Raw genomic sequence first — 113,127 nt, forward strand, 5'->3', positions numbered from 1 at the left:
CTTGCGGACTGCTCACTCCTGTCTGAGCCGCGATTTCATCAGTTTTGATATGATACCTTTATTTTCGGGCGGGCGTCGCTACATCGGGGCGTCATGCGCCGGGGTTAGGCTGGCGCGGCTTTTCGATGAGGACTTCGCCCTATGCTGATCGACCGTTTGAACTGGCGCTATGCCACCAAGAAGATGAACCCCGACAAGGCCGTGCCGGAAGAGACGCTGGAGCGCATCCTGGAAGCGGTGCGGCTGGCGCCGACGTCGAGCGGGTTGCAGCCGTTCGAGGTGATCGTGGTCACTAACAAGGCCGTGCGCGAGAAGATCAAGGCGATCGCCTGGGACCAGGCGCAGGTGGTCGATGCGTCGCACCTGATCGTCTTTGCCGCGTGGGACAATTATACGCCCGAGCGGATCAACCATATGTTCGATCTGGTCAATGACGAGCGCGGGTTCAGGAATGAGGGCTGGGAAGCCTATCGCCAGCAGTTGCTGGGCAGCTATCCCCAGCGCGACGCCCAGACCAACTTCGAACATGCTGCGCGGCAGGCCTATGTCGGGCTGGGCATCGCCCTGACCGCTGCGGCGTTCGAGGCAGTGGACGCGACGCCGATGGAGGGGTTCGATCCCGACGCGCTGGACGCGATCCTGGACCTGCGCGCGCGGGGCCTGCGTTCTGTGGTGATGATGCCGCTGGGCTATCGCGCCGACGAGGGCGACTGGCTGGTGAATCTGAAGAAGGTGCGGCGGGCGACCGCGGATTTCGTGTCGCGCGTGGATTGAGGCGGGCTTCGCTTCGACCGCTGGGGAACCGGCTGTCGGGGCGGTTCGTTCTGGCGCCATCATGATTGCAGATGGAGTGAGTGCAATGAAGATGGCCAAAATCCTGGCGGCCGTCGTTGGCGTGTCGGTGGCGGCGTCTCCGGTGCTGGCGGCGAGCCTCAACAGCAAGGACCGGGCGCGGGTGGCGCGCGCGGCGCCGCGCGACCGCGACGATGTGCGCTACTGCCTGCTGAAGGGCAAGAAGGGCCGCGACAAGGGTACGGTGATCGGTGCGGCCGGCGGCGCGGGCGTCGGCGTGCTGGCGGGCGGCAGCCTGGGCGAGACATTGCTGGCGGGTGCGGCGGGCGCCGTCGCGGGCCGGGTGATCGGCAAGAGCGAAGGCACGAACAGCGCGTGCGACCGGGTGCTGGCGCGGAACCGGTAAAGGTCGGGCCTAAAAGGGTGGCCTAGGCCCCCTCTCACAGTTTCGGTAGGCGGCCTTGCCGCCAACCTTCACTAGCCCTCTCCCCCGGCGGGGAGAGGGTTTTTGCGTTTGGGGACATATCGATGAAATGGTTCGGGACGAAGGCGGCCGCATCGAGCGATGCGCGGCCGGTGCTGGCGCGCGCCTGGGGATCGGGTGCGGTGGCGCTGGGGGAATGGCCGGCCAGTTATGAGGCGCAGTTGCGGGCGGGGGTGATGGGCAATCCGGTGGCGCAGCGGGCGATGCGGCTGGTGTCGGAGGGTGCGGGCGCCTGCGCCCTGAAAGTGCGCGGGGTGGAGAATGCGGGCCGCGTGCTGGCGCTGGTCGGGCGGGCGTCGGCAGGGCAGGGGCTGGTCGAGACGCTGGCCTGCCACCTGCTGCTGCACGGCAATGCCTATGTGCAGCTGATGGCCGGGGCGGACGGGATGCCGGCCGAGCTGTTCGCGCTGCGGCCCGAACGGGTGAGCGTGGAGGCCGATGCGCGCGGATGGCCTGCGGCGTACCTGTATCGGGTGGGGGAGAGCGTGACGCGGCTGACGCCCGAAGACGGCGCGGGGCGGACCAACGTGCTGCACATCAAGGCGTTGCATCCGCTGGACGATCATTATGGGCTGGGCTGCGTGGGCGCGGCGGCGGGCGCGGTGGGGATCCACAATGCGGCATGTGTGTGGAACAAGGCGCTGCTCGACAATGCGGCGCGGCCAAGCGGGGCGATGGTCTATGATCCGGGCGACGGATCGGTGCTGAGCCCTGAGCAGTTCGAGCGGGTGAAGCGCGAGATGGAGGTGGCCTTTGCCGGTGCGGCCAATGCCGGGCGGCCGATGCTGCTGGAGGGGGGGCTGAGTTGGAAAGCGATGAGCCTGACCCCGGCGGAGATGGATTTCGTGGGGCTGAAGGCGGCGGCGGCGCGGGAGATCGCTTTGGCCTTCGGCGTGCCGCCGATGCTGATGGGTCTGCCCGGCGACAATAGCTACGCCAATTATCGCGAGGCGAACAAGGCGCTGTGGCGGCAGGCGATCCTGCCGCTGGTGGCGAAGATAGGCGGCGCGCTGGCCCAGGGGCTGGACGATTGGTGGCCGGGGCTGGGGATCGAGGCGGACCTGGATGCCGTGCCGGCGCTGTCGGACGAGCGCGCGGCGCTGTGGGAGCGGGTGGCGGCGGCGGATTTCCTGAGCGCCGAGGAGAAGAAGGCGATGCTGGGAATCGGTTAGCGCTGGCAGGCGGCGACGGTTTGCGACCATCGCCCGCCGCTGTCGAGGCATTGGTCCTGGGCGAGCCAGTCGCTTTGCCAGAGGCAGGCGGTGACGGCGATCATGACCAGCCCGGCGGTCAGGATGAACGCCTTCATGACGGGCGGGCGAGGCTGTCGAGGCGGCAGAAGCCGGTTTCGCCGTTCCAGCGGCCGCCCTGAATCAGGCAATCGCCGGCGCGGAACAGGCCGACATGCCAGGCGACGGCGCCCAGGACAGCCAGAACCAACAGGATCAGAATTTTGCGAGGCGTGCGTTTCATGCGCGCCCCAATAGGCATGGGCGGTCCCCATGGGAAGGCGGGATATATGAAGCAGGATGGCGACATGCTGGCGCGGCTGGTGGCGCAGGCCGAGGGCGCGCCGGGCGGTTTACGCTTTATGCGCATCATGGAACGACGTGCGCGTCCAAGAAGGGAAAGAGATTGGGCTTGCCCGACCGCTATCAGCGGGCGCTGCGCGGGCCGGGCAACTGGTATAGGATTTCCAACCATGGCGAAGGGCTAACAGTGGTTTCTCCCAAGGAGGCACTGGCTTGGTATCTCTATTTCGGCTGAGCCAATGATCGGATGATGGAGGGGAGCTTTTTTGTCCAAACGCCCAGCCGTCCTGCGCGATGACTTTCTTTTCGTCACTCATTCCGTCCTCCTTGAATAAACTCAATCATGCGGATTGCACCACCGCAGATAAGAATAGAGCGAGGCGGATCAACCACCTTCCAACCGTCAGCCTCGACCGTCCACATCTGGTTTATAAAGACATCTCGATCGCCCGCCGTTGATGAAGCGAATGATCCACCGATCCAAGCGCCTGCCACTTCCGAACCATCAATCAAGTGGATCAAGACAAATGACGCTCCGCGCTTCCGAAAAGTGTAACCGCTCGACCATTTATGATTCTGTGAACGTGGGAAAACTGCCAGCCGCCTTTGGCGTCCTTGTAGTTTTTGTCGTGCCAGACAGGCTCCTGCCGATCATTCAGCTTCTGGACGATTGCCATGTATCCAAGGCCATCAATATACCAATCGAACATATCGTTGATGACACTGCCACGGTATCTATTCAGGACATGCTTGCCATCAACGATGTCGATCCACGTAGGCTTTCCACCAAAAGTGATGTCCTTCCCGCTCTCGATGTCAGCATATTTTTTGGTCCAGTTATCCCGGCTGCGCTGGCTCTTTTTCAGGCTTTCCTCATAGGCCATCTGCGCTTTGATGATGACACTGAACAGTTCCATCATGTCGCCGGAGCCGTCTGCCCGGTAAACATAATCGTCGTGCCACGTTGCAACGTCCACGCCCTGCTCGTTCAAAGCCCAGACTAGGCGCGCAGCGGCCTTTGCACCCTGCCGGGAGAGACGGTCGATATTCTCGACGCATAGCATCTTACCCTGATGCTTGCCTGACAGCGCCTCCATTTCGAAAGTATGGAGTGCAGTGCCTTCGGCGCGGTTGCTGCCATGGAACGCGCTTTTCCCTTCGTCGGTGATTTCCGACTCGACCTGCAAGCCAGTGCGTTCGGCATAGGCGCGACCATTTTTGATCTGGCGTTCGAGTGAGTAACCCTTGCTTTGCTCCGTCGAGCTAAAGCGCGCATATATAATGGCCTTCTGCGTCATAACCCTGCCTAAGATCGCCTCCGTTAATTTCTCCTCTACAATCTCTGCGTTCAGGGAGGCGGAGGACATGCCCGATATCGCCGCCAACAGCCTGTCGATCGCCTTCGGCAATTTCCAGGCCGGCTATGTCATCGCCGAACGCAGCGAGACGAGCATCCTGCGCGATCCGTTCAGCAACAAGCCGTTCGTGCATTTCTACGCCGTCAAGCGGATCGGCGGCGCGGTGGCCAACAGCGAGGCGATCAAGCTGATGAAGTTCGCCGCGTCGTAAAGATTGAGGGGGCGTTGTTCCCCCTCTTCCAACTTTGCCTGGGCAAGCTGCCAAGGCTTCGTATCCTTCTCCCCCGTGGGGAGACGGTTTTGGGGCAGCGTTTTGACGCTGCCCCTTTTTTTGTGAGGGGGTGGGCGTGGCGATCACGGAACTGGAGATGGCGGACCTGGTGCGCGAGACGTGCCATGCAGGCGGCGAGGGGCCGCTGGTGCTGGGCGGCGCACTGCCCGGCTATCGCGCCTTTGCCGCGGCGCTCAATCCCGGCGCGACCTTTCCCTATGTCATCCAGGGGGTAGCCGATCCCGGTCAATGGGAAGCCGGCGTCGGCGCGATCGATGGCGAGGGCAGGCTGGTACGCACGCCACAGGCATCGTCGGCAGGCGGCGGCGCGGTGGATTTCGTCGCGGGCGAGAAGCATGTCGGGCTGGCGCTGCACGCGGGCTGGGTCGCGCAGGTCAACGAGCATGACCATGGGCTGGACGAGGTTGCCGGGTTGACGGCGGCGCTGGCGGGCAAGCAGGCGGCGAGCGGCGCATTGAGCGCGATCGCGGCGCTGGCGACGACGGAGTTCGGGCGCGGCGCGCTGACTCTGGGCGACGGCGCGGCGTTCCGATCCTATATCGGGGCGGGCACATCGTCCGCGGACGGTACGGTGACGGCGGTGGCGGCCGGTAGCGGCATGGCGTTCGCGACGATCGGGGCGGCGGGCAGCGTGACGCTGGGGACGCCGTCGAGCGTCACGCTGGGATCGACCAATGGCGTGGGGGCGGGGACCCACAGCCATGCCTTCGCACCCGGCGGGACCAGCGCACAATATCTGCGTGGCGACGGGTCGCTGGCCACCTTTCCCACGGGCAGCGCGCTCAGCACGGTGGACGACAGCAATGTCACGCTGACCCTGAGCGGCGGGCCGGGGAATGCGCTGCTGAACGCGACGTCGATCAGCGTCGGCTGGTCGGGCCAGTTGCCGGTGGCGCGGGGCGGGACCGGGGCGGCGAGCCTCACCGGCTATGTGAAGGGCAACGGCGCGGCGGCGTTGAGCGCCAGCGCGACGATCCCCAGCACGGACATTAGCGGGTTGGGCACGATGGCGGGCCAGAGCGCAGGTGCGGTCGCCATCACCGGCGGGACGGCGAGCCTGGCGTCGTTGAGCGTCGCGCCGGCATCGGGTCCGGCCAATGCGGCGATCAATGCGGCGAACGGTCAAAGCGCCAGCCTGTCGCTGTACACGGCGGGCGTGGAAATGTGGCGGGTCGAGCGCACCGCGACGGCGAACGGCGGCAGCAATGCCGGGTCCGACTTCGCCCTGCGCCGCATGGACGACAGCGGTGCGCTGCTGGGCACGGCGATAAGCGTGTCGCGCGCGACCGGCGCTATGACGATCGGCAGCGTCACCAGCAGCGGCGCCAGCGCCGCGGTGATTTCCGCCGTGCGCACGGGGAGCGCGGTCAATTGCGACTATGTCGCGCAGACGACGGCCGGCGCCATCTATTTCGGCAATGCCGATGGCAGCAAATTCGCCGTCGGCCCCAGCAACAACCTGGCGACCACGCCTTTCCTGTCCGCCAGCGCGACCATCTGCGCCATCGGCGCGTCGGTCGAAACGACTTTCGCCGGGCCGGGGCGGCCGGTTGCGGACAACATGACCGGCTGGGGCAGCGCGTCCTTCCGCTGGTCCACCATTTATGCCGGTAGCGGGACGATCAACACGTCCGACGCGCGGAGCAAATGCGATGTCGGGTCTGTCGAGGCAATATTAATCGACGCATGGGGCGCGGTCGGCTGGCGGCGCTATCGCTTCGTCGAGGCGGTGGCGGAGAAGGGCGATGCCGCGCGCTGGCATCTGGGGTTGGTGGCGCAGCAGGTGCGCGATGCTATCGATGCGCGGCTGGGCGACGGCGCGGCGGTGCGATGGGGGCTGTTGTGCCACGATAGCTGGGACGCAGAGCCGGAGGAGCGGGCGGAGGACGGCACGCTGGTCCGTGCGGCGCGCGACGCCGGGGATCGCTGGGGCCTGCGCTACGACGAATGTTTGGCGCTGGAAGCGCTGTGGCAGCGGCGCGCGATCGCGGGGCTGGCGGCGCGTCTGGATGCCCTGGAAGCGGGAGGCGGCCATGCTGGCGGGTGAGGCGATCGGCGCGGGCGCGCTGGGCATGGTGCGGGTGGCGGCGCCGGGACCGTGGCGCTGGGGCATCCGCCCGGGGCAGGCCGCGCGCATCGCCGCGCGGGACGGGGCGATGCGGCCCGAGCGGGACAAGGGGAGCAAGGTCCGATGAGCCTATATGTCAAAGACCCGCAGGCGCGGGTGGATCATGCGATCGACTGGTCCGCCTATCTGGCGGAGCAGAGCCTGGTCGCCAGCCTGTGGACGGTGACGCCGGAGGAGGCGGGCGGGCTGATGGTGGAAGCTGACGCCTTCGAGGCGCAGCGCAGCACGGTGCGGCTGGGCGGCGGCGTGGTGGGGCGCATCTATCGGCTGACCAACCGCGTCACCCTGTCCGACGGGCAGGTGGACGAGCGGTCGGTGACGATGCGGGTGGAGGAGCGCTGAAGATGGTGGAAGAGTGCGAAAGCGGGGCGCTGGCGGCATCGCTGGCGGAGCTGAAGGCCTATTTGCGGATCGAGACGGGCGCGGAGGACGCGGTGCTGGCCGGCCTGCTGCGCAGCGCGGCGGCGCTGTGCGAGCAGTTTATCGGCCAGTGGCTGATCGCACGAGCCGCGCGCGAGACGGTGGCGGGGGACGGGGGCTGGCAAAGGCTGTCGGCGCGGCCGGTAGCGGCCATAGAAGCGGTCGAGGCGGTGAATGCCGACGGGATGCCCGAACTGCTGCCGGTAGATGCTTATGCGATCGACATCGATGCGACGGGCGACGGGTGGGTGCGGTCGACCCGCGCCGGTGACGGACGGCGGCTGGCGGTGCGATACCGGGCGGGGCTGGCGGCGGAACTGAATGGCCTGCCCGAAGCGCTGCGGCAGGGGATCGTGCGGCTGGCGGCAGAGCATTTCGTGGCGCGCGGCGGCGAAAGCGCGCCGCCGGCCGTGGTGAGCGCGCTGTGGCGGCCGTTCCGGCGGATGCGGCTGGCATGAGGGCGCGGCTGGTCGCGCTGGCCGAGACGCGAGCGGCGCGCCGGCGGGCGCGGATACTCGCAGCGCTGGAAGAGGTCGGCGTGGCGGCGGTGATCGACGGCGACGTGGTGCGGGCGTCCGCGCCGGGACTGACGCGGCGATGGTGGCGCGATCTGGCGCTGCGGGATGCGGGGAGGGACGGGTTATGAGCGCGGAAGTGGCGGTACGAGCGGCGGTGATCGCCGCTTTGCGGGCGGACGGCGCGTTGATGGACGGGCTGAACGGCCTGTATGACGGCGAGCCGGGACGGGCGAGCGCGCCCTATGGCCATGTCGGCGAGTGTATCGGCGCGGACTGGGGCGGCAAGGATGTCGAGGGACGCGAGTTGCGGCTGACCATAGGCTTGCGGATCGCGGATGAGACGCCGGCGCGGCTGGCGGGTTTGATCGGGCGGATAGATCCGGCGATCGGCCAGGCACAGGTGCAGGACGGGTGGCGCGTCGTCAGCGCGCGGCTGGTCCGGTCGCGCGTCGCGCGCGACCAAGGAAAGCCGCCCGCGGGATGGCGGGCGGTGATCGACTATCGGTTGCGGGCAGCGCGGGAGGGGTGATGCCCCTCCCGATGGGGGTCAGCCCGGACGGCTGCTTTCTTCATATTCGCCGGTGATCTTATCGACATATTCGGAAATCTGATCGTCAGCGTCGCTATTGGCGGCGGCGTCCGACATCTTGTCGGCCTTGTCCGATGCGACGATGGCGGCGCGGAACGCGGCTTCCTTGTCGGCGCAGGCTTTTTTCATCTCGGCCTGGAAATCGCCGACCGGCAATTTCTTTTCGAGCGCAGGCTGGACCTGGGCGCTGAGGCATTTGGAAAATTCCTTGCGCCCCGCGCCGACGGCGTCAGCGGAAGGGGCGGCGGCCAGCATCATCACGAGCGAAGCGGCAACAATCATAGAAACCTCTCCATAGCGGCGTCTTTACGCTGCGACCGGATGGTCGAATGCCATCCGAGTCTCTTATTTTTTCGCGATTTTCCGGGCGGTGGCAGGGTGCTTGCCGCGTCGGGGTCGCTTGGCTGGAGAATGCGCCATGGGCGTCGAAAAGGGAAGTGCGTTTCTGTTGAAGGTGGGCGACGGCAACATGCCTGCAACATATGCGACGGTGGCCGGGATGCGGACCACCCAGTTGTCGGTGAATGGCGAGGCGGTGAACATCACCAGCAAGGATAGCGGCGGCTGGCGCGAATTGCTGTCGGGGGCGGGCGTGCGGTCGGTCAGCGTATCGGCGGCGGGGCTGTTCACCGGCTCTGCGGCGGAAGTGCGCATCCGCAACCATGCGCTGTCGGGCGCGATCGAGGATTATGAGCTGAGCTTCGAGAGCGGCGAGCGGATGCGCGGGCGCTTCCTGGTCACGCGGCTGGACTATGCCGGCGACTATAATGGCGAGCGCAACTATGCGCTGAGCCTGGAAAGCAGCGGCGCGGTGGTGAGCGAATGAGCGGGGTGGCGAACCTGGAGCGGCCAAATCCTGAAAGAGGCGAGGCGGCGCTGGCGCTGGGCGGCGAGATGCTGGCGCTGCGGCCGAGTTTCGGCGCGCTGGTGGCGGCGGAGGCGGAACTGGGGCCGCTGTTCGATCTGGTCGAGCGGGCGGCGGACGGGAAATTGTCGCTGGCCGACCTGGTGGCGTTGTTCTGGCATTGTCTGGTCGATCGCGAGGCGGTGAGCCGCGAGGCGCTGGGCGAGGCGATCGTCGCGGTCGGGCTGGCAAAGGTGACGCCGGTGCTGAAAGCCGTTTTGCAGCAGATATTGGCGGGGAAGTGACGCGCTTTGCCGAGGCCGCGGGGCGGCTGGCGGGGGTGGCCGGATGGCTGCTGGGCTGGCGGCCGGACGAGTTCTGGCGCGCGACCCCGGCGGAATTGGCGGCGGTGCTGCGCGCGGCGCGGAGCGAGGAGGAACCGGACGGCGGCGTGGATGGGGGGGAGTTGGCGCGGTTGATGGGGGCGATGCCGGATTAGGTCTGGCGTGAGTCCCGCTCTTCCAACTTCGCCTAAGCCCGGGCTTCGCCGGGGGAGGCTTCGTATCCTTCTCTCCCACGGGGAGAAGGTTGTTTTTTATGGGGAGGCGCTGGTGGACGAGGAAATCGAGACGCTGGTGGTGCGGGTGCGGGCCGATACGCAGGGGCTGAGCCGCGATGTCGAGGCGATGCGGGCGGGACTGGAAGGGCCATTGGGCGATGGGGCGGACCGGGCCGGGCGGCGGATCGAACAGGGGCTGATGCGGGCGGTGCGGACCGGCAAGTTCGGGTTCGAGGATTTGCGCCGGATCGCCGTCAGCGTGCTGGACGAGATTGCGGCGAGCGCCTTGCGGTCGGCCGTGGGCGGCGGGAGCGGTGGGGGCGGGCTGGCGAGCTTGGGCGCGTCGCTGCTGACGTCGGCATTAGGGTTGCCGGGACGGGCGACGGGCGGGCCGGTGGCGCCGGGGCGGGCCTATATGGTCGGCGAGCGCGGACCGGAGATGTTCGTGCCTACGAGCAGCGGACAGGTGGTCGCGCAGGGTGGTTTTGGGGGCGGCGGCGCGCGGGACGTGCGGGTGAGTATCGCGGTCAATGGGCGCGGTGGAGAGAGCGAGCCGCGCTTGCTGGCGCGCAGCGCGCGGCAGGTGGCGCGGGCAGTGAAGGGGGCGCTGGGCTGATGGGCAGGATCGAACATTGGCTGGCAGATGCGCGGCGGGGACAGGAGACGCGCTGGATCAAGCGCTTCGCCGCGACGCACTGGACCGTCAATTTCCCGCGGCCGATGATGGCGAGCGTGGTGACGAGCGCGCCCGACGCATTGCGGGTGGATGCGGTCTTTTACGGGTCGGGCGATCTGGCGGGGCTGATCTGGGATGCGGCGGACCAGTGGAGCCATCCGTTGCTGGCCTATGACACGGACCGGGACTTTCGCGACTGTGTACTGTCGTTCCGCTGGCGCAGCGGCGGCGTGCGGACATTGGACGAGACGCATGGATCGACGCTGACGATCGAGGGGCGGGACGAATACGGCCATCCGCGCGCCTGGTATGTGCGGTTGTGGAACTATGCCAATGGTACGCCGGAAGATGCTGTCATCAGGCTGGATTTTTCCAGCTTGGCGGGCGGCTACCTGCTGCCCGACGAAAGCGATCCGGTGTGGGCGGGCGATGTCGATCGCATGTTCATTTCGCTTGTGCCGCCCGGCTATGACGAGGGGGGCACGCCGTTCCCTGCAGCGGTCGAGGGCTGGGCGGAACTGAGCGAGATCGCCTGCGACGGGGCGGGATCGATGCTGACGATCGGCGACGTCATGCTGCCCGAACATGGACTGTCGATGGCGACCGGCTATGACGATTGTTTCAACCAGACGCCCGAGCGCGTGGTGGGCGCGATCCATGCGCTGGGCTATCGCGGGGCGATCAACCATTATGTCGGGATGAGCCATTATTTCCGGCTGGAGCGGCTGGGCGAGGGGCTTTACGTCAGCCTGACGGGTGGCGTGCTGAATGCGCCCAGCGCAGCCTGGCACCGGGATTTTGCAGAACGGGCGAAGGCGCTGGGGTTCGGCGTCATCTGGTCGCTATCCTATGAATTGTTCGATGCGCATTGCTGGAACGACTGGAAGCAGCGGGCGGACAATGGCGATCCGGCGCTGACCGGATGGTCGCCGCCATCGACATTGCTGTCGCCGGCCCATGGCGGGGCGATGGGCTATTTGCAACAGGTGGCCGGGGCCTTTGTTTCCATCGGGTTGGAGGCGGACTTGCCGATCCTGTTTCAGGTCGGTGAACCCTGGTGGTGGGTGATGCCGGGCGACGGGCGGATATGCCTGTATGACGATGCGGCGCGGGTGGCGCTGGGCGGGAGTCCGGTGTCGATCCCGGACGTGCGGGGCGCGCTGGACGCGGCGCAATGCGCGTTGCTGGATGCGGCGGGGGCCTTGCTGGCGGCGTCGACGGCGGCGCTGTGCGCGGCGGTCAAGGCGGTCGCACCGGGGGCAGTGACGCATTTGCTGGCCTATCTGCCGACCATATTGGACCCGCGCGCGCCGGAGGCCAAGCGGGCCAATATGCCCGTCGGCTGGGCATCGCCGGCTTTCGATGTGCTGCAACTGGAAGATTATGACTGGGTGACCGAGGGGCGGCCGGGGCTGACCGCGCGGGGCGTGGCGCTGGCGACGGCGCGGCTGGGCTATCCGATCGAAGAGCAGCATTATTTGTCGGGCTTCGTGCTGTTGCCCGAACAGGCGGCGCAATGGCGGGATATCGTGGCAGCGGCGCAGGCGGCGGTGGCGCGGGGGACGGCGCAGACCTTCATCTGGGCACTGCCGCAGGTGTGTCGCGACGGCTTCACCTGCTTCAGCATCGATGGGGAGGATGATGTGCAAGCCTTTGACGATATAGTGTTTCCGCTCGCCATCGGGCGGGAGGCGAGCCTGTCGCCGGCCTTTTCGACGCAGATCGTCGAAAGCCCGTCCGGCCATGAGCGGCGCAGCAGCGACTGGGCCGATGCGCGCCTGTCGTTCGACGCCGGGCCGGGGGTACGATCCGAGGCGGACATCGCCGCGCTGATCGCTTTCTTTCGCGCGCGGCGCGGGGCGGCGCGGGGGTTTCGCTTTACCGATCCCTATGATGATCGCAGCGGCGCGCCGGGCGTCGCGCCTTTGCCGATCGACCAGCGGCTGGGGATCGGCGACGGGGTGCGGGCGACGTTCCAGTTGATGCGCCATTATGGCGTGGGCGAGGAGGCGCAGGCACGGGTCATCACCCGGCCGGTGGCGGGGAGCATCCGGGTGGCGGCCGACGGGGTCGAACTGACCGAGGGGTGGAGCCATGCGGGGCTGGGCGTGATCGCGTTCGATGACGCGCCCGATGCCGGTGTGGTGCTGAGCGCTGGTTATCGTTTCGACGTGCCGGTGCGCTTTGCCGAGGACCGGCTCGACATCAACCGGGCGACCTTCGCCGCGGGCGAAGCGCCGTCGGTGCCGCTGGTGGAGATACGCGAATGAGCGATGTCGAGAGGCTAAGCCAGCCGCTCAATACGCTGGCCTTTTGCTGGCGGATCGAGCGGCGGGACGGGGTGACGATCGGGCTGACCAGCCATGACCGGGATCTGGACATAGGCGGCCTGACCTATCGCGCCGCGCCGGGGATGACGCCGTCGGCGGTGCGCAACGGGATCGGGCTGGACGGCGAGGATAGCGATGTCGCAGGCGCGCTGTCGAGCGATGCGATCGGTGAGGCGGACCTGATGGCGGGGCGCTGGGACGGCGCGGCGCTGGAATTGCGGCTGACTCAGTGGGAGGTTTTGGGGGAGGCTTTGGGAGAGGAACCGGGCGCGCTGTGGCTGTTGCTGGCGCGGGGCGAGATCGGCGCGGTGGCGCGCAAGGGCGGGGCGTTTACGGCGGAACTGCTGGGCGCCGCGGCGGTGCTGAGCGGGCCGGTGGCGCCGTCGACCTCGCCCGATTGCCGGGCAAGGCTGGGCGACGCGGCGTGCCGGGTCGATATGGCCGGGCGTCGGCGGATCGTGGCAGTAGGGAGCGTCGATGACGTCGATGTGGCGGTCGGCGGATTGGCGGCGGGAGCCTATGCGTTCGGCGCGTTGCGCTGGCCGATCCGCCGGCCTTTGCGGTGACGGCGGGGACGTTGGCGTTGCTGACCGAAGGGTGCGACCGGCAGTTGGCGACCTGTGCGGCGCGGTTCGGCAACGCGCTCAATTTCCGTGGGGAACCCTATTTGCCGGGGATGGACCTTTTGACCCGCTATCCCGGCGCATGAGCGGGGTAGTCGAGCGCGCGCGGGCGCTGGTCGGCGTGCCGTTCCGGCTGCACGGGCGCGGTCGCGCGGGGCTGGATTGCGTCGGGCTGGCGGCGCTGGCGATGGGGCGGGAAGCGCATTGCGCCTATGGGCTGCGCAGTGGCGATATCGGGCGGGCGGAAGGCTGGCTGCGGGCGGCGGGGTTGCGGCCGGTGGAGGTTGGGGAGCCGGGCGACCTGGCGCTGGTGCGACCGGGGCCGTTGCAACTGCATCTGATGATCGGAACCGGGGCGGGGTTCATCCATGCCCATGCGGGAATCGGGCGGGTGGTGGAGATGCCGGGCGCGTCGCCCTGGCCGGTGATCGGGTGGTGGCGGGCAGCATGAAGTCGCGCGCGCATTGTTTCTCGACGGCGCTCGAAACGAACGGAGGCTAATGTTATGGCGACGGTGGTGCTGACGGCGGTGGGGACCGTGCTGGGCGGGCCGATCGGCGCTGCGATCGGCGCGGTGATCGGCAATGTCATCGACAATCAGATATTGTTCAAGCCCAAGGGACGCGAGGGCGCGCGGCTTGCCGACCTGCAATTGCAGACGTCGAGCTATGGCACGCAAGTCCCCAAGCTGTTCGGGACGATGCGGGTGGCGGGGACGGTGATCTGGGCGACCGACCTGAAGGAGACGAAGAGCAAGAGCGGCGGCGGCAAGGGGCGGCCGAGCGTGACAAGCTATGCCTATTCGGCGAGTTTTGCGGTGGCGCTGTCGGCTCGGACGATCGGGCAGGTGCGGCGCATCTGGGCGGACGGCAATCTGCTGCGCGGAGCGGCGGGGGATTTCAAGACCGAACTGTCGGCTTTCCGCGTCCATGCGGGCGGTGAGGATCAGGCGGTCGATCCGCTGATCGCGGCCGCCGAAGGCGTGGGGCTGACGCCGGCGCATCGGGGGATCGCCTATGTCGTGTTCGAGGATCTGGCGCTGGCCGACTATGGCAATCGCATTCCGTCGCTGACCTTCGAGGTGGAGGCCGATGCCGGGCCGGTGTCGATCGGCGCGGTGGCTGCCGTGTTGAGCGCGGGGCGGCTGGAGGGCGATGGGCTGGCCGCGGTGGACGGCTTTGCCGGGAGCGGGAGCGATGTGCGGGCGGCGATCGCGCCTTTGGTCGAGGCGCATGGGCTGGCGTTGCAGTCGGGGGCGGATGGGCTTCGGTTGACGGCCGCTGGCGCGGCGGATGGCGCGATAGAGGCGGACGGGCTGGCGCGGCGCGTGAACGGGCAGGCGATCGATCCGGTCGAGCGATCGGGCGCGGCGGCCGATGCGGTGCCGGTGGCGCTGAGCCTGCGTCACTATGATGCCGCGCGCGACTATCAGGCCGGGGTGCAGCGGGTGACGCGGCCGGGGCCAGGACGGCAGGAGCAGGGGATCGAGTTGCCCGCCGTGATGGCGGCGGATGCGGCGCGGGCGTTGGCGGCGGAGCGGCTGGGTGCGGGCTGGACCGGGCGGGCGACGATGACGCTGCGCTGCGACTGGCGCGCGCTGGCGCTGGCGCCCGGCGCGGTGGTGACGGTGGCGGATGCGCCGGGCCTGTGGCGGATCGAGGAACGAGAATGGGAAGCGATGGCGGTGCGGCTGGCGCTGCGCCGGGTGCCGGGCGCGGGCGGGGCGCTGCCCGGCAGGGCGTCTTCGGGCGCGATCGTGCGGCAGGCGGATGCGCCCCATGGCGCGATGACGCTGATGCTGGCCGACCTGCCGCAGATCCAGGACGGGGCGGCGAGCGCGCCGTTGCTCGTCGCAGCGGCGAGCGGGGGCGCAGGCTGGCGCAGCGCGGCGCTGTTCGTGATGGGCGAGAGCGGGGAGGCGGTGCCGATCGGACGCAGCGCACCGCGGGCGGTCATGGGAATGGCGGACGCCGCCTTGCCAAGCGGCAGCGCGACGCTGATCGATCGGCAGCATCCTCTGATGGTGACGTTGCTGGCGGTGGATATGGACCTGGGCGGGGCGGACGAGGCGACGCTGGCGCAGGGGCGGAACCTGTGCCTCGTCGGCCGCGAGCTGGTGCAGTTCGAAACGGCGGTGCGAACCGGGCCGGCCAGCTATCGGCTGGGCGGGCTGCGCCGGGGGCTGCGCGGCACCGAATGGGCGATGGACGGGCATGAGGCCGGCGAGCCGTTCCTGCTGATCGAGGAGGAGCGGCTGGTGCAGCCGCTGGCGGCGTTGGGCACGGTGGGCGAGGTCGGCGCGACGCTGCGGCTGGCGGCGGTCGGGCTGGGCGATGTCGAACCGGTGGAGGCGACGCTGGCAATCAGCGGGGAGGCGCTGATGCCGCCGTCGCCGGTGCATCTGACGGTGCGGGCGCAGGATGGCGGGCAGGCGTTCGGCTGGGTCCGGCGTAGCCGTGCCGGATGGCGATGGAGCAATGGGAGCGACGTGCCGCTGGGCGAGGAGGCGGAGCGCTATCGCATCGCGGTGATGGATGGGGCGACGGTGGTGCGCAGCGCGGAAAGCGGCGCGCCGGAGTGGTTCTATTCGGCGGCGATGATCGCGGCGGACGGGACCGCGGGCCGGCCGCTGGCTGCGGACGTGCGTCAGTTGGGGACGCTGGCGCAGGGGCGGGCGGCGTGGATCGGCTTTATCGCCTGAGCGCATATGGGGTGATCGAGGAGAAAAGTTATGGACGGAACGCCGCGTTGGGCGCTGCCGCTGCTGTTCGCAGGGCAGGCGCAGAAGGAAATCCAGCATAATGAGGCGCTGGCGCTGGTCGATGCGCTGCTGCACGGACAGGTGGAGAGCGCCGACCTGAGTGCGCCGCCGGGTGCGCCCGCGGTCGGCCAGTGCTGGATCGTCGCCGCCGGCGCATCGGGCGACTGGTCCGGACGGGCGGGATCGATCGCGCTGTGGACGGAGGGCGGGTGGCGCTTCGTCGCCGCGCGCAGCGGGATCAGGGTCGCTGCGGCCGACCGCGATCACGCGCTTTTCTTCGATGGGGCAGAGTGGCGCAGCGAAGCGATACGAAGCGCTGGCCTGTTTATCGAGGATGAGCGAGTGGTGGGGCCACAGAGGGCGGCTATCGCGGCGCCCGGCGGTGGCGCCGTGATTGACGTCGAGGCGCGCTCTACGGTCGCTGACATTCTGGCGGCCTTGCGCAGCCATGGCCTGATCGCGAGCTAATATTACGGGCCTGTGCATTTCTTGTTGCAGGCCCGCGTCAATAGTCTAGGATTCCTCCGCATTAGCTTGGCAAAGCTGTGAAAGCCGGGCTAGTGCGTTATTTTTGCAACGGTTTCACTAATTGTGGACTTGCCATGAAACCTTCTTGCGAATACAGGGTTTCAGCAGTCCTTCGTGACACTCTTGAAAGGGGAATTCAAATGCGGAAGCTTGCCCTCGCGGCTGCGCTTGCGACCACCGTCCTGGCCACCCCGGCCATGGCGCGTGACAATAGCTGGTATGTCGGCGTCGATGCCGGTGTCCTGCTCGTCGAAGACCAGGATATTGAATCGTCGACCGCCGTCACCACCGCCGATTATCATAAGGGTTATGATTTCGACGCCAACATCGGCTATGATTTCGGCGGTTTCCGTCTGGAAGCCGAAGCCGCTTACAAGCGCGCCAAGGTCGATCTGGACAAGAGCGGCTTCGGCGGCGCAGCCTCGGCTCTCTCGTTCATGCTGAACGGCTTGCTCGACTTCGGTCCCGATGATGGCCTGCAGGGCTTCGTCGGCGGCGGTGTCGGCGTTTCGCGCGGCAAGCTGGCGACCGATCTGGTCAACGACAGCGACACCGGTTTCGCCTGGCAGGCGATCGCGGGCGTTCGTTACCCGGTCACCAACAATGTCGACGTTTCGCTGAAGTATCGTTTCTTCAATCAGGACGATATCAAGGTCATCCCGGCATACACCACGGGCCTGGCCGTTGCAGGCGACACCATCAACACCAAGCTGCGTACGCACAGCCTGTTGCTGGGTCTGACCTACAACTTCGGTGGCGAACCGGCTGCTCCGCCGCCGCCCCCCCCGCCCCCGCCCCCGCCGCCTCCTCCGCCCCCGCCGCCCCCGCCGCCGGTTGCGGAATGCAACCCTGGCCCGTACATCGTGTTCTTCGAATGGGACAAGTCGGACATCACGCCTGACGCCGCCACCATTCTGGACAACGCGGTTTCGGCCTACAGCAGCTGCGGCAGCGCTCAGGTCATGCTGGCCGGTCACGCTGACCGTTCGGGTGCCGCTTCCTACAACGTCGGCCTCTCGCAGCGCCGCGCTGACTCGGTCAAGGCCTATCTGGCCTCGAAGGGTATCCCTGATGGTGTCATCACCACCCAGGCCTTCGGTGAATCGAAGCCGCGCGTCGACACCGCGGACGGCGTTCGCGAAGTCCAGAACCGTCGCGTGGAAATCAGCTACGGTCCGGGTTCGGGCATGTAAGCCGATTTCCGTTCTTCGGAATGGAAACAGAATTGGGGGCTGGTCGCAGGACCGGCCCCTTTTTCTTTGGCCGATTGGTTAGGGATCGTCCGTTGCGCCGGGGCATCGCACACGGGGCCAAGGCGTTGTCGGGAAGGCCTAGCCGGTGGCGGGGTGCTTCACTGTCGCGCGTGGATTGACAGACAGCGCGGCGATGGCCGGGGCTTCAAGGCCCGACGATGAATGACGGCACGGTGCTGGGACATGCGGCGGCGAATAGCGAGCCTGCGCGATGGACGCGCCGGTCCCTTGGGCGAACACCAGAGAGCATGGCGCACAGATCATCTGCGTCGCCATCCCGCGTTGCGCGCGACGCGGCGCAGTATAGCAAGCCGTCCGCTTTCCATGTCATCGAGCCTGACGATCGATAGGCGGGGTGCCGTGCGCCACGAAACGCCGTCCGCCCGGCATCGATGCGCCGGTAAGAAAGATGCGGTCGACAGCGATCAACGGGCGATAGATACACATCGATTGCCTTCTTGCGAAAGCTTATCAAAAGAACGGTGACAAATCGATCCGGATGGGCAACAAAAGCGCTTCAGCGGCGTTAGCGCCTTATCTTGCCCTTCCTGGGAGCTATCCATGAAAATTCTTCCGCTTCTCACCGCCTTGCCGATCGTTCTGGCCGCATCCGCCTGCGCCACCACATCGGACGCGCCCAGCGCTGCGCCGACCGCTTCGGCCAAGCTGGCGGCGGCCGACGGGACTGCGCGCGGGACGGCGACCGTGATCCAGGCGGGCGACGGTCTGCACGTCGTGGTCAAAGCGATGGGGCTGACCCCTGGCATCCACGCCGTGCATATCCATACCACGGGCCAGTGCGCTGCGCCCGACTTCGCGAGCGCGGGTGGCCATTGGAACCCGACCGCGCGCAAGCATGGCAAGGATAATCCCGCCGGCATGCATATGGGCGACATGCCCAATATGACGGTAGGCCCGGATGGCACCGGGGCGATCGAATATCATATCGCCGGCGCGGCGATCAGCGAGGGCGCGACGCCTTTGCTCGACACCGACGGCGCGGCGGTGGTCGTGCATGCGCAAGCCGACGACAATATGAGCGATCCGGCCGGCAATGCCGGTGGCCGCGTGGCGTGCGGCGTGCTGGCGGCGGGCTGACCGCCGCGCCGTCTGTGCGGTTGACGTTATGAGGCTTTCGAAAGGCGCTTCGGGCTTTGGGTTTCGGGGCGCCTTTTCGATATCGGACGATCAGTCCAGCGATGGTTGCGCGGCGCCGTCGTCGGCGTAATCCGCTATCGCCTGATAGATCGCGCGCTGCTGACCGAGACGGCTTTCGAACAGGGTGAAGCGATCGACCCGAAAGAGCGCGCCGGTCAGGGCGGCATGGCGGGCGAGAAAGGGAGCGATCAGTCCGCCCGCCCGGCCGAAGCGGGCGAGGGTGACATGGGGCAGATAGGCGCGGCTTTCGGGTAGCAGGCCGACCGAAACGCAGACGCGATCTATTTTCCGATGCAGCGCCGCCAGGGGATCGCGCGGTTTGCCACCGGCCCAGAGCGTATCAACCACGCCCTTGCGGTCGAACGCGCCGACGCCCGAAAGATGTACGTCGAACGGAGCGAAGCGGATCGCGCCCAGGGCGTCGGCGAGGTCGTTGGCGCGGTGGCGGTCGACTTCACCGATGAAGCGCAACGTCAGGTGCAGTTGATCGTCGCCTTGCCAGCGCGCGCCTTCAACGCCGTCCATCAAGGAAAGAAGATTCGCGCGCTGATCGGCGGGCGGGCGGATGGCGACGAACAGGCGATGCATGGGGAAGATATAGGGCGATCGACACGATCCGTCACCGGCCGTGCCGGTTTGGCTTGAATCACGCGGCCGATGCGCCGATAATGGAGATATCGGCAAAGCGTGCCGGTGAAGGAGACGATTTTCATGGCCAACTGGTCCGACCCCCGTTCCGACATTGCGGGCTTTGGCGGCGCCACCGCTGCGCGCGGCGAGGCGTTCGACGCCGGGCTGCGCAGCTATATGCTGTCGGTGTATAATTATATGGCGAGCGGCGTGCTGCTGACGGGCGTCGTCGCGCTGCTGTTCGCGTCGAGCGGCATGGCTGAAGCGGTGTTCTTCGGTCCCGGCATCCTGAAATATATCGTGATGTTCGCGCCGCTGCTGTTCGTGATGGTGTTGAGCTTCGGCATCAATCGCTTGTCGACGGTCGCTGCGCAGGGCCTGTTCTGGGCCTATGCCGCGGTGATGGGCGTGTCGCTATCCTATATTTTCCTGGCCTATACCGGTACGTCGATCGCGCAGACCTTCTTCGCGACCGCGGCGGCGTTCGCAGGGCTCAGCCTGTGGGGCTACACCACCAAGAAGGATCTGTCGGGTTTCGGCACTTTCCTGATCATGGGCGTAGTCGGCCTGCTGGTGGCGAGCCTGATCAATATCTTCATGAAGTCCAATGCGATGAGCCTGGTCATCAGCGGCGTCGGCGTGCTGCTGTTTGCGGGCCTGACCGCTTATGACACGCAGAAGATCAAGAGCATCTATGCTCATGTCGCGGGCACGGACATGATGGGCAAGTCGGTGGTGATGGGGGCGCTGAACCTCTATCTCGACTTCATCAACATGTTCATGTTCCTGCTGCGCCTGTTCGGCGATCGCCGCTGATCGCTAAGGCGTGAAGCCCGATCAAAAGGCCCGGTGGAGCGATCCGCCGGGCCTTTTTGTTGTGCGAAAATCGGGACGTTCGCTTCGCTCGCGGCCCCCGTCAGGGAAGGGAGCGAGGTGCGCGCTCAGCCTTGCTTCTGCATTTCGGCGATGAGGGCGCCGTCGATCTCTTTCTGCCGCTTGTAGGCCGGGCGCTCGCGCAGGCGGGCGGCGTAGGATTCCAGGGCGGGGCTGGAGGGGATGGACTTGAAGCTCAGACCCCAGTCGATCTGCGAGCCGACATAGACATCGGCGGCGGTAAACTGGTCGCCGCAAATCCAGGCGTCGCTCGCGACCGCCGTTTCGAGGGTGGCTATCGTATCTTCGAATGTGCCATAGCCGGCCGTGCGCTCGCGGCCTTCGGGAACGACGAAGCCCAGCGCCTTGTTGGTCACGGCGGCCTCGACCGGGCCGGCGGCGAAGAAGAGCCAGCGGTAATAGGCATGGCGCTGGTCGAGCGCGGGGGCGAGGTTCGCGGCCGGGAAGGCATCGGCCAGATAGGCGCAAATGGCGGCGCATTCGGTGATGACCCGGCCGTCATGGACGATGGCGGGCACCTTGCCCATCGGATTGATCGCCAGATAGTCGGGCGCCTTCATCGACGCGGCATAATCGAGGATCACCGTGTCATAGGCCTGGCCGACCTCCTCCAGCATCCAGCGGACGATCTGCCCGCGCGACATCGGGTTGGTGTAGAAGATGAGGTCAGAGGGCATCGGCTTCTCTCCTGAATCGAGGCGAGGAAGGTGGCGCAAGCGACGGGCAGGCGCCACCCTCTTTCTGGGTCAGCAGCCCACGCCCATGGCGCTGCCGAGCATCCCGCCTAGGCCGCCGCCACATTTTTTCTTTTTCTTTTGTTGCTGCTGGGTCGGTGCATCGTCCCCGTTATCGCCAGCCTGGCCCATCATGCTGCCCATGTCCGGGCCGTTCAGCATCCACATGGTGTTGGCGCGATAGCGGACGCGGGCGATCCATTCCGGTTTCCATACGGCCTTGGGGTCGGCGGGGCGGGGCGGGTAGGTGAAATTGGCCTCTGGGCCATAGGCATAGAGGCTGCCCATCAGCATCTCTCCGCCCGCCTGGGTGACGGCGGCGGGGACGGTGCAACTGGTCTGGCTGGGCGGCATGACGATTTTCTGCGCGATCATCTTCTGCACGGCGGCGGGTGACATCCAGTCCCACACCGGGCCACCGAATGCCTGGGTCGCCGAGGAGGCCCACCAGACCATGTCGCCATTCTCCTTGGCGCCGAAGGTCCAGGCGTAATAGCCGGTCGCCTGCGGCAGGCTGTTCCAGCTTAGGATCGTCGCGCCGCCGGCGATCGCGCGGGCGGTGCCGGTGATGGCGGGCATGAAGTCCTGCTTCAGGTTGAAGGCGATGTCGGGGCTGTAATTGCCGCTGATACGATGGTCGCCGAGCAGGGAGGCATTGGCGGGAACGGTCTTGCGCGTCTGGCTGTTGGGCCAGTCGCCATAGGTCTTGCTGTTGGAGGCGCGGATTTGCCATTCCTGCGGAATCGATGCGCCACTCATCTAGAGGCCGGGCGGCATCTGGCCCTTGGCGACCTTGGCGAAGTCGATCACGACCGGCTGGCCCGCACCAGGCGTGGCGCCGCAGCCCCAATAGAGGAGCAGCCGGCCCTTGGGGCGCTCGCCCGGCATGGGCTTATCGTCGCTGGGGACGACGCGGGGCGTGACGAGCGGGACGGAGGCGCCGAGGCCGGCGCCGGCGGGCATGAAATGAGCGGCGGCGGGCGCGCCGCTGGCGGGCGCGCGGGTGGAGCCGAGGCGCAGGACGAGTTCGTGGAGTGGCTGGTTGCGGCCGCCGCCCATCATCATGCTCATGGCCGCGCCCATGCCGCCGCCGCCACCCGCCATGGCGGCCATGCCGGACATGGTGCCGGCGTCGATCGTGTAGCGGGCAATGGGGCCGGATGCCTGCTGGCTGGTGCCAGGGGCGGCGAGGAGAGTGAAGGATGCAAGCAGAAATGCGCCGCGAGCGGGGCGCGAAGTCAGGAGTTTGCGCACAACATCTGTTCCTTGATCGTTACGGAAGAGATGCGACCTTTTTTCTGGGAAGGGAAACGTAGCAGAGATTCAGGGGACGGGGGAGGGGGGAGTTGGTAAGCTGCTCCCATGAAGATACCGTGAGACGCCCATGATGAAATTTTCGATTGCGGTCGCGATCATGGCGATGGCGCAGGCTGCCTCCGCCGCCGACGACCGGACGGCCAGACTGAACGCCTCTGACATTCGATCCGCATTGGTGGGGCATATGGTCCGTTATGAGCGGCCGGGCTGGACGGATACGGGCGTTCAAGAAGAATTTCGCGACGACGGGCGATGGCGGGGCACGCGCTACAACAGAGGGCCGAGTTCGTTTTCCGGTCTGTGGGAAATCGCCGACGATCGCCTTTGTGTGGTCGCCATGCAAGGATTGACGGGGGATCGCTGGGCGCATGGTTGGGTTTGCAGAGAAGTGTGGCGAGGGCAGCAATCCGGCCGTTTGTTTATGGACCATGTGGTCATGCTGGAGGGGCGGCAGGTGGTTCATGTAGAGGCATTGAAGCCGCAATTGTGATTGCCGCCGCTTCACCCTCTTCCCACTTCGCCTAGGCGACAAGCTGCCAAGGCTACATATCCTTCTCCCATGGGGAGAAGGATTTTCATACGAAAAGAGCGACCCTCGCGGGCCGCCCTTTCGTCATCGCGTGTGAAGACTCTTACTTCGTGCCTTCCGATGCCTTTGCCTTGCCGCCCTTCTTGCCCTTTTTGGGGGCGGCCGGGGTGATCTGGAAGGCGAGCGCCCCCACCCCGTCGGCATCTTCCTTCATATGGACATGGACTTCGCCGCCATGGACCAGCTTGCCAAACAGCAGTTCCTCGGCCAGCGGCTGCTTGATCTTTTCCTGCATCAAACGGCCCATCGGTCGGGCGCCGTACAGCTTGTCATAGCCCTTCTTCGTCAGCCAGGCCTTGGCGTCGTCGTCCAGGGTGATGTGGACGTCGCGGTCGGCCAGTTGCAGCTCAAGTTGTAGCACGAACTTGTCGATGACGCGGGCGACGACTTCGGTCGGCAGATAGTCGAACGGCACGATCGCATCGAGGCGGTTGCGGAATTCGGGAGTGAAGAGCTTCTTTACCGCGTCTTCCTGCACATCCTCGCGGGTGAACTCGCCGAAACCGATGCTTTCCTTCGCCATGTCCGACGCACCGGCATTGGTGGTCATGATGAGGATGGTGTTGCGGAAATCGACGGTCTTGCCGTGGTGATCGGTCAGGCGTCCATTATCCATCACCTGCAACAGGATGTTGAACAGGTCGGGATGCGCCTTCTCGATCTCGTCCAGCAGCAGCACGCTGTGCGGTTGCTGGTCGACCGCATCGGTCAGCAGGCCGCCCTGGTCATAGCCGACATAGCCCGGAGGCGCGCCGATCAGCCGGCTGACCGAATGGCGTTCCATATATTCCGACATGTCGAAGCGCTGGAGCGGGATGCCCATGATCGAGGCGAGCTGGCGCGCCACCTCCGTCTTGCCGACGCCGGTGGGGCCGGAGAAGAGATAGTTGCCGATCGGCTTGTCGGGATCGCGCAGCCCCGCGCGCGACAGTTTGATGGCCGACGACAGCACTTCGATCGCCTTGTCCTGGCCGAACACGACACGCTTAAGGTCCGTGGTGAGTGAACTCAGCACGGTCTTGTCGTCGGACGATACCGTCTTGGGGGGGATGCGGGCCATGGTCGCGATGACCTGCTCGATCTCCTTGGGCGTGATGGTCTTCTTGCGCTTGGACGGCACCACGAGCATCTGCATGGCGCCGACCTCGTCGATTACGTCGATCGCCTTGTCGGGCAATTTCCGGTCGTTGATGTAGCGCGCCGACAGCTCCACCGCCGCCTTAATCGCATCCGGCGTATATTTGACGTGGTGATGCTCCTCGAACGCGGTGCGCAGGCCGGCGAGAATCTTTATCGTATCCTCGATCGTCGGCTCGTTCACGTCGATCTTCTGGAACCGGCGCAGCAGGGCGCGGTCCTTTTCGAAATGGTTGCGGAACTCCTTATAGGTGGTCGAGCCGATGCAACGGATCGTGCCGCCCGACAAAGCAGGTTTCAGCAGGTTGGACGCATCCATCGCGCCGCCGCTGGTGGCGCCCGCGCCGATCACGGTGTGGATCTCGTCGATGAAGAGGACCGCGTGCGGCATCTTTTCCAGTTCGGTCACGACCGCCTTCAGCCGTTCCTCGAAGTCGCCGCGATAGCGGGTGCCGGCCAGAAGCGCGCCCATGTCCAGCGAGTAGATGACGGCTTCCTTGAGGACGTCGGGGACTTCTCCTTCCACGATCTTGCGCGCCAGACCTTCGGCGATCGCAGTCTTGCCCACGCCCGGATCGCCGACATAGAGCGGGTTGTTCTTCGAGCGGCGGCACAGGATCTGGATCGTGCGATCCACTTCAGCGGTTCGGCCGATCAGCGGGTCGACCTTGCCACGGCCCGCTTTCTCATTGAGGTTGACGGTGAACTGTTCGAGGGCGCTATCCTTCTTACCCTTGCCGTCCTGCACCTTTTTTTCCTCCTCGGAAGCGCCCTTGGTCTCCTGACGCTCGGGCGCGGGCGTGCCCTTGCCGACGCCATGGCTGATGAAGCTCACGGCATCGAGGCGGCTCATATCCTGCTGTTGCAGGAAATAGACGGCATAGGATTCGCGTTCGGAGAAGAGCGCGACGAGCACGTTGGCGCCCGTCACTTCATCCTTGCCGGACGACTGGACGTGCAGGATGGCGCGCTGGACCACGCGCTGGAAACCGCTGGTGGGGGACGGGTCGCTGGACCCCTCCACCTTCAGGCTGTCGAGTTCGGTGTCGAGATAATGGGTGACGGCGTCGCCCAGTTCGCCCAGCTCCACGCCGCACGCCTGCATCACCTTTGACGCATGTTCGTCATCAATCAGTGCCAGGAGGAGATGCTCCAGCGTGGCATATTCATGCTTGCGCTCCGACGCGTGCGTCAGCGCGTTGTGCAAGGTGGTTTCAAGAGCGGGTGCGAATGAAGGCATGTCTGTTCTACTCCTGGCCCCAAAAAGGGGCGGTATCGAACCATATGTCGGCATTGCTCGACGCCGGATCAAGGCCGCAGCCCCGACCAGCGGAATTGCCTGACTGCCCAAGCCCTATGGTGCCCTTAAGGGCGCAGGGGGCAAGGCGCGGGTTCATCGCCTGAATAACGCCTCGGCACTTGCCTTATGGTTAACGGCGTTTTGCTTTATCGATCTGGTGCGCGCGATTTCCGTTTCCAGAGCGACGATGCGGGCATCCAGTTCGGCAACGGACAAAGGCCCCAGATCCTGCCTCAACAGGCGGGCCAGCGGATCATCTCCCTTGTTCGGCAGATCGTCATCCAAGTCCATGACGCCAATGTTGACCCTGCGGGCCACTCTGTCAATAAGGGCGCAGGTTCCGTCCGTCGATTTTTGGTGCGGCGCAACATGGTTAACGACCGGGGGCAGTGACATGGCGGATTTGGGCGCAGTACCGGGCGAGATGACGGCGATCGCGATCGTCACGCCGGGCGGGCCGGAAGCGCTGGTGGCGGAGCGGCGGCCGGTGCCGGTGCCGGGCGACGGCGAAGTGTTGATCAAGGTTGCGGCCGCGGGCGTCAACCGGCCCGACGTGCTGCAACGGCAGGGCAAATATCCTCCGCCGCCTGGCGCTTCCGACATTCCGGGACTGGAAGTGGCCGGGACCATCGTGTCGGCCGGCAGCGGCGCGGATAAGCTGGTGGGGCAGAAGGTGTGCGCGTTGCTGGCAGGTGGAGGCTATGCCGAATATGCGGTGGCGCCGGCGGGGCAATGCCTGCCGCTGCCCGACGATTATGATCTGGCCGAGGCGGCGGCGCTGCCCGAAACCCTGTTCACCGTGTGGACCAACTTGTTCGAGCGCGCCTATGCGGTGGGCGGCGACACGGTACTGGTCCATGGCGGGACCAGCGGCATCGGCACCATGGCGATCCGGCTGTGCAACCTGTTCGACGTGCGCGCGATCGTGACCTGTGGGTCGGACGAGAAGTGCGCGCAGGCGCTGGAATGGGGCGCGAACCATGCGGTCAATTACAAGACGCAGGACTATGTCGAGGAAGTGAAGGCGATCACTGGCGGGCAGGGGGTGCAGGCGGTGCTCGACATGGTCGGCGGCGATTATGTGCCGCGCAACCTGGCTTGTCTGGCCGAGGATGGACGGCATGTGTCGATCGCGGTGCTGGGCGGGGCGAAGGCGGAGATTTTCATCCCGGCGATCATGAGTAAGCGGCTGACCATCACCGGATCGACGCTGCGGGCGCGGTCGGTGGGTTTCAAGAGTCTGGTCGCGGACGAACTGATGCGGACGGTGTGGTCTTTCGTGGGCGAGGGGAAGCTGCGCCCGGCGATGGACCGGAAGTTCGCGCTGGCGGATGCGGCCAAGGCCCATGCGCGGATGGATGCGGGCGAGCATTTCGGGAAGATCGTGCTGGTGGTTTGATGGGGGTCATTAGCGAACCCGAAGGCTGTAAGCGTTGCGGACATCTCATCGGTTATCACTGGGATGGTGACGGGGAAATGTGGTGCACCGCCTGCGAGTGTAAGGGATATGTTGATCCCGATGAGCCAAAAGTCGTGAGCCGACGTCCTCATGCTGCGGATGAAAAAAGGGAAACGTCACCCTGAACTTGTTTAGCTGCGCTGGCCTTCGGCTCAGGGTCCATTTTGCCAAATCGAGGGAAGGTTGGTGCCGCGCGATGGATGCTGAAACAAGTTCAGCATGACGAATGAAATGAGGCGCGCTCCTCCGGTCAACCCTCGCAAACCGTAGCATTTCCGTCATATTCTCTTCGGAACTGTAACATTGCGCGCTTAAGGATTCGCTCCCAAGGACATTGGTCTTTGGGGATCGTATCATGAACACCATTACCCGCCTGCCCTTCCTGAGCGAGCTGGAAGAGGGCGCGGACGACCGCTTCCATATCCCTGAACGGGAAGGGCAGCGGCGCCGCTATCGCACCATCTGGATTTCCGACATCCACCTCGGCACGCGCGGCTGCAATGCCGCGATGCTGATCGACTTCCTCGACACTGTGGACAGCGACACCATCTATCTGGTGGGCGACATCATCGACGGATGGCGTCTCAAGAAGCGCTTCTACTGGCCGGCCAGCCATAATGACGTGGTCTGGCGCCTGATGAAGCGCGCCAAGCGCGGCACGCGGGTCGTCTACATCCCCGGCAATCATGACGAGATGTTCCGCCAGTTCACCGGCATGAGCTTTGGCGGCGTCGAAATCCGGCGCAAGGCGATCCACACGACCGCGGACGGGCGCAAGCTGCTGGTGTTGCATGGCGACGAGTTCGACACGATCATGCTGGCGCATCGCTGGTTGGCCTTCGTCGGCGACGCGGCCTACACGACGCTGATGCGGCTCAATGTCGTGGTCAATGCCGTGCGCCAGCGCATGGGACTGCCCTATTGGTCGCTTTCCAAAATGGCCAAGCACAAGGTCAAGAACGCCGTGTCCTTCATTTCCCGCTTCGAGGAAGTGGTGGCGCATGAGGCCGGCGCGCGCGGAGTCGATGGCGTGGTGTGCGGTCATATCCACAATGCCGAGATGCGCGAGATAGAGGGCATCGACTATTATAATGACGGCGACTGGGTCGAGGGTTGCACGGCGCTGGTGGAACATGGCGACGGGCGGATGGAAGTGCTGCACTGGGCCGACGAGATCGCCAGGCGCGAGCAGGAAGAACAGGACGCGCGGGCGCGGATGGCGGCCTGATATGATGGCTGACTGCCTCGTACCAAGTCGAGCATCGCAAGAGATGCGCTAACCGTTTCTCGACTGCGCTCGACACGAACGGCCGCAGGTGAATAACGGCCGCAGGTGAATAAGGAATGATCCCCATGCGCATAGCGATCGTCACCGATGCCTGGAGTCCGCAGGTCAATGGCGTGGTGCGCACGCTCCAGACGATCCGCGCCGAACTGGAGCGGATGGGGCATGTGGTCGAGATCATTTCGCCCGATCTCTATGGCTCCATTCCCTGCCCGACCTATCCCGAAATCCGGCTGGCGCTGGTCCGGTCGACCGTGGTGGGGCAGGCGATCGCCGCGTTCCAGCCCGATGCGGTGCATCTGGCGACGGAAGGGCCGCTCTGCCTGGCGGCGCGGCGCTGGTGCCTGCGCAGCGGCGTGCCGTTCACCACCGCCTACCACACCCATTTTCCCGACTATGTCGCACAGCGCACCGGCCTGCCTGCGGCCTGGTTCTGGCGGTATATCCGCTGGTTCCATGGGCCGGCGCAGGCGGTGCTGGTGTCGACCCGATCTGTGCGCGACCAGTTGCGCGCCCATGGCGTGCCCAATGTGCGGCCATGGGGGCGGGGGGTCGATCTGGCCGCCTTCACCCCCGATGCACCGCCGCCCGAAGCGTTCGCGAACCTGCCGCGCCCGATCATGCTCTATGTCGGGCGGGTCGCGGTGGAGAAGAATCTGGAGGCGTTCCTCGCCACGGATCATGCCGGCACCAAGGTCGTTGTCGGCGACGGGCCGGTGCGCGCGACGCTGGAGCGTGCCTATCCGCAGGCCCGCTTCCTGGGGCCGATGTTCGGCGCGGCGCTGGCGGGCGCCTATGCCGGGGCGGATGTGTTCGTCTTTCCCAGCCGCACCGATACGTTCGGGCTGGTGATGATCGAAGCGCTGGCCTGCGGCACGCCGGTTGCGGCCTATCCGGTCACCGGGCCAATCGATATCGTGACGGCGGACAGCGGAGCGCTGTCGGAAGATCTGGGGCAGGCGATCGCCGCCGCATTGTCGTGCGATCGCGCCGCCTGCGCCGCTTATGGACAGAGCTTCAGTTGGGAGCGCAGCGCGCGCGAGTTTCTGGAGGGTCTGCACGCGATCCCGGCGACACTGATCGAAAGCGCCGCCTGACGCTATTCCCGGGGGGCGATGCTTTTCCCAAGGATTCTGTTGCCGCACGCAGCGGGATGTTCTATCTCTGATCCGTCGTGGCCGCCCTGCTTGGGCGGCCCTTATCGTTTTTACGCCGGAGAAGACCCCGTGTCCCAGCCCCTCATGCCTCACGCGACCGCCAGCTGGCTGGTCGACAATAGCGCTCTGAGCTTCGACCAGATCGCGGAATTCTGTGGGCTTCATATTCTGGAAGTGCAGGCTATCGCCGACGACACCGCCAGCATCAAATACACCGGCCGCGATCCGGTACGCGCCCATGAAATCACTATGGAAGAAATCCACAAGGGCGAGAACAATCCCGACTATCGGCTCAAGATGCTGAAGGGGCCGGAGCCTGTCCGCCGCACCAAGGGGCCGCGCTACACGCCCGTCAGCAAGCGTCAGGACAAGCCGGACGGCATCGCCTGGATACTGCGTCATCATCCGGAGATTTCGGACGGCGCGATCGGCAAGTTGATCGGCACCACGCGCACCACCATCGCCGCGATCCGCGATCGCACCCACTGGAACATCTCCAACATCACCCCCAAAGATCCTGTGACGCTGGGCCTGTGTTCGCAGCGCGAGCTGGACGGGCTGGTTGCCAAGGCGGCCAAGAAGGCGGGTATCGAGGCGCCCACCGATTCGCGCCTGGACGGCGACCGCGAAGCGCTGATCGAGGAATTGCGTCGCGAGCGGCAGGAGACTGTTCGCCGTGCCGAAGAGGCGTTGAAGACCGAGGCCGACCTGATTTCCAGCACGGCCACCATCCTCGATCCGTTCAGCAGCAACAAGGGCGAGGTGTGATGCCGTAGCGTCATCGGCGACTTGGGTTAAGTCGCTGCGACGCAGCATTTTTCGGGGTCGCGCGGCTGATGCTGCGCGGCCCTTTTTGCTGTGCTTGACGCTTGCGTAAAGCGGGACATGTCCATACACTTCAAGCCATGGAGAGCATGGAAAAAACCTGGAGAGAGCGGTACCAGCACCCGACGGCCTGGGACCAGACATTCCCACCGCTGTCGATGGGCGAGATGGTGACTCATAGCGTTAAGGCGCATCCCGATGCCCCGATGATCGACTTCATGGGGCGGCATTTCAGCTATGGCGCGATGCTGGAACAGATTCGCCGCATCGCCTGTGGCTTGCAGGGCATGGGCGTGAAGAAGGGAGACCGGGTCGGCCTCTATCTGCCCAACACCCCGCATTATGTCGCGGCCTATTATGGCGCGCTGATGGCCGGCGCGATCGTCGTCAACTTCTCCCCTCTCTATACCGCCGCCGAACTGGAGCATCAGGTTGCGGATAGCGGCACGAAAATCCTTTTCACCCTGTCGGCCAAGGCGTTGTTGCCCACCGCGCTGGAGGTGTTGGAGCATAGCGAACTGGAAACGCTGGTCGTCGGTTCGGTCGCGGAGATGCTGTCGCCGGTCAAGTCGCTGCTGTTCCGCTGGTTCAAGGCCAGCGAGTCCACGCCCTTGCCGCACGATCCGCGGGTGATGCGCTATGACCAGTTGATCGCCAATGCGGGTGGCTGCACCGTGCCGGAAATCGACCCGGTCAATGACGTGGCGCTGTTGCAATATACCGGCGGGACGACCGGTACGCCCAAGGGCGCGATGCTCACCCACCAGAACCTCACCGCCAATGCGCGGCAGGCGCAGGCGATCGATCCGCATGCGAACGAGCCGGACCGGATCATCGCGGTGCTGCCCTTCTTCCATGTCTTCGCCAATACCTGCACGCTCAACCGGACGGTGGTGAATGGCGGCGAGATGGTCATGCTGCCGCGCTTCGACGCGGCGCAGGTGCTGGCGGCGGTGCAGCGGGTCAAGGCGACGTCGCTGCCCGGCGTGCCGACCATGTTCCAGGCGCTGCTGGACCATCCCGCCATCCGCAATATCGATTTTTCCTCGCTGCGCGCCTGCATTTCGGGCGGCGCGCCGCTGGCGCTGGAACTGAAGCAGAAATTCGAGGCGGCGACCGGCGCGCGTCTGATCGAAGGCTATGGTCTGACCGAAACCAGCCCGATCGTCTGCACCAATCCCTATGAGGGGCTGAACAAGAGCGGGACGGTAGGCCAGCCGGTGCCGGGGACGCGGGTCAAGCTGGTCGATCGCGAAGACCCGACCCGCCCGCCGCCCGAAGGCGAGCCGGGCGAACTGCTTTTCGCCGGGCCGCAGATCATGAAGGGCTATTGGAACCGGCCCGACGCCGATGCCGAAGTGTTTGTCGGCGAATATGTCCGCACCGGGGATGTCGGCCTGATCGACGAGGACGGCTATGTGAAGATCGTGGACCGGCTCAAGGACATGATCGCGGTCGGTGGCTTCAAGGTGTTTCCCAGTCAGGTGGAATCGGTTCTCTACCACCATCCCGCGGTCAAGGAGGCGCTGGTGATCGGCATCCCCGACCATTATCGCGGCGAGCAGCCCAAGGCGTTCGTAACCCTGAACGAAGGCGCGGAGATCGACGGCGCGGCGCTCAAGGACTGGCTCAACCCCCAACTGGGCAAGCATGAGCGGGTGTGCGAGGTAGAGGTGCGCTTGAACCTGCCCAAGACGCTGGTCGGCAAGCTGTCGCGCAAGGAACTGGTGGCCGAAGAGCGGGCCAAGGCGGATGCGGCACGGGCGGAGGCTGGAACCGTGGCCTGATCCTTCCTATCTGAGGGGCGACCACAGATAAGGAATGAACATGGCGCAGGAAATCGCGACGCTGGCCGGTGGCTGCTTCTGGTGTACCGAAGCGGTCTATCAGAATCTCAAGGGCGTGGAGAGCGTGGAAAGCGGCTATATCGGCGGGGCGCAGCCCGATCCCACCTATGAACAGGTCTGTTCGGGCGCTACCGGCCATGCCGAGGCGATCCGCATCACCTATGACCCCGCCGTCATCAGCTATGCCGATCTGCTCGACATCTTTTTCGCCACCCATAATCCCACGACTTTGAACCGTCAGGGCAATGATGTCGGCACCCAATATCGGTCGGCCATCTTTCCCCATTCGACCAGCCAGGACACGGAAGCGCGCGCGGGCATAGGCCGGGCGCAGGCGGACCAGAGCGACCCGATCGTCACCACGATCGAACCGGACGCGCCCTGGTATCCGGCCGAGGATTATCACCAGAAATATTGGGACCGGGTCGGCGACCGGAACCCCTATTGCATGGCGGTGATCCCACCCAAGCTCGCCAAGCTGCGCAAGGGCTTCGCCGCCCGGATCGATGGCTGATCATTCGCCACGGCCTGTCGCGTTTCGCGCCGTCCTTGGTGGGCGGTTCCTGTCGCCTATGCTAGGGAAGCGCGAACGCACAGTCGGGGATGGACGATGAAGAAGTTGGTTTTGCTGGCGACGCCCTTTTTGCTGTTGGCGCTGCCGGGGTGCGTGCGCACGGTCGCGAGCGTCGTGACGGCGCCCGTGCGCGCGGGAGCTCAGGTCGTGGACTGGTCGACAACCAGCCAGAGCGAAGCCGACCGCAATTATGGCCGCAAGATGCGCAAGCAGGAAGCGCGCGAGGGCAAGGAGCGCAAGAAGGCGGACCAGGAACGGCGCAAACAGTGCCGCGAGGCCGGCTACGATAATTGCGGTTGACTGGAATGAACGCGAATTGCTGCCGTGTGAAACAGGGCGGTGGATATGTGTTGCGGGCGGGGAAGTGGCCCAAAATGGCGTTACCAGACGCGACCAGCTAGGCGGTGGATCATGCCGCGGCGCGGCGCAGTCGGTCGTTGATCGCCGCGCCGATGCCGTCGGGCGGGATCGGCGCCACGGCGATGCGGGTCGCGGCGCTGGCATCGGCGAAATGCAGCGCGGCGAACAGATGGGCCGCAGCCTCGCGCATGTCCGCCTCCTGACTGAGGTTGATATGGCAGGGCATCAGCCCGAAGCCGATCAGATATTCGTCCTTTTCCGCCCGGAGTGCGTTCAAGCGCACCGGCTTGGACGGCGCATAATGGCTTTCGAGCTGGCCGGGCGCCTCGATCTTGCCGTCATCGGTCACGATCACCGGCAGTCCGGTCGCCTCTTCCAGCATCGCAGTCGTGACAGGGCCGGGGCGTAGAAGGCGGACGCGATCCTCTGCGGGCGCGGCGATGGTGGATTCCAGCCCCTCGCTCGTCGGCCCTTCGTCCAATATCATCCGGATCTTGCCACCCAGGCTGGCGAGTACATGTTCGGCGCAGGTCGGGCTGATCGAACCGCTGCGATTGGCGGAAGGCGCGGCGAGGGGACAGCCGCTTTCGCGGATCAACGCGCGCATCGCCGGATGAGCGGGCAGGCGCAGCGCGACCGTCGGCAGCCCCGCTGTCACCAGCGGCGACAGGCCGCTGTCGCTGCGCACCGGCAACACCAAAGTCAGCGGACCCGGCCAGAAGCGGTCGGCCAGAACGCTGGCGACGGGCGAGAAATCGGCCAGCCGCTCCGCCATGGCGCGATCGGCGACATGAACGATCAGCGGATTGAAGCTGGGCCGTCCCTTGGCGCTGTAGATTGCGGCGACGGCATTGCTGTCGGTGGCGTCGGCGGCCAGTCCGTAGACCGTCTCGGTCGGCACCGCCACCGGCTCCCCCGCACGGATCAGCAAGGCCGCCTCGCGCAGGGCTTCGGTGCCATAGCGGCAGGATCTGGTCGAAAATGATGGATGAGCGATAGTCACGACCCCTGCGATATAGACCCCGCCTTGGGCAAGTAAAAGGCCATTGCGTCAGGGAAATGACATGGTCGCGACCTGGTGGCGACAGGCGTGAACCAATCGCGCGGACGCTTGCGGCGTCGTGGATCGGCGGTTAAGTCCCCGCCATGACTGACGCTCTTCTCACCCGCATCGCGCAAGCGCTGGAACGGCTCGCGCCGCCGCCCCCTTCCTCGGCCGATCTGAACGCTTCTCCCGCCTATGTCTGGGACGGGAGGGCGATCCATGGGGTGGAGGCGTTCGCGCCGGTGGATTATGCGTTGCTGACCGGGATCGAAGCGCAGAAGGGAGCGTTGCTGGACAATAGCCGCCGTCATGCCGCCGGCCATGCCGCGCATGACGTGCTGCTATGGGGCGCGCGGGGTACGGGCAAGTCGGCCGCGGTCGCGTCCGTCGTCGGGCTGTTGCAGCAGGAGGGGCAGGATATCGCCCTGATGCAATGCGCGATCGATGAACTGGCGAGCCTGCCCGCGCTCTTCTCTCTGTTGCGCGCCACGCAGCGGCCCTTCATCCTGTTCCTCGACGATCTGGGATTCGAGGAGCAGGGCGTCGGCGATGCGCGGGCGTTGCGATCACTGTTGCAGGGGGGAACGGCGGCGCGGCCCGCCAATGTCCGCCTCTATGTGACGTCCAACCGCCGCCATATCGTGCCGCGGCACCTGTCGGAACAGGACGATCCCATCAATCCGCGCGATGTCGTGGACGACAAGATGGCGCTGTCTGACCGCTTCGGCCTCAGCCTCGGTTTCCATGCGCTGGATCAGGATGCCTATGTCGCGATCGTCGGCGGCTATGCGAACAAGCTGGGCTTGGCGTTCGACCCGCTGGAGGCGATCCAGTGGGCGACCCAGCGCGGCAGCCGGTCGGGCCGTGTCGCCTGGCAATATGTGGTCGAACTGGCCGGGCGCAACGGGTTGAGCGTGTAAAGCCTGCATCCGTTCGCTCGAAGCGAACGGATGATTGCCATCACTGCGCCTTCGTCACTCGCCAGACCACGCCGCCGACATCGTCACTGACCAGCAGCGCGCCCTTGGCGTCGGCGGTGACGTCGACCGGCCGGCCATGCGCAGCGCCATTCTTGTCGAGGAAGCCGGTCAGCAGGTCTACAGGCTTGGCCTTGCCCGCCTCGCCATCGACGAAGCCGACATAGACCACTTTGTAGCCCGCCGCCGGCTTGCGGTTCCAACTGCCGTGCAGGCCCACGATCGCCCCGTCGGTGTAGGGCGCGCCCAGTTGCAGCTTGTCGGCGAAGGTCAGGCCCAGCGGCGCGACATGATTGCCGAGCGCATAGTCGGGCCGGTGGGTATATTCCCGGATTTCCGGGCGCTGCGGCTGGACGCGGCGATCCTCATAGCCGCCCCAGTAATTCCAGGGCCAGCCGTAGAAGGCGCCGAACTCCACCCGCGTCAGATAGTCGGGGACCAGATCGCCGCCCAGCATGTCGCGCTCGTTGACCACGCCCCACAGCGCGCCGCTCTTGGGTTCGATGGCGAGGCCCACCGGATTGCGCAGGCCCGATGCGAAGATGCGCTTATAGCCGGTCCTTGGATTGACTTCGAGGACGAGGGCGCGCCCCTTCTCTACCTCCAGCCCATTGTCGGCGATATTGCTGTTGGAGCCGACACCGACATAGAGCAACCCTTCGGGGCTGGCTGTCAGGCTTTTGGTCCAATGCTGGTTGGGCGCCTGCGCAGGCAGGTCTATGATCTTGCGACCCTTGGCGGTGATCCTGATATCGCCTGCCTTGTAAGGAAAGGCCAGCAACGCGTCCGTGTTCGCGACGTAGAGCGTGTCGCCGATCAGCGCCATGCCATAGGGGGAATTGAGGCCCGTCAGGAAAGCGGTCTTGGTTTCCGCCCGCCCGTCGCCATCGACGTCGCGCAGCAGCGTGATGCGATTGGCCGATGGCACGCCGGCCCCCGCCTTGTCCATCAGATAGCTCATCACCCGGCTGACGATCCCGCCCTTGGGCCGCGGCGGGCTGTTGGTTTCAGCCACCAGCACATCGCCATTGGGCAGCCGCAACAGCGAGCGTGGATGGGCCAGGCCATCGGCATAGCGTGCCACGCTCAGCCCCTTGGCGGCGACGGGCTTTTCATCGCCGCGCCACGGCTTGACCTCGGCGATGTTGACCGTCGGCAGCATCTCGTTGCGCGGGGTGGTGAACACCGGCTCGCGACCCGTATCCGCGCCCGGTGGGAGTTCGGCGGTATTGCCCTGGGCAAGGTAGAGGAAAACGCCGCCCGCGATCAGGAGCGCGATGACGACAAGGGCGATGATATGCTTCTTCATGCGCCCACATCTATGCGGAGGCAGGGCGGCGGGCAAGGCGGCGTTTGCGCCTTATTTGCGGCGTTCGCGCAGCCAGAGCAGGATGGCGATCACCACGCCCGCGCCCGCGCCCGCCAGCAGGCCGATACTAGGCTGGCCCAGCAGGCCGCCGCCGATCGTGCCGGCCAGGATCAGGAAGGCGATGATTGCGCCAGCGCCGGTCGGGTTTTTCGTCTCCTTGGTCATGGCTGCCCCTTGCCATGGACCGCGCGACAAGGCCAGCGGCTTTGGCCGCGCGTCGGCACCGCTCCATTTCGGGAAGGCCCGTTTCGGGAAGGCCCGTTTCGGGAAGGATCGTCCCGCTGCGGGACTCATGGTCCATAACGGGACTTCGCTAATGCGGGATTCACCCTTCAAACCGGCTGCTCGCGTCAAAGCATTGAAATGGCACGGCGATTGAATGGTGGTTGCCATAATAAGGTCGCCAAGAATAATCGGGGGTTGCAATGCAGTTGCCATATCTTTCGAACCGAAAGAGCTATGAGGATGCGACCGAGCTGATGGCGGCTTTCGGCGACAATGCCGGCTATGAGGCTGCGGCGCGCGCCGACCGCAGCCTGGATCAGGGCAACCATATTCATTTCTGTCACTGGCGCCAGATCGAGCGGCTCATCGTGCTGCTGACCTATGACCAGCCGCTCGGCACCATCCACTAAAAATCCACGGCCGCAGTTACAACCGAAGGCCCGCGGTTTCGGGCAGGCCCGCCAGGATGTTGAGATTTTGCACCGCCGCGCCGGCCGCGCCCTTGCCCAGATTGTCGAGCGCCGCCACCAGCCGGGCCTGCCCGCTGTCGGTGCTGCCGCAGACGAAGAGCGCCAGCCGGTCGGTCGCGCCGACATGCTCCAACGCCACCTGGCCGATGCTCAGGCTGTCCTCCAGCGATGCCACGCTGACGATTTGCGACCCGGCATAAGCGGCGGCAAGAGCGGCATGGATGTCGGCCAGCGCAGGCACGCCCGGCATCGCCCGCAACTGCAACGGCACTTCCACGATCATGCCGCGATAGGCGTTGGCCACCGCGGGCGCGAACAGCGGCGGGTGGGTCAGGCCCGAATAGCGGGTCATTTCCGGTACATGCTTGTGGCCCAGGGCCAGGCCATAGGGACGGAAGGCGCTGGGTGCGCCGTCGGCGCCCTCATAATCCGCGATCATTGCCTTGCCACCGCCAGAGTAGCCCGATGCGCCTGATACCGTCACCGGCCAGTCGGCCGGGAGCAAGCCAGTCAACACCAGCGGGCGGACCAACGCCAGGAAACCTGTCGGCCAGCAGCCGGGATTGGCGACGAAGCGGCTGTTGGCCAGCACTTCGCGATGGTGCGGTTCCAGCTCGGGGAAGCCATAGGTCCAGCCATCGGCCACGCGATGCGCGGTCGATGCGTCGATGACGCGGGTGCGATCATTGTCGATCAGCGATACCGCTTCGCGCGCGGCGTCGTCGGGCAGGCAGAGGATGACGATGTCGGCGGCGTTGAGCGCATCACGGCGCGCGCCGGCATCCCTGCGCTTGTCTTCCGGCACGGTGATCAGCGACAATTCGGGGCGACCCGCCAGCCGGTCGGCGATCTCGATGCCGGTGGTGCCGTGACCGCCGTCGATGAAGACGTTGATGCTCATGCGCTGATCCTCCGCCGGGCGATGATCGGCTGCGGGTGCGCGTCGGCCAGTCGGGCGACGACGTCCGCCAGTGGCTCCTTCACCACGGTCATCCAATGGGCATTGGCGTGCAGCAGCGTTCTGGCGTCGGTCATGATGCCGACATGGCCGGGGAAGAAGACCAGATCTCCGCGCTTGAGCGCTGCATCGCTGTCGATCGGCGAACCGATGCCTTCGCATTGCAGGTCGGTATCGCGCGGGACGCTGATCCCCGCCTGGCCCAGGGCGACCTGCACCAGGCCAGAACAATCGATGCCGCGATGGCCGCGTCCGCCCCATATATAGGGCTGTCCCAGATAGCGTTCGGCCACGGCAACCCAGTCGGCCGGCTTCGCCTCGACGGGTTCGGCATGACGCACATGGATGAATCCCTCGGCGCAGGCGACGAAGCTGCCCTGGACCTCTCCGGAAAACAACGCGCCGCCCGGCCAATGGTCGGCGATCGGCGACTTGATGTCCGGCGCGCTGAACAGCGGGGCGCTTTCCACGATGATGCGGTGGCTGGGTGTTTCCAGCACATCGAGCGCATCGCGGCGGATATAGCCGACATAGCCGTCGTGGCCGCAAAAGCCCCAGGCCCAGTCGGTCATCACGTCGAGCGCATGGAAGATTTCGCCGCGCAGCAACTCGCTGACGGTTTCCGAAGTCGGTGCGGCGGCCGAAAATATGCCTGCGCCGGGCGCGACGCAGGTGAGGGGCACCGCGCGCGCATAATGGGCGGAAAAGAGGACGCCGGCGAGCGCCAGATCGGCGAGATCGCCCCGCGCCGCATGGATGCGGCGGTCAAGCGCTACCGAACGGCCGTCAAGCTCGAAGCGGGTTCGTTCAGGCGGTCCGTTCCGCAGGGGTGTAATTATGCCGTTCATCGCGCGCGGTTCCTGCGATGAAATGGTGAAAGGCGTCAAGAAATTCCGCGCCTTTTGGCGTCCGGGTGATGAAAATATTGCGACGGTCCGCCACATCACGCTCCCGACGGAGGTAGCCGAGCGCCGAAAGCTTGTTCAGCGCGCGGGTGATGACCGGCTTCGACACATGCAGCGCTTCGGCCAGGCCGCGCACCGTATGCGGGCCGGAACCGATATAGACGGTCATCATCAGGGCCATCTGGCGGTTGGTGAGGTCGGGCTTGCCCGATCGGACATAGTCGACGAGCGTGCGCATCCACTGGCCCAGCGGTTGCAGCCCGGGGCGGTCGATGTCGGTGGCGGAGAGCGCGTTCATGTCACCTCAACGCACGATTCCCAATCCGGTTGCGTAACGGACGCGACGCAATCGCGGCCTTTATCCGCTGCGCCCATAGCTCTGCTGCAACAGGCGGAAAACCGCGCGCAGTCCCAGCGCCTCGCCGCCCTTGGGCCGGCCTGGTTTCGGCGAGGGACGCCAGGCGAAGGTGTCGAGATGCAGCCAGGGCGTATCGTCGGGGATGAAGCGCTTGAGGAAGAGTGCAGCGGTAATCGCGCCGGCAAAGCCGCCTTCACCTGCATTGTTGAGGTCCGCGACATCGGACTTCAGCATGTCGGCATAGCCGTCCCATAGCGGCAGCCGCCAGGTCGGATCGTCCACCTCGCCGCCGGCCGCAGCCATATCGGCCGCCAGCGCATCGTCATTGGCGAACAAGGCGGGCAGGTCGGGGCCGACCGCCACCCGCGCCGCGCCGGTCAGGGTCGCGAAATCGACGATCAGTTCCGGCTTGTCCTCGCCCGCTCGGGTCAGCGCATCGCCCAGCACCAGCCGGCCTTCGGCATCGGTATTGCCGATCTCGACACTCAACCCCTTGCGACTGCGCAATATGTCGCCGGGGCGGAAGGCATTGCCCGCGATCGCATTTTCCGCCGCCGGGATCAGCAGATGCAGCCGCACCGGCAGTCGCGCCGCCATGATGAGTTGCGCCAGCGCCAGCGCATGGGCCGCGCCGCCCATATCCTTCTTCATCAGGCGCATCCCCGACGACGGCTTGATATCCAGCCCGCCGCTGTCGAAACAGATGCCCTTGCCCACGATCGCGATGCGCGGCGCGGCGGGATCCCCCCACATCAGCTCGATCAGGCGCGGGGCGAAGCCCTTGTCCGCGGCCTTGCCGACCGCGTGGATCATCGGATAGCCCTGCTCCAGCGCATCGCCGCGTGTGGTCGTTACGCTCGCGTTGAAGGCGACGGCCACTTTCTCCACCGCGGCTTCCAGGTCGGGCGGCCCCATATCGGCGGCGGGGGTGTTGACCAGGTCGCGGACCAGCGCGACGGCCTGCGCCAGTTGCACCGTTGGCGCGATCCGGGCGACATCCGCAGTCAGCAGGATGCGGGCGCCGGCCGGCGGATCGTCCCGGCGATAGCGGTCGAAGCGATATTGCGCCGTCAGCCAGCCCAGCGCCGCGGCCCCGGCCGATCCATCCGCCAGCCGATAGACGCCTTCAGGCAGGCTTTCGGCCGCCCGCGCGAGGCACCATGATCCCAGCGTGTCGCTATTGGCGACGCCGGCGACCACCGACCAGTCATCGTCGCCCCCGCCCGGAAGGATCGCGACGTCGTTCGCATGGCCTTTGAATTTCTGCGCCACGATCATGGCGCGCACCGACGCCGGCCGGGCCGCCAGCCAGGCGTCATAGCCCTTGGCGTCGACAAGCTGGATCGATCGGGCGGGTTGCTGGTTGTCGGCTTTGAGCAGGTCGGAAAAATCGGTCATTGCGCGGGTGTAAGGGAAAGGGATCGCGGATGGAAAGCGCAATTTTTTCATCGCGCACCCGACACGTTCGACCCTTTCTTCATTTGCGCTGTGAACCGCGCAGGCCTAGATTCGGGGGTATAGACAATAAGGAGATGGACGATGATTCATGGTGATGACCGCAGCCTTCAGGCTGCCAGGGCGCGCGCCTATACGCTGGCCGAGACAGGCAAATTCGACAATAGCAATGCCGTCCAGCAGGCGCTGATCGCCGAAGGCTGGTCGAATGCCGCGCGGGCGCTCGACAGCGATTATGCGCGCAAGGCGGTTGGGGAACGTTGCCGCGCGGCGCAGGCGCATTGATGCGGGCAGGAGGTATGGGCGGCAGGGCACTGATTCCGGCGGCGGCCTTGCTGGCCGCCGCCTGCACGCCAGCGCAGGATAATGGCGCTGGCAACGCCACGGCCAACGCAGCCGCTTCTCGTTTCGTCGGGAATATGGTCGGTGCGGAGCCGCCTGCGCCTCCGGCCAAGCCTTTTGCCGAGAAGGACAAAAACGCTTTCCTGGAATTTTCCTACGCCTATCCGGCGCAGGCCGCGGCGGTGCCCTTTCTGGTGGAGAAGTTCGCGAAGGAACGGGCATCGTCCAAGGCCGACGCGCTTGCCATGGCGAAGGAAGACAGTGCTGCCGCCAAGGAGTCGGGCTTTCCCTTCCGGCCCCATAGCGTGGAAACCCGATGGCGCGTCACCGCCGACACGCCGCGCTTCCTGGCGCTCCAGTCTGAAAGCTATGTCTATACCGGCGGCGCGCACGGCATGACCGGCTATGAGGCGTTGCTCTGGGACAAGGCGCGCAAGCGCGAGACGAGCGTCAAGGCGGTGATGACGTCGCCGACCGCTTTCGCAGCGGCGATCCGCGCGCCCTTCTGCGCCGCACTCGACAAGCAGCGCGCGGAAAAGCGCGGTGAACCGGTAGTGCGCGGCGACGACGAATTCACCAAATGCATCGACCCGATGGAGCAGATACTGGTGCCGACGTCCAAGGACGGCAAGCTGATCGACAGCATCACCGTGGTCGTCGGCCCGTATAATGCCGGTCCCTATGCGGAAGGCAGCTATGAGGTGCCGCTGCCGGTCGACGCCGCCATGCGCAAGGCGATCAAGACCGAATATCAGGACGGGTTTGTGGCGCCGTAACCTGTGGCTCAAACTGAACATGTTCCCGCGAAGGCGGGAATCCAGTCCCGCCGTCTGAACTGGGTGCCCGCCTTCGCGCGAACACATGCCGTAATTTACGAACCAGGCTCATCGCCTTTCAGTCCTGAACAGGCACCCCATAAAGGTCATGCTCGTCGGCATCCTCGATCACGACGTCGAAGATATCGCCCGCCTTGCGCCCTTCGCCTACATCACGCAGGAAGACACTGCCGTCGATCTCCGGCGCATCCGCCTGGCTGCGCGCTGTGGCGCCGATGCTGCCGTCTTCCTCGTCCGGTTCGCCCACTTCGTCCAGGATGACGGGCAGGGTGCGGCCGGTCTTCGCCTGCAACTTGGCGGCGCTGATCGCGGCGGTCTTTGCCATGATGCGCTGGTAGCGTTCTTCCTTGACCTCTTCGGGCACCGCGCCCGGCAAGGCATTGGCCGGCGCGCCTTCGACCGGCTCGAAGCGGAAGGCGCCGACGCGGTCGAGCTGTGCTTCGTCCAGCCAGTCGAGCAGATATTGGAAATCCGCCTCGGTCTCGCCGGGGAAGCCGACGACGAAGGTCGACCGGATCGTGATGTCGGGACAAATCGCCCGCCATTTATGGATGCGGTCCAGCACCTTGGCCTCGTTGGCGGGGCGCTTCATGGCTTTGAGCACGCTCGGGGCGGCGTGCTGGAACGGGATGTCGAGATAGGGCGTCAGCAGCCCGTCGGCCATCAGCGGGATGACCTGATCGACATGGGGATAGGGATAGACATAGTGCAGCCGCACCCACGGCGCGACGCCGTCCGCCGTCCGCAACTGACCCAGTTCGCGCGCCATGTCGGTCATATGCGCGCGGACCTCGCGGCCCTTCCACAGGCGCGGCTCGTGCCGGGTATCGACACCATAGGCCGACGTGTCCTGGCTGATGACCAGCAATTCCTTGGTGCCCGCCTGCACCAGCTTTTCCGCCTCGCGCAGCACTGCGTCGATGCGTCGCGACACCAGATCGCCCCGGATCGAAGGGATGATGCAGAAGGAGCAGCGATGGTTGCAGCCCTCCGAAATCTTCAAATAACTGTAGTGACGCGGCGTCAGCTTCAGGCCACCCTCGGGCACCAGGTCGACAAAGGCGTTGGGGATGGGCGGCGACGCGTCATGCACCGCATTGACCACCTGCTCATATTGATGCGCGCCGGTAACGGCCAGCACCTGCGGGAATTTCGCACGGATGACATCCGCCTCGTCGCCCATGCAGCCGGTCACGATCACGCGGCCATTTTCGGCCATCGCCTCGCCGATTGCTTCGAGCGATTCCTCCTTGGCGGAATCGAGGAAGCCGCAGGTGTTGACCAGCACGACGTCGGCGCCGGCATAGTCGGGGGACATCTGATAGCCGTCGGAACGCAGCTTGGTCAGGATACGCTCTGAGTCGACCAGATTCTTGGGACAGCCGAGCGAAACCATGCCGATCTTCGGCGCGTCAGGAAATTTGGTTGCCATGATGGTCGCGCACATAGGGATTTTTATGCCGAATGTCACGGTCCCCCATTGCGGTACTATATTTAGTCGCGACCGTTACGCTCGAAAGGGCCGTTGCCTTCGGCAATTTCGATGATGACATCGCCTGCCTGAAGCTGGCGTGCGGCCTCTTCCCAGAAGCCGATAGGCTGGTCGCCGCGATAGATGCGGACGCCCAGGCCTGTGCCGATCGCCGAGAGCGGTCCGCCAATCTCTTCGGGCAGCACGGCCCGTTCGTTGAGCTTTACCCGCCCGCCCGATGCAGCCAGATCCGCCATATAATCGGCGATGTGTCGGCCGCTCGTGCTGCCCGCCAGCAGCAGCCCGGCAAAGCTGACCGGGTTAATGACGGTGGTCGCGCCCGCCTGCCGCGCGGGCAGTTCATTATCCTCGTTGCGCACGACGATGCTGATCGGCAGGCGCGGGGCCAGATGGCGCGCGGTCAGGGTGATGAGGATCGAGGTGTCGTCGCGGCCCGCCGATACGATCATGCCGCGCGCGCGATGGATCGCCACGTCCTTCAGCGTGCGATCGCGCGTCGAATCGCCGCACAGCACATTGCACCCCTGCGCCTCGGCCCGCTCCAGCGCCTTCTCGCTGCCGTCGATGACGACGATTTCCCTGGGGTCGGTGCCGCGGGCGAGCAGTTCGCTTACCGCTTCCTGCCCGCTGGTGCCAAAGCCGGTCACGATGATGTGATTGTGCAGATCAGCCTGAATACGCGCCATGCGCCACCTGTAGAGGATGTTGCGGAGGAAGAGGTTATAGGCCGTGCCGAGGAAGATCAGCCAGACGAACAGTCGGATCGGAGTGACGAAGATGGATTCGAACAGGCGCGCTTCCGGCGTCACCGGGACGATGTCGCCATAGCCCACCGTCGTGACCGTCACGGTCGTAAAGTAGAGGACGTCGATGAAGCTGATTTTGTTGTCGTAATTATCCTTCAGCCCGTCGCGCCCGACCCAGTGGAGCAGCAGCACCAGCGCGATCAGCCCGAATACGAGCGCCACGCGCCAGACCAGGTCCGCCCACATCGGCATGGACGATCGCCGGCGCAGGAAACCGGCGGCGCCAGGCGTGGTGCGGACCTCGTTGATCCTCATGCCGGCGGCAACTGGCCGATCGGATTGACCGGCACCCGGTCCTTGCGCAGTTCGAAATGCAGCTTGGGCTTGCTGGCGTAGCCGGTGTCGCCGACCAGGCCGATGACCTGCCCCTTGGTCACCTTCTGCCCGCGCACCACATCGACGCGGCTCGCATGGCCATAGGCGCTGACCCAGCTACTCCCATGGTTGAGCAGCACCAGCCCGCCGAACACCGCTACCTTGTCCCCCGCATAGGCGACCACGCCATCGGCCGCCGCGCGGATCGGCGTGCCTGCGGGCGCAGCGATGTCGATGCCGTTATTTTTCGCGCCGCTTTCGCCGGGGCCGAAGCGGGACAGGATTACACCCTTGACCGGCCAGGCGAAGCTGCCGGCGAAGCGGCTGGGCTGGGCGATCGGCACGTTGGAGGGCAGGGGGCGGGGGGCGCTGGATGCGACGGCGACCGGCGCATTGTCCGCTGCGGCGGGCTGACCGCCGGTCAGCACATCGTCGATGTCGATGCGGAAGGCGGCGGCGCGCTGCTCGATGTCGGGCGCGCGGGTGGGGGCGTCGCCGGGCAACAACAGTCTTTGCCCCCGCCGCAGCATATAGGGTTCGGTAAGGCCATTGACCGCGACGATCCGGTTCCAGGCCACGCCATAGGCCGATGCGATGGCGATCCCCGTCTCCCCCTCCGCCACCAGATGGTAGCGGCCGCCGGGGATTTGTAGCCTCTGCCCTGTGCGGATCGCGTAGGGCGCGGCCAGGCTATTGGCCCGCGCGATCGCTTCCGATCCGGCGCCGGTGCGATTGCCGACCCCGCGCAACGTATCGCCCGGCTGCACGACATAGGTGGCGCTGGCGACGGTGCGCGCGTTCGCGACCACCTGCTGCGCGGTCCAGACCGGCTGCGTTTCGGCCAGTTCGACGGTGGATGCGTCGGCGTCCATCCGGGGTGGCGGCGTGGGCGCAGGATCGGCGCGCTCCCCCTGATTGGGGATACAGGCCGCCAGCAGAAGCGGGCCGAGCGGCAGGATCAGAAGAGACGGGCGCTGCATCGCGCCGTGTGTATCCGATCCAGCCATGGTTTCCAGTATTTTCAGCCTGTAGCATCCCGCGCTATTTTATTTAGTTAGCTAACTAAGAAAAATAGCGCAATCGCGTATAACTGTCGCGCTCCCTGTCTCACGCCTCTGTTCGGTTCGAGCCTGTCGAGACCCCTTATGCAGAGTTCTCGACAGGTTTAAACGGACCCGGAAGGGATCAACGCGGCTCCAGCTTCGTGATCCCGCCCATATAGGGTGCCAGCACGTCCGGCACGGCGACGCTGCCATCGGCCTGCTGGTAATTTTCCAGCACCGCCACCAGCGTACGGCCGACGGCCAGCCCCGATCCGTTGAGCGTATGCAGGAAGCGGGTCTGCTTCTCGCCTTCCGGTTTGTAGCGCGCATTCATGCGTCGCGCCTGGAAGTCGCCGCAGTTGGAGACGGAACTGATCTCGCGATAGGTCTGCTGGCTGGGCAGCCACACTTCCAGATCCCAGGTCTTGCGCGCGCCAAAGCCCATGTCGCCGCTGCACAGCAGCATCTTGCGATAGGGCAGGTCGAGCGCCTGCAATATCCCTTCGGCCGCGGCGCACATGCGGTCATGCTCGGCCTCGGACTCTTCGGGCGCGCAGATCGCGACCAGTTCGACCTTCTCGAACTGGTGCTGGCGAATGAACCCTCGCGTATCGCGTCCCGCCGAGCCAGCCTCGGATCGGAAGCAGGGGGTCAGCGCGGTCAGCCGGACCGGCAGGCTGTCGGTCGGCACGATCTGGTCGGCGACCAGATTGGTCAGCGACACTTCGGCGGTGGGGATCAGCCAGCGGCCGTCGGTCGTACGGAACAGATCCTCGGCGAACTTGGGCAACTGCCCCGTGCCGAACAGCGCCTCGTCACGCACCAGCAGCGGCGGGTTGACCTCCTCATAGCCGTTCGTCGTCGTCTGGCTATCCAGCATATATTGCGCCAGCGCCCGATGCAGCCGCGCCATCGCCCCCCGCAGCGCGGTGAAGCGCGCGCCCGACAGCTTCGCGCCGCCCTCGAAATCCAGCCCCAGCGCCGGGCCGAAATCGGCATGGTCCTGCGGGGGGAAGTCGAAGCTGCGTGGCGTGCCCCAGCGGCTGACTTCGATATTATCCGCCTCGTCCGCGCCCTGCGGCACGTCATAGGCAGGCAGGTTGGGGATAGCGGCCAGCATCGCGGTCAGCGCGTCGCCGATATCCTTGTCCTGCGCCTCCAGCGCCGGCGTGCCTTCCTTGAGCGCCGCGACTTCCGCCTTCAGCGCTTCGGCCTTTGCCATATCCTTGGCGGCCATCGCCTGGCCGATCGCCTTGCTCGCCTCGTTACGGCGGGCCTGGCCTTGCTGCAATTCGGTCTTGATCGCTCGCGACTTCTCATCGAGCGCCAATATCTCGGCGGAAAGCGGAGCAAGCCCTCGACGGGCCAAGCCGGCGTCGAAGGCGTCAGGGGTTTCGCGGATGAAGCGGATGTCGTGCATGGGGCAGTCCTATGCCGCCGCGCGACGGGCCGCGCAACCCTATGCGCCGCTCGCCCGTTGGTGCTGCATCAATCAACGAGAAAAGGACCGAGCGATGCAGATCGATCAAGATGCGATGGTGCTGGTGGCGGACGGGCGCAAGCTGCTCTTCTTCCGCAACAAGGGCGACAGCAGTTTCCCTCAGCTTGAGGCGGAGGAGGTCAAGGTCCAGGACAACCCCGCCAATCGCGATCAGGCGTCGGATGCGGCGGGTCGGTCCTCCTCTCCCATGGGCGGTCGGCAAAGCTCGACGGAGCAGGTCAACTTCCACGATCTGGAGGAAGCGCGCTTCGCCACCGAAGCCGCCGACCTGCTCAAGCGCCGCGCCTTCGCGCAGGATTATGAGAAACTGATCATCGTCGCTCCGCCGACGGCGCTGGGCGAGATGCGCAAACATTATCATAAGGAAGTGCAGAACCGGCTGGTCGGCGAAATCGCCAAGGATCTGACCAATCATCCGGTGCTGGAGATTGAGAAGATCATCGCGGCGGCCTGAAGCAAACCGGCCTGGAACGAAAAGGGGCGGCGCCCGATGCCGGGGCCGCCCCTTTTCGTGGCAGGCGTCGCGCTTAGGCGGCGGCCTGCGCCTTGCGTTCGGCGAAGCGGCGGCGGGCGACGAGCGCCACGGCGGCCGCGCCGAACAGGAGCACCATGGGCGGCGCCGGAACATCGGTACCGCCCGTGCTGCCACCCGAGCCCCCGCTCGAGCTGCTGGAAGAGGAACTGCTGGACGAAGAGGAAGAGGACGAGCTGCCACTCGATCCGCTCGACCCCGAACTGCCGCTCGACCCGGTGCTGCCCGTGCTGCCGAAGCTGGACGAACCGCCCGACGAAGAAGAGCTGCTGGACGACGAGCTGGAGGACGAGGACGAGCCGGAGCTGCCGCTGGAACCGGAGCTGCCGCTCGACCCCGAGCTGCCGCTGCTGCCCGAACTGCCGCCGCTCGAACCGGGATGGTCCGGCTTGCCCGGCTTGCCGCCGCTCGATCCGCCCGAGCTGCTCGACGACGAGCTGGAGGAGGAAGAGGAGCTGGAGCTGGACGAGGAGGACGAGCTGGAGCTGACGCCCGACGAGGTCGAGACGTTCCCCGACGAGGTGGACACGTTCCCCGATGAGGTCGATACGCCGCCCGTCGACGTCGATACGCCGCCCGTGGTCGAGCTGGTCGAACTGCTGATGCCGCCGGTCGAGCTGCTGGTCGAGGAGATCACGACCGATCCCCCGCCGCTGCCGCCACCGCCGCCACCGAAGAAGCCGCCGATGAACCCGCCGCCGCCAAAGCCGCCGCCACCGCCCATCACGACCGGCACGGCGCCACCGCCGCCCGACATCATCGGCATTTCGGCCATCGGCGCGGGCAGGGGGATGGGCGCAGCCTGCGTCACGACCGTTACCGTCTGCGGCTTGGTTATCTGGACGGTCCGGACGACCTTGCGCTTCACGGTGCGAACGGCCAGGCGCTTCTTGGGCGCGGCCTTCATGCTTTTGTAACTATGCACCACGGCCGGACGGGCGTTTTCAGCGACATGGACGGCACCGCCGCCGATGATCGCTCCGCCGCAAGTGCAGGCGCACAACTTAGCCAAAGCCATCCGTACCGACATAGGATCTACTCTTCTCTTGTTACCCCCGTACCCACACTGGATTTCCAACGATGGGCTGACGGGAACTTCCTATGCGCATCAACGCAAAAGAAAGGGTTAACTGCAATCCCGTTAACCCTCAATATCATGTCTAAGTCGAGGGAAAAGCTGCTGCCGGCTGAAAAGAAATGGTTAACGTCCCACTATGGAACGGCTGGCGGGCCAAGGCTGAACGGGGAGCGTTCGGCCGGAAGCCGATATGTATGGATGCGGACTCGGCGACCGACGATCCCATGCCTATAAAAAAAACGGCCGGAAGCAAGCGACAAGCCTTAGATTGCCCGCTTGTATCGGCCAGCAGCCATGGCTATGAGGCGGGCACAATCAAGTTTGGGCGCCCGGAACATCAAGCGCCGGGGCCTTACGAGTCGGAGAGCCAGATGGCATCGGTCCTGAATTCCGATAAAGACGGCGAAAAGCCGCCCAAATCGACTGTAACGCTTCGCGCCGACTACCGGCCTTCGTCCGACGAAGAGTTTATGAACCCGTTGCAGCTGGAATATTTCCGGCAGCGCCTGTGGGACTGGAAGAAGCAGATCCTGGCCGAAGCGGAAGGCACGCTGGCCGTTCTTCAGAACGAGCCGCTGCGCGAACCTGACCTCAATGATCGCGCATCGAGCGAAACCGACTGGTCGATCGAACTGCGCACCCGCGACCGCCAGCGCAAGCTGATTTCCAAGATCGACGCGGCGCTGCGCCGGATCGACGATGGCGAATATGGTTATTGCGAAGTCACTGGCGAACCGATTTCGCTCGGTCGGCTGGAAGCGCGCCCGATCGCGACGATGACGGTCGAGGCGCAGGAACGGCACGAGCGGCAGGAAAAGATATCCCGCGACGATTAACGTTTTTTCCATCACCCCGCGGTTAAGATGATGGCCTTCACCGCTTTTCCAACCGTGGGTTTTTGCATGGACGACCAACAGGATATTTCGGACCGGGGACCGGCGCGCGCCGCGCCGCGCGATAGCCTGTTCCTGCTCACCACGCTCAGTACCCCGGAAGGGGCGCCGCTGGGCAAGGCCAGGGTCCGCAATCTGTCCGCGACCGGCCTGATGGCCGATTGCGAGCGGGCGGTGCCTGCCGGCATCCACATTGTCTGCGATCTGCGCGGCGTCGGGAAGGTGACCGGCATGGTCGCCTGGTCGCGTGAGGAAAAGATCGGCCTCGCTTTCGACGAGCCGATCGACCCGCAACTGGCGCGCAAGCCCGTGGGCGGCGCCGGAGCGCAACATAATGCCGTGCCCGACTATTTGCGCGCGCATCAGCATGGCGTGAAGCGCCGCTGATCCTTCCCCGATGGGCCGGACAATAAAACGCCCCGCGAACCTGCCGGCTCCGGGGCTCTTGCGATTCTATCGCGACACATTCAGGCAGAGGATGGTCGGACGGGCGGTCTTCGCCGCCCCGTCCTGACCTCCTCCCAGAGCAGTGCGCCAGCGATCAGTGCTGAGCCATCTCCTCCTTCAGCCGCAATTTCTGCTTTTTGAGCGATGCCACCAATATGGCGTCGGGCATGGGTCGACTCGACTCGGCCTTGATTCGTGCTTCAAGGCCGGCATGCTTTGCTGAAAGAGCTGAAATGTGGCTATTTTCCATGACATTCTCCTTACGAGGGCGATGGATGGTCAAGTAGATCATGAATTGACCGGCTTGTCTCGCGGCGATTCGGGCTTTGCGGCGGGCCGCATGAAAATTTGCGATGGTCCGCGTCGTCAGGGCGCGTTATCAGGCGCTGTTGGGTCAAGTGAAGTGGAGGCAAGAGGCGCGGTGAGCCGGGAAGACATCATGCGCCGACTGGAATTGCTGCGGGTCGAGCATCGCGACCTCGACAGCGCGATCGCCGCGCTGGTGACGGCCGGCGGTGGCGACCAGATGCAGATCGCGCGCCTCAAGAAACGCAAGCTGCGGCTGCGCGACGAGATTGCGATATTGGAAGATGCGCTGGTTCCCGACATCATCGCCTGACCGTCTGGCGGAGGGGCGCCAATTTCGGTTAACGCCGCGCTAACCGATCCCAAATGGGACAAAGCATGGCAATGGCGGTCTAACGGGCCTGACAAAGTTGCAAAAATATGGCAGCTCAATCCTATGCAAAGCCCCGCCTTTCTTGATCCTGGCCTCCATCGGCGACTGGTGGACGGACTCTATCTGGAAGCCATGATCATGGCCGACGAAGCGCGCGCCTATTTCGACGGCAGCGCGTCGCTCGACGATGGCGTGGACGATCCGCTGCGCCGGGTCGCCTTCGCCTGCGAATCGCTCAAGGTCACGACGCGGCTGATGCACATCATCGCCTGGCTGCTCAGCCAGCGCGCATGGCAGCGCGGCGAGATCGAGCAGGTGGACCTGTCCGATGAGAAGTATCGGCTGGGCCGTGCATCGCATACCGAGGCCGAACTGGCCGGCGGCTTTCCTTTCGCGGCCCGTGCGTTGATCGATGCGAGCCAGGAATTATACGATCGCGTCGCTCGCCTCCAGGATCGACTGGACGCGATGGCCACCTCCGCCGCCACGGTCGGCGCCAGCCCCGCGCGCGCGTTGCTGGACCGGTTGAACACCGCATTCTGACGATTGGCGCGCAATTGGCGGTGCTTGGCTCCTTCTGGGGCTGGCGTTTACGCCCGCAGTTGGTCTAGACCGGCGCCATGACCGATGGTTTGCGGATACGACGCCGCTCTTCAGGCCGCCCGCATGCCGCCCGGCTCCTTCTCGCGCCGTTGCTGCTTGCCGCGCCCGGCGCTCTGTGCGCGCAGGAGACGCCGGCCGAGGTCGCGCCGGAGCCGAACCAGACGCTCGACGCAATGCCCGACATCGGCGTCGACTGGCCCGACATGGGCCAGCCCGATACGATCGCACCGCTGCCCGCAGACCCGGTGGACGATCAGGCCCAGGCCGGCAATTCCGGCAATCCGGTCGCGACGGATATGCCCGCCGACCTGGCGGACCAGGCGTCCGGTCCCGCCGACGACGTGGCCAGCTTCGCCGATGCGGGCGAAGAGCGTCGCTACACCGTGCTGCTGAGCGGCATCGACGCTATCGCCGATGCCCAGTTCACCTTGCGCTTCGACGAATTGTCCGTGCTGCGCCAGGGGCAGGGCAAGTCCGCCAACCTCGCCCAGATCAACCGGCGCATGAAGGAGGATGGGGAACTGCTCGACCGGCTGTTGCGCGCGAAGGGCTATTATGCCGCGCGCATCCGCAGCGCCGTCGCCGCGCCGCCGCCGGGCAGCGATCGGCTGGCGGTCACCTTCGACATCACGCCCGGCACCCGATATCTGCTGGAATCGGTCGATCTCACCGGCCTGGCGGAAACGGCGGGGCAGGAAGCGCGGCTGCGCGCGGCCTTCCCGCCCAAGGTCGGCGATCCCGTCGATGCCGATGTGATCCTCGCCGGGCGCGATGCGCTGGCGACCAAGCTCGCCGAAAGCGGTTTTCCCTTCGCCAGGGTGGATGAACCCGAAGTGCGGATCGATCATGAGGAGCGCAAGGGCGATCTCGACATCATCGTCGCGCCCGGCGGCTTCCGCCGGTTCGGCGCGATCCGTATGGACAATGAGCAGTTGTTCGACGCGCATCATGCGCAGGAAATCGCCCGCTTCGATCCGGGCGACACCTATATGGCCTCCGATGTCGAGGATCTGCGCCGCGCCATCGTCGCCACCGGCCTCGTCTCCTCGGTCAGCCTGAAGCCGGTCGAGGCGGGCGATGGCGAGCATGTCGACCTGGCCGTCGATGTCCGTCCGGCGCCGCTGCGCACAATCGCGGGCGAACTGGGTTATGGCACGGGGGAGGGCTATCGCGCGGAAGTCAGTTGGCAGCATCGCAACTTCTTCCCGCCCGAAGGCGCGGTGACGCTGCGCGGGGTGCTCGGTACGCAGGAACAGACCGCGTCCTTCACCTATCGCCGCAACAATTTCCACCGGCGCGACAATGTGCTGACAGGGTTGCTGTCGGTCAGCAACATCAAGCGCGACGCCTATGATGCGCGCACCATCACCCTGTCGGGCGGGCTGGAACGCCAGACCAACATATTGTTCCAGAAGAACTGGGTGTGGCGGGTCGGCGCGGAACTGGTGGCGTCCGACGAAGCCGACGCCTTTTCGGGCGGCGCGCGCCGCACCTTCCTGATCGGCGCGATCCCCCTGAGCCTGACCTATGACGGCAGCGACGACCTGCTCAACCCCAGCAAGGGTTTCCGGCTGGGTGGCCGGATCAGTCCCGAACTGTCGTTCCAGAACACCACCTTCGGCTATGCCAAGGTGCAGCTGGACGGTAGCGTCTATCAGCCGATGGGCGCGAAGCTGGTGATGGCGGCGCGGGCGCGCTTCGGCACGATCCTGGGATCGACCGTCGATCAGATCGCGCCGTCGCGGCGCTTCTATGCCGGCGGGGGGGCGTCTGTGCGCGGCTATGGCTATCAGGCGATCGGGCCGCGCTATGGCGAGAATGACGATCCCGTCGGCGGCAAGAGCCTGGCCGAATTTTCGCTGGAGGCGCGGGTGCGCTTCGGCAATTTCGGCGTCGTGCCCTTCGTCGATGCCGGCAATATCTCCACCAGCTTCGTGCCGCGCTTTCGCGACTTGCGCATCGGCGCGGGCATGGGCGTGCGCTACTACAGCAATTTCGGCCCGATCCGCGTCGATGTCGGCACGCCGATCAACCCGCAATCGGGCGATCCCAAGGTGGCCGTCTATGTCTCGCTGGGGCAAGCTTTCTGATGGCCGACGACGCACCCGTCGATCCGGTCGTCCCGCCGTCGTCCACGCCTCGGCCCCGCCGCGCCTGGGACGGACGCTGGCAGCGCTGGCTGGCCGGGCTGCTGGCGGCCATGGTCGTGATCGTCGCTGGCGCGCTCCTGTGGCTCGATACCGGTGGCGGGCATCGCTTCCTCGCCACCCGGATCGCGGCGATCAAATCGTCGTCGGGGCTGCGCATCCAGGTCGGCGGGATAGAGGGCAGCATCTACCGCAAGGCGGTGCTGCGCGACCTCATCCTGTCCGATCCGAAGGGCAAGTTTCTGGAAGCCCCGCGGGTCGAACTGGACTGGTGGCCCTTCGCCTGGCTGTCCAACCGGCTCGACATCGACCGGCTGGTGATCCCGCGCGCGACTTTGCACAAACTGCCCAAGCTCAACCCGACCCAGCGGCGCGGGCCGATCCTGCCGGGTTTCGACATTCGACTGATGGAATTTTCGGTCGGCCGGCTGGATATCGCGCCCTCCGTCACCGGTCGCGCGCAGGTCGCGACCATGGCGGGCGACGCCGATATTCGCGGCGGGCGCGCCATCATCGACCTGACGGCGCGCACGCTCGACGGCAGCGATGCCCTGACCATAGCGCTCGACAGCCGCCCGGATGACGATCGCTTCAAGCTGGACGTGACCGTCAACGCACCCAAGGCCGGCCTGCTGGCGGCCATGGCCGGGTTGCAGCAGGACGCCAATCTGCGCATCGGCGGCAAGGGCGGCTGGAGCCGGTGGGACGGCCGTCTGTCCGCCACGCTGGATGGTGCGCCCGCCGCCGATGTCGTGCTGGCCGCGCGCAGCGGCGCCTATTCGGCACGCGGCACGGTGGAGGGCAATGCGATCGCCGGCAACGGACTGCTCCGCCGCGTCGCCGCGCCGCGCCTGTCCTTGCGGGCCAGCGGCACGATGGTCGACCGGGTGATCGACGGACGGCTCTCGCTCCGCTCCGCGGCGGTCGATCTGGCCGCCGACGGCGCGATCGACCTGCGCAACAACGCGCTCGACAATATGCGGATCGACCTGAAACTGACCCGGCCCGAAGCGCTGCTCAAGGATGTGCGCAGCAGGGACGTTGCAGCAAAGATCCGGCTGGATGGCCCCTTTGCGGGGCTGGGCTATGAATATCTGGTCACTGCGCGCCAGTTGACCATCGACCGGGCGATCATCAACGACCTGCGGGCGGAGGGCAAGGGACGCGCGCCCCGGAACGGCCCGGCGCTCATCCCCCTGCGGCTGCGCGCGCGCAGCGTCGATGGTCAGGGCGACCTGGTCGCGGGCATATTGCGCAATTTCCAGCTCGATGGCGTGTTGCAGCTCAAGGGGCAGCAGATCGTCAGCAATCCCATGCAGCTGCGATCGGACAAGCTGCGCGGCAAGCTGGTGGTGATCGCGGACTTGAAGACCGGCCGCTATGATGCGGGGTTGGACGGCCAGATCGCCAATCTCTTCATTCCCGGTTTTGGCATCGTGGACCTGACATCCAAGCTGCGCGCCGTGCCGCGCGCCGATGGCCGCTTCGGCCTGTCCGGCAATGCGCTGGCGCGGGTGCGGCGGCTGGACAATGATTTCCTGCGGACATTGGGCGGCGGCCTGCCGACCGTGCGCAGCGGGCTGGACCTGCTGCCCAACGGCGATCTGGGGCTGCGCGACCTGCGGCTGGAATCGCCGTTGCTGATGCTGACGGGGCAGGGCGTGCGCCATCGCGACCAGACGCTGCATCTGGAGGGCGTGGGCCGCCATGGCCGTTATGGGCCGGTGACGCTGACGCTGGACGGCATGATAGACCGGCCGACCATCGACGTCCTGCTGGCCCGGCCGATGGATGCTCTGGGCCTGCGCGACGTGCGGGCGAAGCTGATTCCCGACGCCAATGGCTATAGCTACACCGCCAATGGCGGATCGACGCTCGGCGCCTTCACCGGGCGGGGCGTCATCCTGTTGCCGCATGGCGGGCAGGCGGTGGTGCGGGTCGCCAACCTCGCCGTGTCGGGCGTGACCGCCAGCGGCGATATCCGGCCCATTGCCGGCGGCCTGGACGGCCAGCTCAGCGTCATGGGACCGGTCACCGGCTATATCAATTTCAAGCCGGTGGACGACAATCAGCAGGTGCAGCTCAAACTGACCGCCAACGACGCCAGCTTCGAAGGACCGACCGTGATCGAAGTCCGGCGCGGTACGCTGGACGGCACCATCTTGCTCGATCCCACCGGCACCACCGTCACGGCGACGGCGCAGGCGCGGGGCCTGCGCGTCGGCGGCGTGCTGCTCGGGCGCTTCGCCGCCAATGCCGAACTGGTCGATGGCAAGGGCAAGATACGCGGCAGCCTGTCGGGCCAGCGCGGCCGCCTGTTCGACCTGCAGGGTGAGGCGGACGTTCAGCCCGACCGCATCCGCCTGACCGCCGGCGGCACCATCGACAAGCGGTCGATCCGCCTGACCCGACCGGCAGTGCTCACGCGCGCCGAAGGTGGCTGGCGCCTGTCGCCCGCTACCATCGCCTATGCCGGCGGATCGCTGCAACTGGCGGGCGAACTGGGCGGCGCCGCGACCCATATCGAAGCGCGGATGCAGAAGCTGCCTCTGGCCCTGCTCGACATCGCCTATGACAATCTGGGCCTGGGCGGCATGGCGACCGGATCGTTGAGCTACGCCCAGCCGCGCGGCGGCCTGCCCAGCGGCAAGGCTGAACTGCGCATTCGCGGCCTGTCCCGCTCCGGCCTCTCGCTCAGCTCCCGCCCGGTCGATGTCGGCGTCAATGCCGTGCTGACCGGCGAACGGCTCGCCACTCGCATGGTCTTCGTCGCCGACGGCAAGACGATCGGCCAGGCGCAGGCGCTGCTCAATCCGCTGGGGACGGAGGGCGGTCTGGCGACGCGCCTCAACCGCGCGCCCTTCTTCGCCCAGTTGCGCTTCAACGGCACGGCGGACACGCTCTGGCGGCTGACCGGGGTGGAGATCGTCGATATCGCCGGCATGGTCGGGGTGTCGGCCGACATGCGCGGCACGCTGGGCGAGCCGGTCATCACCGGCACCTTCGCCACGGACAATGCCGCGATCAACAGCCCGGTGACCGGTATGCGCCTGAAGGACGTCAAGGCGCGCGGCCGCTTCTCCGGCGCGCAACTGGTCATTTCCAGCTTCGCCGCCACCGCGCAGAATGGCGGCACAGTCAATGGTACCGGCCGCTTCACCTTCAACGGCATCGCCGGCGTGGGCATGGACCTGAGCCTTCAGGCCGACAATGCCGCGCTGCTGGAGCGTGACGATATCGCCGCGACCGTGACCGGCCCCATAACCCTGCGGTCGGACGGGGTGGGCGGCACGATCGGCGGTGACCTGCTGCTCAACAAGAGCCGCTTCACCATGGGCCGCGCCGCCGCCGTGGCGCAAATTCCCGAACTCAAGGTGGTGGAGGTCAACCGCCGTGGCGACGAGATCGAGCGGCCGCGCTCCAACGTCCCCTGGGCGCTCGCCATCAAGGCACGGGCGCGCAATCGCCTGACCGTCACCGGCCTCGGCCTCGACAGCGAATGGCGGGCGGACCTGGACCTCGGCGGCACCGTCACCAGTCCGACGATTGCGGGCCGGGCGGAACTGGTGCGCGGCGGCTATGAATTTGCCGGCCGCCGCTTCGAATTGCGCGAAGGCCATATCCAGTTCGATGGCCGAACGCCGGTCAACCCGACGCTCGACATCAGCGCGGAGGCGGACGTCAGCGACCTCAGCGCCACCATCCATGTCGGCGGCACCGGCCTGAAGCCGGACATCAGCTTCACCAGCGTTCCCGCGCTGCCGCAGGACGAACTGCTCTCGCGCATCCTGTTCGGCACGTCGATCACCAACCTGTCCGCGCCCGAAGCGCTGCAACTTGCCTCCGCCGTCGGATCGCTTCAGGGCAATGGCGGGCTGGATCCGATCAATGCCGTGCGCAAGGCGGCGGGTCTCGACCGGCTGCGCATCATCGCCGCCGACCCGACCCAGGGGCAGGGCACCTCGATCGCCGCGGGCAAATATCTGACCCGCAAAACCTATGTCGAACTCATCACCGACGGACAGGGCTATAGCGCCACCCGGATCGAATATCAGGTCACGCGCTGGCTCTCTCTGCTCGGCGCCATTTCCACGCTGGGCCGCGAAAGCGCGAACGTGCGGGTTTCCAAGGATTATTGATGTGACCAAAAGCCGGATCGACGCGGCCACCGCGATCAGCGTGATGGACCTGTTCACCATCGGCATCGGCCCTTCCAGTTCCCATACGGTGGGGCCGATGCGCGCCGCACTGATGTTCATGGATAGCCTGCCGCAGACGCCGGTGCGGGTGCAATGCGAACTGTTCGGTTCGCTGGCGCTGACCGGCCGGGGCCATGCGACCGATAGCGCCATCCTTCTTGGCCTGTCTGGCTATCGCCCCGAAAGCGTCGATCCCGACCAGATCAGCGCCATCCTGACCGCCATTCGCACGGACGGCCGCATCCGCGCGGGCAGCGCCGTGGATCATATGGTCCCGTTCGAGGAAGCGCGCGACCTGCTGTTCCGCATGGGCGAATTTCTGGAGGCGCATAGCAACGGGATGCGCTTCACCGCCTGGCTGGACGGGCGCGATGCCCCGCTGGTGCGCGACTATTATTCCATTGGCGGCGGCGCCGTCCTGCTCGGCACCGCCCCGACCGATGACGCCGCGCCGCTCGGCCATAATGTCGTCCAGCCCTATCCCTTCTCCTCCGGCGCGGAGATGCTGGCGCAGGGCGAAGCGACCGGCCTGTCGATCGCGACCCTGGTCCTGCGTAATGAAGGGGCGTGGCGCGTACAGGCGGAAACGGACGCTTTCCTCGACAGCGTGATCGACGCCATGAGCGCCTCGATCGACCGTGGCCTGGAGCAGGAGGGGCTATTGCCCGGCGGCCTCAAGGTCCGTCGCCGCGCCCGCGCCATCCACCAGCGGCTCCGGCTGCAACAGGATGCGCTGGGCCCGGCGCAGATTTTCGAATGGGTCAGCCTGTTTGCGCTGGCGGTGAATGAGGAAAATGCGGCGGGCGGCCGGGTCGTCACCGCGCCGACCAACGGCGCGGCAGGGGTGATTCCGGCGGTGCTGCATTATTATCGCCGCTTCGTGCCGGGGGCCGATCGGGATGGTGAGCGCCGTTTCCTGCTGACCGCCGCGGCCATGGGCTTCCTCTACAAGAAGCGGGCCTCCATTTCCGCCGCCGAAATGGGCTGCCAGGGGGAGGTCGGCGTCGCCTGCTCGATGGCGGCGGCCGGGCTTGCCGCGGTACTGGGCGGCACCAATGGCCAGATCGAAAATGCCGCAGAGATCGGCATGGAGCATAATCTTGGCCTCACCTGCGATCCGATCGGCGGCTTGGTCCAGATACCCTGCATCGAGCGCAACACGATGGGCGCGGTCAAGGCGATCAACGCCGCCTATCTGGCGCTTCAGGGCGACGGCCGCCACATCGTCAGCCTGGACGCGGTGATCGAAACCATGCGCCAGACCGGCGAGGACATGGCGAGCCGCTACAAGGAAACTTCGCTCGGCGGTCTGGCCGTCAATGTCGTGGAATGTTGAAAATCGTTCCGGCGGTTCACCGCCAGATCGGCACGCTCGCACGGCGAACGGAGCTGATTTTGTGACATTAAGGCCACATATTCAAATGTTTATCTCCCGTTCATGAAACAAAGGCGGCCGCTCCGGCTTGTGCGTCTCACCCCCTGAGAGAGGGGACAGAATGACACACGGAGTATCTGTTATGCGTAAGTTGATGGTCGCAACCCTTCTGGCCGGCGCCACCGTCGCCACCCCCGTTTTCGCGCAGGATGTCGGCCCCACCTTCACCGGCCCGCGCGTCGAAGCGATACTGGGCTATGACCGCACCGGGGCTGGCAGCGATGTCGATAACGACAATGGCCATGACGATCAGAAGATCGACGGCCTGCTCTACGGCGTCGGCGCCGGTTATGACGTGAACCTGGGCAGCGCGGTCGTAGGCGTGGAAGGCGAATATACCGACTCCACCGCCAAGAGCAGCCGCACCGACTTTTCCGACCAGTTCGGCTTCGGCCGCGTCAAGCAGGGCCGCGACCTCTATATCGGTGCGCGCGCCGGTATTCTCGCCAACCCCGCGACCCTGGTCTATGTGAAGGGCGGCTACACCAACACCAAGCTCGACGTGCTGGCCGGCGACACCAATCAGGAAACCGACACCGCGTTCAAGCTGGACGGTTGGCGCATCGGTGCCGGCGTGGAGCGGGCGATCAACGCCAATACCTTCGCCAAGATCGAATATCGCTATTCCAAATATGAGGATGCCCATATCAACTTCGCCAATGGCGCGACCAGCGACGAATTCGGCATCGACACCGACCGCCATCAGGTCGTCGGCAGCGTCGGCTGGCGTTTCTGATCGCCGATATCGGCCAAGGGAAGGGGCTGGTCGCGAGACCGGCCCCTTTTTCGTGGAGCAAGCTATTGCCCCTATCAGTCCGCGTGCAGGGCTGCTATTGACATCCGTGTGAGTAACGCGATTCCCCACCGCTTCCCGATCGGCATCGATCCGATCGACATCGACTTCATGGGTCATGTCAACAATGCCAGCTATCTGAAATGGGTGCAGGCGGCGGTGCTGGACCATTGGCGCGCGCTGGCCCCGGCCGAAGCGGTCGCCCAGCATCTCTGGGTCGCGCTCAAGCATGAAATCACCTATCGCAAGCCCACCTTCCTGGACGACGACGTGATCGCCACCGTCCTGCTGGAAAAGGTGCAGGGCGCCCGCGCCTTCTACGAAACCATCATCAAACGCGGCGAGGAAGTGCTGGCGGAGGTCAAGTCAAGCTGGTGCTGCATCGACGCCAGCAGCCTGCGCCCGGCCCGGTTGACGCGCGAGGTGATCCAGCATTTCTTCGTTGGCGACGCGGAGTCCGAACGCTGACAAGCCCGCGCTAACGGTTAGCCGACAGGTCGATCTTCACCGCATGAGTTTTAATCGGCATGGCTAGGATGAGAGCCGCCGCTATGGGCGCGGCCGCACCCCAGGCATAGTTTTGGTGCGGATATCACGCACTGCCTGCACCACGCAGAATAGCGCAACCGAGAGCAGCACGACGAACCAAAATTCCGAAATTTCCATGCCCCGCCCTAAAGCGTCGCCTCAATCTCCCGCGCCGCCATGTCCGGATTCTCTGCCAGGCTGATCGGCCGCCCGACCACCAGAATCGACGCGCCCCGGTCCAGCGCCTCGCGCGGGGTCACGGCGCGCTTCTGGTCGCCCAGCGCGCCGCCGGCCGGCCGCACGCCCGGCACCACGAAATAGCCGTCGGACCAGTGTTTCTTGACCGCGGCCACTTCCTCGCCCGAACAGACGATGCCGTCCAGCCCCGCGCTCTGGGCCAGGTCGGCGAGGCGACGGACCTGATCCTCCGCCTTTCCGCCCACGCCGATATCCAGCAGATCGCCATCGTCCAGGCTGGTCAGCACGGTGACGGCGACGACCTTGGTGTTCACCCCGGCCGCCGCCTTGGCGTCTTCCAGCATCGCCCGGCCGCCAGCAGCATGGACGGTCAGGATCGCCGGTTCCAGCAGGTGCAGCGCCTGCACCGCCTTGGCCACCGTATTGGGGATGTCGTGGAGCTTGAGATCGAGGAAGATCGGCAGGCCGAACTTCATCATCTCATGCACGCCATGATGGCCATTGGCGCAGAAAAATTCCAGACCCAGCTTCAGCCCGCCGACATGATGCTTCACCTGACCGGCCAGCGTTTGCGCCTTGCTCAGGTCGGGAGTGTCGATGGCGACATAGATGGGGCTGCTCATGCTGGTCCTGTGGTGCTGGGGGTGGGGGCGAGCGGGTCGGGGAGGCCGGCAACGGCTGACACATCCGAAAAGGCGGGCGGTGGGGGCGGGGCGGAGGCGGTGGTGGCGACCACCAATGCGCGCTCGGTGCTGTCGAGCCGGCGCTTCAGACGCCAGCGGGTGGCCCGCGCCATGATCCAGAAGGGCAGCGCCCCCAGCAGGAAAGCGCCGATCAACAATACGGGCAGCTTGGTTTCCATCACCATGTCGCCCCACAGGCGCACGGTCACGGGCACGTAGTTCGCCATACAGAAGAAGGCGAGTCCCACGGCGATGACGACCCAGAAGGCTGTCCGCAAAAATTGCATAGGCTGAACCCTTCGCTGCTGCTTTGGGGTAGCTTAGGCGATCCCGGCGGATTTCGGAAGCGTCTGGTCGATTTTGTCGATGGCGATCGTCATGGCGACGCGCGCGGTGTCGCCGGGCATCACCGTCGCCATGCCGCCGCGGTTGATCGCGTCGGGCATATGGCTGACCGGCTCCAGGCAGAAATCGACGCTGCCCGGCGGCCGATAGACGTGCAGAAACCCGGCCCCGGTCGCTCGCAGCGTCAGGCGCAGGCCGTCGCCGCGCCGGATCGTCGCGGTCCCGTTCCAGCCGGTATAAACATTGTCGACCAGCGTGTCGCCGCGCACGATGGCAGGCCGCGACCAGTCGCCCAGCATATCGGCGGCGGCGTGGCGGTCGGGCAGCATGTCCGGGGTAGAGAGCCAGAGGCCGTCCGCGTCGAACTGGATCATGGTCGCGGCGTCGGCCAGGAAATAGGGGTGAAAGCCCAGGCCCGCGGGCATCGGCAAGTCGCCGACATTGGTGATGGACAGCGACATGGACAGGAGCGAAGGGGTCAGCGCGACCTGCTGCTCCGCCCTATAGGGCCATGGCCATCCGTCACCGCCGCCATGATCGTGGGTCAGGCGCGTAGCCGCTGCAAGTGTCTCGCTCGCCGTCCATGCCGTCTGCCAGCCAAAGCCATGGATGCTGTGCGGATGGTCGCCGAAATTGAGGGGAAGCCGATAGTTTCGTCCGTCAAAGGCAAAGCGCCCGTTCGCTATGCGATTGGCGTAAGGCACCAGCGGAAAGCTCGCCATCGCAAGTGGATCGCTGGCACCGTCCGGCGCACGGCGCAGCAGATCCACGCCGTCCAGCGCGAGGCCCAGCAGCGATCCGCCGACAGCGGGCGAAAGGGCCGCTTCCAGCCCTCCCGCCCGCAACAGGATCGTGTCCGTGCTCAGCCTTCCATATCCTCAAGCTCGCGCCCCTTCGTCTCATGCACCATCTTGCGCACGAAGAAGAAGCTGATCGCCGCGAACAGGGCATAGCCGGTATAGGTCACGACCAGCCCCGGCGACACGGCCAGCGCCGGGAAGCTGACCGAGATGGCGGCATTGGCGATCCACTGGGCGAAGCCCGCAATCGCCAGCCCCGATCCGCGAATCTGGTTCGGGAACATCTCGCCCAGCATGACCCACATGATCGGACCCCAGCTAAGGTTGAAGAAGATCACGTAGAGATTGGCGGAGATCAGCGCCATGAGGCCGTTATGGCCGGGCAGCGACACCGCGCCATCCGCGCCGGTGACGGCGGTGGAAAAGGCATAGGCGACGATCGCGAGCGTCACCGCCATGCCGGCCGAGCCGATCAGCAGCAGCGGCTTGCGCCCGATCCTGTCGACCAGGGCGATGGCGCCCAGGCACGCGCCGATCGACAGCACGCCCGATAGAATGTTGATCTGCAACGCATTATCTTCGGAAAAGCCGACCGCTTCCCATAGCGTCGCGCCATAATAGAAGACGACATTGATGCCGACCAACTGCTGGAAGACGGCCAGACCAATACCGGTCCACACGATCGGGCGAATCTTGCCGGTGGTCTTGCTGATCAGGTCCGACAGCTTGGGCCGGTGATGATCGGCGGCCAGGCTGGCGCGGATTTCCGCAACCTTGCGCGCGGCTTCCAGCGGACCGAACAGGCGCGTCAGCACCACTTCGGCATCGGCATCGCGGCCGCGCGCCACCAGATAGCGAGGGCTTTCGGGGATGAAGAGCAGCGCGATCAGGTAGATGGCCGCCGGGATCGCCTGCAACCAGAACATCCAGCGCCAGGCCGGGAAGTCCAGCCATAGCGGCGCGGTGGAGCCACCGGCATAGCGGGCCAGCACGAAATTGGCGACGAAGGCGCCGGTCAGGCCGGAAATGATCATCACCTGCTGCACGCTCGACAGGCGTCCGCGCACGGCGGCGGGGGTGACTTCGGAGATATAGACGGGTGAAATGACGCTCGCCGCGCCGACGCCCAGGCCACCGATGATGCGGGCGAAGATGAAGATGGCCGAAGACCCGGCGGCGCCCGCCAGCAACGCGCTGCCCAGGAAAAGGACGGCCGCCAGCATCATCACGCCGCGTCGGCCGATCAGGTCCGCCATGCGCCCTGCCATGAATGCGCCGATCGAAGAGCCGACCAAAATCGCGCCGACATTGATGCCGATGCCCAGCTTGCCCAGGTCGAAGGCCGCTTCCAGCCCCTTCTGCGTCCCGTTGATGACGCCCGAATCATAGCCGAACATGAATCCGCCGATCGTCGCCACGGCGACGATTGCGGCGATAAAGGCCATATTGACCTTTTCGGCGCTCCCCTCATTCATCTCTCTACCGTCCTTCCTGTTCTTATATCGTTGCGACATGCCCCGGCAGCCCGGCCACGCCGGGATCGAAGGCGAAGAGATCGCCCGCCAGAGGTTGCTGTGCCAGCGCTGTCATGTCCAGCCCCTTGCGCGCGGTCGTGGCGTAGGCGGTGGTCAGGTCGTCGCCGCCAAAGGCGATCTTGGTGATGTTGGCGACCGGGAAGCGCACCTCCCGCATCAGCGTGCCGGTCGGGTCGTAGCGGCGCACCGCCCAGCCGCCGAACAGGCCGGTCCACAGGCAGCCTTCGGCATCGATGGTGGGACCATCGGGATAGCCGGCGCCATCCTCGATCCGGGCGAACAGGCTTGTATTGCCGACCGTGCCGTCTGGCGCCAACGCGGTGCGCCAGATGCGCTTGTCCAGCGTATCGGTGTGGTACAGGATACGCCCATCAGGCGAGAGGGCAGGGCCGTTGGTGATCGACACGGCAGGCAGGCCGCTTTCGATGCACGCGCCCTCGTGGAGACGATAGAAATGGCCGCTTTGGGCCTCCTCCGCATCGTCCATCGACCCGAACCAGATCGCCCCGTCGGGCGCAACGCAGGCGTCGTTCTGGCGGTTGCCCGGCAGATGGGCTTCGGGGGCATGACGCAGGGTGAAGCTGGCGGTGGCGGGGTCGAAGCTGTGGACGCCTGATTGCAGGCCCACGGCGAACAAGCCATCATCGGTCGGCAATATCCAGCCGACCTGGCCTGGCGTCCCCCAACTGCGCCCGACGTCCAGCGCCGGATCGTAACGATGAATCCGATGTCCCTTGATATCGACGAACCACAAAGCCGCGTCGCGCGCCACCCAGACCGGGCCTTCGCCCAGCGTCGCGCCGACCGACAGCACGCTTTGCGGATCGGCGGTCAACATCTCAGCGCCAGCCGGCATCGATGAAATAATCATGGGCGGTGCAGTAACGCGCATCGTCGGACGCCAGGAACATGGCCAGCGCAGCGACATCGACGGGCAGGATGCGGCCGTCCAGGCATTGCGCCGCGACGATCTCCGCCTCGCCTTCGGGCGTGTACCATTTTTCCTGGCGCGGGGTCTTCACATTGCCCGGAATGATCGTGTTGACGCGGATATTGTCGCGGCCCAGGTCGCGCGCCAGGCTGCGGGTCAGGCCCTCGATGGCCGCCTTGGCGGTCTGGTAGAGGGTCAGCTCGGGCAGGGCGAGGTGCCAGCTTATCGATCCGAAATTCAGGATCACGCCGCCGCCCGCGCGCTTCATCGCGGGCACCGCCGCCTGCGCCGCGAAAAAGAGGTGGCGCAGGTTCACCGCCATCCGCTCGTCCCAATAGGCGGGGGTCACTTCCTCGATCGTGTGGCGGTCGTCATTGGCGGCATTGTTGATGAGAATGTCGATCCCGCCAAGCTGCTGCTCGACCGTCCCGATCATCGCCTGCACCGCTTCGATGTCGCGCAGGTCGACGGCGTGAAAGATCGGGGTGACGTTGGCGCCAGTGAGGCGGGCGACCAGCGCGTCGCTCTCCGCCACGGCGATGTCGCAAAAGGCGACATGCGCGCTCTGGCCGACGAACGCCTCGACCAGCCCCGCGCCGATGCCGCTGCCGCCGCCGGAAATGAAAACCCGCTTGCCCTTCAGACTGGGATAGATGGCGCTCATGCGGCGGTGTCTTTCAGCAGGCCGCGCGCGGCGAGATTGGTCATCAGTGCGGTGAGGCCATAGGTCCAGGGCGCGGCGTCCTTCGATGTCACGACCATGTTGACCAGCTTGCCGAGGCGCGGGGTGGAGATGGCGACGACGTCGCCGACCTTGTGGGTAAAGCCGCAGCCCGGATCGTCGCGATCCTGCACCGGGGCGAAGAGCGTGCCCAGGAACAGCGCGAAACCATCGGGATATTGATGTTCCGACAGCGTCTGGCGCACCAGTTCCAGCGGATCGCGGCTGATCTGGTTCATGCTGCTTACGCCTTCGAGGCGATAGCCTTCGGGACCGTCGATCATCAGTTCGACTTCGGCATTGCGCACATCGTCGATCGTGAAGTCGCCATCGAACAGGCGGATCAGCGGACCAAGCGAGCAGGACGCATTATTGTCCTTCGCCTTGCCCAGCAGGAGCGCCGAGCGTCCTTCGAAATCGCGCAGATTGACGTCATTGCCCAGAGTCGCGCCGATAGCGCTCCCAGCGGCATTGGCGATCAGCACTATTTCGGGTTCGGGGTTGTTCCAGGTGGAATCGGACCGGATGCCGATCTGCGCGCCCGCGCCCACGGTCGACAGCACCGGCGCCTTGGTGAACACCTCCGCATCCGGGCCGATCGCGACCTCCAGATATTGCGACCACAGCCCGTCCTCGATCAGTGCGGCCTTGAGCGCGGCGGCTTCGGGCGAACCGGGCACCACGGCGCGGATCGAGCCGCCGACGCGCTCTTCCAGCCGGCCGCGAATCTCCGCAGCCGCGCTGGCATCGCCGCGCGCCCGTTCCTCGATCACCCGTTCGATCGCAGAGAGGGCGAAGGTTACGCCGCACGCCTTGACGCATTGCAGATCGACCGGGCTGAGCAGCGGCAGATCGAGCGCATCGACCGGGCCAAGGGCTTCGCCGGCATCGGCCGCCAGCGGCAGCTTTTCGATCAGTTGCGCCACGGTCGGTGCGACGCGGCTCATATTATGAGCGATGCCGTCGCGGACCAATATGGGGCTGGGGCCATCAGCGGTCAGGACACGGCCAAGAAACAGGCCGGCGCGCCAGTCGGCGGGCAGGCAATCTACCAAGGTGGACAAGGAGGCGGCCCCCGACATCATCAACTCCTAATGGGACGGTTGTTAATTGATAGCGCTACCAACATGGATCGGGGGGTGAAGTCAAGAGGGTGCGCGCAAAATGCAAAAGGTGGGAGGGGGAAGCAGTTCCGGCTTTTCGTGGCCGCCGCTTTGGGGCATAGCATTGCGAACCATGAGCAAGCCTGAAGACAGCGCGCCGCCGGTCGGTGCAGACGCCGCAAAGCCCACGCCCCCCGCCGCCGCAAAGGCGAAGGAAAAGGATAAGGTCGATCTCGCTACCGCGGCGATCAAATCGGCCGGAAAGGGCGTATGGGCGGGCGCGGCGGTGGGCATCGGTTCTGCCGCGATCATTGCGGCGCTGCTCTACACCCGCAAAAAAGGTTGATCGCGCGGCGCATTGGCGGCGCACTTCTTCTCAATATTCGGACTTAAAAAAGAGGCGGCATGGCCTTCGTTCCATGCCGCCTCCGGGTGCGACCCCTCAGGCTCTATATCCCCGCCTTCGTGACAGGGGGGAATCAGCCTTTAGCCTGCGCCGCCACTCAGGTAGCTGACAAGTTCAGGCTTGCTGACGGAAATGCTCTTATCTTTGTCGGCGGTCGTAAATGCGCCGTTGGCCCAAGCCGTGACCTGCTCGGCAGGCAGGGTCGACCCCGTCGCCTTCATTTCCTGGCCCTTCAGCGCCACCATCCAGCGCGAAAATTCCGACTGGTCGAGTTGCCCGTCGCTGTTCGCGTCATAGGCGGGGAATTCACTGTCGACGATCGACGCGACCGTTGCGGCGGTGTTGGCCGGAGCAGCGGGCGTCGCTGCCTGCGGTGTGGCGGGTGCGGCCGGAGTCGCAGGCTGGGGCGCGGCAGGGCTGGCGCCCTGGTCGGGCGCCATGCCCTGTTGCGCCATGGCGGGTGCCGCTATCGCGAGGGCGGTCGAGAAAAGAAATATGCGGACCATGGTAATCTCCTGTCACCTTCGAATGTGCCGGGAAATAATTGTTCCGGCGATGTCGATTTGCTGCGGAGATAATGGATGACGACTGGTGAATGTTCCTGAACATCCATTCATGTCTCTTCATTCGTCTTGAAAATATGGTCGGCTCGTCGGGCTTCATCATTTTGGGCGGCATGGAATCTTGTCGATCACCCTTTCTTCTCTCTCGATTTGCCCCGACGGAGCGACGCTGCTAGGCGCGCGGCAACATTTCTCCTCCAACCGCAGGATTCGCCCATGGTCCCCCGCTATTCCCGTCCCGCAATGACCGCGCTCTGGGAGCCTGAAGCCCGTTTCAAGATCTGGTTCGAGATCGAGGCGCATGCGACCGAGAAGCTGGGCGAACTGGGCGTCGTCCCGCCGTCCGCGGCCAAGGCGCTGTGGGACTGGTGGGCCACGAACCCCAGCATCGACGTGCCCGCGATCGACGCGATCGAGGCCGTGACCAAGCATGACGTCATCGCCTTCCTGACCTGGGTGGCCGAACAGGTCGGCGACGAAGCCCGCTTCATGCATCAGGGCATGACGTCCTCGGACGTGTTGGACACCTGCCTTGCCGTGCAATTGGCCCGCGCCGCCGACATCCTGATCGACGATCTGGACAAGCTGCTCGACGTCATCAAGCGTCGCGCCTTCGAACATAAGCTGACGCCGACCATCGGCCGCAGCCATGGCATTCATGCCGAACCAGTGACCTTCGGCCTCAAGATGGCCGAAGCCTATGCCGAATTTTCGCGCTGCAAGACCCGCCTGATCGCCGCGCGCGCGGAAGTCGCGACCTGCGCCATTTCCGGCGCGGTCGGCACCTTCGCCAATATCGACCCTGCGGTCGAAGAGCATGTCGCGGAAAAGCTGGGCCTCGCCATCGAGCCGGTATCGACCCAGGTCATCCCGCGCGATCGCCATGCGATGTTCTTCGCGACGCTGGGCGTGATCGCCAGCTCGATCGAGCGCCTCGCCGTCGAGGTTCGCCACCTCCAGCGCACCGAAGTTCTGGAAGCGGAGGAATATTTCTCGCCGGGGCAAAAGGGTAGCAGCGCCATGCCGCACAAGCGCAACCCGGTGCTGACCGAAAACCTGACCGGCCTCGCCCGCGTGGTGCGCGCCGCCGTGGTGCCCGCGCTGGAAAATGTCGCCCTGTGGCATGAGCGCGATATCAGCCACTCGTCGGTCGAGCGCTTCTTTGGTCCCGATGCGACCATCACCCTCGACTTCGCGCTCGCCCGCCTGACCGGCGTCATCGACAAGCTGCTCATCTATCCCGAGCGGATGATCAAGAATCTCGACAAGATGGGCGGCCTCGTTCACTCGCAGCGCGTGCTGCTGGCCCTGACCCAGGCGGGCGTCAGCCGCGAGGACAGCTACCGCTACGTCCAGCGCAACGCGATGAAGGTGTGGGAATCGGACGGCCAGCTATCGTTGCTGGAACTGCTCAAGTCCGACCCAGACGTCACCGCTGCGCTGCCGGTCCAGGAGATCGAGGACAAGTTCAACCTCGATTATCATTTCAAGCAGGTCGACACGATCTTCCGCCGGGTGTTCGGCGAGGCCTGACCACCTCCGTTCGCTTCGAGCGAAGTCGAGAGAAGCGGCCAGCGCTGCGCTTCCCTTCTCTCGACACGCTCGAAACGAACCTATGTTGTCGTCATCGCCCGCCCAGCCGCGGGCGCATCCGCGGCGCGGCGTCCGATTGCCGGCGGATCAGCGCATGGTCCAGCACCAGATGCTCGGCTGCCTCCGCGCCGTTGCTGCGCCGCCCCTTCAACTGCCGCACCAGCACCTCCACCGCCGCCCGCGCCATCGCGCTGATCGGCTGGCGGATGGTCGTCAGTTCCGGCCAGATGGTGGTGGCGAGCGAGGTGTCGTCGAAGCCGCAGACCGTCAGGTCGCCCGGTACATCCAGCCCGCTGCGATGCGCGATCGCGACGGTGGCGGCGGCCATGTCGTCATTGCTGGCGAAGATGGCGGTCGGCGGATCGGCCAGCGCCAATATATGTTCGGCCGCATCGAGGCCCGACCGATATGTAAAATAGCCCTGTGCGATCAGTTCGTCCTGCACCGGCAGGCCCGCTTCGGTAAGCGCCGCCACATAGCCCTCGAACCGCCGGGCGCTGGCGCTCTGGTTCGGGTTGCCCTTGATGAAGCCGATGCGGCCATGGCCCAGGGCGATCAGGTGCCGGGTCATTTCATAGGCGGCCTGCCGATCGTCGATGCTGACCGCGGCCAGGTCTGACGGCGCGCGCCCCGTCGCCACCGCCACGGCGGGAATGCCGGCCTTGGCCAGCGCGTCCACCATCTCATCGAGGTCGCAGAGCGGTGGCGGCAGGATCACGCCGTCTATCCGCCCGCGTTGCAGATGGGCGACGACAGATGCGATCGATGTCTCCTCGTCCCATTTCTCCACGACAAGGTCGACGCTGCTGCGGCTGGCCTGGTCCAGGCTGCCGACCAGAAATTCGCTGAGATAGGAGGAAGAGGGGTTGGAGTAGAGCAGGCCGATACGGGTTTCATCACCCCCGGCCAGCGTCCGCGCGGCGGCACTGGGTGCATAATTGAGCGCAGCGATCGCCGCCTCCACCTTCTCGCGCGTGGCTGCCCGCACCACCTGCTCGCCATTGATGACGCGCGAAACCGTCATCGGCGACACGCCGGCATGGGTGGCGACATCGTTGATGGTGGGCGCGTTGCGCTGGCGGCGCGATGATCGTGTATCGCTCAAGGCGGTTATGCTTTCGTTGGAATGATGTCGCTGCCGAAATGGGTGCGACATCATTCGTAATAATTAAAGCGAAAAATCAGTTATGGCCGGGCGCATAGGGGAATTTCAGCGCTTTGTACCAGTTCAGATCATGGCCGGGTTCGGCGGACCCGGCGGGCAACGGACGTTTGGAGATCGACTGGAAATAGGCGATGCTGGCGTCGCGCCACCACTGGGCTTCGCGATGCTGGATGGTCAGGAAGGCGTCCGTCTCCGCGAACCGCTCTGCATCGACATAGGGTTTCAGCGATGCCCATGTCGTCTGCATGGTCGCGACATAGTTTACGCCCCGATCATAGCGATGGATCAGCCCGTCCCACAGCGTCTCGCCGGATTGCAGGCGATAATCCCATGGCACATGATGGAACCACAACAGGTCGCGTTCCGGCGTGCTCTTTACATTGTTCCACATCTTCGCCACCGGCGGGGCATATTGGCCCGCCGCGTCACTGCCGCTCTTCGTCCGGTCAAAGCCGATGCCGTTGGCGTCCGCCTTGTGATAATAGACCGGGTTCCATTCGGGCCGCGCCAGTTCCGATACCCACGGCCCCGGACCATAATGATGGCCCGTGTCCATGACATGCGCCAGACCCAGCGGCGTCATATAATCCACCGCCGCCTCGCGCGATCCCATCATCATCCTGACCACGGGCTGCACGACCTTGGGATCGGGCGAAAAGGTCATCTCCGCCCATTCCTTCGCGATCGTCTCCGCCGACAGGCTGGTATCCCAGGCCAGACGGCCGAAGGCATACCAATCCGCCTGATTGAAGATCGACCCGCTCCAGTCGCGATCGACGCCGATATTGGCGACGCCGGCAATGCCGGTCAGCTTATGGCCCTCCAGCGATCCGTCGATCACCTTGGCCACCGTCGATCCCTTGCCCTTGGCGTAGGTATCGGCGTCCAGCACTTCCTCGAACAACGGTCCAAGGTAAGTGAGGTGCGTCGACTGGCCCAGATATTCCTTGGTGATCTGGAATTCCATCATCAGCGGCGTCCTGGGCATCGCGCCGAACAGGGGATGGAAGGGCTCGCGCGGCTGGAAGTCGATCGCGCCATTCTTCACCTGCACGATCACATTGTCGGCAAACTTGCCGTCCAGCGGCTTGAAATCACTATAGGCCTGTTTGGCGCGGTCGTCGGGATTGTCATGGGCATAGACGAAGGCGCGCCACATCACGATGCCGCCATGCGCCTTTACCGCAGCGGCCAGCATGTTCGCGCCATCGGCATGGGTGCGGTTGTAATCCTGCGGTCCCGGCTGGCCCTCGCTGTTCGCCTTGACCAGAAAGCCGCCGAAGTCTGGAATCGCCTTGTAGATTTCGTCCGCCTTCGCCTTCCACCATGCGGCGACGGCCGGGTCGAGCGGATCGGCGGTCTTGAGGCCATCCAGTTCCATCGGCGCGGTCCATTTGACCGACAGATAGACCTTGATGCCATAGGGACGGAAGACATCCGCCAGTGCTGCCGCCTTGGCGATATAGGGCGCGGTCAGGCTATCCGCCTTGGCGTTCACATTGTTGAGGACAGTGCCGTTGATGCCGATCGAGGCATTGGCCCGGGCATAGTCGCTATAGCGCGGCCCTTTCCAGTCGGGCAGGCGCCACCAGTCCCAGATCGACTGGCCGGCATAGCCGCGCTCGACCGTGCCGTTCAGATTGTCCCAATGGTTGAGCAGGCGCAGGCCGATTTTCGGCGCGCTGCGTATGTCCAGATTGTCCAGCTTCTCGCCGCTCTGGGCGAGGCGCAGCCAATGATAGGCGCCATGGAGCAGGCCGATGTCGCTGTTCGCGGCGATCAGCGTGACCGCCTTGCCGTCCATCATGATGGTGCGAATCGCATAGCCTTCCTCGCCCAGCCCGTCCGTCTTCACCGGCAGGGAAGGGGTGGACGCCGGCGTCGCCAGCAGCAGCGCGCCTTGCTGGACCGTTGCTGACAGCGCCGGCGTCGTCCCGGTCATGCCGGCGATACCGCGTTGCAATTCCTGGGTCGCGATGGCCAGCGTCGGGCTGCTTCCGCTTGCCACGATAGCGTTCGCATGGGCCGCCAAAACGCCAGCGCGCGACGGTTCTACGCGCGCATAGCGCAGCCACAGATCATAGCCGTCCTCGGCCTGCGCCATGGGCGCCAGAACCGGCGTCAACGCCGTTCCGGTCACGGCAATCATCCAGCAAAACAGGCGCGCTTTCACGAAGATCCTCTCCCTTGTCCCGAACGTCAAAGCCCATTGATCGGGCATTGACAAGTCTCTCTTGTCGAAGCAATGGTAACGCTATCAGTTCAGCCACGGCAAGCGGAAAGATTGTCGGGGAAATAAAATGGAGAGGGCGTCGTGATCCGTAACCGCAAAATATGGTGTGCCGCGTCGGCGCTGGCGTTGAGTGTCGCCTTGCCGATGGCGCCTATTCATGCGGCGCCCGCAACGGCATCGGCCAAGGCTGTGTACAAGGATGCCGGCGCGCAGATCGAGGCGCGCGTCGACGATCTCCTGGCGCGCATGACACTGGACGAGAAGATTGCCCAGATCACCACCGTCTGGCTCGACAAGGTCAAGATTTTCGATGACCGGCTCCAGCTCGATCCCGCGAAGCTGGCCGCGCAATATCCCCATGGCCTGGGCCATTTCACCCGTCCTTCCGATGCGAAGGGGGCCGTTAGTCCTCGGGTCGCACCAGGACGCAATCCGCGCCAGACGGTCGCACTCGTCAACGCCCTGCAAAAATGGGCGACGACGCAGACTCGGCTGGGCATCCCGATCCTCTTTCATGAAGAGGGGCTGCATGGCTATGCGGCCGTCGGCGCGACCAGCTTCCCCCAGTCGATCGCCATGGCGTCCTCCTTCGACACGGACATGCTGCGCGACGTCAACAGCGTGATCGCGCGGGAGATCCGCTCGCGCGGCGTGCCGATGATCCTGTCTCCGGTGGTGGACATCGCCCGCGACCCGCGCTGGGGCCGGATCGAGGAAACCTATGGCGAAGACCCCTATCTCGTCAGCGAAATGGGTGTCGCCGCAGTCGAAGGGCTTCAGGGCGTCGGCCGGGAGCGCAATCTGCGTGATGGCAAGGTGTTCGCCACGCTCAAGCATCTGACCGGCCATGGCCAGCCCGAAAGCGGCATCAATGTCGGCCCGGCGCCGGTATCGGAGCGCGAACTGCGCGAGAATTTCTTCCCGCCCTTCGAACAGGTGGTGAAGCGCACCGGCATCGAAGCCGTCATGGCCAGCTATAACGAGATCGACGGCGTCCCCAGCCATGCCAATCGCTGGCTGCTGGAAAATGTGCTGCGTGAGGAATGGGGCTTCAAGGGGGCGGTCGTGTCGGACTATTCGGCGATCGACCAGTTGATGAGCATCCATCACATCGCCGCCAATCTGGAGGAGGCCGCGATCCGCGCGCTCGACGCAGGCGTCGACGCGGACCTGCCCGATGGCCTGTCCTATGCGACGCTGGGCAAGCTCGTGCGCGAAGGCAAGGTGAGCGAGGCGCAGGTCGACCTGGCCGTCCGCCGGATGCTGGACCTTAAATTCCGCGCCGGGCTGTTCGAGCATCCCTATGCCGATGCCGCCGCATCGGAAAAAATCACCAACAACGCCGAAGCCCGCGCGCTGGCGCTCAAGGCCGCGCAACGCTCCATCACCCTGCTCAAGAATGACGGCATGCTGCCGCTTAAGCCCGAAGGCACGATCGCGGTCATCGGCCCGAGCGCGGCCGTGGCGCGGCTTGGCGGCTATTATGGCCAGCCGCCGCACAGCGTCTCGATCCTCGAAGGAATCAAGGCCAAGGTCGGTGGCAAGGCCAACATCGTCTTCGCGCAGGGCGTGAAGATCACCGAAAATGACGACTGGTGGGAGGACAGCGTCACAAAGTCCGATCCCGCGGAGAATCGCAAGCTGATCGCGCAGGCGGTCGAGGCTGCCAGAGGCGTGGACCATATCGTCCTGACGCTGGGCGACACCGAACAGTCGAGCCGCGAAGGCTGGGCCGATAATCATCTGGGCGACCGTCCCAGCCTCGATCTGGTTGGCGAGCAGCAGGCGCTGTTCGATGCCTTGGAGGCGCTGGGCAAGCCGATCACCGTCGTCCTCATCAACGGTCGCCCGGCCTCCACCGTGACGATCAGCGAGCAGGCCAACGCTATTCTCGAAGGCTGGTATCTGGGTGAGCAGGGCGGCAACGCTGTCGCGGACGTGCTGTTCGGCGATGTGAACCCCGGCGCGAAGCTGCCCGTCACCGTACCCCGCTCGGTCGGGCAGCTGCCTATGTTCTACAATGCCAAGCCCTCGGCGCGGCGCGGCTATTTGTTCGACACCACCGACCCGCTCTATCCCTTCGGTTTTGGCCTCAGCTACACAACATTCGACCTGTCGCCCCCGCGTCTGGCCGCGGCCCGCATCGGCACGGGCGGCAAAACAACTGTCTCGGTCGATGTCCGCAACAGCGGCGGGCGGGAGGGCGACGAAGTCGTCCAGCTCTACATCCATGACAAGGTCAGCTCCGTCACGCGCCCGATCAAGGAATTGAAGGGCTTTCAGCGCATCACCCTGAAGCCCGGCGAAACCCGCACCGTCACCTTCACCATCAGCCCCGAGAGCCTCCAGATGTGGAACGATCATATGGAGCGTGTCGTCGAACCGGGCGATTTCGAGATCATGATCGGCAACAGTTCGGTCGCGCTCCAGTCCGCGACGCTGACGGTGACGCCGTGAGCCTCGCGCGTCGCCAGGCGCTCGGCCTGCTCGCTTCGACCTCGCTGTTCGCGGCGGCCCCGGCCGTGGCCGCAAAGGGGAAGGGGCCGCTCTACAAGGATGCCTCCGCGCCCATCGACCTGCGCGTCCGGGATCTGCTGGACCGCATGACACTGGAGGAGAAGGTCGGCCAGATCATCGCGCTCTGGGCGACCAAGGCGGATATCATGGACGACCTGACCTTCTCGCCGACCAAGGCGAGCAGGGCCTATCCGAACAGCTTCGGCCAGATTACGCGCCCGTCCGATCGGCGCGGTGCGCCCGACGGGTCGCAGCAGGCCGGTGGCGTCGGCGCCCGCTGGCGCACCCCGGCCGACACCGTCGCCTTCATCACCGCCGTCCAGACATGGGCGATCAAGGAGACGCGTCTCGGCATCCCGGTCCTCTTCCATGAGGAATCGCTGCACGGCTATATGGCAACCGACGCGACCATGTTCCCGATGGCGATCGGCATGGCGGGCAGTTTCGACCGCCAGTTGATGCAGGATGTCCAGTCCGTCATCGCCCGCGAAGTCCGCGCCCGCGGCGTTCATCTGGCGCTGTCGCCGGTGGTGGACATCGCCCGCGATCCGCGCTGGGGCCGGATCGAGGAAACCTTCGGCGAAGACCCTTATCTCTGCGGCGAAATGGGCGTCGCGGCGGTGCTGGGTCTGCAAGGCGAGAGCAAACAGCTTGGCCCGGACAAGGTCATGGCGACGCTCAAACATATGACCGGTCATGGCCAGCCTCAGAGTGGCGAGAATGTCGCGCCAGCGCCGATCAGCCAGCGCGAACTGCGCGAGAATTTCTTCCCGCCCTTCCGTCAGGTCGTGAAGCGCACCGGCATCGCTGCCGTCATGCCGTCATATAATGAAATCGACGGCGTCCCGTCGCACCAGAACAAAGGGCTGCTCGGCGACATTTTGCGCGGCGAATGGCATTTCGACGGTGCGGTGGTCAGCGACTATGGCGCGGTCCACGAACTCGACACCATCCACCATGTTCAGCCCGACCCGGAGGCATCGGCCCGCGCCGCCCTCCGCGCCGGCGTCGATTGCGAGTTGCCCGATGGCCAGACCTATCGGACGCTCGTGGAACAGGTCCGCGCGGGCAAAGTGCCCCTCGAAGCGGTCGACATCGCAGCCAAGCGCATGTTGACGCTCAAGTTCCGCGCGGGCCTGTTCGAAAATCCCTGGCCGCGCCGCGACTATGACACGCTGACCGGCAATGCGGAGGCGCGCGCGCTCGCGCTCAAGGCCGCGCACAAGTCGATCGCGCTGCTCAAGAATGACGGCACGCTGCCGCTCGCTGCCGGCGCGCACAAGCGGGTCGCGGTGATCGGCCCCAATGCCGCCATCGCGCGATTGGGCGGCTATTCTTCCATTCCCCGGCAGGACGTGTCTTTGCTGGAAGGGGTGAAGGCCAAGCTCAAGGGCAAGGCGGAGGTCGTCCATGCGCAGGGCGTCTTCATCACCCAGAGCGAGGATCGCTCGGTCGATGAAGTCTATCTGGCCGATCCCGCCAAGAACCGCCAGTTGATCGCAGAGGCGGTCGAAGTCGCTAAGGGCGCTGATATCATCCTGCTCGCCATCGGCGACACCGAACAGACCAGCCGCGAAGGCTTTGCCAGGAACCATCTGGGCGATCGCACCAGCCTCGACCTGGTCGGCGAACAGAATGAATTGTTCGCGGCGATCAAGGCGACCGGCAAGCCCGTCGTGGTCTGCGCGATCAATGGCCGTCCGCCCAGCTATCCGACCGTGGTAGACGGGGCCAATGCGCTGCTGGAATGCTGGTATCCGGGGCAGGAGGGCGGCACCGCCATGGCGGATATCCTGTTCGGCGACGTCAACCCAGGGGCGAAGCTGCCTGTCACCGTTGCGCGCGACGCGGGGCAAATCCCGATCTTCTACAACCGCAAGCCCAGCGCCCGGCGTGGCTATGTGTTCGAGGATATCAGCCCGCTCTTCCCATTCGGATATGGCCTTAGCTACACGAAGTTCGAGTTTGGAAAACCACGACTTTCTTCACCGCGCATCGGTGTGGGGGGCAGCGTCACGGTCGAAGTCGATGTGCGCAATATGGGAGACAGGACAGGGGACGAGGTCGTCCAGCTCTACGTCCATGATCAGGTTGCCAGTGTCACTCGCCCGATCAAAGAATTGAAGGGCTTCGAGCGCGTCACTCTTGCGCCCGGCGAAACGACGACCGTGCGCATTCCGCTTGGCCCCGACGCCTTCAGCTTATGGAATCTCGACATGGAGGAGGTCGTCGAACCCGGCCTCTTCGACATCATGGTCGGACCCGACAGCCAGAATCTCCAGACCATCACGCTCGAAATCATCTGAACAGGACCGCTCAAATGCCTAAGATAATTGATGCCAAGGTCATCGTCACCTGCCCCGGCCGCAACTTCGTCACGCTGAAGATCATTACGGACGAAGGCGTCTACGGCCTCGGCGACGCGACGCTGAATGGCCGTGAACTTTCGGTTGCTTCCTATCTTCAGGACCATGTCATCCCTTGCCTGATCGGTCGTGACGCGCACCGGATCGAGGATATCTGGCAGTATCTGTACAAGGGTGCCTATTGGCGTCGCGGTCCCGTCACCATGTCGGTCATCGCCGCCGTCGATACCGCGCTCTGGGATATCAAGGGCAAGATCGCGGGCCTGCCGGTCTATCAACTGCTGGGCGGCGCCAGCCGCGAAAGCGTCATGGTCTATGGCCATGCCAATGGCACCACGATCGAGGATACGGTCAAGACCGCGTTGGAATATCAGGCGCAGGGGTACAAGGCGATCCGCATCCAGTGCGGCGTGCCGGGCATGGCGTCCACCTATGGCGTGTCGAAGGACAAATATTTCTACGAACCGGCAGACGCCGACTTACCGACCGAAAATGTGTGGAATACCAGCAAGTATCTCCGCATTGTTCCAGAACTGTTTAAAGCGGCGCGTGAAGCGCTGGGCTGGGACGTCCACCTGCTCCACGACATCCATCACCGCCTGACCCCGATCGAAGCCGGTCGCCTTGGCAAGGATCTGGAGCAATATCGCCCCTTCTGGCTGGAAGACGCGACCCCGGCGGAAAATCAGGAAGCCTTCAAGCTGATCCGCCAGCACACCACGACGCCTCTGGCCGTGGGCGAAATCTTCAACTCGATCCATGATTGCCGCGAACTGATCGAAAACCAGCTTATCGATTATATCCGCGCCACCGTGGTCCATGCAGGCGGCATCAGCCACCTGCGCAAGATCGCCAATCTGGCCGATCTTTATCAGGTCCGCACCGGCTGCCATGGCGCGACCGACCTGTCGCCGGTCTGCATGGCTGCGGCGCTGCATTTCGACCTCAGCGTTCCCAACTTCGGCGTGCAGGAATATATGCGCCATACGCCCGAAACCGATGCCGTATTCCCCCATGCCTACAGCTTTGCGGACGGCGCGATGCATCCGGGCGAGGCGCCGGGTCTGGGCGTCGACATCGACGAGGACCTGGCCGCCAAATATGAATATAATCGCGCCTTCCTGCCGGTGAACCGGCTGGAAGACGGCACCATGTTCAACTGGTGATCGACATGATCGGCTCATCTTTTCAGCCTCGGACTTTCACGCCACTTACTTCCGTTCGTGCTGAGCCTGTCGAAGCACGCGTGCGCGCCCTTCGACAGGCTCAGCACGAACGGATGTGGGTAGTGTCAGGCGAGAGGATGAGCCGATGAGCACTGCCATTCCCAAACCCTCCGGCCCACCCAAGCCGTCAGGCAAAGTCCGCTGGATCGTCTGCGGCCTGCTCTTCGCGGCTGTTGTGCTCAGCTATATCGACCGGCTCGTCCTGCCGACGCTCAAGCCCGATCTTCAGGCCCGTTATGGCTGGAGCGAGAGCGGCTATGCCGATCTGGCCATCTGGTTCCAGGCGGGCTACGGCATCGCCTATGTCTTTTTCGGTCGCCTGATCGACAGGATCGGCGCGCGGGCAGGCTATGCGCTGGCCGTGTCGCTGTGGACGATCGGCCATGTCGCGCATATCTTTTTCACCTCGACGGCGGGAATGCTGATCGCCCGCATCCCGCTCGCGATCGGGGAGGCGGGAACATTCCCCGCCGCCATCGCCGCGACCAATGAATGGTTCCCCAAGAAGGAACGGGCGCTGGCCATCGGCATCTTCAATGCCGGGTCCAATGTCGGGGCGATCCTGACGCCGTTGTTCGTCCCGATCATCGCGGTGACGCTGGGCTGGCGCTGGGCCTTCATCCTGACCGGCCTGCTGACGGTCCTGTGGCTCGCGGCATGGCTGAGCTTCTATCGCCGCCCGCGCGAAAAGAAGAGCCTCAGTCCGCAGGAGCTGGCCTGGATCGAAACCGATCCGGTTGAAGAAAAGCGCCCAGTCAAATGGTCGACCCTGTTCCGCCATCGCCAGACCTGGGCCTATATGTCGGGTCGCTTCCTGATCGATCCAGTCTGGTGGACTTTCCTCTTCTGGCTGCCCGATTTCTTCAACAAGCAATATGGCGTGAAGATGCTCGATTTCGGGCCACCGCTGATCGCTGTCTATCTGATGGCGGATGTCGGGTCGGTCGCGGGCGGCTGGGCTTCCTCGCGCTTCATGGGGCGGGGCTGGAGCCTCAACCGCTCGCGCAAGAGCGCCATGTTCCTGGCCGCGCTCTGCGCCGTGCCGATCGCCTTCGCCGCCAGCGCGCCGTCCATGTGGATCGCCGTTGGCCTGATCGGCCTCGCCTGCGCCGGGCATCAGGGCTTTTCCGCCAATCTCTACGCGCTGCCCGGTGACGTGTTTCCCCGCTGGATGGCCGGGTCGGTCGTCGGCCTGGGCGGCCTGTCGGGTGCGGTCGGCGGCATGTTGATGGCCAAGTTCGCCGGCGTGATCCTGGAGAGGATCGGTAGCTTCGGCCCGATCTTTGCGGTCGCCTCCGTCGCTTATCTGATCGCGCTGGCGGTCATCCACTTCCTGCTGCCCCGCTATCAGCCGGTGGTCGCCTCTGTTCCCGGAAATCCCGCATGACCAAGACGCTCAGCCTTCATCCCGATCGCCTTTTCCCGTCCGATCCCGCGACCCGCGACATCGCCCGCCGCCTCTATGCGAGCGTGAAGGATCTGCCGATCGTGTCGCCGCACGGCCATACCGATCCGCGCTGGTTCGCCTATGACGAGCCGTTCGCCAATCCGGCGGAATTGCTGATCGTGCCGGACCATTATGCTTTCCGCATGTTGATGAGCCAGGGCGTCAAGCTGGAGGATCTGGGCATCCCGACCGTGGACGGCAGCGCCACGGCCAGCGATCCGCGCGCCATCTGGCGCCTCTTTGCCGAGCGTTATCATCTGTTCCGGGGCACGCCCACGCGCATGTGGATGGACTGGGTCTTCGCCGAAGCCTTCGGCATCGACGTGCAGTTGAACGCGGACACCGCCGATCATTATTACGACATCATCGACGCCGCGCTGAAGACCGATGCCTTCCGCCCGCGCGCCTTGTTCGAACGCTATAATATCGAAGTGATCGCCACGACCGAAGGGCCGCTCGATCCGCTCGACCATCATCGCGCGATCCGGGCGTCCGGCTGGGATGGCAAGGTCATCACCGCCTATCGCCCCGACCCGGTGCTCGACCCTGACGATCCGCGCTTCATCGCCAACGTCCGGCGCTTCTGCGCCATGGCGGGCGAGGATGTGGACAGTTTTGCCGGCTATCTGCGCGCGCATGAAAAGCGCCGCGCTGATTTCCGCGCGGCGGGCGCGACATCGACCGACCATGGCCATCCGTCCGCCTTCACCGCCAACCTGCCGCGCGAAGAGATCGAGTCTCTGTACGCCAGGGTCATGACCGGCCCGGTCACCGCGCGGGACGCGGAGCTGTTCCGCGGCCATATGCTGACCGAAATGGCGCGGATGTCGATCGACGACGGCATGGTGATGCAGTTGCATCCCGGCGTCCATCGCAGCCACAATGCCGCCGTGCTGGCGCGTTTCGGCAAGGATAAGGGTGGGGACATCCCCACCGCAGGCGAATTCGTGCAGGCGTTGAAGCCGCTGCTCGACGTTTATGGCAATGATCCGCGCCTGACGCTGATCCTCTTCACCCTGGACGAGGATGTCTATGCGCGCGAGCTGGCGCCGCTGGCCGGCCACTATCCAGCGCTCAGGCTGGGGCCGCCCTGGTGGTTCCATGACAGCCCGGAAGGGATGCGCCGTTTCCGCGAGCGGATGACGGAAACGGCAGGCTTCTACAATACGGTCGGCTTCAACGACGACACGCGCGCCTTCCTGTCGATCCCGGCTCGTCATGACGTCGCCCGTCGCATGGATTGCGCCTGGCTCGCCCAGTTGGTCGCCGAACATCGGCTGGAGGAGGATGAGGCGTTCGAATTGGCGCGTGCGCTGGCCTATGACCTTGCCAAGGCGGCATACAAGCTATGAGCCGCCTGTCCATCACCACCCTCGCGCAACTGCCCGCCGACATCACCCCGCCGGCCTATGACCGCGCCGCCGTGACCTGCGGCGTCGTCCATATCGGCATCGGTGCCTTCCATCGTGCCCACCAGGCGGTGGTCTTCGACGATGCCCTCAATGCCGGCGACCTGCGTTGGGGCGTCATCGCCGCTTCGCTGCGGTCACCCGGCGTGCGCGACCAGATGCAGCCACAGGATGGCCTCTACACCATGCTTGTACGCGATGGCGCGACGGAACGAGCGCGCCTGATCGGCGCGGTCCGGCATGTCATCGTCGCGCCGGAAGAGCCGCAGGCGCTGCTCGCGGCGCTGGCGTCGCCCGATACGCATATCGTCACGCTCACCATCACGGAAAAGGGCTATAAGCTCGATCCGTCGACCGGCGCCCTGATCGCGGACGATCCGCAACTCGCCGCCGACCTCATCTCGCTCGATAGTCCGCAGACCGCGCCCGGCTATCTGGTCGCCGCGTTGGCCTTGCGCCGCGCCGCCGGCCTTGCGCCCTTCACCGCGATCAGCTGCGACAACCTCCCGCATAATGGCGCGCGCCTGCGCAATGCCGTGCTGGAACTGGCACGGCGGCACGACGCCGGTCTGGCCGACTGGATCGCAGAGCATGGCGCTTTCCCTGAAACCATGGTCGATCGCATCGTGCCGGCGACCACGCCCGAAGACATCGCCATGCTGACCGAACGGCTCGGCGTCGAAGACCGGGCGATGGTCAAGACCGAACCCTTCCTGCAATGGGTGATCGAGGATCGTTTCTGCAGTCTGCGCCCGGATTTCGGGGCAGGGGTCCAATTGACCGCAGCCGTTGCGCCATGGGAAGAGGCGAAGCTGCGCCTGTTGAACGGCGCGCATAGCGGCATCGCCTATCTGGGCGGTCTGGCCGGTATCGACCATGTCCATGAGGTGCTGGCCCTGCCCGAAGCCCGCCATTTCGTGGAAAGGCTCTGGGACGAGGCGGAAACGACGCTGTCGCCGCCGGCCGAGCTGGACGTCGCAGCCTATCGCCGCGAGCTGATGGCGCGCTTCGACAATCCGACGCTGCGCCACCGCACGCGCCAGATCGCCATGGACGGATCGCAAAAGCTGCCCCAGCGCCTGCTGGCGCCCATCGCCGCGCGGCTCAAGGCAGGGCAGGGGATCGACGCCCTGTCGCTCGCCGTCGCAGCCTGGATTCGCTGGCAGGCGGGGTGCGATGACAGGGGTATCACCCATCAGGTGGATGATCCGCTTGCGGCGCCCATCGCCGCCGCGCTGGCCGGGGCGCAGACCGCGCAGGAACGCATCGCCGCCATTCTCGCTTGCGACGCGGTGATTGCGCCTGCGCTCGCCACGGACGATCGTCTGCGCGCGGTCCTGACCCGCTGGCTCGTCCTGCTGGAAACGCAGGGCGCGCGCGGCGCCTTGGCGGCATTTTGCGGGTGATGACATAGCGACCTATATCGTTACCACCCAGCGTCTTTCAGCGTCTTGACAAAGTCGACGGCCGCTTTATTGAAGCATTAGTGATAGCGCTACCAGTTTAAGCCCACCGGAGAGTCGGGGGCTGCGCTCAGGAGAGGGGTTTGTTCATGTCTTCACGCACCCATATGTTTCGCATCGCCCTGTTCGCGGCTTCAGCGGTCGGTTCGCTGAGCCTGGCGCAAGCCGCGCTGGCGCAGGATGCCGCGCCGCAGGCCGATCCGGCCGCCACGACAGCGCCGCATGATGATGTCGCCGACATCGTCGTCACCGGTATTCGCGGGTCGCTGCAGAGCGCTACCAACGCCAAGAAGGACGCCGTCGCCTTCGGTGACTCGATCTTCGCCGAGGATATCGGCAAGCTGCCCGCCACCAACCTGGCCGAAACGCTCAACCGCATGCCCGGCGTGCGCCTGAACCGTGACACCAACGGCGAAGGCACCCAAGTGGCGATCCGCGGCCTTGGCCCCAGCTTCACCCGCGTTCTGCTGAATGGCTCGCAGATTCAGGTCGCGTCCGATGGCGGCACGAATGGCGGCAGCGCCAACCGCGAAGTCGACCTGGACTTCTTCCCCTCCGAACTCTTCACCCGCCTCGACCTCGCCAAGAGCCCGTCGCCCTCGACGCTGGAAGGCGGCATCGCCGGCACCGTCAACCTGCGCAACGCGCGTCCCTTCGACAAGCCGGGCACCCACATCACCGTGGTGGCGCAGGGCCAATATACCGACAGCAATGATCGTCTCAGCCCGCGCGGTGCGATCGTCGCCAGCCACACCACCGACACGTTCGGCATTCTGGTTGGCGTCGCGGGGGTCAAGACGAAGACCCGGGTCAAGGGCTTTGAATCGGTCGGCTGGACCGATGGCAATCTTGGCGCTGGCGATGCGGGCGGCAACAATTTCTCCTGGGCGTCTGTCGTGCCGGCCAATGCCGGCCATGGCCTGGTCGCCGGCCAGCCGGTCGATGTGGTCGCTACGTCGGGCCTGACCCGCGATCAGCTCAGCACCGCGCTGATACCGCGTCTGGGTCGCCAGAGCCTGACCGACGGCACGCGGTCTCGCATTTCGGCGCTGGCCTCGCTCGAATGGCGCCCCAGCGACGAACTGCATTTCGCGATCGACGGTTTGTGGGCCAAGTCGAAGCGCGACTACAGCAAGGTCAATATGAACTGGCAGGTCCGCAATTCGGGGCCGGGCAGCACGGCGCAATCGACCGGCGGCATGATCCCGATCGATCTGACGGTGGACGACAACGGAGTCGTGACCAGCGGCACCTTCGCCAACTCGTCCTTCTTCCTGGAAGCCAGCCTGTTCAAGCAGACCACGAAATTCTGGAACATCAACCCCAGCGTGACCTGGCAGCCGACCGAAGACCTGAAGATCGACCTGTCCGCCAACTATTCGAAGAGCAGTTTCTTCCGCGAGCAGCCGACCTGGGCCTTCCAGACCACGCCAAACTCCGGTGTCGATGTCTATTATGACAATAACGGCGGCGATTACCCGTCGATCACCAGCAATCTCGACCTGAACGATCCGAACAATGGCAGCTGGCAATGGTATCGCCAGAATATCGCACTGGTCCGCCGCAAGACCGAAACGAAGGGCGCGCATCTCGACGTCGCCTATGGCGATGACATGTTCAACGTAAAGGTCGGCGCAGCGTTCGACCAGGCGACCCGTTCGATCCGCGCCTATGACAATAGCACGGCTTATCAACTATCGGTCTGTGGCACGGGCTGTACCGGCGCCACGGGATCGATCACGACCAGCCAGATCGCGCAATATCTCAATAGTTCGTCTACTGCCGGCTTCATCGTGCCTGATTTCAATGCGATCATGCAGGCGACCAACTATGCCAGCTATCGCGATAGCGCACCTGAAACACGCGGCGCCGTCACGGGCGGTGCGACCGGCGACATGGACGAAAAGGTCATTGGGGCCTATTTCGAACTGAATGGGGTCACGACCATTGCCGACCGTGATCTGCACATCAATGCAGGCATGCGCTATGCCCATACCGATCAGGAGGTGGTCGGCCCCAGCCAGGTCGGCACCGCGATCATCGACATCACGTCGCGGTCGAAATATGAAAATTTCCTGCCGTCGATCAACCTCACCTACGATGTCGCGGCCAATCTGAAGCTGCGTGCATCGGCTTCGCGGACGATGACTCGTCCGGATGCGGGGCAGATCCTGCCGGGCGTCACATTCTCCGACCCGTCGGCGCTGCTGGCGACGGCGGGTAATCCGGAACTGCAGCCCTACACGTCGGACAATTATGATCTCGGCGGCGAATTCTATACCGGCGGCATCGGCTATATCGGCGTGTCGGCCTTCATGAAGAATATTCAGGGCTTTACCGTCACCACCTCCAACCAAGTCACGTTCGGATCGCTCAATATTCCGTTCAGCAGCCTGCTGTCGACCCAGCAGAATGCGCTGACCGATCGCGCCGCTGCCACCGGCGTTGCCGTCAGCGACCTGCCGATTACCGTCAATCGCCCGGTCAACCTGTCCGACCTGAAGATCAAGGGCCTGGAAGCGACCTGGGTGCAGCCGCTCGACTTCCTGGTGAAGGGCCTCGGCTTCTCCGCCAACGGCACCTATCTCAAACAATCGTCTTCGTCCGGTCTGGTCGCGACCGGCGTATCGAAATATTCGTATAACCTTCAGGGCTTCTACGAAAATGACGGTCTGTCGATCAGCGTCAACTATGTCTGGAACGACAAGTCGATCGCCGTGAACAAGCCGCAAAACGGCATCAGCAACGCATCGCTGCGCAATGATGCGCGTGGCCAGCTCGATATGTCGGCCGGCTATCAGCTGCCCTTCTTCAACAAGGCGCTGCGCCTGACGGTCGATGTGCTCAACATCACCGACGAGCCGATCCGTACGACCTTCGAATATGATAATGCGGCCTACTCCGTTTACTATCCCGGCCGTTCGGTCCTGGCCGGCATCCGCGCGAATTTCTGATCCTCCCCCAAGGACACCTCGCAGGGTCGGCGGCAACGCCGGCCCTTTTTCTTCCGCTGTTCTGACACGGCCGATCGACATCGGATCGGCGAACGAAAGGTCCGGCCATTTCGGCTTTGCCCTTTCAATGTAGCATTTTCTTTGATCTACCAAGGTGATGGGCCGTTCGATCCGTCTTCCCTTGCCGTCGCGGTCGGCGCTCTGTCCTCCGTTACGGACGGGACAAATTTCCGGTGGCTTCGGCGTTACTTTGGCGTGACCTATCGGGCGCTTCGGGGTGGCTTTGCAGGCGCAATCGGGCTGAAAAGCCCGACAACGGTGTGAACTTCGGCGCCGACCCGAAGAACCATGCCATTATCGCGGTCCGCCCGGCAGGGGACCATGATCGAAAGGAAGTTGATCAAATGTCCCTCCGTTTCTGGTCCTGTCTGCTTCCCGCCCTGTTCGCAGCCGCTCCCGTCGATGCGAAAATCTGCGCCCCGACATGGGTGGCGGGCTGGGCCTCCTCTCAGTTCCGGCCGACCGGCGACGCGGCGCTGCCCGTCGGCACGCTGGCGGACCGGACTTTGCGCCAGATCGTCCGCCCTTCCCTATCCGGCGACCGCGTGCGCGTGCGCCTCTCCAACCTTGCCGGAACCCGGCCGCTTGTGCTGGCCGGCGCCAGCATCGCCCGCGCGCGGGGGCCCGCCTCTGCCGCAATCGAACCCCGCACGCTGATGGCGCTCCGCTTCGATGGGCAACCCGACATCGTCATTCCGGCCGGCGCGGACTATCTGTCCGACCCGGTGTCGTTGCCGACAAAGGCGCTGGATACCATCGCCATATCGATCCGCTATGTCGGCGAGCCGGAACAGACATCGCATCCCGGATCACGCGCGACGTCATGGCATCTGCCCGGTGACCACCTCACTGATGCAGCCATGGCCGGTGCAGCCAGCTTCGATCACTGGTTCAATCTGGCCGCGCTGGAGGTCGAACGCTGTGCGCCCGCCAAGCTGATCGTCGCGCTGGGCGACTCGATCACCGATGGCAAGGGTTCCACCACCAACGGCAACGATCGCTGGACCGATCGGCTGGCGGAACGGCTGCAGGCCGACCGGAAGCGCCGAGCCATCGCCGTCGTCAATCAGGGGATAGGCGGCAACCGCCTGTTGCATGACGGCCTTGGCCCCAATGCGTTGGCCCGGCTGGACCGCGACGTGCTGGCCCAGCCCGGCGTCACCCATCTGATCCTGCTGGAGGGGATCAACGATCTCGGCACGCTGACCCGCGATGCGCCGGTGAGCGTCGACGCGCACCGGGCCCATGTCGCCCGCATCATCGGCGCCTATCGCCAGATCGTCGCCCGCGCCCATTCCAAGGGCGTGAAGGTGATCGGGGCAACAATCATGCCCTTCGTCGGCAACGCCTATTATCATGCCGATGCGCAGAATGAGGCGGATCGGCAGGCGGTGAACGCCTGGATCAGGCAACCGGGCAATTTCGATGCGATGATCGATTTCGATCGCGTCATCCGCGACCCTGCGCATCCCGACCAGTTACTGCCCGCCTTTGACGACGGCGACGCGCTCCATCCCTCGCCCAAGGGGTACAGGGCGATGGGGGAGGCGATCCCGCTCAGCCTTTTCGACTGATCCGCTTGTGCCCCGCCTCCAGCACCGTCTCCATCGCGACGAAGGTCGAAGTGCTGGCGACATGGGGCAGGGCGCTGATCTTTTCGCCCAGCACCATGCGGTATCGCCGGATGTCCGCGGTGCGCACCTTGAGCAGATAGTCGAAATTGCTCGCCAGCATATGGCATTCCTCGACCTCCGGGATGCGCCGCACCGCCGCGTTGAATTCGCGCAGCGCCGCTTCCCGTGTGTCGGACAGCTTCACCTCGGTAAAGGCGATATGGTCCATGCCCAGTTTCGCCGGATCGACGATCGCCCGAAAGCCGCGGATGACGCCCGCTTCCTGCAAACGTTTCAGCCGTACCTGGCACGGCGTCTTGGACAGGCCGACCTGCGCGGCAAGATCGGTGACGGTCATCCGCCCATCTTCGACCAGGGCGGCGATGATCCGCCGGTCGAAATCGTCCAGATCGACCGCTTTGGGTATATTCTCCATAACATCTGCCTAACAAAGCCACTTTAATAAGTCACTCCGGCTTCTGGAGGGCCGTTGATAAGGCGGAACGAAAATTCGACTTGGGTTATTCTCAGTCTCATGACCGACCAGAGCCCCTTCGCCGCTTTCGCCCCCGCCATCCGCCAGCCCACCCCGCTGCGGCAGGCTATCACCGCCGCCTACCGCCGCGACGAGGCGGAAGCGCTGGCGCCGCTGATCGCATCGGCGACATTGCCCGACGACATGCGCGCGGCCATCGCAAATACCGCCCGCACTCTCGTCACCGCGCTGCGCGCCAACCACAAAGGCACCGGCGTCGAAGGGCTGGTGCAGGAATATGCGCTGTCCAGCCAGGAAGGCGTGGCGCTGATGTGCCTGGCCGAAGCGCTGCTCCGTATTCCCGACACCGCCACCCGCGATGCGCTGATCCGCGACAAGATCGCCGATGGCGACTGGGGCGCGCATCTGGGCGGCGACAAGTCGCTGTTCGTCAACGCCGCCACCTGGGGCCTGGTCGTCACCGGCAAGCTGGTGGGCAGCGTCGATGACCGTGGTCTCGGCGCGGCGCTGACCCGCCTTGTCGCCCGCGCCGGCGAGCCGGTCATCCGCCGCGGCGTGGATCTGGCGATGCGGATGATGGGCGAACAGTTCGTCACCGGCGAGACGATCAAGGAAGCGCTCAAGCGGGCGAAGGAACTGGAGGTGAAGGGCTTCGCCTATAGCTACGACATGCTGGGTGAGGCTGCCACGACCGTCGCCGACGCCAGACGTTACTATGCCGATTATGAACAGGCGATCCACGCCATCGGCAAGGCGTCGGCCGGGCGCGGAATCTATGCCGGCCCCGGCATATCGATCAAACTGTCGGCCTTGCACCCGCGCTATGTCCGGGCGCAGGCCGATCGCGTGATGGGCGAATTGCTGCCGGCGGTGAAGAAGCTGGCGCTGCTGTCGAAGAGCTACGACATCGGCCTCAACATCGACGCGGAGGAGGCCGATCGGCTCGAACTGTCGCTCGACCTGCTGGAAAGCCTGGCGATCGACCCGGACCTGGCCGGCTGGAACGGGCTTGGCTTCGTGGTGCAGGGCTATGGCAAACGCTGCCCGTTCGTCATCGACTGGATCGTCGATCTGGCCCGTCGGGCCGACCGCCGGATCATGGTGCGGCTGGTCAAGGGCGCCTATTGGGATGCGGAGATCAAGCGGGCGCAGGTCGACGGTCTGCCCGACTTTCCGGTCTATACCCGCAAGGTCCATACCGATGTCGCCTATGTCGCCTGCGCGCAGAAGCTGCTGGCCGCGCCCGATGCGGTCTTCCCCCAATTCGCGACCCATAATGCCCAGACGCTCGCGACCATCTATCAACTGGCGGGGCCGGACTTTGCGATCGGCCAATATGAGTTCCAGTGCCTTCACGGCATGGGCGAACCGCTCTACGAACAGGTGGTCGGCGCCGGAAAACTGAACCGCCCCTGCCGCATCTATGCGCCGGTGGGCACGCATGAGACGTTGCTCGCTTATCTCGTCCGCCGTCTGCTGGAAAACGGCGCGAACAGCAGCTTCGTCAATCGCATCGCCGATCCCAATGTCTCGATCGAGGAAATGATCGCCGATCCGGCCGATGTCGTGCGCGCGATGGCGCATCCGGGCCATCACCACGACCAGATCGCGCTGCCGGCCGATCTCTATCCCGATCGCCGCAATTCGGATGGGCTCGACCTCAGCAATGAGGCGACGCTCGCCAGCCTGGGGGAGGCGCTGCGTCATAGTGCGGCGATCGGCTGGACAGCCATGGCTGAAGGTGCGTCCGGTCTTTCGCGCACGGTGTTCAATCCGGCCGATCATCGCGATGTGGTGGGGCGCGTCACCGAAGCATCGCTGGACGAGGCCCGCGCCGCCGCCATCCGCGCAGCCGCGTCGCGCTGGCCCGATAGCCCGGTCGCCGATCGCGCCGCGGCGCTGGACCGCGCCGCCGACGCGATGCAGGCGCGGATGCCGATCCTGCTGGGCCTGATCGTGCGCGAAGCCGGCAAGTCGCTGCCCAACGCCATCGCCGAAGTGCGCGAAGCGATCGACTTTCTTCGCTATTATGCCGCGCAGGCGCGCACGACCTTCGGTCCGGCGCAGGCCGCCTTGGGGCCGGTCACCTGCATCAGCCCGTGGAACTTCCCGCTGGCCATCTTCACGGGCCAAGTCGCCGCGGCTCTGGTCGCGGGCAATCCGGTGCTGGCCAAGCCGGCCGAGGAAACCCCGCTGATTGCGGCCGAAGCGGTCCGCCTGCTGCATGAGGCGGGCGTCCCTGCCGATGCGCTGCAACTGCTGCCCGGCGACGGCCGCATCGGCGCGGCGCTGGTCGCGGCACCTGAAACTGCCGCGGTCATGTTCACCGGATCGACCGAGGTCGCCCGCCTCATCCAGCGCCAGCTTTCCACGCGCCTGTCCGCGGATGGCAAGCCCATCCCGCTCATTGCAGAGACCGGCGGCCAGAATGCGATGATCGTGGATTCTTCGGCGCTCGCCGAACAGGTGGTGGCCGATGTCATCGCCTCCGCCTTCGACAGCGCGGGCCAGCGCTGTTCGGCGTTGCGTATCCTGTGCCTGCAGGAAGACGTCGCCGACCGGACGTTGACGATGCTCAAGGGAGCGCTCGCCGAATTGCGGATAGGTCGCACCGACGCGCTGAAGGTCGACATCGGCCCGGTCATCAGCGCGGAGGCGCGCGACGGCATCAACGCCCATATCGACGCGATGCAGGCGCTGGGCCGCAAGGTCGAACATAGTCCGCTGCCACCCGAAGCCACGCACGGCACCTTCGTTCCGCCGACGATTATCGAGATAGAGTCCATCCCCGATCTCAACCGCGAAGTCTTCGGCCCCGTTCTGCACGTCCTGCGGTTCCGGCGCGACCGGCTGGACGCGCTGGTCGACCAGATCAACGCCACCGGCTACGGCCTGACCTTCGGCCTGCATACCCGGTTGGACGAGACGGTAGCGCGGATCACGGCGCGGGTGAAGGTCGGCAATATCTACGTGAACCGCAACGTCATCGGTGCGATCGTGGGCGTGCAGCCCTTTGGCGGTTGCGGGCTGTCGGGCACCGGTCCCAAGGCTGGCGGGCCGCTTTATCTGGGGCGACTGGTCACGACGCCGCCGGTGTTCGCGGCGCGGGTCAGCCATTTGCGATCGCCGCTCCACGCCTTCGCCGACTGGCTTGAGCAGCAGTGCGAGGAGAAGGCAGCGCTTCAGGCGCGCCGCGCCGGCGATGCGTCCGCGCTGGGCGTCGAACAGGCGTTGCCGGGGCCGGTGGGCGAACGTAACATCTACGCCCTGCATCCGCGCGGCCGCATCCTGTTGCGCCCGGCGACGCGGCAGGGGCTGTTCCGCCAGATGGCCGCCGTGCTGGCCACCGGCAATCATGGGGTGGTGCAGGGGATGACGATTCCGCAGGGAATGCCCGCCGATGTCGCCGCCTGCTTCAGCACCGACGCCACCGGCCATTATGCGGCCGCGCTGGTGGAAGGGGACGCCGCCAAGGTCGCCGCTACCGCCCAGTGCGTCGCCGATCTGCCCGGCCCGATCGTGTCGGTCCATGCCGACGATCATGGCCATGGCTATTGCCTCGACCGGCTGCTGGAGGAGCAGTCGACCTCCATCAACACGACGGCGGCGGGGGGCAATGCCAGCCTGATGATGATCGGCTGATACGTCGCGCGTCTTTTCGGTCTGGCCATTGCACCTTTGGTGGCGGCGGCTATAGATTTGTCGGTCTGTTCCGGAGCGCACCCCATGGCATCTATCTCTTCTGCAAAGCCCAGCTTCGCGCCCATCAAGACGCGGCGGGCGTTCGAGATCATCTGCGAGCAGATCCGCGCGCAACTGGCGGCGGGCACGCTCAAGGCCGGAGACAAGCTGCCGGCCGAGCGCGAACTGGCGGTCGAGTTCCAGGTGAGCCGCAGCGCGCTGCGTGAGGCGTTGCGCAGTCTGGAGGTCGCCGGAATCATCCGCAATGTGAAGGGGGCGAAGGGCGGCGCATTCGTGCAGACCGCCGAGCCCGACCGGATCGTGCAGGCGATGCAGGATTATGTGCATCTGGGCGATATCTCGCTGAATGAACTGACCGAGGCGCGGTTGGCGTTGCAGGACATCATCGTGCGACTGGCCTGCGAACGGGCGACCGAGACGGATCTCGCCGATCTGGAGGCGATCGCCGAGCGGACCAAGCGGGAGACGAGCGTCGAGGCGCGATACCAGTGCGCGGCGGAATATTATGGCGTGCTGGCGCGGGCGACCAAGAACCGCATCTTCGGCATCTTCGTCGATTCCCTGTCGGCGATCCTGCATGAATTCGTGCAGGGGCCGGATTATGAGACATTGCAGCAGTCGCTGATCGAATCCCGTTTCCGGCTGGTGCGGCAATTGCGGGCGAAGGACAGCGAGGCGGCGGTGGCGGAGATGCGCAAGCATCTGGAGCGAGTGCATCGCCATGTCCGCAAGAACAGCAAGGCGGCGGCCAAGGGCTGACCTTTGCGCCTGACCGGGCGTCTGACAGGGGCGTTTGAAACAACGAGTTGGACAGTTGTACGCGATTGACGCCCCATGACCGCCATGCAATAGGTAGGACCATTAGATATTTGGTTCGACAGGCGGGTGAGGATATGGCGGAAGAGAGCAAGGCGGCGACGGTAGGCGCGCTGAACGGCGTGCGGGTGCTGGATTTCACCAGCGTCATGGCCGGACCGTTCGCGACCCGGATGCTCGCCGACCTCGGGGCCGACGTCATCAAGGTGGAGTCGCTGGAGGGCGACCAGGTGCGCGCGCGGCCGCCCAAAAGAGATGGTTTCAGCGCCTATTTCGGCAATCTCAATGCGGGCAAGCAGAGCATCGCCTGCAACCTCAAATCGCCTGAGATCATCGCCCTTATCAAGCAACTGGTCGCGACCTGCGATGTGCTGGTCGAGAATTTCCGGCCCGGCGTCATGGCGCGATTCGGGCTGGATTTCGCCGCGCTTCGCGAGGCCAATCCGCGGCTCATCTATTGTTCGATCTCCGGCTATGGCCAGACCGGGCCGAAGGCGCTGTCCCCGGCCTATGCGCCGGTGATCCATGCGGCCAGCGGGTTCGACATGGTCAATCTCCGCTATCAGGACGGCGCGGACCGGCCCGCGACCAGCGGCGTCTTCATCGCCGACGTGCTGGGCGGCACCCATGCCTTCGGCGCGATCCAGGCGGCGCTGTATCAGCGCGAAAAGACGGGCGCGGGCCAGCATATCGACCTGTCCATGCTGGAGGCGATGGTGGGGATGCTGGTGTTCGAGACGCAGGAGGCGCAATTCCCCGGCGACGCCCGGCGGCCGCTCTACACCCCGCTCAAGACCAATGATGGCTTCATCATGGTCGCGCCGACCAGTCCCCGCAATTTCGAGCAATTGACAGACGCGGTCGGTCATCCAGAATGGCGCGACGATCCGCGCTTCCTGACCAATGCCGATCGCAACGCCAATTGGGCGACGCTGCTGGCGCTGACCGAAGAATGGACGCTGGAGCGCAGCGCGGAGGAGGCCGAGGCGATTCTGTCGCGCCATGGCGTGCCCTGCGGGCGGTATCGCGAGATCGACGAATTGCTGGACGATCCGCAACTGGCGTCGCGCGGCGCCTTTGCGCAGATCAGCGATGGGGCCGGCAGCTTCAAGGTACCCAACCCCCCGTTCCGCATGAGCGGATCGCGGGTCGAGGCGCGCAACCATGTCGCGCAGCTGGGTGAGGAGGGCGCGGATATCCTCACAAAGCTGGGCGTGGACGAAAGCGCGGTGGCAGCGCTACGCGCGCGGGGCGACCTGCTGTAACAAAAGGAAACGCCACGGCGTGGTGCGCTATTCCAGTTCGTGGAAGGGTCGGATTTCGATTTCGCTCGGCCCCGGCATGGGATTGGGGCAGCGCTTCACCCAGGCGACGGCTTCATCCATATCTTTCACGTCCCAGAGCCAGAAACCCGCGACCAATTCGCGTGGTTGGGAGAATGGGCCGTTAATGACGGTGCGTTCGGCGCCATCGAAGGCGACGCGCTTGCCTTGTGAAGAGGGGGTGAGGCCATCGGCCATCACCAGGATGCCAGCGTCGCGCAATTCATCGTTAAAGCGGCCCATCGCGGCCATCATCGCGTCCGTTTCCGGCGAGGGCCGATAGCCTTTCTCGCTGTCCTCGGTCGCCTTCACCAGCACCATCACGCGCATCGCCTGTCTCCTTGCCGGGCGTTGGAACGATGGCGGGAGTGTTCGGGAATTACCGTCCCTGCGCAAATGAATTTTGGTGACAGGAAAAGGGCGGGAGGCCTGCACGCACCCCGCCCGTCTCCCTTCATCGCAGCAATTCGCGCGCGATCGTGTTCTTCTGGATTTCCGACGAGCCTTCATAAATCCGCGTGATGCGAATGTCGCGATAGAGGCGCTCGACCGCGAACCCGCGGCAATAGCCGGTGCCGCCGAAGATCTGGACCGCTGTGTCGACCGTGCGGCTGCCCGCTTCGGTGGCGAAGAGCTTGGCCATAGAGGCGAGGTCGCGGCGCTTTTCGCCCTGGTCATAGCGCCAGCAGGCGTCGAGCAGGATCAGGCGGGCGGCGCGCATGTCGGTCGCCATCGTCGCGATATAGTGGCGGATCGCCTGGAAGTCGGAGATGACGCCGCCGAAGGCGGGGCGCTGCTTGGATTCCTCGATCGCCAGTTCCAGCGCATATTCGCCCATGCCGACCGCGGTCGCGCCGACATTCATGCGGCCCTCGTTCAGTCCTTCGAGCGCATAATGGAAGCCGCGGCCCAGTTCGCCGATCAGCGCGTCAGGACCGACCTGGCATTCGTCGAAGCTGAGTTCGAAGACGCCCGGCGTTGCCGTGCCCATCAGTTCGATCGTGCCGGTGACGCTGAAACCAGGCGTATCGGCCGGCATCAGGAAGGCGGAGATGCCGCCGCGCGCGCCCGCCGATTTGTCGGTATAGGCGTAGACGATGACATATTTGGCCTTCTTGCCGTTCGAGATGAACGTCTTGCTGCCATTGATGACCCAGCCGTCGGCGTTGCGAACCGCGGTGGTGCGCATGGAGCCCGGATCGGAGCCGCTATTGGGTTCGGTGAGCGCGAAGGCGATCGGGATTTCGCCGGTCGCCATGCCGGGTAGCAGCGCCTCGCGCTGGGCTTCGGACGCATGATACATGATGTTCTTGGCGCCCGGCCCCATTAGCGGGCGCAATTCGGTCCAGAATTGGGGGGGGAGGCGGGCAAGCTCGATCTGTACCGCGGCTTGCGCGAGAGCGCCCAGCCCCAGGCCGCCATATTGTTCGGGCAGCGCCATGCCGAAATAGCCATTGTCGACCAACGTCTGGCGCACGATCGGCGGAACCACGCCGGTTTCCTGAAATTCGATTTCGTGCGGCAGCAGGTCGCGCACGATGTCGCGGGTGACGTCACAAAATTCCTTGATGTCGTCTGGCAGTTCAAAGTCCACGGGGCAGCCTCCTTATGGTTCGACTCTGATGCGCGGATGACCGCGTTGTTCATTAATGGTCCTACCATTATGACAATGGTCAGTCCATTAAATTTTATGCGCTATCGGGCGGGGATACCTGTCCTTCGGGGACGTTATTCTCTAGGGACGGAGGCACCGTCCGATGACGCAAAAGCGCGTGGGCGCAGGGTAACAAGAGTAACCGGCATGGCGACCGATCCGTTCGACCTCAATCTGCGCCACCTGCGCGCGCTGCTGGCGATCCGCGAACATGGCAGCATCACTGCTGCGGCCGATGTTGTGAGCCTGTCGCAACCAGCGCTGACCCAGGGGCTGGCGAAGCTGGAGCGGCAGTTTGGCTATACGTTTTTCGAGCGAAGATCGGGGGGCATGGTCCCTACGCCGATGGGCGAGATCGTGATCGAGCGTGCGCGTGCGGCGCTGGATCATCTGTCGCAGGCGGCCAAGGGGTTGTCGGGCGTATTCCAATATCCCGAACGACTGATGACGATGACGCAACTGCGTGCCTTTCTGGCGCTGGCGGAAGCGGGGAGTTTCGCCGCGGCGGCGCATGGCAGCAGCCTGTCGCAGACGGCGGTGCATCGCGCAGTCGGCGATCTGGAGCAGATGATCGGCGGCAAGCTGGTCGAGCGGCGCGGGCGGGCAGTGTGGCTCAATCCGGCGGGCAAGCGTCTGGCGCGCGGCACCAGGCTGGCGGTGGCGGAGATCGTCGCGGCGCTGGCCGACATGGGGCTGGACAGCGGCAGCGGCAGCGAGGTGATTTCCTTTGGCGCGCTGCCATTGGCGCGGCCCTATCTGGTGCCGGCAGCGATGGCGCGGATGGCGCGGAGCGATCCGCGTGCGGCGTTCAAGGTGCTGGAGGGGAGCTGGCGCGAACTGGTCGAGCCGTTACGCGATGGCGTGATCGACATGATCGTCGGAGCGCTGCGGCCCTATGAGATCGCCGATCTGTATCAATTGCCGTTGTCGGAGGATCGGCTGGTGATTGCGGCGGGGAGCCAGCATCCGCTCGCCGCGGTAGCGAAGCCGACGATGGCGCAATTGGCGCGCTATCCCTGGATCGTGGCGCCGGCCAATTCGCCGCTACGCGAACAGTGGGAGAAATTGTTCGGTGAGGGGACAGCGCCCGCTACCCCGATCGAATGCGGGTCGGTGATGATTATCGGACGCTTGCTGACGGAGGGGGATTTCCTGACCCTGTTGTCGCCCGATCAGGTCGCGTTGCAGATCCGCAGCGGGTTGCTGACCCAGATCGGTCCGCCGCTCGAGGGCAGCAAGCGCGTAGTGGGGATTACGACGCGCCGGAGCTGGCGGCCGACCGCGACGCAGCGGCGGTTTCTGGAAATGCTGAGCGAGGCCGCCAGGGGTGAACGGGTCGAAGGCGCGCCGCCCGATTTGCGAGAATCGGGCTGGGTATGACGCCGTCGCCTGACGGTTATTGCGGGTCGGTGGCCTGAAGCGCGGCGATCCGGCCCTTGAGCCGATCGGCGAGCGAAGGCCGGATCGGCTGTCCGGCGAGCAATTTGCGCCATGTGTTGTAGCTGATGCCGAAGCGGGCGTTGAGCGCTTCGTCGGTGCGGCCGGTGGCCAGCCTCTGCATCTGGAGGATCATGTCCTCCCCCAGATGCACCCCATTGCTATTGCTGTTCTGCTGCACGGTGCGCGCCCTAGTCCAGGTTGATCCAGACCGCCTTGGTCTCCAGATAATCCTCGATATGGTGAGGCCCGGATTCCCGGCCGAAGCCGCTCATCTTGTAGCCGCCAAAGGGGACGGCGGGGTCGAGCATCTGGTAGCAATTGACCCAGACCGATCCCGCGCGGATGCCACGCGCCATGCGATGGGCGGTGCCGAGGTCGCGGGTCCACACGCCGCTGCCGAGACCGAATTCGGTGGCGTTGGCGCGGGCCAGCACCTCTTCCACCGTGTCGAAGGTGAAGGCGGAGAGGACGGGGCCGAAAATCTCCTCGCGCGCGATCGTCATGTCGTCGGCGACATGGGTGAAGATGGTGGGCTCGATGAAATAGCCCGCGTCATAGTCCGCGCCGCTCATGCGGCCGCCGCCGGTCAGGGGGCGGGCGCCCTCCGTGCTGGCGCCGTCGATGAAGGCGAGGATCTTGTCCATCTGGGGCGCGGAGACGACCGGTCCCATCTGGGTGGTAGGGTCAAGCGGATCGCCGACCTTGATCGTCCTGGTGAAGGCGGCGAGGCGCTCCATGAATTCGTCATGGATCGGGCTTTGCACGAATAGGCGGGTGCCCGCGCTGCAAATCTGGCCGGCATTGGCGAAGACCGCCATGGCGGCGGCGGGGACCGCCTTGTCGAGATCGGCGTCGGCGAAGACGATGTTGGGCGATTTGCCGCCCAGTTCGACGGTGACGCGCTTCATCGTCGGGGCGGCGGCGTGGAGGATTTTCTCGCCGACGCCTGTGGAGCCGGTGAAGGCGATCTTGTCGACGTCCGGGTGGCTGGAGAGCGCCGCGCCCGCGTCGCCCAGCCCGGTGACGACGTTGATGACGCCTTCGGGCACGCCGGCTTCCAGGCAAAGCTCGCCGAAACGGAGTGCGGACAGGGGCGTCTGTTCGGCGGGCTTCATGACCAGGGTGCAGCCCGTGGCGAGGACCGGGCCGGCCTTCCACACCGACATGCCGATCGGGCCGTTCCAGGGATTGATCGCCGCAACCACGCCGATCGGTTCCTTGAGCGTGTGGGACAGGACATCGCCGGGGGCATTATTGTCGATCGTGTCGCCAGTGATGAGCATCGCCTGGCCCGCATAATAGCGCAGCAGCGCGCCGGCGCGGGCCTTGCCCATGATGGTGCGGCTGTAGGGCGCGCCGAGGTCGAGCGTGTCGAGCATCGCCAGCTCTTCATAATGCGCTTCGACCAGATCGGCGAGGCGCAGCATGATGCGCTGGCGCTCGACCGGCTTCATGCGGCGCCATGGCCCTTCGAACGCGGCGCGGGCGGCCTTGACCGCGCGGTCCACATCTTCGGCGCCGCCCTGCGCGATCGTGGCGAGCAGCTCGCCGGTGGCGGGGTTGCGGGTTTCGAAGCGCTTGCCCGACAGGGCCGGGACGCGCTGGCCGCCGATCAGCATGTCCTGTTCAAGCGTGTCGAGCAGAGCGGGGCGGGGGGGAATGGTCATCAGGGTCATGGCTAGTCTCTCCGGGCCGCGATCAGGCGGCGATATTCGAGGTAATGGCATCTTCCAGGATGAAGCGGGCGGCGCGCTGCGCGATCATCATGGTGGGGGCGGAGGTGTTGCCGCTGATGATCGCCGGCATGACAGACGCGTCGACGACGCGCAGGCCGGATACGCCGCGCACGCGCAGGCGGGCGTCCACGACCGCCATCGGGTCGCTGTCCGGTCCCATTTTGCAGGTGCCGGTCGGGTGATAGGCGGTGTTGACGATCTTGCGCAGGGCGGCGTCGATCTCCGCGTCGCTCTGGTGCTGGATGCCCGGTTCGATCTCCGCGCCGGTCATGGCAGCCAGCGCGGGCTGGGCGAAGATGCGGCGGGCTTCGCGGAAACCGGCGATCAGCGTCTTCATGTCATAGGGATCGGCGAAGAAATTGGGATCGATCACCGGCTTGTCCTCCGGCCGGTTGCTCGCCAGGCGCACCGAGCCGGCGCTTTTGGGGCGCAGCAACTGGATCAGGCCCATATAGCCGTGGGGGCGGGGAACCGAGCGGGCGTCGAGCTTCAGACCCGCAAGGAAGGTGATCTGGATATCGGGGCGGCCGCTGCCGTCGGTGCAGAGGAAGCCGCCGGCTTCCGCGACGTTGGAGGCCAGCATCCCTTCGCGCTTCAACAGATATTTGATCGGGCTGAACAGGATGCGGGGCAGCACCCTGGCCGAGACGGCGTAGGATTCGGCCGTAGGGTTTTCCATCGCGACATGGACGGTCGGATGATCCTGCAAATGCTGGCCGACGCCGGGGAGGTGATGGACGACATTGATCCCCATCTCGCGCAGATGGGCCTGCGGACCGATGCCCGACAGCATCAGCAGTTGCGGCGAATTGGTCGCGCCGGCGCACAGGATGATCTCCCGCTTCGCGCCGATCGTGTGGCGCGCGCCGTCCTTCTCGATCTCCAGCCCGATTGCGCGGCCGCGATCGAACAGGATGCGGCGAACCAGGGTTTCGTCGAGGATGGTGAGGTTCGGGCGCTTGATTGCGGGATGGAGGAAGGCGCGGGCGCTCGACAGGCGGGTGCCGTTGCGCTGGTTGAGGTCGTAGCGGCCAAAGCCGTCCTGCCGATCGCCCGCGAAATCGTCATTGCGGTGATGGCCCGCCTGCGTGGCGGCGTCCACGATGGCGGCGCTGACCGGGTTCCAGCTTTTGGGCTTCTGCACGTCCAGTTCGCCGCCCTTGCCATGCCAGGGCTTGTCGGGGCCGGCATAATTTTCGACCGCCTTGAAGGCGGGAAGGACGTCGTCATAGGACCAGCCTGTGTTGCCCTCCGCCGCCCAGGCTTCGTAATCCGCCTTCTGCCCGCGAATATAGACGCCGCCATTGATGGCGCTGCAGCCGCCGAACAGCTTGCCGCGGGGAAAATTGATTTGGCGGTTGTTGACGGCCGCGTTGCCGGAGAGCGACTGTTTCCAGTTATATTTTTCGTGCGGCAGCAGGAAGATGTTGCCGACGGGCATGGCGGTCTTGAGGTTGACGGGCCATTTCCTGTCGGACGGTCCGGCCTCGATCAGGACGACGCGGTTGGCCGGGTCGGCGGACAGGCGGTTGGCCATCAGGCTGCCGGCCGAGCCGGAGCCGATCACGATATAGTCGAAACTGTCGCTCATATATGCGCGTCCTTGCGGCCGAGCGCGGGCACATGGCCCCGCACGGCGATGAAACCCAGGGCGTTGACCAGCATCAGGGCGGCGAGCGCGCCGAAGAAGCCGAGATTGCCCCAGTCGATGAGGAGGGCACCGGCCACCGCGCTGACGATCGCACCGACACGGCCGGCCGCGCCCATGAGGCCGAGGCCGCGGGCGCGCAGGCCAGTGGGGAAGGCGTGGGCGCCGACCGCGAACATGGCGGACTGGGCGGCGCTGGCGAACAGGCCGAGCGCGCCGAGGCAGGCGAGGACGGCCGCTTCGTTGCGGCCGCCGCTGATGGGAAGGAGGGCGAGCGTGGCGCAGACGGCCGCGCCGACGATCGCCATCAGGATCAGCACCGGGCGCGATCCGAAGCGGATGATGGCGAGGCTGGCGATCATCGCGCCTATGGTGCCGCCCATGTTGAAGCTGGTGAGGCCCAGGCTCGCGGTCTGGAGGCCGAAGCCCGCGCTGTTCAGCATCGTGGGCGCCCAGTTGAACATGAGGTAGATCATGAACATGCCCGAGAACATCGCGACCGCCAGCGCCAGCGTGTCGCGCAGCAATGCGGCGCCGAACAGGTTGCGCATCGGTTCGTAGCGGGGCGCCTCCCCCGGGGCGAGCGGGACATGGGCGGCCGCGGCGGGATCGGGATGGCCGATGCGGCGCAGGATGCGGTCGAGTTCGGCGGCGCGGTCTGGCCGTTCGGCGAGATAGCGCGGGGATTCCGGCAGGATGAACCACAGCCAGGTGACGAAGATCATTGTCACGACCCCGCCAATATAGAAGAGCCAGCGCCATCCGAGGCCCGGCAAGATCAGGGCTGCCGCCACGCCGCCCAATATGCCGCCGATCGAAACGCAGACGACGCCGAAGGTGACGGCGACGCTGCGCCAGCGGACCGGGGTGAACTCCGCGATCATGGCGCTGGCGGTGCCTGGGACGCCGCCCAGGCCGACGCCCGCCAGCGTCTTCAAGGCGGCGACCTGCCACAGCGCGTCGGTGAAGCCGGTGGCCAGCGTTGCGATGCCGAATATGGCGACGCCGATGATGAGTGCGCCGCGGCGGCCGAAACGATCGCCGACCCAGCCCGACGTCAGCGTGCCGATGGCCATGCCGACGAAGCCGAGCGCGAAGACGGAGCCGAGCGCTTCGCGCCCGATGCCCCATTCCCTGAGCAGCGACGGTGCGGCGAGGCCGAGCATCTGGTTGTCGAGGCCGTCGAGGACGACGGTCGCGGCGATCATCAGCACCGACCAGATCTGGTAGGACGACATGGGTATGTCGTCCAACATGCCTCTAGTGCTGCTGCCTTCTATCGTGGCGACCGCCAAGATCGTCTCCTTGAGCCTTTGGGCCGTTTGCGACCGCTTCATTCATTTGCCGGTGTAACATTGAGAAACCGGAATATCGCAATCAGATGTCGAGGACGAGGTTTGCCGTTTTCGATCCCGAGCAGCAGACCATGATCGACTTGTTGGCGGCCTTGTCATCATCGCTGAGGAAATGGTCGCGATGGTCGGGGATGCCGTCCAGCACCTTGACCTCGCACGTGCCGCAAATCCCTTCCGAGCAGGCGAAGCCGACATTGACCCCGGCGCTCAGCAGCGCGTCGAGCATCGTTTCGCCTTCCTCGACCGCGATGGTCTTGCCGCTCCTGGCGAGTTCCAGCGTGTAGCCACCCTCGGTCGCCATTTCGGTTTCGGCCGAGAAATATTCGATATGGGCGTGGCCTTTGGGCCGGTCGGCATTGATCGCGACGAAGGCGTCGAGCATCCCGCCCGGACCGCAGCAATAGAGATGCGCATCGGCGGGCGCGGCGGCGCAGATGGCCTTCAAGTCCAGGCGACGACCGCCGGGGATGCCGTCATAGGCGATTTCTACCCGGTCGTGATCGGACAGGCGATCGACATAGGCGGCGCGCTCAGGCGATGCGGCTACATAATGGAGTTCCCAGCTTTTGCCGAGCTTCTCCAGCCGCGCGATCATCGGCAGCATCGGCGTGATACCGATCCCGCCGCCGATCATGACGGTGTGGCTGGCATCTTCCACCATCGGGAAGTTGTTTTTCGGTTCGGAGATGTCGAGGATCTGGCCGACCTGCCATTTTTCATGGATGTGGCGCGATCCGCCCCGGCCGTCGATCGCATGATGGACGGCGATCTCATAATAGCCGCGGATCGCGGGGTCGTTCACCAGCGAATAGCTGCGCGCCAGGCCGGGCGACAACTGCACATCGACATGGGCGCCCGGATCGAACGCGGGCATCAGCCCGCCATCGACGGGTTCGAGGATGTAGCTGTTGATGCCCTCGGCTTCCCAGCGGATATTCTTCAGTCTTGCGCGCATCACCCTCTCCGTCCGGTGCGATGCGTCTCATGGCAGGGCCGGGGCGCCATGGATCGGCGAACCGGACAAACCGCAATGCGTTTCGTCACCTGTATAGTCCTTGTCCGGGGAGCCGGGGCATGGATCGCCCCGGTCCTTGTCGTCATGTCACTCAGCCGCTTCGACCTTGTCGGGCCAGCGCACCGCCTTGGCCAGCGCCGATTCATAGGCATTGGCGAGCGTGTCGCTGGGATCGTGCAGGAAGGAGCCTGCGCGCGCCCGGTAGAAGATGCTGGGATCTTCGATGCCCGGCGGCAGCGTGCCCTTGTTGGCGAGCGCGCGGGCGGCAAGCAGCACGCGGCGGCGAACGCGGGCGATCATCTGGTCGGTCGGCGCCAGATTTTCAAAGCTGTGGTCGGTGATCGGCCCCATGCTTTCGGTCACCGCCTGATCCTGCATCGTGATATTGGCGATGCCGGTGAACTGGGTGCCGTTGCGCTGGGTTTCGCGGTCGATCGCCCAGTCGTTCTTCTCGCTGTCGGGCGAGCGCCAGCGGCCGTACCAGTCGGTCGTGTTAGGCGCATATTCGAGCGGCGCGAACAGCGGCGTGCCGTCCTTGAGCGTCGAGGTATAAGCGGGGTTGCCCGCATCGACGCCGCAGGTGATGTCGAACAGCATCGAATGCTCGTCGTCCATCGGCACCCAGGCGCGGGCGATGGCGCGGGTCGCGAAACGATTGTTCGGCGTCTGTGTCCAGAAGGGGAACATATAATGGGCGACGCGCCAGCTCATCTGGCCGTCGTCGTTCGGGCGATAGCCGCCATACATGACACCCCAGTCGGCCTGCGCGACTTCATAGTCGGGCGCGCGGTTGAGGACGGTCGGGCGCATAGGATGGTCTTCATCCAGATCGTCCGCCTCGATCGAACCGACATGCAGGAAGCCGACATGGCTGGTGTCGATGTCGCCTTCCAGCGCCTGGAGCCAGTTGCAGTCGCGTTGCAGGCACCAGATTTCGGCGTCCGGGTGCATCGTCGCCTCGATTTCGGGCAGCGGCGGCGGGGCGGACTGGTTCTCGCCCATATAGACCCAGATCAGGCCGTTCGCCTCGTGGGTCTTGTACGCCTTGGCATGGACCTTTTCCTTGAAGTCCATGCGCGCGGGGACCGACGGCATGTCGACGCACTTGCCGTCGACGTCGAACTTCCAGCCATGATAGACGCAGCGTATGCCGTTTTCCTCGTTGCGGCCGATAAACAGCGACGCGCAGCGATGGGGGCAGCGGTGGTCCATGATGCCGACCCGGCCGCTGCTGTCGCGGAAGGCGATCAGCTTTTCGCACAGAATCATCAGGCGCACCGGGTCGCCATCGGCCTTCACCTCGGAGGACAGGACGGCGGGCAGCCAATATTGGCGCATCATCGTGCCCATGACCGTGCCCGGTCCAACCCTGGTCATGTCGGCGCTATCAGTGGACTGCATGAGTTTTCAGCCTCTTCCTTGCTTTTCGTTATCGGCGCGGCTTGAATCGAAGCCAGTGCCATTCCCTGATCCCTGACTAGAGGGTCGCAGCCGCCTGCCCCAATCGGAATGTGGTCGGACCATTCAATAATCGGGACGATACTATTGCACCCATTTCCTTTTTGCTGCTTCACGCTCCCCAGGCGGCGTCAAGCCGTGTCGTTAAGGGAGAGTCCGGGTAATGATTTTCAGCTTTAAAACATCCTCCGCGCTGGGCGCGATCATCGCCGTGATGGCGGCTGCCCCCGCCTTTGCGCAGGCCGATCAGCCAGCCCCGCAACAGGCCGCACAACAAGATGCTCTGTTCCCGGAAGATATCGTCGTCACTGCCGAGCGTCGCGAATCGACGGTGCGTGAAGTGCCCTTTTCGATTGCAGCCTTTGGCGGCGAACTGCTGCGCGAGGCGCAGGTCTACAGCCCGGCGGCCCTGACACAGCAGATGCCCGGCATCACCGTCAATACGGCCGACAAGTCGCTGTCGATCGTCGCGATCCGCGGCAATGTGTCGACCTTCCGTACCGCCACGCTGGATACGCCGGTCGCCTATTTCATGGACGACGTCTATTATGTGTTCAACAACGATCTGAACGCGAACTTCTACGACACCGATCGCGTCGAAGTGCTGCGCGGGCCGCAGGGCACCTTGTTCGGACGCAATGTTGTGGGCGGTGCGATCGCCGTTATCACTAAGAATCCCGACTTCAAGGATGATTATTACGCCCAGATCACCGGCGGCAATGGCGGCTATGTGCGCACCGAAGGCATGGTCAACGGCACGCTGGTCGACGACAAGATCGCCGGCCGCTTCGCGTTCAGCACCGAACATAATGACGGACTGATCGACACGCCGAACCAGTCGGGCAGCTATGGCAAGTCGGACAGCTATTCGGCCCGTGGTAAATTGCTGTTCCAGCCGACGGACACGCTCAAGATCGTCCTGTCGGGCGATTATAGCTATACCAAGGGCAATGGCGGCGCGATCCAGCTCGGCATCGGCGGCAATCAAGTCATTCCCGATACGTTCGGCGATTTCAGCGACGACAAGTGGACGAATAACGACTTCGTGTCCTCGCCCTATCGCCAGCGTCTGCGCGGCGGCTATTTGCGCGGCGACCTCGACCTGCTGGGCGGCACGCTGACGTCGATCACCGGCTATCGCATGAATGACAGCCGCGCGATCAACGACGACGTGCCGGTTGGCACCGAAGTTCCCGTGTTCGACCGCCGCCAGGTGGTGAAAAACCGCAGCTTCACGCAGGAAGTCCGCTTCGCCTCGGCGCCGGGCCGCTTCTCCTATGTGGTCGGGGCCTATTTCCTGTCGGCCGATGTTTCGACCACCAACATCTTCTTCTACAGCCCGCTGCCGGGTTCGGCGGTCAATGCCGGCGTCCGGCGCAATCCGGACGTGACCAACATCACCCGCGTCCAGGAAGGCAATGTCCGCAGCCTGGCCGTGTTCGGCGAAGCGACCTTCGAGATCACCGACAAGCTGGCGGTCGTGGCCGGCGGCCGCTACACGTCGGACCGCAAGAAGATCGACTATCACGCCTTCTCCACCACCGACGCCGGCGCGATCCCGGGCTTCGGCTTCCCCGGCGAGGTGTTCGCGTCGGGCGGCAAGACCTGGGACGCCTTCACCCCGCGCTTCACGCTGAAGTTCGAGCCGATGGACAAGGTCAACATGTATGCGACCTATGCCAAGGGCTTCAAGTCGGGCGGCTTCGTCGACAATGCCTATCGCAACCCGACCATCCCGCTGGAACCGGAAAAGGCCGAGAATTACGAGATCGGCGCCAAGTCGCGGCTGTTCGACAACAAGCTGGACCTGAACGTCGCGCTGTTCCGGCAAACGACCAAGAATCTCCAGAATTTCTCCGGCGCGGGCGGTATCGCGCATACCTATAACGGCACGCTCAAGATGAAGGGGCTGGAGGTCGAATCCGTGATCCGTCCGGTCGAGGATCTGCGCCTGACCGCCAACTACACGCATCTGGTCGGCAAATATACGTCGCTGCGTGATCCGCTGGTGAACCTCGATTATTCGGGCAACCCGGCCAAGTTCGCGCCGCGCGACAGCTTCACCGTGGGTGCGGCCTATACCGGGCGCCTGGGCAATGGCGCGACGCTGACGCCGCAGGCGGACTTCAATTTCTCCACCCGCATCTCGACCGATGATGCGAACACGCTGCGCCTCTACGACAATCTGCACGAGGATACCCGCGGGCGGACGCTCAATGCACGGCTCAATTACGAGACGGCGGACGGGCGGTTCCAGATCGGCTTGTGGGGCAAGAACCTCACCAACAACTATCAGATCGTCAATGCGGACGACATCACCGCCTTCCTCGCGGTGCCCGGCAACGGCACGACCTATTGGAAGATTTTCACCAACACGCCGCGGACCTACGGCCTGACGCTGTCGTTCCGTCACTAATGATATGGGCGGGGAGGGCGATGCCTTCCCCGCTTTTTCTTTTGCCAGTTTCAGGACGGACCTATGACCGATCAATTCACCCTTCCCGCCAATGGCAGCTTTTCCTTCGCAGGGCGCGCCGCCTTGGTGACCGGCGGCGGCCGGGGCGTGGGAGAGGCGGTGGCGCGCGAAATCCATGCCGGTGGCGGGCGCGTGGCGGTGAGCGACGTCGATATCGATGTCGCGCAGGCGGTGGCGGCTTCGCTGGATCCGTCGGGCGAAACGGCGATCGCCCTGACGCTGGACGTGCGGGAAAAGGATCATTTCCTGGCCGCGCGGGACAAGATGGCGGCCCTTTGGGGCAAGGTCGATATTGTGGTGAACAATGCGGGCTTCGCCAAGCGCACGCCGACGCAGGATATATCACCCGAAGAATTTGACGCGATCGTCCAGATCAACATGCGCAGCGTGTTCCTGAGCTGCCAGATATTCTCCGAACATATGCGCGAAAATGGCTATGGCCGGATCGTCAACATCACTTCGCTCGCCGGGCAGAATGGCGGGACGGTCGCCTCCCCCCATTATGCCGCGTCGAAGGCCGGGGCGATCATGCTGACCAAATATTTCGCGCGCTATCTGGCCGGGACCGGCGTGACCGTGAACGCCATCGCGCCGGGACCGATCGACACCGCCAAGGCGCGCCTGTCGGCCGAACAGATCGCGCGGGTCGAGGGCGAAGTGCCGGTCGGCCGCTTCATGGCAGTGGGCGAGATCGCGGCCGCGACGGCGCTGCTGGCGTCGGACCGGGGCGGGTTCTTCGTCGGCGCGACGCTGGACATGAACGGGGGGCTGTATTTGCGGTGATCCCGCTTTGCCATATTCATTTCCCGCTTTTCTTATGGCTTTATGGGATTGCGATTGGCGGTTCGGTACCGGGCATCCATAATCATGCCCAACAATAGGGTAGCGCCGGAGCGATGCACCGCCCGGCCGGACAATGGAGAGCAGCATGTTCATCTACAACGCATGGTATGTGGCCGCCTTCGCCGCCGATATCGAACCGGGCAAGACGCTGGGGCGCAAATATCTGAACAAGGCGGTCGTGCTGTTCCGCACCGAAAGCGGGGAAATCGCCGCGCTGGAGGACCGGTGCAGCCATCGCGCCATGCCGTTGTCCGCCGGCCATGTCGACGGCGACGTCATCCGTTGCTGCTATCATGGCGTCGAGTTCAACGGGAAAGGCGCCTGTACCCGTATCCCCAACCAGGCGCGCATCCCCGCGTCCGCCAATGTCCGCCATTATCCCGTGGTGGAGAAGGATCATCTGATCTGGATATGGATGGGCGAACCGGCGCTGGCCGATCCTTCGATCATCGTCGATAGCCCCGAACATAATGATCCGGCCTGGACCTGGCGCCCCTATAATTTTCCGGTGAAGGCCAACTGGCAGCTCATTATCGACAATATCATGGACCTGACCCATGTGCCCTATATCCATGCGCGCACGATCGGCGGGAACCCGGAGCAGCATTATAATGCCGACACCAAGGTCGAGTTTGACGGCCGCAAGGTGACGCTGTTGCGCAAAATGCCCAATTCGGTGCCGCCCAAATCCTATATCGATGCTGGCGGCTTCAAGGGCCGGGTCGATCGCTGGCAGGAGGTGCGGTTCGAGCCGGGCATCGGCATGACCTGCCGTGTCAATGCCGGTGGCTGCGAGGTGGATACCGGCGCCTATGAGGGCAAGCGCGACAATGGCTTCATGCTGGCGAACAATCATTTCATCACGCCGGAGACGGAAACGACCAGCCATTATCTCTGGACCATCTGCACCACCGCGCCCAAGGAAAGCGGCGTTCCGGACGTGCTGTTCGACCAGTTTTTCGATACTATCACCGAGGATGAGGAAACGCTGCAGGCGCAGCAGGCGCGCATCGATGACGAACCGGAGCGGCCCTTTGTCGGCATCGCCAGCGACGGCGCGGTCAACCAGGCGCGCCGCCTGCTGAGCGCGATGCAGGAAGCGGAGGAAGGCGCGAAGGTCGCGGCCTGACGGTCTTATGCCCTCCGTTCGCAACGAATGGAGGGCGTTTCCATTGCGTATGGCCTGCACATAGCGGCTTGCTCCGTTCGATCCGCCATGCTGTAGCGTCTTCATGAAGATGCGCGAACTGGAAGAGCGGACCGGAGTCCATCGCGAGACGATCCGCGTCTATCTGCGCGAAGGATTGATTCCAGAGCCGGCTCGCCCCCGCAAAACCGTCGCCGACTATGGTGAGGAACATGTGCAGGCGATCCTGGCGGTGCGGCGGTTGCAGCGCGAAAACCGGCTGACGCTGGCGCAGATCAAGGCGATCATCGGTGGCGAGGGGACCGAGGGGCGGGTCGAGGCCAGCGCCTTCGATCAACTCGAGCAACTGGTCGCGCATCGCGTGGGCGTGGACGGGCCGCCTGTCACCATCGCCTCGCTGCTGGAACGCTATCCCCATGCGGTGGAAGACGCCCGGACGCTGGCGAAGATCGGCATTCTTGACGTCATCGAAACGGAGCAGGGCAAGGCGCTGAGCATTACCTGTGCGCAGTTGGTCCGTATCTGGGGCGACATGCGCAAGGCCGGGTTCGACCAGCGGCTGGACTATACGCCAGACATCCTCGGCTTCTATACCGAAGCTGCCGATTTTGTCGGCCGTTGGGAAGCCGTCACCTTCATGGAACGGGTCGAGGGCCATATCGATGTCGGACAGGCCGCGACCATGGTGGAACATGCGTTGCCGCTGATGCTCGATTTCTTCGGCCTGATGCGTCAGCGCGCCTTCTTCCGCCATGTCGACGCAATCCGTGCTGGCAGGGAAACGGAGCGTCCCGACGAGACGGTCAAACCGTCCGCCGCTCAGCATTGACGTCAGCCGCGGGGGCGGTTTTGCCCCTCGATGGATTGCGTATCGTTAATCGTTAGTTCCCCGGCGATGGCTTGGTCGCTGATGGGCAGGTTGCTTGTCGCCGTCCATTTTCAGGCCCTTCGGCTCATTCAATCTGTGGACGAGCATTCAGTTTTTGGGACATGGCGATGCCATTCTCAGTGATAAAATACTATAATAAAATGCTTTTTATTTCAGGATTGCCAAATAGTCCGAACGATTTTTGTGATTGACGACTCTCTCCATCCATAGTTACGTAAATGGCATACGCAATACGCAGAGATCCTTTAGGGCGGCGTAGCAGGAGAGGGTAGTTCCATGGCGACTTCGCTGGATGCCGATGTGCGTCCGATCATTCCCGATGACATCGCCCGCGTCGTGATCGCACCGAAAAGCTATACGGACGACGCCACCATCTATGGTGCGTTCCGGTGGCTGCGGGAGCATATGCCGCTGGGGATCGCGCAGGTTCCGGGCTATGATCCGATCTGGGTCGTCACCAAACATGCCGACATCAAGGAAGTGGAGCGCAACGGCAAGCTGTTCCACAATGCCGATCACAACCCGATCCTGGTCGATCAGGCGTCCGACGCTTTTACGCGGGAGATCAATGGCGGGTCGCTGCGCATATTGTCGTCCCTCACCTATATGGACCCGCCCGAACATGCGTCTTACCGCACGCTGACTTCCAACTGGTTCATGCCGGGCAAGATCAGCAAGCTGGAGGAACAGATCCGCGTGCTGGCGCGCCAGTCGGTCGACAATCTGCTGAGCTTCGACGGAGAATGCGATTTCGTCCGCGACTTCGCGCTCCATTATCCGCTGCGCGTCATCATGACCCTGTTCGGCGTGCCGCCAGAGGACGAGCCGCGGATGCTCAAGCTGACGCAGGAATTTTTCGGCGTGCATGATCCCGAGGAACAGCGGCCCGAAATGGCGGCCGATCCGGTGGTGGCGGCGAAGCAATGGGCGGCCTCGATCGAAGATTTCTACGTCTATTTCGACAAGCTGAGCGCGGCGCGGCGCGAGCAGCCCACCGACGACCTGCTGTCGCTGATCGCCAACTCGCGGATCAACGGCGCGCCGATCCCGCGCGACGAGGCGAACGGCTATTATGTCGCGATCGCCACCGCCGGGCATGACACGACATCGTCGTCCACCGCAGGCGGGCTGCACGGGATGATGGTCTATCCGGAGAATTGGGCGAAGGTGAAGGCGGACCCGTCGCTGATCCCCGGCCTGGTGGACGAGGCGATCCGCTGGACCAGCCCGGTCAAGCATTTCATGCGCAACGCCACCGCCGATACGCAGGTGCGCGGCATGGACATCCGCGCGATGGACCGGCTGATGATCTGCTACCCATCGGGCAATCGCGACGAGGCGGTGTTCGCCGATGCCGACCGGTTCGACATCACGCGTTCGCCCAATCCGCACATCGCCTTCGGTTTCGGCCCGCATATGTGCCTGGGCCAGCATCTCGCCAAGCTGGAGATGCGCATATTGTTCGAGGAATTGTTGCCGCATCTGGAATCGGTCGAACTGGCGGGCGATCCGCGGCTGGTCGAGACCAATTTCGTCGGCGGCTACAAGGCGCTGCCGATCCGCTTCAAGAAAAGCTGAACCCTCTCCCCCTGGGCCGCGCCCTGCAAGGCGGGCGCGGCTCCTTCTTATCAACTGGAGACATGGCCCATGAATGCACCCTCAACGATCGCCGCCGGACTGCACGGCGAGAAGGGGCATGAAGTCCGCCTGCCGCAGCAGAAGATGCTGATCGGCGGATCATGGGACGCGGCCGGGGATGGTCGCACCATCGACGTGGAAGACCCGGCGACGGGACAGGTGTTCGCAAGCGTTCCGGCGGGTAGCGCTGCGGATGTGGACCGGGCCGTGACAAAGGCGCGCACTGCGTTCGAGTCCGCCGCCTGGGCGCGGATGCGGCCGCTCGATCGCGGCAAGATCATCGAGGCGATCGCCCGCAAGATCGAGGATCATGCGCAGGAACTGGCGCTGCTGGAAAGCTATGACAATGGCAAGGCGGTGCATCATGCGCTGGCGGTGGATGTGCCGGCAGCCGTCGACATCTTCCGCTATATGGCGGGCTGGTGTTCGAAAATCTACGGCCAGGTGAATCCGATTTCGGGCGATGGCCGCCAATATCACAGCTATTCGGTGCGTGAGCCGATCGGCGTCGTCGGCCAGATCGTGCCGTGGAACTATCCGCTCGCCATGGCGGCGTGGAAGATCGCCTCGGCGCTGGCGGCGGGTTGCACCATCGTGCTGAAACCCTCCGAAGTGACGCCGCTGACTGCGCTGCGCCTGGCCGAACTGGCGCTGGAGGCCGGGCTGCCCGAAGGCGTGCTCAACATCGTCACCGGCTATGGCCATGAGGCGGGGCAGGCGCTGGTCGAGCATCCCGGCATCGACAAGATCGCCTTCACCGGATCGACCCGCGTCGGCAAGCAGATCGTCCAGACGGCGGCGAAGGATCTGAAGCGCGTCACGCTGGAACTGGGCGGCAAGTCGCCCTCGCTGATCTTCGCCGATGCGGATATCGAGAAGGCCAGCATCGGCGCTGCGCTCGCCATCTTCTTCAATTCGGGGCAGGTCTGCCTCGCGGCCTCACGCCTCTATGTCGAGCGATCGGTGTTCGACAAGGTGGTGGATGGTGTCGCACAGGTCGCCAAGACCTTCAAGCTGGGCCATGGCCGCGATCCCGACACAATGCTGGGGCCGCTGGTGTCGAAGGTGCAGCAGGGCCGGGTACTGGACTATATCGCGCAGGGCAAGGCGAGTGGCGCGGACCTCGTCACCGGCGGCGGGACGGGCGATCGGGACGGCTATTTCGTCGAGCCGACGATCTTCGCCAATCCCGACGCTGACGCCAGCATCGTGCGGGAGGAGATTTTCGGCCCGGTGCTGGTGGCGACCCCGTTTGACGATGTGGACGATGTCGTCCGCCAAGCCAATGACACCCGCTATGGCCTGGCCGCCAATATCTGGACCCGCGATCTGTCGCGCGCCCACCTGACCGCGCGCAAGCTGCAGGCCGGGACGGTGTGGATCAACACCCATGGCATGAATGATCCGTCCGCGCCCTTTGGCGGCGTCAAGGAATCCGGCTGGGGTCGCGAGGTCGGTGAGGAGGGCGTGCTTCATTATACCGAAACCAAGACGGTGACGGCGCTGCTGGACGATTGAGGCCAATCAAAACAAAAATCGCGGCGGGAGGATGGCAATGGAAAGGATGAGCATGACGGCACTCACCAACGTTTACATGACCGAAAATTGTGAGCGTCATATTCCCAATCCGGCCATCTACAAATGGAACCAGAGCTACTATTTTAACTTCTACGACCGGCAGGCGAAACTGGGTGGCTTCATCCGCTTCGGGTTCATGGAGAATATGGGCGAAACCAATGGCTTCGCAATTTTCTTCATGGACGGAAAGCCGCTGTTC

106 protein-coding genes and 3 pseudogenes (1 of these 109 only partly in view) are annotated in these 113,127 nt (G+C 65.0%); 67 read left to right on the top strand and 42 right to left on the bottom strand.

The features are described from left to right. The first annotated feature begins 141 nt into the window (after positions 1-141). The 3 genes from K9B33_RS00005 (at position 142) to K9B33_RS00015 (ending at position 2,448) form a co-directional block, all read left to right on the top strand. Positions 142-774: an NAD(P)H-dependent oxidoreductase gene (locus K9B33_RS00005; RefSeq protein ID WP_224545720.1), complete on the top strand. Its 633-nt coding sequence runs from the start codon at positions 142-144 to the stop codon at positions 772-774. 85 nt (positions 775-859) lie between these two features. Further along, a complete protein-coding gene (locus tag K9B33_RS00010; RefSeq protein WP_224545721.1) occupies positions 860-1,198 on the top strand; it encodes a hypothetical protein in 339 nt (112 codons plus the stop codon). A 122-nt stretch (positions 1,199-1,320) separates the two neighbouring features. Then, positions 1,321-2,448, top strand: coding sequence for a phage portal protein (locus tag K9B33_RS00015; RefSeq protein WP_224545722.1), 1,128 nt, complete (start codon positions 1,321-1,323; stop codon positions 2,446-2,448). Here the strand turns inward: K9B33_RS00015 and K9B33_RS00020 are convergent. Together K9B33_RS00020 and K9B33_RS00025 are read right to left on the bottom strand one after the other, a co-directional pair. After that, a complete protein-coding gene (locus K9B33_RS00020; RefSeq protein ID WP_224545723.1) occupies positions 2,445-2,585 on the bottom strand; it encodes a hypothetical protein in 141 nt (46 codons plus the stop codon). The genes K9B33_RS00015 and K9B33_RS00020 overlap by 4 nt on opposite strands. Further along, positions 2,582-2,749 (bottom strand): hypothetical protein, encoded by a 168-nt coding sequence (locus K9B33_RS00025; RefSeq protein ID WP_224545724.1) that lies wholly within the window; start codon positions 2,747-2,749, stop codon positions 2,582-2,584. Before K9B33_RS00025 ends, K9B33_RS00020 begins: the two co-directional genes overlap by 4 nt. A gap of 168 nt (positions 2,750-2,917) precedes the next feature. Between K9B33_RS00025 and K9B33_RS23000 the strand changes: the two genes are divergently transcribed. After that, positions 2,918-3,043, top strand: coding sequence for a hypothetical protein (locus K9B33_RS23000; protein WP_263499420.1), 126 nt, complete (start codon positions 2,918-2,920; stop codon positions 3,041-3,043). Positions 3,044-3,117: 74 nt separating this feature from the next. On the opposite strand, the gene K9B33_RS00030 is transcribed toward K9B33_RS23000, so the two are convergent. Next, complete coding sequence (locus K9B33_RS00030) at positions 3,118-3,444, bottom strand: DUF6338 family protein (RefSeq protein WP_318011066.1); 327 nt, start codon at positions 3,442-3,444, stop codon at positions 3,118-3,120. Further along, a complete protein-coding gene (locus K9B33_RS00035) occupies positions 3,327-4,106 on the bottom strand; it encodes a recombinase family protein (RefSeq protein ID WP_224545725.1) in 780 nt (259 codons plus the stop codon). The genes K9B33_RS00030 and K9B33_RS00035 overlap by 118 nt, the downstream gene beginning before the upstream one ends. A gap of 55 nt (positions 4,107-4,161) precedes the next feature. Between K9B33_RS00035 and K9B33_RS00040 the strand changes: the two are divergent. The 7 genes and pseudogenes from K9B33_RS00040 to K9B33_RS00070 all read left to right on the top strand — a co-directional run. After that, positions 4,162-4,377 (top strand): annotated as a pseudogene (locus tag K9B33_RS00040) (phage major capsid protein); the annotation flags it as partial. Positions 4,378-4,513: 136 nt separating this feature from the next. Then, positions 4,514-6,505 carry a tail fiber domain-containing protein gene (locus K9B33_RS00045; protein WP_224545726.1) on the top strand — a complete coding sequence of 664 codons (1,992 nt, stop codon included), beginning with the start codon at positions 4,514-4,516 and terminating at the stop codon, positions 6,503-6,505. After that, positions 6,468-6,653: a hypothetical protein gene (locus tag K9B33_RS00050; protein WP_224545727.1), complete on the top strand. Its 186-nt coding sequence runs from the start codon at positions 6,468-6,470 to the stop codon at positions 6,651-6,653. Before K9B33_RS00045 ends, K9B33_RS00050 begins: the two co-directional genes overlap by 38 nt. Further along, positions 6,650-6,928, top strand: a complete 279-nt coding sequence (locus K9B33_RS00055) for a hypothetical protein (RefSeq protein WP_224545728.1) — start codon at positions 6,650-6,652, stop codon at positions 6,926-6,928. Before K9B33_RS00050 ends, K9B33_RS00055 begins: the two co-directional genes overlap by 4 nt. A 2-nt stretch (positions 6,929-6,930) precedes the next feature. Further along, positions 6,931-7,464, top strand: coding sequence for a phage head-tail connector protein (locus tag K9B33_RS00060; protein WP_224545729.1), 534 nt, complete (start codon positions 6,931-6,933; stop codon positions 7,462-7,464). After that, positions 7,461-7,652: a hypothetical protein gene (locus K9B33_RS00065; protein WP_224545730.1), complete on the top strand. Its 192-nt coding sequence runs from the start codon at positions 7,461-7,463 to the stop codon at positions 7,650-7,652. Before K9B33_RS00060 ends, K9B33_RS00065 begins: the two co-directional genes overlap by 4 nt. Next, a complete protein-coding gene (locus K9B33_RS00070) occupies positions 7,649-8,053 on the top strand; it encodes a DUF3168 domain-containing protein (protein ID WP_224545732.1) in 405 nt (134 codons plus the stop codon). Before K9B33_RS00065 ends, K9B33_RS00070 begins: the two co-directional genes overlap by 4 nt. 18 nt (positions 8,054-8,071) lie before the next feature. Here K9B33_RS00070 and K9B33_RS00075 read toward each other — a convergent pair whose 3' ends face one another. Then, the gene (locus K9B33_RS00075) at positions 8,072-8,395 is read right to left on the bottom strand and encodes a hypothetical protein (protein WP_224545733.1); all 324 of its coding nucleotides are present in this window, start codon (positions 8,393-8,395) and stop codon (positions 8,072-8,074) included. Positions 8,396-8,531: 136 nt separating this feature from the next. Between K9B33_RS00075 and K9B33_RS00080 the strand changes: the two genes are divergently transcribed. The 11 genes and pseudogenes from K9B33_RS00080 to K9B33_RS00130 all read left to right on the top strand — a co-directional run bounded on the left by K9B33_RS00080 (position 8,532) and on the right by K9B33_RS00130 (position 18,785). Continuing rightward, on the top strand, positions 8,532-8,939 hold the full coding sequence (locus tag K9B33_RS00080; protein WP_224545734.1) for a phage major tail protein, TP901-1 family: 408 nt from the start codon (positions 8,532-8,534) through the stop codon (positions 8,937-8,939). Then, complete coding sequence (locus K9B33_RS00085) at positions 8,936-9,262, top strand: gene transfer agent family protein (protein WP_224545735.1); 327 nt, start codon at positions 8,936-8,938, stop codon at positions 9,260-9,262. The genes K9B33_RS00080 and K9B33_RS00085 overlap by 4 nt, the downstream gene beginning before the upstream one ends. After that, positions 9,259-9,456: a phage tail assembly chaperone gene (locus K9B33_RS00090; protein ID WP_224545736.1), complete on the top strand. Its 198-nt coding sequence runs from the start codon at positions 9,259-9,261 to the stop codon at positions 9,454-9,456. Before K9B33_RS00085 ends, K9B33_RS00090 begins: the two co-directional genes overlap by 4 nt. A 112-nt stretch (positions 9,457-9,568) precedes the next feature. After that, positions 9,569-10,132: a tail tape measure protein gene (locus K9B33_RS00095; protein WP_224545737.1), complete on the top strand. Its 564-nt coding sequence runs from the start codon at positions 9,569-9,571 to the stop codon at positions 10,130-10,132. Next, on the top strand, positions 10,132-12,462 hold the full coding sequence (locus K9B33_RS00100; RefSeq protein ID WP_224545738.1) for a DUF2460 domain-containing protein: 2,331 nt from the start codon (positions 10,132-10,134) through the stop codon (positions 12,460-12,462). Before K9B33_RS00095 ends, K9B33_RS00100 begins: the two co-directional genes overlap by 1 nt. Next, positions 12,459-13,231 (top strand): annotated as a pseudogene (locus K9B33_RS00105) (DUF2163 domain-containing protein). Before K9B33_RS00100 ends, K9B33_RS00105 begins: the two are co-directional and overlap by 4 nt. Further along, positions 13,228-13,596 (top strand): C40 family peptidase, encoded by a 369-nt coding sequence (locus K9B33_RS00110; protein WP_224545739.1) that lies wholly within the window; start codon positions 13,228-13,230, stop codon positions 13,594-13,596. The pseudogene K9B33_RS00105 and the gene K9B33_RS00110 overlap by 4 nt, the downstream one beginning before the upstream one ends. 54 nt (positions 13,597-13,650) lie before the next feature. Beyond that, on the top strand, positions 13,651-15,846 hold the full coding sequence (locus K9B33_RS00115) for a phage tail protein (RefSeq protein ID WP_224545740.1): 2,196 nt from the start codon (positions 13,651-13,653) through the stop codon (positions 15,844-15,846). A gap of 30 nt (positions 15,847-15,876) precedes the next feature. Continuing rightward, positions 15,877-16,374, top strand: a complete 498-nt coding sequence (locus tag K9B33_RS00120) for a DUF2793 domain-containing protein (RefSeq protein ID WP_224545741.1) — start codon at positions 15,877-15,879, stop codon at positions 16,372-16,374. Between the two features lie 200 nt (positions 16,375-16,574). Next, positions 16,575-17,627, top strand: a complete 1,053-nt coding sequence (locus K9B33_RS00125) for an OmpA family protein (protein ID WP_224545742.1) — start codon at positions 16,575-16,577, stop codon at positions 17,625-17,627. Between the two features lie 621 nt (positions 17,628-18,248). Further along, the gene (locus K9B33_RS00130; RefSeq protein ID WP_224545743.1) at positions 18,249-18,785 is read left to right on the top strand and encodes a superoxide dismutase family protein; all 537 of its coding nucleotides are present in this window, start codon (positions 18,249-18,251) and stop codon (positions 18,783-18,785) included. Positions 18,786-18,875: 90 nt separating this feature from the next. Here K9B33_RS00130 and thpR read toward each other — a convergent pair whose 3' ends face one another. Next, the gene (gene thpR / locus K9B33_RS00135; RefSeq protein ID WP_224545744.1) at positions 18,876-19,433 is read right to left on the bottom strand and encodes an RNA 2',3'-cyclic phosphodiesterase; all 558 of its coding nucleotides are present in this window, start codon (positions 19,431-19,433) and stop codon (positions 18,876-18,878) included. A gap of 123 nt (positions 19,434-19,556) precedes the next feature. On the opposite strand from thpR, the gene K9B33_RS00140 reads away from it, so the two are divergent. Beyond that, the gene (locus tag K9B33_RS00140; protein ID WP_224545747.1) at positions 19,557-20,291 is read left to right on the top strand and encodes a Bax inhibitor-1 family protein; all 735 of its coding nucleotides are present in this window, start codon (positions 19,557-19,559) and stop codon (positions 20,289-20,291) included. A 125-nt stretch (positions 20,292-20,416) separates the two neighbouring features. Here the strand turns inward: K9B33_RS00140 and K9B33_RS00145 are convergent, their stop codons facing one another. The 3 genes from K9B33_RS00145 to K9B33_RS00155 form a co-directional block, all read right to left on the bottom strand. After that, positions 20,417-21,046 carry a glutathione S-transferase family protein gene (locus tag K9B33_RS00145; protein WP_224545749.1) on the bottom strand — a complete coding sequence of 210 codons (630 nt, stop codon included), beginning with the start codon at positions 21,044-21,046 and terminating at the stop codon, positions 20,417-20,419. A 69-nt stretch (positions 21,047-21,115) separates the two neighbouring features. Next, complete coding sequence (locus K9B33_RS00150; protein WP_224545751.1) at positions 21,116-21,862, bottom strand: hypothetical protein; 747 nt, start codon at positions 21,860-21,862, stop codon at positions 21,116-21,118. Further along, the gene (locus K9B33_RS00155; RefSeq protein ID WP_224545753.1) at positions 21,863-22,357 is read right to left on the bottom strand and encodes a hypothetical protein; all 495 of its coding nucleotides are present in this window, start codon (positions 22,355-22,357) and stop codon (positions 21,863-21,865) included. 160 nt (positions 22,358-22,517) lie between these two features. Here K9B33_RS00155 and K9B33_RS00160 point away from each other — a divergent pair, with 160 nt between their 5' ends. Then, positions 22,518-22,910: a hypothetical protein gene (locus K9B33_RS00160; protein WP_224545755.1), complete on the top strand. Its 393-nt coding sequence runs from the start codon at positions 22,518-22,520 to the stop codon at positions 22,908-22,910. Between the two features lie 142 nt (positions 22,911-23,052). On the opposite strand, the gene clpA is transcribed toward K9B33_RS00160, so the two are convergent. Both clpA and K9B33_RS00170 read right to left on the bottom strand, forming a co-directional pair. Beyond that, on the bottom strand, positions 23,053-25,386 hold the full coding sequence (clpA, locus tag K9B33_RS00165; protein ID WP_224545756.1) for an ATP-dependent Clp protease ATP-binding subunit ClpA: 2,334 nt from the start codon (positions 25,384-25,386) through the stop codon (positions 23,053-23,055). A gap of 153 nt (positions 25,387-25,539) precedes the next feature. Further along, the gene (locus tag K9B33_RS00170) at positions 25,540-25,737 is read right to left on the bottom strand and encodes a DUF1192 domain-containing protein (RefSeq protein WP_224545758.1); all 198 of its coding nucleotides are present in this window, start codon (positions 25,735-25,737) and stop codon (positions 25,540-25,542) included. 103 nt (positions 25,738-25,840) lie between these two features. On the opposite strand from K9B33_RS00170, the gene K9B33_RS00175 reads away from it, so the two are divergent. The 7 genes from K9B33_RS00175 (at position 25,841) to K9B33_RS00205 (ending at position 32,893) form a co-directional block, all read left to right on the top strand. Next, entirely contained in the window at positions 25,841-26,845 is a 1,005-nt protein-coding gene (locus K9B33_RS00175) for an NAD(P)H-quinone oxidoreductase (protein ID WP_224545760.1), read from the top strand. Between the two features lie 415 nt (positions 26,846-27,260). Further along, positions 27,261-28,133: a UDP-2,3-diacylglucosamine diphosphatase gene (locus K9B33_RS00180; protein ID WP_224545762.1), complete on the top strand. Its 873-nt coding sequence runs from the start codon at positions 27,261-27,263 to the stop codon at positions 28,131-28,133. A gap of 125 nt (positions 28,134-28,258) precedes the next feature. Then, entirely contained in the window at positions 28,259-29,287 is a 1,029-nt protein-coding gene (locus K9B33_RS00185; protein WP_224545764.1) for a glycosyltransferase family 4 protein, read from the top strand. A gap of 144 nt (positions 29,288-29,431) precedes the next feature. Beyond that, on the top strand, positions 29,432-30,115 hold the full coding sequence (locus K9B33_RS00190; RefSeq protein ID WP_224546264.1) for a DUF1013 domain-containing protein: 684 nt from the start codon (positions 29,432-29,434) through the stop codon (positions 30,113-30,115). A gap of 137 nt (positions 30,116-30,252) precedes the next feature. Continuing rightward, positions 30,253-31,959, top strand: coding sequence for a long-chain-fatty-acid--CoA ligase (locus tag K9B33_RS00195; RefSeq protein ID WP_224545766.1), 1,707 nt, complete (start codon positions 30,253-30,255; stop codon positions 31,957-31,959). Positions 31,960-31,999: 40 nt separating this feature from the next. Then, on the top strand, positions 32,000-32,533 hold the full coding sequence (gene msrA, locus K9B33_RS00200; protein ID WP_224545768.1) for a peptide-methionine (S)-S-oxide reductase MsrA: 534 nt from the start codon (positions 32,000-32,002) through the stop codon (positions 32,531-32,533). A 96-nt stretch (positions 32,534-32,629) separates the two neighbouring features. After that, positions 32,630-32,893: a hypothetical protein gene (locus K9B33_RS00205; protein WP_224545770.1), complete on the top strand. Its 264-nt coding sequence runs from the start codon at positions 32,630-32,632 to the stop codon at positions 32,891-32,893. 109 nt (positions 32,894-33,002) lie between these two features. Here K9B33_RS00205 and K9B33_RS00210 read toward each other — a convergent pair whose 3' ends face one another. Then, complete coding sequence (locus K9B33_RS00210; protein WP_224545772.1) at positions 33,003-33,956, bottom strand: L-threonylcarbamoyladenylate synthase; 954 nt, start codon at positions 33,954-33,956, stop codon at positions 33,003-33,005. A gap of 143 nt (positions 33,957-34,099) precedes the next feature. Between K9B33_RS00210 and K9B33_RS00215 the strand changes: the two genes are divergently transcribed. After that, positions 34,100-34,918 (top strand): ATP-binding protein, encoded by an 819-nt coding sequence (locus K9B33_RS00215; protein WP_224545774.1) that lies wholly within the window; start codon positions 34,100-34,102, stop codon positions 34,916-34,918. A gap of 40 nt (positions 34,919-34,958) precedes the next feature. Here K9B33_RS00215 and K9B33_RS00220 read toward each other — a convergent pair whose 3' ends face one another. Continuing rightward, entirely contained in the window at positions 34,959-36,284 is a 1,326-nt protein-coding gene (locus K9B33_RS00220; RefSeq protein ID WP_224545776.1) for a PQQ-dependent sugar dehydrogenase, read from the bottom strand. A 51-nt stretch (positions 36,285-36,335) separates the two neighbouring features. Beyond that, positions 36,336-36,509: a hypothetical protein gene (locus K9B33_RS00225; protein ID WP_224545778.1), complete on the bottom strand. Its 174-nt coding sequence runs from the start codon at positions 36,507-36,509 to the stop codon at positions 36,336-36,338. Between the two features lie 260 nt (positions 36,510-36,769). Here K9B33_RS00225 and K9B33_RS00230 point away from each other — a divergent pair, with 260 nt between their 5' ends. Then, positions 36,770-36,979 (top strand): hypothetical protein, encoded by a 210-nt coding sequence (locus K9B33_RS00230; RefSeq protein ID WP_224545780.1) that lies wholly within the window; start codon positions 36,770-36,772, stop codon positions 36,977-36,979. Positions 36,980-36,995: 16 nt separating this feature from the next. Here the strand turns inward: K9B33_RS00230 and argC are convergent, their stop codons facing one another. Genes argC through K9B33_RS00250 form a run of 4 tightly spaced genes read right to left on the bottom strand, consistent with a single transcriptional unit; the run spans position 36,996 to position 40,658 of the window. Further along, positions 36,996-37,940 carry an N-acetyl-gamma-glutamyl-phosphate reductase gene (gene argC / locus K9B33_RS00235; RefSeq protein ID WP_224545782.1) on the bottom strand — a complete coding sequence of 315 codons (945 nt, stop codon included), beginning with the start codon at positions 37,938-37,940 and terminating at the stop codon, positions 36,996-36,998. Next, entirely contained in the window at positions 37,937-38,845 is a 909-nt protein-coding gene (locus K9B33_RS00240; protein ID WP_224545784.1) for a C40 family peptidase, read from the bottom strand. Before K9B33_RS00240 ends, argC begins: the two co-directional genes overlap by 4 nt. Further along, on the bottom strand, positions 38,805-39,200 hold the full coding sequence (locus K9B33_RS00245) for a MarR family transcriptional regulator (RefSeq protein WP_224545785.1): 396 nt from the start codon (positions 39,198-39,200) through the stop codon (positions 38,805-38,807). Before K9B33_RS00245 ends, K9B33_RS00240 begins: the two co-directional genes overlap by 41 nt. A gap of 60 nt (positions 39,201-39,260) precedes the next feature. After that, positions 39,261-40,658, bottom strand: coding sequence for a leucyl aminopeptidase family protein (locus K9B33_RS00250; protein ID WP_224545787.1), 1,398 nt, complete (start codon positions 40,656-40,658; stop codon positions 39,261-39,263). Positions 40,659-40,799: 141 nt separating this feature from the next. Between K9B33_RS00250 and K9B33_RS00255 the strand changes: the two genes are divergently transcribed. Then, positions 40,800-41,000: a hypothetical protein gene (locus K9B33_RS00255; RefSeq protein ID WP_224545789.1), complete on the top strand. Its 201-nt coding sequence runs from the start codon at positions 40,800-40,802 to the stop codon at positions 40,998-41,000. Further along, entirely contained in the window at positions 41,000-41,833 is an 834-nt protein-coding gene (locus tag K9B33_RS00260) for a DUF4163 domain-containing protein (protein WP_224545791.1), read from the top strand. The genes K9B33_RS00255 and K9B33_RS00260 overlap by 1 nt, the downstream gene beginning before the upstream one ends. Positions 41,834-41,951: 118 nt before the next feature. On the opposite strand, the gene rimO is transcribed toward K9B33_RS00260, so the two are convergent. The 4 genes from rimO to serS form a co-directional block, all read right to left on the bottom strand. Continuing rightward, a complete protein-coding gene (gene rimO / locus K9B33_RS00265) occupies positions 41,952-43,340 on the bottom strand; it encodes a 30S ribosomal protein S12 methylthiotransferase RimO (RefSeq protein ID WP_224546266.1) in 1,389 nt (462 codons plus the stop codon). A 47-nt stretch (positions 43,341-43,387) separates the two neighbouring features. Further along, the gene (locus K9B33_RS00270; protein WP_224545793.1) at positions 43,388-44,446 is read right to left on the bottom strand and encodes a potassium channel family protein; all 1,059 of its coding nucleotides are present in this window, start codon (positions 44,444-44,446) and stop codon (positions 43,388-43,390) included. Then, positions 44,443-45,486 (bottom strand): peptidoglycan DD-metalloendopeptidase family protein, encoded by a 1,044-nt coding sequence (locus tag K9B33_RS00275; protein WP_390902443.1) that lies wholly within the window; start codon positions 45,484-45,486, stop codon positions 44,443-44,445. Before K9B33_RS00275 ends, K9B33_RS00270 begins: the two co-directional genes overlap by 4 nt. 205 nt (positions 45,487-45,691) lie before the next feature. Further along, positions 45,692-46,969, bottom strand: a complete 1,278-nt coding sequence (gene serS, locus K9B33_RS00280) for a serine--tRNA ligase (RefSeq protein WP_224545797.1) — start codon at positions 46,967-46,969, stop codon at positions 45,692-45,694. A gap of 94 nt (positions 46,970-47,063) precedes the next feature. On the opposite strand from serS, the gene K9B33_RS00285 reads away from it, so the two are divergent. The 4 genes from K9B33_RS00285 to K9B33_RS00300 all read left to right on the top strand — a co-directional run bounded on the left by K9B33_RS00285 (position 47,064) and on the right by K9B33_RS00300 (position 49,940). Next, positions 47,064-47,504 carry a host attachment family protein gene (locus K9B33_RS00285; RefSeq protein ID WP_224545799.1) on the top strand — a complete coding sequence of 147 codons (441 nt, stop codon included), beginning with the start codon at positions 47,064-47,066 and terminating at the stop codon, positions 47,502-47,504. A gap of 155 nt (positions 47,505-47,659) precedes the next feature. Beyond that, the gene (locus K9B33_RS00290) at positions 47,660-48,499 is read left to right on the top strand and encodes a hypothetical protein (RefSeq protein WP_224545801.1); all 840 of its coding nucleotides are present in this window, start codon (positions 47,660-47,662) and stop codon (positions 48,497-48,499) included. Positions 48,500-49,031: 532 nt separating this feature from the next. Continuing rightward, the gene (dksA, locus tag K9B33_RS00295; protein WP_224545802.1) at positions 49,032-49,496 is read left to right on the top strand and encodes an RNA polymerase-binding protein DksA; all 465 of its coding nucleotides are present in this window, start codon (positions 49,032-49,034) and stop codon (positions 49,494-49,496) included. Between the two features lie 66 nt (positions 49,497-49,562). After that, positions 49,563-49,940: a PilZ domain-containing protein gene (locus K9B33_RS00300; protein ID WP_224545803.1), complete on the top strand. Its 378-nt coding sequence runs from the start codon at positions 49,563-49,565 to the stop codon at positions 49,938-49,940. Between the two features lie 154 nt (positions 49,941-50,094). On the opposite strand, the gene K9B33_RS00305 is transcribed toward K9B33_RS00300, so the two are convergent. Continuing rightward, positions 50,095-50,250: a YdcH family protein gene (locus tag K9B33_RS00305; protein WP_224545804.1), complete on the bottom strand. Its 156-nt coding sequence runs from the start codon at positions 50,248-50,250 to the stop codon at positions 50,095-50,097. Positions 50,251-50,439: 189 nt separating this feature from the next. On the opposite strand from K9B33_RS00305, the gene K9B33_RS00310 reads away from it, so the two are divergent. The 7 genes from K9B33_RS00310 to K9B33_RS00340 all read left to right on the top strand — a co-directional run bounded on the left by K9B33_RS00310 (position 50,440) and on the right by K9B33_RS00340 (position 60,324). After that, positions 50,440-50,619: a YdcH family protein gene (locus K9B33_RS00310; RefSeq protein WP_224546268.1), complete on the top strand. Its 180-nt coding sequence runs from the start codon at positions 50,440-50,442 to the stop codon at positions 50,617-50,619. 123 nt (positions 50,620-50,742) lie between these two features. Next, positions 50,743-51,222 (top strand): DUF1465 family protein, encoded by a 480-nt coding sequence (locus K9B33_RS00315; RefSeq protein ID WP_224545805.1) that lies wholly within the window; start codon positions 50,743-50,745, stop codon positions 51,220-51,222. 77 nt (positions 51,223-51,299) lie between these two features. Next, positions 51,300-53,372, top strand: coding sequence for an autotransporter assembly complex protein TamA (locus K9B33_RS00320; RefSeq protein WP_224545806.1), 2,073 nt, complete (start codon positions 51,300-51,302; stop codon positions 53,370-53,372). Next, entirely contained in the window at positions 53,372-57,568 is a 4,197-nt protein-coding gene (locus K9B33_RS00325) for a translocation/assembly module TamB domain-containing protein (RefSeq protein ID WP_224545807.1), read from the top strand. Before K9B33_RS00320 ends, K9B33_RS00325 begins: the two co-directional genes overlap by 1 nt. 1 nt (position 57,569) lies before the next feature. Continuing rightward, a complete protein-coding gene (locus K9B33_RS00330) occupies positions 57,570-58,964 on the top strand; it encodes an L-serine ammonia-lyase (protein ID WP_318011061.1) in 1,395 nt (464 codons plus the stop codon). Positions 58,965-59,145: 181 nt separating this feature from the next. Continuing rightward, positions 59,146-59,799: an outer membrane protein gene (locus K9B33_RS00335; RefSeq protein ID WP_224545808.1), complete on the top strand. Its 654-nt coding sequence runs from the start codon at positions 59,146-59,148 to the stop codon at positions 59,797-59,799. A 108-nt stretch (positions 59,800-59,907) separates the two neighbouring features. Continuing rightward, a complete protein-coding gene (locus tag K9B33_RS00340) occupies positions 59,908-60,324 on the top strand; it encodes an acyl-CoA thioesterase (protein WP_224545809.1) in 417 nt (138 codons plus the stop codon). 206 nt (positions 60,325-60,530) lie between these two features. Here the strand turns inward: K9B33_RS00340 and pyrF are convergent, their stop codons facing one another. Genes pyrF through K9B33_RS00375 form a run of 7 tightly spaced genes read right to left on the bottom strand, consistent with a single transcriptional unit; the run spans position 60,531 to position 66,679 of the window. Continuing rightward, the gene (gene pyrF, locus K9B33_RS00345) at positions 60,531-61,205 is read right to left on the bottom strand and encodes an orotidine-5'-phosphate decarboxylase (protein ID WP_224545811.1); all 675 of its coding nucleotides are present in this window, start codon (positions 61,203-61,205) and stop codon (positions 60,531-60,533) included. Beyond that, a complete protein-coding gene (locus K9B33_RS00350; RefSeq protein WP_224545812.1) occupies positions 61,202-61,552 on the bottom strand; it encodes a LapA family protein in 351 nt (116 codons plus the stop codon). The genes pyrF and K9B33_RS00350 overlap by 4 nt, the downstream gene beginning before the upstream one ends. Before the next feature lie 33 nt (positions 61,553-61,585). Further along, positions 61,586-62,455 (bottom strand): aldose 1-epimerase, encoded by an 870-nt coding sequence (locus K9B33_RS00355; protein ID WP_224545814.1) that lies wholly within the window; start codon positions 62,453-62,455, stop codon positions 61,586-61,588. Positions 62,456-62,472: 17 nt separating this feature from the next. Next, positions 62,473-63,885: a sugar porter family MFS transporter gene (locus tag K9B33_RS00360; protein WP_224545816.1), complete on the bottom strand. Its 1,413-nt coding sequence runs from the start codon at positions 63,883-63,885 to the stop codon at positions 62,473-62,475. A 22-nt stretch (positions 63,886-63,907) separates the two neighbouring features. Further along, complete coding sequence (locus K9B33_RS00365) at positions 63,908-64,783, bottom strand: SMP-30/gluconolactonase/LRE family protein (RefSeq protein ID WP_224545817.1); 876 nt, start codon at positions 64,781-64,783, stop codon at positions 63,908-63,910. Position 64,784: 1 nt separating this feature from the next. Next, on the bottom strand, positions 64,785-65,540 hold the full coding sequence (locus tag K9B33_RS00370; RefSeq protein ID WP_224545818.1) for an SDR family NAD(P)-dependent oxidoreductase: 756 nt from the start codon (positions 65,538-65,540) through the stop codon (positions 64,785-64,787). Beyond that, positions 65,537-66,679 (bottom strand): fumarylacetoacetate hydrolase family protein, encoded by a 1,143-nt coding sequence (locus K9B33_RS00375; protein ID WP_411973974.1) that lies wholly within the window; start codon positions 66,677-66,679, stop codon positions 65,537-65,539. The genes K9B33_RS00370 and K9B33_RS00375 overlap by 4 nt, the downstream gene beginning before the upstream one ends. Before the next feature lie 154 nt (positions 66,680-66,833). Between K9B33_RS00375 and K9B33_RS00380 the strand changes: the two genes are divergently transcribed. Then, positions 66,834-67,046, top strand: coding sequence for a hypothetical protein (locus K9B33_RS00380; RefSeq protein WP_224545821.1), 213 nt, complete (start codon positions 66,834-66,836; stop codon positions 67,044-67,046). A 140-nt stretch (positions 67,047-67,186) separates the two neighbouring features. Here the strand turns inward: K9B33_RS00380 and K9B33_RS00385 are convergent, their stop codons facing one another. After that, positions 67,187-67,612 carry an EF-hand domain-containing protein gene (locus K9B33_RS00385; RefSeq protein ID WP_224545823.1) on the bottom strand — a complete coding sequence of 142 codons (426 nt, stop codon included), beginning with the start codon at positions 67,610-67,612 and terminating at the stop codon, positions 67,187-67,189. 273 nt (positions 67,613-67,885) lie between these two features. On the opposite strand from K9B33_RS00385, the gene purB reads away from it, so the two are divergent. Continuing rightward, positions 67,886-69,202, top strand: a complete 1,317-nt coding sequence (gene purB, locus K9B33_RS00390) for an adenylosuccinate lyase (protein WP_224545825.1) — start codon at positions 67,886-67,888, stop codon at positions 69,200-69,202. 91 nt (positions 69,203-69,293) lie between these two features. Here purB and K9B33_RS00395 read toward each other — a convergent pair whose 3' ends face one another. After that, the gene (locus K9B33_RS00395; protein ID WP_224545826.1) at positions 69,294-70,367 is read right to left on the bottom strand and encodes a LacI family DNA-binding transcriptional regulator; all 1,074 of its coding nucleotides are present in this window, start codon (positions 70,365-70,367) and stop codon (positions 69,294-69,296) included. 76 nt (positions 70,368-70,443) lie between these two features. Next, the gene (locus tag K9B33_RS00400; RefSeq protein ID WP_263499426.1) at positions 70,444-72,576 is read right to left on the bottom strand and encodes an alpha-glucuronidase family glycosyl hydrolase; all 2,133 of its coding nucleotides are present in this window, start codon (positions 72,574-72,576) and stop codon (positions 70,444-70,446) included. 165 nt (positions 72,577-72,741) lie between these two features. Here K9B33_RS00400 and K9B33_RS00405 point away from each other — a divergent pair, with 165 nt between their 5' ends. The 8 genes from K9B33_RS00405 (at position 72,742) to K9B33_RS00440 (ending at position 87,676) form a co-directional block, all read left to right on the top strand. Further along, positions 72,742-75,117: a glycoside hydrolase family 3 N-terminal domain-containing protein gene (locus K9B33_RS00405; RefSeq protein WP_224545828.1), complete on the top strand. Its 2,376-nt coding sequence runs from the start codon at positions 72,742-72,744 to the stop codon at positions 75,115-75,117. Then, positions 75,114-77,483 (top strand): glycoside hydrolase family 3 N-terminal domain-containing protein, encoded by a 2,370-nt coding sequence (locus tag K9B33_RS00410; RefSeq protein WP_224545829.1) that lies wholly within the window; start codon positions 75,114-75,116, stop codon positions 77,481-77,483. Before K9B33_RS00405 ends, K9B33_RS00410 begins: the two co-directional genes overlap by 4 nt. 14 nt (positions 77,484-77,497) lie before the next feature. Beyond that, positions 77,498-78,709: a D-mannonate dehydratase ManD gene (manD, locus tag K9B33_RS00415; protein ID WP_224545830.1), complete on the top strand. Its 1,212-nt coding sequence runs from the start codon at positions 77,498-77,500 to the stop codon at positions 78,707-78,709. Positions 78,710-78,854: 145 nt separating this feature from the next. Beyond that, the gene (locus K9B33_RS00420; RefSeq protein ID WP_224545831.1) at positions 78,855-80,156 is read left to right on the top strand and encodes an MFS transporter; all 1,302 of its coding nucleotides are present in this window, start codon (positions 78,855-78,857) and stop codon (positions 80,154-80,156) included. After that, on the top strand, positions 80,153-81,568 hold the full coding sequence (gene uxaC, locus K9B33_RS00425; RefSeq protein WP_224545832.1) for a glucuronate isomerase: 1,416 nt from the start codon (positions 80,153-80,155) through the stop codon (positions 81,566-81,568). The genes K9B33_RS00420 and uxaC overlap by 4 nt, the downstream gene beginning before the upstream one ends. Continuing rightward, positions 81,565-83,031 carry a mannitol dehydrogenase family protein gene (locus K9B33_RS00430; RefSeq protein WP_224545833.1) on the top strand — a complete coding sequence of 489 codons (1,467 nt, stop codon included), beginning with the start codon at positions 81,565-81,567 and terminating at the stop codon, positions 83,029-83,031. Before uxaC ends, K9B33_RS00430 begins: the two co-directional genes overlap by 4 nt. Before the next feature lie 146 nt (positions 83,032-83,177). Further along, positions 83,178-86,042: a TonB-dependent receptor gene (locus K9B33_RS00435; RefSeq protein WP_224545834.1), complete on the top strand. Its 2,865-nt coding sequence runs from the start codon at positions 83,178-83,180 to the stop codon at positions 86,040-86,042. Positions 86,043-86,446: 404 nt separating this feature from the next. Further along, positions 86,447-87,676 carry an SGNH/GDSL hydrolase family protein gene (locus K9B33_RS00440; RefSeq protein WP_224545836.1) on the top strand — a complete coding sequence of 410 codons (1,230 nt, stop codon included), beginning with the start codon at positions 86,447-86,449 and terminating at the stop codon, positions 87,674-87,676. On the opposite strand, the gene K9B33_RS00445 is transcribed toward K9B33_RS00440, so the two are convergent. After that, positions 87,660-88,151 (bottom strand): Lrp/AsnC family transcriptional regulator, encoded by a 492-nt coding sequence (locus K9B33_RS00445; RefSeq protein ID WP_224545838.1) that lies wholly within the window; start codon positions 88,149-88,151, stop codon positions 87,660-87,662. The genes K9B33_RS00440 and K9B33_RS00445 overlap by 17 nt on opposite strands. 99 nt (positions 88,152-88,250) lie before the next feature. Here K9B33_RS00445 and putA point away from each other — a divergent pair, with 99 nt between their 5' ends. The 3 genes from putA (at position 88,251) to K9B33_RS00460 (ending at position 93,994) form a co-directional block, all read left to right on the top strand. After that, positions 88,251-91,853, top strand: coding sequence for a trifunctional transcriptional regulator/proline dehydrogenase/L-glutamate gamma-semialdehyde dehydrogenase (putA, locus tag K9B33_RS00450; RefSeq protein WP_224545840.1), 3,603 nt, complete (start codon positions 88,251-88,253; stop codon positions 91,851-91,853). A gap of 84 nt (positions 91,854-91,937) precedes the next feature. Next, on the top strand, positions 91,938-92,672 hold the full coding sequence (locus tag K9B33_RS00455; RefSeq protein WP_224545842.1) for a FadR/GntR family transcriptional regulator: 735 nt from the start codon (positions 91,938-91,940) through the stop codon (positions 92,670-92,672). Between the two features lie 134 nt (positions 92,673-92,806). After that, positions 92,807-93,994, top strand: coding sequence for a CaiB/BaiF CoA transferase family protein (locus tag K9B33_RS00460; RefSeq protein WP_224545844.1), 1,188 nt, complete (start codon positions 92,807-92,809; stop codon positions 93,992-93,994). Positions 93,995-94,021: 27 nt separating this feature from the next. On the opposite strand, the gene K9B33_RS00465 is transcribed toward K9B33_RS00460, so the two are convergent. Together K9B33_RS00465 and K9B33_RS00470 are read right to left on the bottom strand one after the other, a co-directional pair. Continuing rightward, positions 94,022-94,381: a YciI family protein gene (locus K9B33_RS00465; RefSeq protein WP_224545846.1), complete on the bottom strand. Its 360-nt coding sequence runs from the start codon at positions 94,379-94,381 to the stop codon at positions 94,022-94,024. Between the two features lie 124 nt (positions 94,382-94,505). Then, positions 94,506-95,645 (bottom strand): acyl-CoA dehydrogenase family protein, encoded by a 1,140-nt coding sequence (locus tag K9B33_RS00470; protein WP_224545848.1) that lies wholly within the window; start codon positions 95,643-95,645, stop codon positions 94,506-94,508. Between the two features lie 207 nt (positions 95,646-95,852). On the opposite strand from K9B33_RS00470, the gene K9B33_RS00475 reads away from it, so the two are divergent. Next, entirely contained in the window at positions 95,853-97,085 is a 1,233-nt protein-coding gene (locus tag K9B33_RS00475; protein ID WP_224545849.1) for a LysR family transcriptional regulator, read from the top strand. 16 nt (positions 97,086-97,101) lie between these two features. Here the strand turns inward: K9B33_RS00475 and K9B33_RS00480 are convergent, their stop codons facing one another. From K9B33_RS00480 to K9B33_RS00505, 6 genes are all read right to left on the bottom strand, one after another. Next, entirely contained in the window at positions 97,102-97,323 is a 222-nt protein-coding gene (locus K9B33_RS00480; protein WP_224545851.1) for a hypothetical protein, read from the bottom strand. 10 nt (positions 97,324-97,333) lie between these two features. Next, positions 97,334-98,821: an aldehyde dehydrogenase family protein gene (locus K9B33_RS00485; RefSeq protein WP_224545853.1), complete on the bottom strand. Its 1,488-nt coding sequence runs from the start codon at positions 98,819-98,821 to the stop codon at positions 97,334-97,336. Between the two features lie 22 nt (positions 98,822-98,843). Continuing rightward, on the bottom strand, positions 98,844-100,472 hold the full coding sequence (locus tag K9B33_RS00490) for a GMC family oxidoreductase (protein WP_224545855.1): 1,629 nt from the start codon (positions 100,470-100,472) through the stop codon (positions 98,844-98,846). After that, entirely contained in the window at positions 100,469-101,824 is a 1,356-nt protein-coding gene (locus K9B33_RS00495; protein ID WP_224545857.1) for an MFS transporter, read from the bottom strand. Before K9B33_RS00495 ends, K9B33_RS00490 begins: the two co-directional genes overlap by 4 nt. 82 nt (positions 101,825-101,906) lie before the next feature. After that, positions 101,907-102,839, bottom strand: coding sequence for a PDR/VanB family oxidoreductase (locus tag K9B33_RS00500; RefSeq protein ID WP_224545859.1), 933 nt, complete (start codon positions 102,837-102,839; stop codon positions 101,907-101,909). Positions 102,840-102,986: 147 nt separating this feature from the next. Continuing rightward, positions 102,987-104,300 (bottom strand): Rieske 2Fe-2S domain-containing protein, encoded by a 1,314-nt coding sequence (locus K9B33_RS00505; RefSeq protein ID WP_224545861.1) that lies wholly within the window; start codon positions 104,298-104,300, stop codon positions 102,987-102,989. Between the two features lie 220 nt (positions 104,301-104,520). Here K9B33_RS00505 and K9B33_RS00510 point away from each other — a divergent pair, with 220 nt between their 5' ends. From K9B33_RS00510 to K9B33_RS00540, 7 genes and pseudogenes are all read left to right on the top strand, one after another. Next, positions 104,521-106,773 (top strand): TonB-dependent receptor, encoded by a 2,253-nt coding sequence (locus K9B33_RS00510; protein ID WP_224545863.1) that lies wholly within the window; start codon positions 104,521-104,523, stop codon positions 106,771-106,773. A gap of 63 nt (positions 106,774-106,836) precedes the next feature. After that, entirely contained in the window at positions 106,837-107,616 is a 780-nt protein-coding gene (locus K9B33_RS00515) for an SDR family NAD(P)-dependent oxidoreductase (RefSeq protein WP_224545865.1), read from the top strand. A 145-nt stretch (positions 107,617-107,761) separates the two neighbouring features. Then, the gene (locus K9B33_RS00520) at positions 107,762-108,805 is read left to right on the top strand and encodes an aromatic ring-hydroxylating dioxygenase subunit alpha (protein WP_224545866.1); all 1,044 of its coding nucleotides are present in this window, start codon (positions 107,762-107,764) and stop codon (positions 108,803-108,805) included. Between the two features lie 109 nt (positions 108,806-108,914). Next, a pseudogene (locus K9B33_RS23215) lies at positions 108,915-109,100 on the top strand (MerR family transcriptional regulator); the annotation flags it as partial. A gap of 888 nt (positions 109,101-109,988) precedes the next feature. Further along, entirely contained in the window at positions 109,989-111,290 is a 1,302-nt protein-coding gene (locus tag K9B33_RS00530) for a cytochrome P450 (RefSeq protein WP_224545870.1), read from the top strand. A gap of 69 nt (positions 111,291-111,359) precedes the next feature. Then, the gene (locus tag K9B33_RS00535) at positions 111,360-112,868 is read left to right on the top strand and encodes an aldehyde dehydrogenase family protein (protein WP_224545872.1); all 1,509 of its coding nucleotides are present in this window, start codon (positions 111,360-111,362) and stop codon (positions 112,866-112,868) included. Positions 112,869-112,920: 52 nt separating this feature from the next. Continuing rightward, positions 112,921-113,127 carry the start of a hypothetical protein gene (locus K9B33_RS00540; protein WP_224545874.1) on the top strand. Its footprint extends 720 nt past the window's final position, so the window shows 207 of its 927 coding nt (coding positions 1-207); its start codon is at positions 112,921-112,923; the stop codon falls past the right edge of the window.

It is taken from the genome of Sphingobium sp. 3R8, from assembly GCF_020166615.1.
In the GTDB taxonomy this organism is placed as follows: domain Bacteria; phylum Pseudomonadota; class Alphaproteobacteria; order Sphingomonadales; family Sphingomonadaceae; genus Sphingobium; species Sphingobium bisphenolicum.

Excerpts from the sequence above, each read along its gene's own strand:
- K9B33_RS00005 (WP_224545720.1), top strand. The coding sequence starts at position 142 with ATGCTGATCGACCGTTTGAACTGGCGCTATGCCACCAAGAAGATGAAC.
- K9B33_RS00010 (WP_224545721.1), top strand. The coding sequence starts at position 860 with ATGAAGATGGCCAAAATCCTGGCGGCCGTCGTTGGCGTGTCGGTGGCG.
- K9B33_RS00015 (WP_224545722.1), top strand. The coding sequence starts at position 1,321 with ATGAAATGGTTCGGGACGAAGGCGGCCGCATCGAGCGATGCGCGGCCG.
- K9B33_RS00020 (WP_224545723.1), bottom strand. The coding sequence starts at position 2,585 with ATGAAGGCGTTCATCCTGACCGCCGGGCTGGTCATGATCGCCGTCACC.
- K9B33_RS00025 (WP_224545724.1), bottom strand. The coding sequence starts at position 2,749 with ATGAAACGCACGCCTCGCAAAATTCTGATCCTGTTGGTTCTGGCTGTC.
- K9B33_RS00035 (WP_224545725.1), bottom strand. The coding sequence starts at position 4,106 with ATGACGCAGAAGGCCATTATATATGCGCGCTTTAGCTCGACGGAGCAA.
- K9B33_RS00050 (WP_224545727.1), top strand. The coding sequence starts at position 6,468 with ATGCCCTGGAAGCGGGAGGCGGCCATGCTGGCGGGTGAGGCGATCGGC.
- K9B33_RS00055 (WP_224545728.1), top strand. The coding sequence starts at position 6,650 with ATGAGCCTATATGTCAAAGACCCGCAGGCGCGGGTGGATCATGCGATC.
- K9B33_RS00060 (WP_224545729.1), top strand. The coding sequence starts at position 6,931 with ATGGTGGAAGAGTGCGAAAGCGGGGCGCTGGCGGCATCGCTGGCGGAG.
- K9B33_RS00065 (WP_224545730.1), top strand. The coding sequence starts at position 7,461 with ATGAGGGCGCGGCTGGTCGCGCTGGCCGAGACGCGAGCGGCGCGCCGG.
- K9B33_RS00070 (WP_224545732.1), top strand. The coding sequence starts at position 7,649 with ATGAGCGCGGAAGTGGCGGTACGAGCGGCGGTGATCGCCGCTTTGCGG.
- K9B33_RS00075 (WP_224545733.1), bottom strand. The coding sequence starts at position 8,395 with ATGATTGTTGCCGCTTCGCTCGTGATGATGCTGGCCGCCGCCCCTTCC.
- K9B33_RS00080 (WP_224545734.1), top strand. The coding sequence starts at position 8,532 with ATGGGCGTCGAAAAGGGAAGTGCGTTTCTGTTGAAGGTGGGCGACGGC.
- K9B33_RS00085 (WP_224545735.1), top strand. The coding sequence starts at position 8,936 with ATGAGCGGGGTGGCGAACCTGGAGCGGCCAAATCCTGAAAGAGGCGAG.
- K9B33_RS00100 (WP_224545738.1), top strand. The coding sequence starts at position 10,132 with ATGGGCAGGATCGAACATTGGCTGGCAGATGCGCGGCGGGGACAGGAG.
- K9B33_RS00110 (WP_224545739.1), top strand. The coding sequence starts at position 13,228 with ATGAGCGGGGTAGTCGAGCGCGCGCGGGCGCTGGTCGGCGTGCCGTTC.
- K9B33_RS00115 (WP_224545740.1), top strand. The coding sequence starts at position 13,651 with ATGGCGACGGTGGTGCTGACGGCGGTGGGGACCGTGCTGGGCGGGCCG.
- K9B33_RS00120 (WP_224545741.1), top strand. The coding sequence starts at position 15,877 with ATGGACGGAACGCCGCGTTGGGCGCTGCCGCTGCTGTTCGCAGGGCAG.
- K9B33_RS00125 (WP_224545742.1), top strand. The coding sequence starts at position 16,575 with ATGCGGAAGCTTGCCCTCGCGGCTGCGCTTGCGACCACCGTCCTGGCC.
- K9B33_RS00130 (WP_224545743.1), top strand. The coding sequence starts at position 18,249 with ATGAAAATTCTTCCGCTTCTCACCGCCTTGCCGATCGTTCTGGCCGCA.
- thpR (WP_224545744.1), bottom strand. The coding sequence starts at position 19,433 with ATGCATCGCCTGTTCGTCGCCATCCGCCCGCCCGCCGATCAGCGCGCG.
- K9B33_RS00140 (WP_224545747.1), top strand. The coding sequence starts at position 19,557 with ATGGCCAACTGGTCCGACCCCCGTTCCGACATTGCGGGCTTTGGCGGC.
- K9B33_RS00145 (WP_224545749.1), bottom strand. The coding sequence starts at position 21,046 with ATGCCCTCTGACCTCATCTTCTACACCAACCCGATGTCGCGCGGGCAG.
- K9B33_RS00150 (WP_224545751.1), bottom strand. The coding sequence starts at position 21,862 with ATGAGTGGCGCATCGATTCCGCAGGAATGGCAAATCCGCGCCTCCAAC.
- K9B33_RS00160 (WP_224545755.1), top strand. The coding sequence starts at position 22,518 with ATGGCGATGGCGCAGGCTGCCTCCGCCGCCGACGACCGGACGGCCAGA.
- clpA (WP_224545756.1), bottom strand. The coding sequence starts at position 25,386 with ATGCCTTCATTCGCACCCGCTCTTGAAACCACCTTGCACAACGCGCTG.
- K9B33_RS00170 (WP_224545758.1), bottom strand. The coding sequence starts at position 25,737 with ATGGACTTGGATGACGATCTGCCGAACAAGGGAGATGATCCGCTGGCC.
- K9B33_RS00175 (WP_224545760.1), top strand. The coding sequence starts at position 25,841 with ATGGCGGATTTGGGCGCAGTACCGGGCGAGATGACGGCGATCGCGATC.
- K9B33_RS00180 (WP_224545762.1), top strand. The coding sequence starts at position 27,261 with ATGAACACCATTACCCGCCTGCCCTTCCTGAGCGAGCTGGAAGAGGGC.
- K9B33_RS00185 (WP_224545764.1), top strand. The coding sequence starts at position 28,259 with ATGCGCATAGCGATCGTCACCGATGCCTGGAGTCCGCAGGTCAATGGC.
- K9B33_RS00190 (WP_224546264.1), top strand. The coding sequence starts at position 29,432 with ATGCCTCACGCGACCGCCAGCTGGCTGGTCGACAATAGCGCTCTGAGC.
- K9B33_RS00195 (WP_224545766.1), top strand. The coding sequence starts at position 30,253 with ATGGAGAGCATGGAAAAAACCTGGAGAGAGCGGTACCAGCACCCGACG.
- msrA (WP_224545768.1), top strand. The coding sequence starts at position 32,000 with ATGGCGCAGGAAATCGCGACGCTGGCCGGTGGCTGCTTCTGGTGTACC.
- K9B33_RS00205 (WP_224545770.1), top strand. The coding sequence starts at position 32,630 with ATGAAGAAGTTGGTTTTGCTGGCGACGCCCTTTTTGCTGTTGGCGCTG.
- K9B33_RS00215 (WP_224545774.1), top strand. The coding sequence starts at position 34,100 with ATGACTGACGCTCTTCTCACCCGCATCGCGCAAGCGCTGGAACGGCTC.
- K9B33_RS00220 (WP_224545776.1), bottom strand. The coding sequence starts at position 36,284 with ATGAAGAAGCATATCATCGCCCTTGTCGTCATCGCGCTCCTGATCGCG.
- K9B33_RS00225 (WP_224545778.1), bottom strand. The coding sequence starts at position 36,509 with ATGACCAAGGAGACGAAAAACCCGACCGGCGCTGGCGCAATCATCGCC.
- K9B33_RS00230 (WP_224545780.1), top strand. The coding sequence starts at position 36,770 with ATGCAGTTGCCATATCTTTCGAACCGAAAGAGCTATGAGGATGCGACC.
- argC (WP_224545782.1), bottom strand. The coding sequence starts at position 37,940 with ATGAGCATCAACGTCTTCATCGACGGCGGTCACGGCACCACCGGCATC.
- K9B33_RS00240 (WP_224545784.1), bottom strand. The coding sequence starts at position 38,845 with ATGAACGGCATAATTACACCCCTGCGGAACGGACCGCCTGAACGAACC.
- K9B33_RS00245 (WP_224545785.1), bottom strand. The coding sequence starts at position 39,200 with ATGAACGCGCTCTCCGCCACCGACATCGACCGCCCCGGGCTGCAACCG.
- K9B33_RS00250 (WP_224545787.1), bottom strand. The coding sequence starts at position 40,658 with ATGACCGATTTTTCCGACCTGCTCAAAGCCGACAACCAGCAACCCGCC.
- K9B33_RS00255 (WP_224545789.1), top strand. The coding sequence starts at position 40,800 with ATGATTCATGGTGATGACCGCAGCCTTCAGGCTGCCAGGGCGCGCGCC.
- K9B33_RS00260 (WP_224545791.1), top strand. The coding sequence starts at position 41,000 with ATGCGGGCAGGAGGTATGGGCGGCAGGGCACTGATTCCGGCGGCGGCC.
- rimO (WP_224546266.1), bottom strand. The coding sequence starts at position 43,340 with ATGTGCGCGACCATCATGGCAACCAAATTTCCTGACGCGCCGAAGATC.
- K9B33_RS00270 (WP_224545793.1), bottom strand. The coding sequence starts at position 44,446 with ATGAGGATCAACGAGGTCCGCACCACGCCTGGCGCCGCCGGTTTCCTG.
- K9B33_RS00275 (WP_390902443.1), bottom strand. The coding sequence starts at position 45,486 with ATGCAGCGCCCGTCTCTTCTGATCCTGCCGCTCGGCCCGCTTCTGCTG.
- serS (WP_224545797.1), bottom strand. The coding sequence starts at position 46,969 with ATGCACGACATCCGCTTCATCCGCGAAACCCCTGACGCCTTCGACGCC.
- K9B33_RS00285 (WP_224545799.1), top strand. The coding sequence starts at position 47,064 with ATGCAGATCGATCAAGATGCGATGGTGCTGGTGGCGGACGGGCGCAAG.
- K9B33_RS00290 (WP_224545801.1), top strand. The coding sequence starts at position 47,660 with ATGGGCGGCGCCGGAACATCGGTACCGCCCGTGCTGCCACCCGAGCCC.
- dksA (WP_224545802.1), top strand. The coding sequence starts at position 49,032 with ATGGCATCGGTCCTGAATTCCGATAAAGACGGCGAAAAGCCGCCCAAA.
- K9B33_RS00300 (WP_224545803.1), top strand. The coding sequence starts at position 49,563 with ATGGACGACCAACAGGATATTTCGGACCGGGGACCGGCGCGCGCCGCG.
- K9B33_RS00305 (WP_224545804.1), bottom strand. The coding sequence starts at position 50,250 with ATGGAAAATAGCCACATTTCAGCTCTTTCAGCAAAGCATGCCGGCCTT.
- K9B33_RS00310 (WP_224546268.1), top strand. The coding sequence starts at position 50,440 with ATGCGCCGACTGGAATTGCTGCGGGTCGAGCATCGCGACCTCGACAGC.
- K9B33_RS00315 (WP_224545805.1), top strand. The coding sequence starts at position 50,743 with ATGCAAAGCCCCGCCTTTCTTGATCCTGGCCTCCATCGGCGACTGGTG.
- K9B33_RS00320 (WP_224545806.1), top strand. The coding sequence starts at position 51,300 with ATGACCGATGGTTTGCGGATACGACGCCGCTCTTCAGGCCGCCCGCAT.
- K9B33_RS00325 (WP_224545807.1), top strand. The coding sequence starts at position 53,372 with ATGGCCGACGACGCACCCGTCGATCCGGTCGTCCCGCCGTCGTCCACG.
- K9B33_RS00335 (WP_224545808.1), top strand. The coding sequence starts at position 59,146 with ATGCGTAAGTTGATGGTCGCAACCCTTCTGGCCGGCGCCACCGTCGCC.
- pyrF (WP_224545811.1), bottom strand. The coding sequence starts at position 61,205 with ATGAGCAGCCCCATCTATGTCGCCATCGACACTCCCGACCTGAGCAAG.
- K9B33_RS00350 (WP_224545812.1), bottom strand. The coding sequence starts at position 61,552 with ATGCAATTTTTGCGGACAGCCTTCTGGGTCGTCATCGCCGTGGGACTC.
- K9B33_RS00360 (WP_224545816.1), bottom strand. The coding sequence starts at position 63,885 with ATGAATGAGGGGAGCGCCGAAAAGGTCAATATGGCCTTTATCGCCGCA.
- K9B33_RS00365 (WP_224545817.1), bottom strand. The coding sequence starts at position 64,783 with ATGTTGACCGCCGATCCGCAAAGCGTGCTGTCGGTCGGCGCGACGCTG.
- K9B33_RS00370 (WP_224545818.1), bottom strand. The coding sequence starts at position 65,540 with ATGAGCGCCATCTATCCCAGTCTGAAGGGCAAGCGGGTTTTCATTTCC.
- K9B33_RS00375 (WP_411973974.1), bottom strand. The coding sequence starts at position 66,679 with ATGTCGGGGGCCGCCTCCTTGTCCACCTTGGTAGATTGCCTGCCCGCC.
- K9B33_RS00380 (WP_224545821.1), top strand. The coding sequence starts at position 66,834 with ATGAGCAAGCCTGAAGACAGCGCGCCGCCGGTCGGTGCAGACGCCGCA.
- K9B33_RS00385 (WP_224545823.1), bottom strand. The coding sequence starts at position 67,612 with ATGGTCCGCATATTTCTTTTCTCGACCGCCCTCGCGATAGCGGCACCC.
- purB (WP_224545825.1), top strand. The coding sequence starts at position 67,886 with ATGGTCCCCCGCTATTCCCGTCCCGCAATGACCGCGCTCTGGGAGCCT.
- K9B33_RS00400 (WP_263499426.1), bottom strand. The coding sequence starts at position 72,576 with ATGATTGCCGTGACCGGAACGGCGTTGACGCCGGTTCTGGCGCCCATG.
- manD (WP_224545830.1), top strand. The coding sequence starts at position 77,498 with ATGCCTAAGATAATTGATGCCAAGGTCATCGTCACCTGCCCCGGCCGC.
- K9B33_RS00420 (WP_224545831.1), top strand. The coding sequence starts at position 78,855 with ATGAGCACTGCCATTCCCAAACCCTCCGGCCCACCCAAGCCGTCAGGC.
- uxaC (WP_224545832.1), top strand. The coding sequence starts at position 80,153 with ATGACCAAGACGCTCAGCCTTCATCCCGATCGCCTTTTCCCGTCCGAT.
- K9B33_RS00430 (WP_224545833.1), top strand. The coding sequence starts at position 81,565 with ATGAGCCGCCTGTCCATCACCACCCTCGCGCAACTGCCCGCCGACATC.
- K9B33_RS00435 (WP_224545834.1), top strand. The coding sequence starts at position 83,178 with ATGTCTTCACGCACCCATATGTTTCGCATCGCCCTGTTCGCGGCTTCA.
- K9B33_RS00440 (WP_224545836.1), top strand. The coding sequence starts at position 86,447 with ATGTCCCTCCGTTTCTGGTCCTGTCTGCTTCCCGCCCTGTTCGCAGCC.
- K9B33_RS00445 (WP_224545838.1), bottom strand. The coding sequence starts at position 88,151 with ATGGAGAATATACCCAAAGCGGTCGATCTGGACGATTTCGACCGGCGG.
- putA (WP_224545840.1), top strand. The coding sequence starts at position 88,251 with ATGACCGACCAGAGCCCCTTCGCCGCTTTCGCCCCCGCCATCCGCCAG.
- K9B33_RS00455 (WP_224545842.1), top strand. The coding sequence starts at position 91,938 with ATGGCATCTATCTCTTCTGCAAAGCCCAGCTTCGCGCCCATCAAGACG.
- K9B33_RS00460 (WP_224545844.1), top strand. The coding sequence starts at position 92,807 with ATGGCGGAAGAGAGCAAGGCGGCGACGGTAGGCGCGCTGAACGGCGTG.
- K9B33_RS00465 (WP_224545846.1), bottom strand. The coding sequence starts at position 94,381 with ATGCGCGTGATGGTGCTGGTGAAGGCGACCGAGGACAGCGAGAAAGGC.
- K9B33_RS00475 (WP_224545849.1), top strand. The coding sequence starts at position 95,853 with ATGGCGACCGATCCGTTCGACCTCAATCTGCGCCACCTGCGCGCGCTG.
- K9B33_RS00485 (WP_224545853.1), bottom strand. The coding sequence starts at position 98,821 with ATGACCCTGATGACCATTCCCCCCCGCCCCGCTCTGCTCGACACGCTT.
- K9B33_RS00490 (WP_224545855.1), bottom strand. The coding sequence starts at position 100,472 with ATGAGCGACAGTTTCGACTATATCGTGATCGGCTCCGGCTCGGCCGGC.
- K9B33_RS00500 (WP_224545859.1), bottom strand. The coding sequence starts at position 102,839 with ATGCGCGCAAGACTGAAGAATATCCGCTGGGAAGCCGAGGGCATCAAC.
- K9B33_RS00505 (WP_224545861.1), bottom strand. The coding sequence starts at position 104,300 with ATGCAGTCCACTGATAGCGCCGACATGACCAGGGTTGGACCGGGCACG.
- K9B33_RS00510 (WP_224545863.1), top strand. The coding sequence starts at position 104,521 with ATGATTTTCAGCTTTAAAACATCCTCCGCGCTGGGCGCGATCATCGCC.
- K9B33_RS00515 (WP_224545865.1), top strand. The coding sequence starts at position 106,837 with ATGACCGATCAATTCACCCTTCCCGCCAATGGCAGCTTTTCCTTCGCA.
- K9B33_RS00520 (WP_224545866.1), top strand. The coding sequence starts at position 107,762 with ATGTTCATCTACAACGCATGGTATGTGGCCGCCTTCGCCGCCGATATC.
- K9B33_RS00530 (WP_224545870.1), top strand. The coding sequence starts at position 109,989 with ATGGCGACTTCGCTGGATGCCGATGTGCGTCCGATCATTCCCGATGAC.
- K9B33_RS00535 (WP_224545872.1), top strand. The coding sequence starts at position 111,360 with ATGAATGCACCCTCAACGATCGCCGCCGGACTGCACGGCGAGAAGGGG.